The following is a 115,343-nucleotide window of genomic DNA, read 5'->3' on the forward strand; positions in this document are numbered from 1 at the left end:
CACGGAAACGGGCGTCGAGGTAGTCCAGCACCCGCGGCGCGCCGAGGACCGCGGTGGTGAGGTGGTCGGGGCTGGGGAACAGTTCCGACTGGACCGTCGCGCCGGCCCGGCAGTACCGCCGGATGGTGGCGTCGATCGAATCGACCGGAATCAGCGCGTCCGTGGGGCTGTGCCACTCGAACACCGGGGCGGTCGGCACGCCCGGGTAGTCCTCGACGCTGTTGTCGGCGAGCACGGCCTCCGCGGCGGGGCTGTCGAGCAGGCCGGTGCTCGTCGAGATCTCGCCGGCGCTGTGCCCGGCGCCGGTGGTGAGGATCTGGTTGGTGCACGCGTTCGCGACCGCGTTGCGCATCGCGACGCCGATGCCGTTGAGCTGGTCGCCGATCGGCAGCTGGTCCGGGTACTCCCGCTCGAGCCCGATCGCGGCCGCCAGCGCGAGCCCGAAGACCGGGTGCGGCGCGGTGCCGAGGGCGTGCGCCATCTTGCCGATGTTCATCGGGACCCCGCCCTCGGCGACCCCGACGATGTTCAGTTCCGGTGCGTAGGCCGGTGCGAGCGCCGCGGCGAACGCCGTGGCCATGCCGCCGCCGGAGTAGCCGGCCATCGCCACCGGGCTGGCCGCCAGCGCCAGTTCGGGCACGCGCTGCGCCGCGCGGATCCCGTCGAGGGTGATCTGACCGCCCAGCCGGGCCGCGCCGTACGCGCTGTCGGGTCCGAGATGATCGGGCAGCGCGATCGTCCATCCGCGCGTGAGCGCGATGTTGAGGGCCGGCGCCTCCCGGATGACGAGGTCCGGATCGTTGGTGTACAGCGCACGCGACGGCGCGCAGCGGGTGCCGAGGGCGTTGACGATGTGCTGGTAGGACAGCAACGGGCCGTTCGGCTGCCGGTTCGTCGGTGACAAAACCGTGGTGACGGCGGCGATCGGCGCGTTCTGCGAGTTCGTGGACCGGAACGAGATCTGCCACACGTCCGTGTTCGGGAAGAACGGCAACGGCGGCATGCGCCGCGCCGCGAGCACGTCGCCCGGTGCCCGCTCGGCCAGCCCGTTCGGCTGGCCGTAGAACCCGTCGGGGTCGGCGACGGGATAGAGCGGTGCCGCGGACACCGCCGTCGGCGCCAACAGGGCCGAGCCCCCGATCACGACGGCCGCCATGACCGCCCTACCTACTCGACCGCGTTGCCTGGCCGGTGACGGTGCCAACCGCTTCGACGGCATGCACAAACCCCCTCGGAGTGGATTTTCCACGAATCGTGCGTTTCTTCCGAACCCCGCGTTTCGTCCTGGGCGAGGGCTCGCGCCCGGACTGGTCGACCGGACGGCGACTCAGCCTAAGCGACGCCCCCAGGTTTTCCGGCGGGAAGCGCGAACCACTTTGCGGGACCGACCGATTCGAAGCCGAATACCGCACGATCGGCTGTGGCGCAACCGAATCCGGACACATCGGGAGCTCTCGTGACCGGTCTGTCACCGAACTCGGCGACCGGCGGTTCGCGGGGTTTCGAAATTTCTCGAAGATTCGCCACGCCTACCTACGCGTGACATCATGAAGAGAACGCATACAGCTTGGCGGACACGGCCGGCGCGAGGGTTCGCAGGACCAGAGGAACTACCGTGCCGGTCCAGCAGATGTAAGGCGGGGTGGCGCATGGACGACACCAGTGGCTCCACGAGGGCCGACACCTCAGGATCCCCGGCGGGCGCCCGCTGGAGCCGTCAACCGGAGCTCGAGCGCCTGCGGGCGGAGCTGGACGCGATCGACGGGCGGCTCCTCGAGGACATCCGGGCACGCATCGACGTCTGCGTCCGGATCGCCGAGGTCAAGCGACGTCAGAGCATTCCCATGATGCAGCCGCAGCGGGTCGGCCTGGTGCAGGCCCGCGCCGAGGAGTTCGCGCGTGCGAACGGGCTGTCCCCGGAGTTCCTGCGGCGGTTGTACGACGTGATGATCGCCGAGACGTGCCGGGTCGAGGACGACGTCATCGACTCGAACGGCGACCGCACTCGCGCTATGGGCTGAGGACGTCATGCCGACCCGAACACTGCTGATCGACAACTACGACTCGTTCACCTACAACCTCTACAGTCTGTTGTCGGAGGTCAACGGCGTGCCGCCGCATGTGGTGAAGAACGACGCCGACTGGGCGGCGGTGCCGCTCGAGGACTTCGACAACATCGTCATCTCTCCTGGTCCGGGTCGGCCGGACCGCAAGCGCGACTTCGGGATCAGTGCCCGGGCGATCGCGAACCGCGAGGTGCCGGTACTGGGGGTGTGCCTGGGCCATCAGGGGCTGTGCCACCTGTTCGGCAGCAACGTGGGCCTGGCCCCGGTGCCGATGCACGGGCGGCTGTCGTCGATCAGCCATACCGGCAGCGGGATCTTCACCGATCTGCCGTCCCCGTTCCGGGCGGTGCGCTACCACTCCCTGATCGTGGAGGACCTTCCCCCCGATCTCGAGGCGCACGCGTGGACCGATGACGGCCTGATCATGGCCGCGAAGCATCGACGGCATCCGTTGTGGGGCGTCCAGTTCCACCCGGAATCGATCTGCACGCAGTACGGCCTGGACCTGCTGGCGAACTTCCGCGATCTGTCCCCGTCCCGCGGGCACCCGTCCCCGCGGCGCTACCCCCGTCCGGCCGCGGAGCCGCGGAACGACTCCCCCGGCGCCACGCCCGGATACGTCGTGCACAGCCGGCGGGTGGATCGCGCGGTGGACCCGCAGGCCGTCTACAGCCGGCTCTTCGCGGACCGCTCGGGCAGCTTCTGGCTCGACGGCAGCGCCGCGATCGAACCCGAGTCGCGGTTCTCGGTGATGGGTGACTGCTCGGGGCCCCTGGCCGAGTACCTCACCTACCGGGTCGCCGAGACGACCGTGTGCGTCCACCGTGCCGGCCGCCCCGTGGAGCAGGTGCACCAGCGGTTCTTCGACTACATCGACGAGCAGCTTCGCGAGCGGGCGGTGCCGCCGGTACCCGACCTACCGTTCGCATTCGGGCTAGGCTACGTCGGGTATCTCGGGTACGAACTCAAGGCCGACGCCGGCAGCCAGCTCGTCCACACGTCGCCGACCGCGGACGCGGCGTTCGTGTTCGCCGACCGCGCGGTGGTCATCGACCATCTCGGCGGAGCCTGCTACCTGCTGGCGTTGAGCGAGGACCCGGACGATCCGCGGATACCCGAGTGGTTCACGCACATCGAGGCCGCGATCCGCGAGCTCGACGAGGCCGTCGAGGCCCCGCCCCCGCACCCGCTGGTCAAGCTCGAGGAGGACACCAAGCCGCGGCTGCGCCACGGCAACGAGGAGTACCTGGCGCTCATCGGGCAGTGTCTCGACGAGATCCGGTCCGGCGAGTCGTACGAGGTGTGCCTGACGAACGCCGCGACCGTCGACCGGGTGATCGATCCGTTGCAGAGCTACGAGACGCTGCGGGAGATCAGCCCGACCCCGTACAGCGCGCTGCTGAAGTTCTCCGGCGTGTCGGTGCTCAGCGCGTCTCCCGAGCGGTTCCTGCGGATCGGCACCGACCGGGTGGTGGAGTCCAAGCCGATCAAGGGGACCCGACCGCGCCACGCTCGTCCGGATCGGGACGCGGCGCTGCGCCAGGACCTGCTCGACAGCGAGAAGGACCGCGCCGAGAACCTGATGATCGTCGACCTGGTCCGCAACGACCTGTCCCGGGTGTGCGTGCCCGGATCGGTGCACGTCCCCAAGCTGTTCGACGTGGAGACGTACGCCCCGGTGCACCAGTTGGTCTCGACGGTGCGCGGCACGCTGCGGGACGACGTCTCCACCGTCGACTGCGTCCGGGCCGCCTTCCCCGGGGGCTCGATGACCGGCGCCCCGAAGCTGCGGACCATGGAGATCATCGACAAGCTCGAGGAGGGGCCGCGCGGGGTGTATTCCGGTGCCATCGGCTACTTCTCGATCAACGGCACCGCCGACTTCTCGATCGTCATCCGCACGATGGTCGCGACGGAGGACCGGGTGACGTTCGGCGTCGGGGGCGCGATCGTCGCATTGTCGGACCCGGACGAGGAGCTCGAGGAGACGATGGTCAAGGCGGTCACGATGCGCCGGTGCCTGTCGGTGACGTCGAGTGACGAATCCGCGCAAGAGGTCTCGGCCGAGGACGGTGATCGGTGACGGCGCGCGCTGAGACGGGAACCGCGCGGGTGGCGGTCGTCGGCGGTGCGGGCGCGGTCGGTGCGATGCTGGCCGGCCTGGCGCGGTCGGGGGGCGACGACGTGACCGTGATCGACCGGGTCCGCCCCGCCGGCGATCGGGCCGCCCTGGTCGGCGATGTCGGCGCGCCCTCGGAGCGGGTGTGCGCCGCCCTCGCCGGCGCGGACGTCGTGGTGCTCGCGGTGCCCGAGGCGGTGGCGGTCGGCGTGGTGCCGGTCGTGGACCGGGCGATGCGCCGCGGAGCGCTGCTGGTCGAGACCCTCTCCGTCAAGACGCGGATCCATGGGGCGTTGCACGACGGGGCGCCCGGCCGCCCGGCGCTGGGGATCAATCCGATGTTCGCGCCCGGGCTGGGCATGGCCGGGCGACCGGTGGCCGCGGTGGTCCATCACGACGGGCCCGAGGTCGACCGGTTCCTCACCGAGGTGGCCGGGTGGGGCGGGCGGGTGGTGCGCCTCGACGCCGCCGAACACGATCGCGTCGCCGCCGCCACTCAGGCGCTCACTCATGCCGCCGTCCTCGCGTTCGGGCTCGCACTGGCCGACGTCGGTGTCGGTCCCGAGGCACTGGCGGCGACGGCTCCCCCGCCGCACACCACGATGCTCGCGCTGCTGGCCCGGGTCGGGACCGGCGTTCCGGAGGTCTACCACGACATCCAGGCCGGAAACCCGGCCGCCGCCGAGGCACGAAAGGCGTTGGCGGCGGGCCTGGCCCGCCTGTCCGAGACGGTCGAGCGGGGCGACGAGGGCGCCTTCGCCGCGCTGATGGCGGACGCCGTCCGGCCGCTCGGTGACCGGCGCGACGACTACCGGTCGATGTGCGCGGCGCTCTTCGAGCAGCTGCGGGACCCGCCGCGGGAAGGAGGAACATCGTGACCGCCAATCCGTTCGGCGACGCCGCCGCCGAGAACGAGTCCCTGCTGCGGCTGCCGTCGCTCCCGCCGTTCGACCCGGCCGACCCGGCCGAGAGCGCGGTCATCAGCGCGCTGGCAGGCAGTTGGTCGCGCCGCGCCACCGTCAAGCGTCCCGAACCCGACCTCGACGAGCTGTTCGACGCCGAGAAGGACGACTATCCGGTGTCGTTGATCCCCTTCGCCGACGACGACCGGTTCCGCCGGCTCGACGAGCTCACCCGGGCCCGCGTGCTGGCCTGGGCGTGGATCGCCTACAACAAGAACGTGATGGACGTCGAGCAGTACGTCGTCAATCCCGGGTTCCGGCTGCTGTCGCAGGACGCGTTCGGCACCGGGCTGGGCGACACCCTGACCATCGCCACGCTCCAGGCGATGGTCGACGAGCAGTACCACACGCTGATGCACCTGAACGCGAGCGCGCTCACGCGCCGCCGGCGCGGATGGGATCTGCCGGAGCGCCGCCTGCCGTACGGGCCGACGGTGCGCGGACAGTACGCGGCGGTCGCGGAGGCCGACACCCCGCGCGAATCGGCGCTGGCCGGTTTGGCATTCACGACCGTGGCCGAGACGTCGATCAGCTCCTACCTGGGACTGATGACCGACGACGAGAACCTCCAGCCGGTGAACCGGGCGACCGTGGTGCTGCATCGGCGCGACGAGTACTGCCACTTGTCGATCGCTGGGGAGCTGCTGAAGATCGTGTACGAGCGCCTCACCGGGGACGACCGGCGGATCCTGCTGTCCGGGTTGGCCGCCGGGCTCCGGGCCTTCGAGGCAAACGACTACACGACGTGGACGACGGTGATGGAGGCCGAAGGCGTCCGCGACGGTGCGGCCTTGGTGGCCGACGCCGCACACGACACGGGACGCCGGAAGCTGGTGCAGGACTGCAGTGCGATCCGCCGCCTGTGCGACGACCTGGGTGTCGCCGACGAGGTCCCCTACGAGTGGTGACGTCCACCGTGGTCATCCCAAACAGTCTCCACCAGTGCGATCCACCTGCCGTTCAACGGATTGCCCGCCTCGATCTCGTCGTGAGTTTGGACAGCCGTCGCACCGATGGACGTCCAGACCGGGCCCACGGAGTCGCTGGCCCCAAACAGGACATGCCATCACCCAGGTCGATATGGCGGCCTTCGCTGACGCGCGATCGTTCCGAAAGCCGCGCCCAGTCTGGACCCTCCGACGCGCCTCATGACGCTGCCCACGCTATGCAGTGGGCGACTCCGCAAGAGACGCATGACGGCGCACCGGCACCAAATGGCCCTCATGCCAGGAGCCTGACCTATGGCAGGGACCTATAGGCAGATGTGCAACACCCGAGTGTCGCTACAGGCGCTCGACGACGATGAGATTCACGTTCACGTCCATGCCGCATTGGGCACCGGCCGTGCTTTGCCATGTGTAGTCCACCTCAGCGATCCCGTGGGCCAACACGTTGAACCAGCGGGTCGCCCCTGCTGGGATCGTGAGGAAGGTGTGCATCGCGGGTGCCGTACCACCGTCGCTATCGTCATCCTTCGCCCACGACGTGCCCGGCGCCTCCCTCTTCCTGCGGTGAACAAGGAGTTCGTCCAAGAGCTGAGTCACGGGGCCCTTCTCGTCGTATGCCTGGCTCTGCACACTTGCCTTCCAATCGGCCGAAGGCGGCGTAGTCAGCACGTCGTATCCCAGAACCTGCAGATCCCACATTGAGGTCCAAAAGATCATCGGGGCGACACGGACTTGAATCGTTTGACTCGAGTAGAGACCAACACCCACCCAACAGATTCCTTCTTGGCGGTTGTCATCGACACCTTGGATATTACCGGCATCCGCCCCGAGTCCCATTGTTCCTTTCTTGGGATCGGGGAACATCCGCGCCTTCCCTGAATTCTGCCCGCCGTAATCGTACGGTGGAACGATTACCTGCACCCTAGGCCCCTGCGAAAAGTCACGAATCCCAATCTCCAGTGGCTGATCGAATACACGATCGAGCCTTGGGAGCGGATCGTCTCGAACCAAGGGTTCGATGCCCGAAAGATCGCCCACATGCTTGGATAACTCGGGATCGGCCTTGAGGGCCCGGCGAATGCGTTCATTCTTCAACTCCCGGGCAGATCGCGAGATTACGGTCGCTACTTCATCGCAAGCATGCGCCCTCGACATCATTTCAAGCGGCGGCTCTAGTAATTCTTCTTCCCTCATGACGCCCTCCCAGTTCCAGAGATGGACAAAACCGGTCTGTTCCATCATCCGCCCGATGGGCAAGGATGTCAGCGTTGATTCGAACTACTAAACAATTCTGGGGAGATCCGAGTCGATCGAAAGTTCGCCATTCGGATTCAGAATGATGCCGAACGGAAGTGCAGTTCCTTGCCGCTGAAGATGCGAACGGGGGCGGCCCAACAGGTAGGCCAGAGAGTTCAGGAGCATCGGATCTCGTTTATCCTCGCGCTGACCGTCAACAACGTGTTCTCCCGGACTGTGGTCTGTTGGTGAGCGTCGAAGGCATCCGATCCCGCCATTGGCGTCCACCTGGATCTGAACACCATGGACTTCGTCCAGGCAGCCAACGCCCCCAACCAGGTCGACGGCGCACCGCGGGGTGGTGATGGTCTCCGACCAGACCTTCAAATCCACGTCCGATCGAACCTGCTATCTGGCCCGGATCGCCAAGGGGAGCTTGCTGTCCGCGGCTTCGAACGCGGCGATCATGTCGCGTTCGATCGGATGGGCCTGCTCGTCGGGGGGTGGTTTTCCATCCGACGAGCAAGCTTTGATGGTCCTCAAGTTGCCAGAAGTGGGCGACATGAAGCCGCCAATGGTAACCGAGGAAAGGAAGGTGACGTTCCTGAACTGTCAGGTTGCGGCCGACAGTCGCGGTGTCGCCACTCGGTTCTGACCGGCGGCTGGAAGTGCTCTCACGGTGTGGCGTTCATCCACGCGTCGAAGGCGGGCTGCACGTTTGGGTTCGACTGCGTGATGCCGTTGTACGCGCCGACGGCCGCGCCGATCCCGGTGCCGACGATGCAGCCGGCGATGAAGTTCGGGAAGATCGAGACGCAGCCGATCGCGAGCCCGACTCCGGCGCCGGTCGCCATCCCCGCCGGACCGCCGCGCTCCCAGCCGATACCGATCTCGCGCATCAGATTGTCTTGCGCCGTCTGTTTGTCGACGACAGGCTGCACGAGCGGGACGGCGATGTCGCCGGGGACGGTCGACTGGGCGGGTGCCGCGTAGGCGGCGCCGGCACCGCTGCCGAGTGCGGCGACGACGAGGACCGATGCGGCCGATGCCTTCAGGAGTTTCATGACGCTCTCCAAACTGTGTGGAAGGAAGGCAGTCCAGTTGTTTCGACGCTAGTGCCCGGGCGCCTCCTTCGCCAGGAATCGGCGGTGTTCGGTATGAATGCGAAGTTTGTTGCGGCAAAACCGATTTCAGTGATCCACGAGGTAATCCTCGAGCAGTGGACCGATCTCGGCGAGGGCAGTCGGCTCGATCATCTGGTTGTGTTCGCAGTCGATCGTGAACTCGCGGATCCGTCCGGTGATCGCGGACTGCCACACCTGCGGTGAATGCTCCGCTCCGGTGGCCTCGGCGCCGTCGCCGCGGCCGGCGCTGAAGAACAGCAGGTCGCCGTCGAACACGCCCGGTGCGTACCGGTTCATGATCCGGGCGGACGTGGTGAATCCCTCGTTGATCCGCTTCAGATGTGCGGGTGTCAATCCCGTTTCCTGGCCGAGCGATTCGTTGAGCAGATCGACGGCCTCCGCGTAGGTCAGCTCGCGGACGCCGCCGTACGGCGCGAGATCCAGGCCCAGTCCCTCGAGCAGTTCGACCACCGTGAGCGGGCCCGGCTCCTCCTCGTCCTCGGTGAGATAGCTGTCCATGATCGCGAGTGTCGCGACTTCCTCACCGGCGTTACGTAGTTCGACCGCCATCGCGTGCGCGATCACGCCGCCGAGCGACCACCCGAGCAGGTGGTACGGGCCGTGCGGTTGGATCGTGCGGATCTCCTCGACGTACCGGTGCGCGAGCTGCTGGACCGAGTCGAAGTCGGGTCCGCCGCTGAGCAGCGGCAGCTGCAGGCCGTACGCCGGACGATCCTTGGCGAGGTATTGCACCAGCCCGGCGTAACCCCACGACAGGCCGATGCCGGGATGCACGCAGAACAATGGCGGGCGTTCGCCGACGGGGCGCAGCGGGATCATCACGCCGAGGGCGTCGTCGACCGGCGACTCGCCGTGCCCGAGGTACCCGACCGGCAGGTCGATGCGCTTGGCCAGACCCGACGGTGTCGGATCCAGGAACATCGTCTGCAGCGGGATCTGCCGCCCCAGCCGGGACTGCAGCTCGGACATGATCCGGGTCGCGATGATCGAGTTGCCGCCGAGGTCGAAGAAGCTGTCGTCGATGCCGACGTGCTCGATGCCCAGCACCTCCGCGAACACCTCGGTGACCGCGCGTTCCGTCGCCGTCGTCGGCGGCCGGAACTCGGTGGTGAGCGACGTGAAGTCGGGCTCCGGCAGCGCGCGGCGGTCGAGCTTGCCGACCGGGGTCAGCGGTATGTCGTCGAGCACCACGATCGCCGACGGCACCATGTGGGCCGGGAGCTGGGCGGCGACGTGCGCGCGCAGGTCCCGGGATTCGACGCCGTGGCCCTCGACCGGCCGCACGTACGACGCCAGCAGGGTGTCGCCCGACGGCCCGGTGTGGCCGAGGGTCGCGGCGAACGTGACCGCGGGATGCCGGGTGAGGACGGCGTCGATCTCGCCGAGTTCGATGCGGAACCCGCGGACCTTGACCTGGAAGTCGGACCGGCCGATGTACTCGATGGTGTGGTCGGGCCGCCAGCGGACCACGTCGCCGGTGCGGTACATCCGCGTCCCGGTTGCGCCGAACGGGTCCGCGACGAACCGCTCCGAGGTGAGCCCCGGGCGGTTGTGGTAGCCGCGGGCCAGTCCGGGACCGGAGATGTACAGCTCGCCGGGCACACCGACCGGGACGGGGCGCAGCCGCCCGTCGAGCACGGCCTCCCGGAAGCCGATCGCCGGGCCGCCGATGTTGACCACCTCGCCCGGCTGCATGGCGTCGCTGACGCTGGCCTGGATCGTGGTCTCGGTGGGCCCGTAGCCGTTGAACATCCGCCGCCCGGGTGCCCACTTGGCGACCAGTTCCGGCGGGCACGCCTCGCCCGCGACCGCGAGCACCCGCAGCGCCTCGAGCCCCTCGTCCTCGATGGAGGCGAGCGCCGTCGGCGTGATGAACCCGTGCGTGACGCCCTCGCGCGACAGCAGGTCGGTCAGTTCGGATCCGCCGTACACGGTGGGCGGGACGATCACCAGGCGCGCGCCGGCGCTGAACGCCATCATCATCTCGAACACCGAGGCGTCGAAGCTCGGCGACGCCAGATGCGAGACCCGCGACTGTGGGGTGACGGCGAAGCGCACCCGCTCCTCCTCGGTGAGGTTCGCGATCCCGAGATGGGTGACGATGACGCCCTTCGGCAGGCCCGTCGAGCCCGACGTGTAGATCAGGTAGGCGGGATGCGTGAGATGCAGCGGTGTCGTGCGGTCGGCGTCGGTGACCGGTGTCGCGGACACCTCGGCCATCCGGGCGTCGAGTTCGCCGTCGTCGAGCACCAGCCAGGGCACGGTGTCGGGGAGCCGTTCCCGCAGCGCGGACGTCGTCAGGCCCACCTTGGTGCCCGAGTCGGAGAGCATGTGGGCGATCCGTTCGGCCGGGTAGTTCGGGTCCACCGGGACGAACGCGGCGCCGGCCTTCGCGACCGCCCAGATCGAGACGATCTCCTCGATCGAGCGCGGCATGCCGAGTGCGACGAACGTCTCCGGGCCCACCCCGCGGCCGGCGAGCACGCGGGCCAGTCGATTCGACTGCTCGTCGAGTTCGCGGTACGTGACCGTGCGACCGAGGTAGGTCAGCGCGATGCCGTCCGGGTCGACCGACGCGGCACCGGCGAGCAGTTCGGGCCACACGTGCGGCGAGACGTCGGTGTGCCCGGCCGCGGGCGCGAGCTCCGTCAGCTCGGCCGAGTCGAGGATCTCGATGTCGCCGACGGCGCGCTGCGGGTCGGCGGTGACGGCCTCGAGGACGCGGACGAACCGGTGCGCGAGGCTGTCGATCGTGGTGGCGTCGAACAGGTCCGTCGCGAAGTCCAGGGACGCCTTGATCCCGGCGGCGGCCCCGTCCTCGGTGAATTCCTCCGCGAGGACCAGCTCGAGGTCCTCCTTCGCGACGGGGGCGTCGATGCCGACGCCCTCGACGACGAGTCCGGGCAGCTCCAGCCGGGGCCGCTCGTTGTTCTGGAACTCGATCGACACCTGGAACAGCGGCGAGTACGACGTCGAGCGGGGCGGGTTGATCTCCTCGACGAGCCGCTCGAACGGGACCTCGGCATGCCCGAACGCCGCCAGGTCGGATTCGCGGACGTGCCGGAGGATGTCGTCGAACGTGGCCCCGTGGTCGACGCGCGTGCGCAGCACGAGGGTGTTGACGAACATGCCGACCAGCTCGTCGAGCGCGACCTCGCCGCGGCCGGCGATCGGGGTGCCGATCGCGATGTCGTCGGTGTCGGCGAGGCGGGCGAGCAGGGTCGCCAGCGCGGCGTGTATCGCCATGAACATGCTCGCGCCGTGCCGGTGCGCGAGGGCCGAGATCCGGGCGTGCAGGTCGGCGGGGACCTCGAACTCGACGCGGCCGCCGTGGAACGACTGCTGCACCGGGCGCGGCCGATCGGTCGGCAGCTGGATCACGTCGGGCAGCCCGGCGAGCTCGCGGGTCCAGAAGTCGAGCTGGCGGCGCAGCAGGGACGGGGCGCCGGTGTCGCTGGGCGCGTCGCTGCCGAGGACGTCGTGCTGCCACAGCGTGAAGTCCGCGTACTGGACGGGCAGCGGCGCCCACTGCGGGGCCGATCCGGCCGCGCGCGCGGTGTACGCGGCCATGAGGTCGCGGCCGAGCGGGGCCATCGAGTACCCGTCGGCGCAGATGTGGTGCATCACGATCACCAGGACGTGCTGGTCGTCGCCGGTGCGCATCAGTTCGGCGCGTACGGGCGGCGCGGCGGTGACGTCGAAACCGGCCGCCGCGACCGTCGCTATCCGGTCGTGGAGCGCCTGCACGCCGTCGACGGTGACCGGGGTCAGGTCGGTGAGTACCTCGCTGACCGGGTGGACGCGCTGGGTCGGCACCTGGTCGACGATCGGGTAGGAGGTACGCAGCGCTTCGTGCCGTTCGAGTAGGTCGCCGACCGCGGCGTGCAGTGCGTCGACGTCGAGCGCGCCGGTGAGGCTGACGGCCATCGGGATGTTGTACGCGGCCGACGCGGTATCGAACTGGTTGATGAACCACATGCGCTGCTGCGCGAGGGACAGCGGGATCCGGTCCGGACGCTCGCGCCGGGCCAGTTCCGGCCGGCCGTACGCGGCGGACGTCTCGCGCTCGCGCGCGATCCACTGCGCGAGACCGTGGATGGTGGGCGCCTCGAACAGCGCCCGGACCGGGATGTCCGCGTCCAGCACGTTGCCGAGGCGGGCGGTGACCCGCGTCGCGATGAGCGAGTTGCCGCCGAGGTCGAAGAAGCTGTCCTCGATGCCGACGCGCTCCACCCCGAGGACCTCGGTGAAGATGTCCGAGAGCGTGTATTCGAGCGGGTTCGTGGGGGCGCGGAAGGTGCCGGTGTCGCCGGTGGCGAACGCGAAGTCCGGCTCGGGCAGGGCCGAGCGGTCGAGCTTGCCGACCGGGGTCAGGGGGATCTCGTCGAGCGTGGTGATCGCGGCCGGGACCATGTGCCCGGGCAGCCGCTCCGCCAGCCGGCCGGTGACCGCGGCGGCGTCGACGGTCGCCCCGGCCTGCGGCACCACGTAGGACGCGAGCACGGTGTCGCCGGCCGGTCCGGGCAACCCGAGGGTGACCGCGATGCTCACCGCGGGGTCGTCCATGAGGGCGGCGTCGATCTCGCCGAGCTCGATGCGGAAGCCGCGGACCTTCACCTGGAAGTCCGAGCGCCCCACGTACTCGATCGTGTGGTCCGGCCGCCACCGCACGATGTCGCCGGTGCGGTACATCCGCTCCCCGGGCTTGCCGAACGGGTTGGCGACGAACCGCTCCGCCGAGAGGCCGGGGCGACGGTGGTAGCCGCGGGCGAGCCCGACGCCGGTGATGTACAGCTCGCCCGGGACCCCGACGGGCGTCGGTTGCAGGCGGCCGTCGAGCACCAGTTCGCCGACCCCGCGGATCGGCCCGCCGATCGTGATCGGGTCGCCGACCACCATGGGGGCGCTGATGTTCGTCATGATCGTCGTCTCGGTCGGCCCGTACGCGTTGTGCAGCCGTCGGCCGGGCGCCCACCGGGACACCAGCTCCGGCGGGCACGCCTCGCCGCCGAACACGACCTCCCGGAACTCGTCGAGCCCGGTCGGGTCCACCGTCGAGAGCGCCGCGGTGGTGATGAACGCGTGGGTGACGTGCTCGTCCGCGAGCAGGCGGGCCAGGTCGGCCCCGCCGAACACGGTGGGTTCGGCGATCACCATCGTCGCGCCCGCACCGAACGCCTGCAGGTATTCGAACACCGCGCCGTCGAAGCTCGGGGTCGCGAAGTGCAGGGTGCGGGACGCGGCGGTGGCACCGAGCCGGTCGATCTGGTCGAGCGCGAAGTTGTCGAGACCCTGGTGGGTGACGACGACGCCCTTGGGGCGACCCGTCGAGCCCGACGTGTAGACGACGTACGCGGCGTGGTCGAGGCCGAGCGGCGCGGTCCGGTCGGTGTCGGTGACCGGGGCGTCGGAGCGGGCCTCGCACTCGGCGACGAACTCCGGATCCTCGAGCGTGAGCCAGGTGACGGTGTCCGGCAGCTGGTCCCGGTGCGCGGCGACGGTCAGCCCGAGCCCGGCCCCGGAGTCGGCGAGCATGTGCTCGATCCGCTCGATCGGGTAGTTCGGGTCGACGGGGACGAAGGCGGCACCGGTCTTGGCGACCGCCCACACCGCGAGCACCGACTCGACGGACCGCTGGATACCGAGGGCCACATAGGATTCCGGCCCTACCCCCTGGTCGATCAGGACGCGGGCGATGCGCGAGGACCGGGTGTCGAGTTCGCGGTAGGTGACCTCGCGGCCGGAGAAGGACAGTGCGATCGCGTCGGGATCCCGGTCGGCGGCCGCGGCGAAGATCTCGGGCAGGGTCCGGACGGAGCCGCCGGGCTCGCCGAGCACCGGCGCCAACTCGCGCCGCTCGGGCTCGGTGAGCAGGTCCAGCCGGGCCAGCGGCTGGTCCGGGTCGGCGGCCAGATGATCGAGCACCACGGCCACCCGGGTCGCGATCGACGCGACGGTCTCGCGGTCGAAGTACTCCGGGAAGTACTCGAACTTGAGGTTCAGTCGATCGCCCACCGAGGCCACCAGCGACAGCGGGTAGTGCGCGGCGTCGCGCCCGCCGATCCCGGTGACCTTCATGCCGGCGATGTCGGTGTCCGCGGTGAGGGCGTCGCGGTCGACCGGGTACGACTCGAACACCGTCAGCGTGTCGAAGGCGACGGCGGGCCCGGTGGCCCGCTGGATGTCGGCCAGCCCCAGGTAGTGGTGGTCGAGCAGCGCGGCCTGCTCCCGCTGGACGCGGTCGAGGAGGTCGCCGAGCGTCTCGGCCGGGTCGAGCGTGACCCGGACCGGGAGCGTGTTGATGAACAGGCCCACCATCGACTCGATGCCGGGGATCTGCGGCGGTCGACCCGACACCGTGCCGCCGAACAGGGCGTCGGTGCGGGCGGTCAACGCGCCCAGCACGATGCCCCATGCGGCCTGCACGACGGTGTTGAGCGTCAGGCCCCGCTCGCGGACCAGCGCGCGCAGCGTCTCGGTCTCGTCGGGCGACAGCGCGAGCTCGAGTTCGTCGGTCCCGGTCGAGGGCGCCTCGACACGGGTGTGCGGCGCCAGCAGGCTCGGTTCCTCGAGGCCGGCGAGCGCGCGCCGCCACGCGTCCGTCGACGCGTCGGTGTCCTGGCGGACCATCCACGCGAGGTAGTCGCGGTACGGGTGCACCCGCGGCAGCATCGAGGCGTCACCGTCGGTCGCGTACAGCGTCAGCAGATCCCGGATCACCAGCGGGGTCGACCAGCCGTCGAGCAGGATGTGGTGGTTCGTGACCACCAGGCGGTGCTCCCCGTCGCCCATGTCGACGAGCGTCATGCGGACCGCCGGCGCGGTCGCCAGGTCGAACTTGGTGAGCCGGTCGGCGAGGGCGAGTTCGGCGAAGCGCCGGTCGCGGTCCTCCGGATCGAGCCGCGACAGGTCGACCTCGGTCCACGGCAGGTCCACGTGCCGCGGAATCACCTGGACCGTGCCCGCATCGGGTGTCGCGCCGTCCGGATGGACGAACGCGGCCCGCAGGTTCGGGTGCCGGTCCAGCAGCGCCTGCCCGGCGCGCCGCAGCCGGTCGGTGTCGACGACGCCGGCCAGCGTGAGCGTGAGCTGGACGAGATACGCGTCGACCGATTCGTCCGAGAACATCGCGTGGAAGTGCAGGCCCGACTGCAGCGGCGACAGCGACCACACGTCGGCGAGGTCCGGGTACCGGTGCTCGAGCGTCTCGATGGCGTGCTGGTCGAGCCGCACCAGATCCAGGTCCGACGGCGTGAGCCCGCCGGCACCCGGGTGCGCGGCGTGCCGGGCCAGGGCCGACAGCGCCCGCACCCACAGGTCGGCCAGCTCGCCCGCGTCGACCGCGGCGAGGACGCCGCGCGGATAGGACCACGTGGCCCGCAGCCGGGGTCCGTCGGCGCCGTCGCCGACGACGGCGTTGACGTCCAGCACGCTCGCCACCGGCATGGCAGCGCTGGGGGCATCGTCGAGTTCGGTGTCGCTCACCGGCAGCCAGCCGACGTCGCCGGCCCCGGCGGGCGCGCCGAGCCGGCCCAGGTAGTTGAAGCTGACCTGCGGCACCGGCAGTTCGGCCAGCACCGGCGCGGTCGGCGGATCGAGGTAGCGCAGCATGCCGAACCCGATGCCGTGGTCGGGGATCGCGAGCAGTTGCTCCTTGACCGCCTTCACGGCGGCCCCGGCGGCGGGCCCGGCGGCGAACGCGTCGTCGAGGTCGATCCCGGTCAGGTCCAGCCGGATCGGGAAGATGGTCGTGAACCAGCCGACCGTGCGGCCCAGGTCGGCGCCGGGGACCACCTGGTCCTCGCGGCCGTGGCCCTCGAGGTTGACCAGGGTGGCCGCGCTGTCGCTGCCGCGGGTGCGGCGCCACCGGGTCAGCGCCATCGCGAGCGCCGCCAGGAGCCCGTCGTTGACGTTGCCGTGGAAGGCGTCGGGGACCGCGGTCAGCAGCGCCTCGGTGACGGCGGCCGGCAGCTCCACCGACACCTTGTCGACGGTGCCGTTGACGTCGATCTCGGGGTCGAGCGGGCGCGACCCGATGACCGGGTCGGGCGTGTCGAGGACGGTGCGCCACAGCTCGAGCTCCCGGTCGCGGCCGGGGGTGCCGCCGACGGCCGCGTCGGCCAGGCCGTGCGCCCAGCGGCGCATCGACGTGCCGGTCGGCGCCAGCTCGGGGACCGCGCCGTCGACGATCTGCGACCACGCCGACGCCAGGTCCGGCACCAGGATCCGCCACGAGACGCCGTCGACGGCGAGGTGGTGGACCACCAGCAGCAGTCGTCCGCCCGCGTCACCGCCGTCGAACCACACCGCCTGCAGCACGATCCCGGACTCGGGGTCCAGGCGGCCGGCCGCGGCGTCGAGTTCCGCCTGCGCGCGGTCGGTGAAGGCGGGGCCGGCGAGCGCGTCGACCGGGACGCGGGTGAGCGCCTCCGCCGCCGCCACCGACCCCACGGGCCGGACCTCCACCGTCGGGTCGCCGGTCCGGTCGAGCCGGGCGCGGAGCATGTCGTGGTGGTCGACGACCGCCTGCAGGGTGCGGGTGAGCTGGTCCTCGTCGATCCCGACCGGCAGTGCCAGCAGCGCGGTCTGGGTGTAGCGGCCGACATCGGTGCCGCTCCCGCCGAACCGTTCCAGGAGCCACCGGGTGATCGGGGTCGCGGGGAACTCGCCGATCCCGCCGCCGGGCAGCTCCTCGAGGTGAACGGTCGGCTCGGCGCCGGCGGCCTCGGCGACCGCCGCGAGGCCGGCGACGGTGCGGTGCTCGAACACGTCCCGCGGCGCGAACCGCAGGCCCGCGGCCTTGGCGCGCGACACCAGCTGGATCGACATGATGCTGTCGCCGCCGAGCGCGAAGAACGAGTCGTCGACGCCCACCGAGTCGAGGCCGAGCACCTCGGTGAACAGGTCGGCGAGGATCCGTTCGGCGTCGGTCTGAGGTTCGCGCCCGGCGGTGCGCGGCCCGAACTGCGGCTCCGGCAGGGCCCGGCGGTCCAGTTTGCCGTTCGCGGTCAGCGGCAACTCGTCGAGCACCACCAGCGCCGCCGGCACCATGTACGACGTCAACTCGCCGCCCACGTGGTCGAGCACCGCCTGCGGGTCGAGGTCGGTGCCGCCCTGCTCGCGGACGACGTAGCCGATCAGCCGGGCGGGGCCGCGCGTCTCCTCGCGCACCGTGACCACCGCCTGCGCCACCCCGGGGTAGCCGAGCAGCGCGGACTCGATCTCGCCGAGTTCGATGCGGAAGCCGCGGATCTTCACCTGGAAGTCGCTGCGGCCCAGGTATTCGAGCTGGCCGTCGCGGTTCCAGCGGGCCAGGTCGCCGGTGCGGTACATGCGGGCGCCGGGCGCGCCGAACGGGTCGGCGACGAATCGGCCCGACGTGAGCGCGGCCCGGCCGAGGTAGCCGCGGGTGACCTGGTCCCCGGCCACGTACATCTCACCGGTCACGCCCGGCGCCACCGGGTGCAGGCGCTCGTCGAGGACGGTGACCCGCAGCCCGGGGACGGCGCGCCCGACGACACTGGCGTTCGCCGACGCCGCGTACGCGCGGTCGAGTTCGAGCCGGGTGACGTGCACCGTGGTCTCGGTGATGCCGTACATGTTCACCAGGCGCGGCGCGTCGTCGGCGTGGCGGGCGTACCAGCGGCCGAGCTGGCCCAGGTCCAGCGCCTCGCCGCCGAACACCACGTAGCGGAGTGCGAGATCGGTGTCGTAGGACGCGGATTCGGCCGCGATCCGATCCGCCTCGGCGAGCTGGTAGAACGCGGTCGGGGTCTGGTTGAGCACCGTCACACCCTCGGTGTGCAGCAGGTCGAGGAACATCTCCGGCGACCGGGCCGTGTAGAAGTCGACGACCACGAGGCGCCCGCCGTGCAGCAGCGGACCCCACAGCTCCCACACCGAGAAGTCGAACGCGTACGAGTGGAACATCGTCCACACGTCGGTGTGGTCGAACCTGAACGTGTCCGCGGTGTTCTCGAACAACGTCAGCACGTTGCGGTGGGTGACCTGCACCCCCTTCGGCCGGCCCGTCGACCCGGAGGTGTAGATGACGTACGCGACGTCGTCCGGGCGCAGCGGGGTGATCCGGTCCGCGTCGGTGACCGGGTGGCCGGGCCGGGCCGCGACCGCCGCGGCCACGTCGTCCGCGTCGAGGCGGACCAGCGGGGTCCCGGTGTCGGGGACGGCGTCGGCGTCGGCCGCGGTGGTCAGCACGCACACCGGGGCGGAGTCCTCGAGCATGAACGCGAGCCGCTCGGGCGGATACGTCACGTCGAGCGGCAGATACCCGGCGCCCGCCTTGACCACCGCGAGCAGCGCGACGACCAGATCCAGCGACCGCGGCAGCGCGACCGCGACGAGGGACTCCGGCCCCACCCCCAGCGCCGCCAGGTGGCGGGCCAGGCGGTTGGTGCGGGCATCGAGTTCGGCGTACGTCAGCGTCTCGCCGCCGTAGGTGACGGCGTCGCCGTCGGCGAAGCGGGCCGCCGCGTCGGCCAGGCGGTCGGCGAGGGTCTTCTCCGGGGCGCGGCGGCCGGCGGCGTTCCACTCGCGCAGCATCGTGGCGCGCTCGGCGGCGGTGGTGATCGCGGCGTCACCGAGCGGACGGGCCGGGTCGGCGGTCACCGCGTCGAGGAGCCGGACGAACCGCTGCCCCAGGTCGCGGACCGTCTCGGCGTCGAACAGGTCGGTGGCGTACGTGAACGCCGCGGTCATGCCGGCCGGGACACCGTCCGAGTCGTGCCGTTCGGCGAGGGTGAGCTGCAGGTCGAACTTGGCGACCGCCAACTCGGCGTCGACCGGCTCGGCGGTCAGCCCGGGCAGCTCGAGCCGCGGCAGTTCGTTGTTCTGGAACTCGAGCAACACCTGGAACAGCGGCGAGTGCGCCGTGGACCGCTCCGGGGCCAGCACGTCGACCAGCCGCTCGAACGGCACGTCCGCGTTCCCGAACGCGGCCAGGTCGAACTCGCGGGTGCGCGCGAGCAGCGCACCGAACCCGGCGGCCGCGTCGACCTGCGACCGCAGCACCAGCGTGTTGACGAACATGCCGACCAGGCCGTCGAGTTCGGCCTCGCCGCGGCCCGCGATCGGGGTGCCGATCGCGATGTCGTCGGTTCCGCTGAGCTTGGCGAGCAGCGCCGCCAACGCGGCGTGCGCGGCCATGAACATCGTCGCGCCCTCGCGGCGGGCGAGCGCGGCCAGCGACCGGTGCGCGGCGGCCGGGATCTCGAACTGCACGCGGGCACCGGCGAAGCTCAGCTGGGTCGGGCGCGGCCGGTCGGTGGGCAGCGGGATCGCCTCCGGCAGACCGGACAGCGCGTCGGTCCAGAACGCCAGCTGCCGGCTCACCAGCGAGTCGGGGTCGTCCTCCGAGCCCAGGACCTCGCGCTGCCAGGCCGCGAAGTCCGCGTACTGCACCGGTAGCGGCGCCCACTGCGGCAGATGCCCGCCGGTGCGCGCCATGTACGCGGTCATCACGTCCCGGGCCAGCGGCGCCATGGAGAAGCCGTCGGCGCAGATGTGGTGCACCACGATCGCCAGGACGTGCTCGGCGGGCCCGAGTCGCAGCAACTGCGCGCGGATCGGCACGCCGGTCGTGACATCGAACCCGCGGGAGATCAGCGCCGCGACCCGCGACGGCACCTCGTCGGGCGGGACGTCGACCACCGTCAGGTCGGGCGCGGCGTCGGCGGTCGGCACGATCAGCTGCTCGGGTTCGGCGTCGGCGGGATCGCCGGACGGCACCGTCGCGGTCGGGAAGTACGTCCGCAGCGATTCGTGCCGGTCCAGGACGTCGCCGACGGCCGCCCGCAGCGCGGCCGCGTCGAGGTCGCCGCTCAGCCGGACCGCCAGGGGGATGTTGTAGGCGGCGGAGTCGGTGTCGAACTGGTTGATGAACCACATCCGCTTCTGCGCCAACGACAGCGGCACCCGGCGGGGCCGCGGCCGCGGGACCAGCGGCGGCCGCGTCGCCTCCGCGGCGCTCTCGCGCGCGATCCACCGGGCGAGTTCGTGCGCGGTCGGCGCCTCGAACAGCGCCCGCACCGCCAGATCGACCCGGAGCGCGGAGGCGAGCCGCGCGATCACCCGGGTGGCGATCAGCGAGTTGCCGCCGAGATCGAAGAAGCTGTCGTCGACACCGATCCGCTCGAGGCCGAGGACCTCGCCGAACACGTCGGTGATCGTCTGCTCCGTCGGGTTCGTCGGCGCCCGGAACACCGTGGCCGACGGCAGGAACTCCGGCTCCGGCAGGGCCCGGCGATCGAGCTTGCCGATCGGGGTGAGCGGGATCTCGTCGAGGACCATGACGCTCGCCGGAACCATCTGCGCGGGAAGCCGCTCGGCGACGTAGTCGCGCAGCTCCCCCGGCTCGGGTCGGGCCCCGGCGGTGGGCAACACGTAGGTCACCAGCGCCGTGGCCCCGGTCGGGTCGGGCCGCCCGACGGTGACCGCGAACCGGACGTCGGGGTGGTCGCCGAACGCGTTGTCTACGTCACCGAGTTCGATGCGGAAGCCGCGGATCTTGACCTGGAAGTCCGAGCGCCCCACGTACTCGATCGCGTGGTCGGCGCCGACCCGCACGATGTCGCCGGTGCGGTACATCCGCTCGCCGGGCGCGCCGTGCGGGTTCGCGACGAACCGTTCCGCGGTGCGGCCCGGGCGCCGGTGGTAGCCGCGAGCCAGGTTCGGTCCGGCCACGTACAACTCGCCGGGGACGCCGGCGGGCACCGGGCGCAGGCTCGCGTCGAGGACCAGTTCGGTGGTGCCGCGCAGCGGCGGCCCGATCGTGACGGGCTCCCCCGTCACCAGCGGCGCGCTGATGTTCGTCATGACGGTGGCCTCGGTCGGGCCGTAGCCGTTGTAGAGGCGCCGCTCGTGCGCCCAGCGGGCGACCAGTTCCGGCGGCACCGCCTCGCCGCCGACGATCACCTCGCCGAGTTCGTCCAGCCCGGTCGGATCGACCGTGGCCGCGGCGGCCGCGGTGATCCACGCGTGCGTGACGTGCTGCTCCCGGATGAGCTGTGCCAGCTCGGATCCGCCGTACACGGTGGTCGGCGCGATCACCATGGTCGCGCCCGCCCCGAACGCCAGCAGGTAGTCCAGCACCGCCGCATCGAAGCTCGGTGTCGAGAAGTGCAGTGTCCGCGACGACGGCTCGGTCGCGAGTCGCGCGAGGTACTCCGCCGCCAGGTTGTCGAGGCCCTCGTGCGGGACGACGACGCCCTTCGGGACGCCGGTGGTGCCGGACGTGTAGATCACGTAGGCGGGATGCGCGAGCCGCAGCGGCGTCGCCCGGTCGGCGTCGGTGACGGGCGCCGCGGACAGGCGGGCGCAGCGGGCCGCGAGATCCGCGTCGTCGAGGACGTCCCACGGCACCGTGTCCGGCAGCCGGTCGCGGGCGGAGGCGACGGTGAGGCCGACGGTCGTCCCCGAGTCGTCCAGCATGAACGCGATCCGGTCGGCCGGGTAGTTCGGGTCGACCGGCACGAACGCCGCGCCCGCCTTGGCGACCGCCCACACCGCCAGTACCGACTCGACGGACCGCGGAATGCCCAGCGCCACGGTCGATTCCGGCCCGATCCCCTGTGAGATCAGGAGGCGCGCGAGCCGGTTGGAGCGTTCGTCGAGCTCACCGTAGGTCACCTCGACGTCGCCGGAGACGAGGGCGACGGCGGCGGGATCGGCGGCGGCGGCGTCGGCGAACAGCTCGGGCAGCGTGCGCACCGACCGGCCGGGCCGCCCGCGCAGCGGCACCAGATCCGCCCACTCGGCGTCGGACAGCAGCCGCAGCCGCGCCAGCGGGCAGTGCGGGTCGTCGGCGATGTCGGCGAGGATCCGGGCGACCCGCCGTGCCAGTGCCTGCGCCGCACCGCGGTCGAACAGGCCGGGCAGGTACTCGAGCTTCATCCGCAGCCGGTCGTCGGCGTTCGCGACGAGCGTGAGCGGGTAGTGCGCTGCGTCCGCGCTCTCGTGGACGCGCACCAGGCGCAGCCCGGCGACGTCGGTGTCCTCGACGGCCGAGCGGTCGACCGGGTAGGACTCGAACACCGTCAGCGTGTCGAAGCCGAGGGCGGGGCCGACGGCGTCCTGGATCTCGGTCAGACCCACGTGGTGGTGGTCGAGCAGACCGGCCTGCTCGGCCTGCACCCGCCGGAGCAGCTCGCCGACGGTCTCGTGCGGGTCGAGCCGCACCCGCACCGGCAGCGTGTTGATGAACAGCCCGATCATCGACTCGATGCCCGGGATGTGCGGCGGCCGCCCGGACACGGTGCCGCCGAAGACGACGTCGTCGTGGCCGGTCACCGCCCCGAGGACGATCGCCCACGACGCCTGCACCATCGTGTTGAGGGTGACGCCCCACTGCCGCCCGATCGACGTCAGCCGTGCCGTGAGCGCCGGGTCGAGCGACATCTCGACCGCGTCCGGGACGGTGTCCTGCTCGCGGGCCCGGTCGGGCGGAGCCAGCAGCGTCGGCTCCTCGAGGCCGGCGAGCGCGTCGGCCCACGCCTGCACCGACGCGGCCGGGTCCTGCTCGGCGATCCACGTCAGGTAGTCGCGGTAGGGCTGGACCCGCGGCAACACGGTGGCGTTGCCGTCGGTGGCGTACAGCGTCAACAACTCCTGCATCATCAGCGGGGTCGACCAGCCGTCGAGCAGGATGTGGTGGTTGGTCAGGACCAGGCGGTGCTCGTCGGGCCCGGTGCGTGCCAGCGTGAACCGGATCAGCGGCGCCCGCGCCATGTCGAACCGGCGCGCGCGGTCCTCGGCCAGCATCCGGGTCAGCGCCGCGGCCCGTTCCGGCTCGTCGAGCTCCGAGACGTCGACGTCGGTCCACGGCAACGTCACCCGATCCTGGACCACCTGAACCGGTGCGCCATCGGCGGTGTGCACGAACGCGGCCCGCAGGTTCGGGTGCCGGTCCAGCATCGCCTGCCCGGCCCGGCGGAGCCGCTCGGGGTCGGCGCCGCGGACGTCGAGCATCATCTGCACCATGTACGAGTCGACGGACCGGTCGGCGAGCAGCGCGTGGAACAGCAGGCCCGACTGCAGCGGCGAGAGCGACCAGACGTCGACGAGTTCCGGGAACCGCTGTTCGAGGTCCTCGATCGCGCGCTGGTCGAGCGCGACCAGGTCCAGATCGGACGGCGTCGCGCCGCCCGCGCCGGGCCGGGCCACGTGCCGGGCGAGGGCGATCAGCGCCTCGGTCCACAGCCCGGCCAGCTCCTCGACCTCGTCCGCCCCGAGCACCCCGGACGGGAAGCCCCAGGTGGCACGGATCCGCGGGCCGTCCGCGCCGTCGGTGGTGACCGCGTTGATGTCGAGCACCGACGCCACCGGCAGGTCCGCGTCCTGCAGGATGCCCAGATCCGCGTCGTCCGTCGGCACCCAGCCCGCGTCGCGCTGGTCGTCGGGCACCGCCGAGGTGAGCCGACCGAGGTAGTTGAAGCTGACCTGGGGGCTGCGCAGATCGCGCAGCGCCCGTTCGCCGCCGGCGCCGCCGTGGTCGAGATAGCGCAGCATGCCGTAGCCGATGCCGTGGTCGGGCACCGCCAGCAGCTGTTCCTTGACCGCCTTGACCGCCGCGCCGGCGCCGGGGCCGCCGGTGAACGCGTCGTCGATGTCGACGCCGGCCAGATCCAGCCGCACCGGGAACAGCGTGGTGAACCAGCCGACGGTCCGCGAGAGGTCGGCCCCGGGCAGCGCCCGGTCCTCACGGCCGTGCCCCTCGAGCGTGAGCAGCGCGTCGTGGACGTCGATCCCCCGGTTGCGGCGCCACCGCACCAGCGCGAGCGCCAGCGCCGTGAGCAGCCCGTCGTTGACGGAGCCGCGGAACGCGTCCGGCACGGTCGTCAGCAGCGCCTCGGTGACGTCCGGGGACACCTCGACGGAGACGGAGTCGACGGTCGCGGCGACGTCGACGTGCGGGTCGAGTGGGCGGGACCCCAGCAGCGGGTCGTCCCCGGCGAGCACGTCCTGCCAGCGGTCGAGTTCGGCGCGGCGCTGCGGGGCGGCGTCGACGAGCCCGTGCGCCCACCGGCGCATCGACGTGCCCACCGGCGCGAGGTCGGGCTGCTCCCCCGCGGTGATCTGCGCCCACGCCGTCGCGAGGTCCGGCACCAGGATCCGCCACGAGACACCGTCGACGACGAGGTGGTGGACGACGATCAGCAGCCGGGCGCCGTCGATGCGGGAATCGAGCCACACCAGCTGGACCATCTCCCCGGCGGCCGGGTCGAGGCGATCCTCGGCGGCGTCGAGTTCGGCGCGCACGACCTCGGCGAACTCGTCGGTGCCGGGCGCCGCATCGACCTCCACCCGGCGGATCAGCCACTCGGCGTACACCGAACCCGGTGCCGGCACCGTCATGCGGTGTTCGCCGGGCCGGGTCCGGGCACGGAGCATGTCGTGGTGGTCGAGCACGGCCTGCAGCGCGCCGGCCAGCGTGGCCTCGTCCAGACCGGCGGGCGCGGTGAGCAGGGCGGCCTGCGAGAACCGGTCGTGGTGGCCGCCGCGTTCGAGCAGCCAGCGGGCCACCGGGAGCAACGGCACGTCGCCGACCCCGCCGCCGTCGAGTTCGGCGAGCACCTGGGCCTCCGCGCCGGCCTGCGCGACGTCCGCCAGGGCGACCACGGTCTTGTGGTCGAAGACGTCCCGCGGGGAGAAGTGCAGCCCCGCGGCCTTGGCGCGCGACACCAGCTGGATCGACATGATGCTGTCGCCGCCGAGCGCGAAGAACGAGTCGTCGACGCCCACCGAGTCGAGGCCGAGGACCTCGGCGAACAGGCCCGCGAGCAGCCGCTCCCGTTCGGTCCGCGGCGCGCGTCCGGCGGACACCCGGGCCCCGAAATCGGGGGCGGGCAGCGCCTTCCGGTCGATCTTGCCGGCCGGGCCGAGCGGCAGCACGTCGAGGACCATCACCGCCGACGGAACCATGTACGACGCGAGGAACGTGCCGACGAACGCGGTGATCTCGGCCGGTTCGAGGGCTGCGCTGTCCTCGGGGACCACGTAGCCGACCAGGCGGCTCGCGGGGCCGGACCCGTCGACGGTGACCACCGCGCGCGCGACACCCGGGTACCGGCGCAGCGCCGACTCGATCTCGCCGAGCTCGATGCGGAATCCGCGGATCTTGACCTGGAAGTCGGTGCGCCCCAGGTACTCGAGCTGGCCCGACCCGTTCCACCGCACCAGGTCGCCGGTGCGGTACATGCGGCTGCCGGGCGGCCCGAACGGGTTCGCCACGAAGCGTTCCCCGGTGGTGCCGGGACGCTGGTGGTAGCCGCGGGCCAGGCCGGTGCCGAGGATGTGCAGCTCGCCGGGCACGCCCACGGGCACCGGCTGCAGGCGCGAATCGAGCACGACGAGGCTCGTGCCCATCGGCGGGCGGCCGATCGTGACGGGCACGCCCACCGCCAGCGGTTCGCTGACGCTCGCGACGACGGTGGACTCGGTGGGACCGTACGCGTTGAACATGCGCCGGCCGGGTGCCCACTGCGCCACCAGTTCCGGCGGGCACGCCTCGCCGCCGGTGACGACGCACTCGAGGCGGTGCAGCCCGGACGGGTCCACCGACGCCAGCGCGGCCGGGGTCACGAACGCGTGCGTGACGTCGTGCACGCGCAGCAGGTCGCGCAGCTCGTCGCCGCCGAGCACCGTCGACGGCGCGACGACCATGGTGGCGCCCGCCCCGATCGCGAGGAGCAGTTCGAGGATCGATGCGTCGAAGCTGGGCGACGAGAAGTGCAGGGTGCGCGAGTGCGGCGTCACCCCGAACCGGGTGCGTTCCTCGGCCGCGAAGTTCGCGAGGCCGCGGTGCGAGACCGCCACGCCCTTCGGGGTGCCCGTCGACCCGGACGTGTAGATCAGGTAGGCGGGGTCGTCGAGCCGGACCGGGCGCACCCGGTCCGCGTCGGTGACGGATCCGGCGGGCTCGGTCCGTAGCCGGGCGCGGGTGTCGTCGGTGTCCAGCACGACCCACGCGGTCGAGGCGGGCAGCGTGTCGTGGTGCGCGGTGGTGGTGATGCCCACGACCGCCCCGGAATCGGTGAGCATGTGCTCGATCCGGTCGGCCGGGTAGTTCGGGTCCACGGGCACGAACGCGGCGCCGGTCTTGGCGACCGCCCACGTCGCGGTCACCGATTCGACGGAGCGGGCCAGTGCCAGCGCCACCACCGACTCGGGCCCGACGCCGCGCCCGATCAGCAACCGGGCCAGGCGATCCGATCGGGCATCGAGCTCCCGATAGGTCAGGGTCGTGCCGTCGAACACCACCGCGTCCGCGTCGGGATCGACCACCGCGGCCGCCGCCAGCAGCTCGGGCAGGGTGCGGGCGGGCACCCCGGCGCCGCCGCTGACCGGGGCGAGGTCCGCGCGTTCGGCCGCGGTGAGCAGGGCGATGTCGCCGACCCGGGTGCCCGGATCGGTCGTGACCGCCCGCAGCACGGCGGTGAACCGTTCGGCCAGCCGGGCGACGGTGGCGGGATCGAACAGGTCGGTGGCGTAGGTGAATCCGGCGGCGATGCCGGCGGGCTCGCCGGCTTCGGTGAACTCCTCGGTCAGCGTCAGCTGCAGATCGAAGTTCGCGATGGCCGTGCCGGTGTCGACGACGGTGACCGTGAGCCCGGGCAGTTCCAGGCGCGGGCGGTCGGTGTTGCGGAACTCGAGCATCACCTGGAACAGCGGCGAGTGCGCGGTCGAGCGCTCCGGGGCGAGGGCGTCGACCAGCCGCTCGAACGGCAGGTCGGCGTGGTGGAACGCGTCGAGGTCGGTGTTCCGCACGCCGTCGAGGAGTTCGGTGAACGTCGCGGCCGGATCGAACCGGCTCCGCAGCGCGAGCGTGTTGACGAACATGCCCACCATCTCGTCGAGCGCGGCCTCGCCGCGGCCCGCGATCGGGGTGCCGATCGCCACGTCGTCGGTGTCGCCGAGCCGGGCCAGCAGCGCGGCCACCGCCGCGTGGACGGCCATGAACACCGTCGAGTTGTGCCCGTGGGCGATCGCGACCAGACGCCGGTGGGCGTCGGCGTCGACGCGGAAGGCGTGCTGGGCCCCGCGCATCGACCGCCGCGCGGGCCGCGGCCGGTCGGTCGGCAGCTCGAGCACCTCGGGCAGCCCGTCGAGGGTGGCCGCCCAGTAGTCGAGCTGCCTCGACAGCAGGCTGTCGGGGTCGTCGGTCCCGCCGAGGACCCGCTGCTGCCAGAGGGTGTAGTCGGCGTACTGCACCGGCAGCGGGGTCCACTGCGGGGCCCGCCCCTCGACGCGGGCGACGTAGGCGCTCATCACGTCCCGGGCCAGCGGCGCCAGCGAGAAGCCGTCCGCGCAGATGTGGTGCACGACGATCACCAGCACGTGCGCCTGCGGGCCGATCCGCAGCAGCATCGACCGGACCGGCGGGGCGGCGGTGACGTCGAAGCCGTCGCCCGCGAACTGAGCGATCCGCTCCGGGGCGTCCGTCTCGGATGCCGGGACCGGCTCGAGGTCGGGCGCGACGGCGGCGGTCGGCACGATCACCTGCGTGGGTTCGCCGTCGACCATCGGGAACCGGGTGCGCAGCGACTCGTGGCGTTCGAGGACGTCGGCGATCGCGGCGCGCAGGGCCCCGCGGTCGAGGTCGCCGTCGAGGCGCACCGGCAGCACCACGTTGTAGGCGGGCGACGCGGTGTCGAACTGGTTGATGAACCACATCCGCTTCTGCGCCAACGACACCGGCACGACCGCCGGGCGCTCCGCCGCGACCAGCGCCGGCTGATCGGCGCCGAGGACACCCGCCGCCTCGATCCGGAGCGCGAGCGCCGACACCGTCGGGGTGTCGAACACCTCCCGCACCCCGATCCGGGCGTCGAGGGCCGCGTTGACGCGGGCGACGAGCCGGGTCGCGGTGAGCGAGTTGCCGCCGAGGTCGAAGAAGCTGTCGTACACGCCGACCCGCTGCGCCACGACCAGTTCCGCGAAGATCGCCGCGAGAATCTCCTCCACCGGGTTGCGCGGCGCCACGAATTCGGCTTCCGCGGAACGGAACTCGGGCTCGGGCAGCGCTCGGCGGTCCAGTTTGCCGGTCGCGCCGAGCGGGAACTCGTCGAGCACCAGGATCTGCGACGGCACCATGTACGCCGGCAGCGACGCGCCGACCGCCTCCCGGAGCCCGGCGGGATCGAGGTCCGCACCGGGATCGGCGATCACGTAGCCGATCAGCGCCTCCCCGACGATCTCGTCGCGGCGCGCCACGACCACCGCCTGCGCCACCCCGGGCCGGTCCAGGAGCGCCGCCTCCACCTCGCCCAGCTCGATGCGCAGACCGCGGAGCTTGACCTGGAAGTCGGAGCGGCCCACGTAATCCAACGAGTAGTCGAGGCCCCCGGTCTTCTTCCACCGGACGACGTCACCGGTGCGGTACATCCGCGAGCCCGGCGCACCGAACGGGGAGGCGACGAACCGGTCCGCAGTCAGGTCGGGGCGGCCGACGTATCCGCGGGCCAACTGGACGCCGGCGAGGTACAGCTCGCCGGGCACGCCCGCCGGTACCGGATGCAGCCGCGAATCGAGCACGTACACCTGGGTGTTCCACACCGGCGCGCCGATCGGCACCGACACCGTGTCGGACTCGGTGTACGGGCGGTAGGTGACGTCGACGGCGGCCTCGGTGGGCCCGTACAGGTTGTGCAGTCGCGCGCCGGAGGTCGCCGCGAACTCGGCGAACGCCGCCGCGGTGGCCGGGGGCAGCGCCTCGCCGCTGCAGAACACCGTGCGCAGCGAGTCGCACTGGGCGGGATCCGCGCCCACCACGAACGCCGCGAGCATCGACGGCACGAAGTGCGCGACCGTGACGCCGCGGTCCGCGATCAGCTGTGACAGGTACGCCGGGTCGCGGTGGCCGTCCGGGACGGCGACGGCCAGGCTCGCCCCGGTCTGCAGCGGCCAGAAGAACTCCCACACCGACACGTCGAACGTCGCCGGGGTCTTCTGCACCACGACGTCCGACGGGGTGAGGTGGTATTCCGCTTGCATCCAGGCGAGGCGGTTCACGATCGCGGTGTGGCTGACCGCCACCCCCTTGGGGCGGCCCGTCGAGCCGGACGTGTAGATGACGTAGGCGACGTCGTCGCCGCGCAGCACGCCGCGACGCTCCCCGGGACGGATCGGGCCGTCGTCGTGGCCGCCGAGGTCGAGTCGGTCGATCTCGAGCACGTCGACGCCGTCGGGCAGCGGGCCGTGGTCGCGTCGGGTGGTCAGCACGCACACCGGTTCGGCGCTGCCCAGCACGTACTCGGTGCGGGCGTACGGGTGGTCGGGATCGAGCGGGACGTACGCGCCGCCGGCCTCGATCACCGCGTACATCCCGACCAGCAGGTCGAACGACCGGCGCATCGACAGCGCCACGCGGGATTCGGGACCGACACCGCGCGCGATCAGCTCGCGCGCCAACCGGCGCACGCGGGACGCGAACTGCGCGTACGTGAGTTCCTCGTCGCCGTAGGTGAGCGCCACGGCGTCCGGTGTCCGGCGCGCCTGCGCGTCGAACAGGTCCGGGAGCGTCGCGGCGGGCACGTCGTGTTCGGTGGCGTTCCACTCACCGAGGACCAGTTCGCGTTCGCCGTCGACCAGCACGTCGACGTCGCCGACCCGGACGGCGGCGTCGACGGTGACCGACTCGAGGACGCGGACGAACCGTTCGGCGAAGGCCGCGACCGTGTCCGGGTCGAACAGGTCGGTGGCGTACGAGAACGTCGCCTCGATCGGGCCCGGGCGCCCCTCCTCGTCCGCGGTCTCCGTGAGGATCAGCTGCAGGTCGAACTTCGCTGTCGCGGTGTCGATCTCGTCCACCTCGACGGTGAGGCCGGGCAGTTCGATCCGCTTGCGGTCGTCGCCCTGCAGCACCAGCATCACCTGGAACAGCGGCGAGTACGCCGCCGACCGGGTGGGGTCGAGCACCTCCACGAGGCGCTCGAACGGCAGGTCGGTGTTACCGAGCGCGGCCAGGTCGGTGGCGCGGGCGCGCGCCAGCAGGTCGCTGAACGTCGACGCCGGCTCGACGAGGGTGCGCAGCACGATCGTGCCGACGAACATGCCGATCAGGTCGTCGAGTTCGGCCTCGCCGCGCCCCGACACCGGGGAGCCGATCGAGATGTCGGCCTCGCCGCTCAGCCGCGCCAGCAGCACCGCGAGGGAGGCGTGCAGCACCATGAACAGGCTCGCCTCGTGCTCGCCGGCGACGTCGAGGAGTCGGCGGTGCAGGTGCGACGCGATCGTGAAGTCCACCGACCCGCCCCGCATCGACTGCTGCGGCGGGCGCGGCCGATCGGTCGGCAGCTCCAGCAGATCCGGCGCACCGGTCAGTTCGTCGCGCCAGAAGTCGAGTTGGCGCGCGATGACGCTGTGCGGGTCGCCCTCCGCACCGAGCAGATCCCGCTGCCACAGCGAATAGTCGGTGTACTGGACCGCCAGCGGCGACCAATCCGGTGCGGCACCGGCGGCGCGGGCGCCGTACGCGACCATGACGTCGCGGGCCAGCGGGGCCATCGACAGCCCGTCGGCGGCGATGTGGTGCACGACGAGGGTCAGCACGTGCTCCTGCGGGCCGAGCCGGAACAGGTTGGCGCGCACCGGCGGCTCGGCGGTGACGTCGAACCCGGCGGTCGCGGCCGCCGTCATCCGGGACGGCAACTCGGCCTCGGTGACGTCGACCGGGGTGAGGTCGACGGTGACCTCGGACGCGGGCCGCACCGCCTGGACCGGTCCGTCGGGGGTGTTGGGGAAGATCGTGCGCAGCGACTCGTGCCGCTCAAGCACGTCGGTGATCGCCGTCGCCATCGCCGACGCGTCCAGGTCGCCGTCCAGGCGCACCGCGATCGGGATGTTGTAGGCCGCGGACGTGGTGTCGAACTGGTTGACGAACCACATCCGCTGCTGCGCCAACGACACCGGTACCGGCCCGACGTGCTCGCGCGGCGCCAGCGGCGGCCGGGCCCCGCGCCCGGGACCGGCAGCCTCGACGCGGGCGGCCAGTTCCCCGACCGTCGGCGCCTCGAACAGGTCGAGCACCCCGAGTTCGGTGCCGAGGGTGGCGTTGATCCGGGCCACGATGCGGGTGGCGGTGAGCGAGTTGCCGCCGAGGTCGAAGAAGCTGTCGGTGGTGCCGATCCGCTCGACGCCCAGCAGTTCCGAGAACACCCCGGCGATCTTCTTCTCGTCGAGGGTGGTCGGCGCCCGGAATTCGCCGGTGCCGGTGTCGAACCGGGGTTCCGGCAGCGACCGCCGGTCCAGCTTGCCGGCCGGGGTCAACGGCAGCGAGTCGAGCACGACGACGCCGGCGGGAACCATGTGCGGCGGCAGCACGTCGGTGACGTGGGCGATCACCTCCGCGCCGTACAGTTCGCGGTTGCTGTCCGGCTGCACGTACGCGACCAGCAAGGTGTCGCCCGACGGCCCGACGAAGCCGGTCGCCAGCGCGAACCCCACCTCGGGGTGCGAGCGCAGCGCGGCCTCGACCTCGCCGAGTTCGATGCGGTAGCCGCGGATCTTGATCTGGAAGTCGGTCCGGCCGAGGTACTCGAGCGAGTACCCGGGTCCGGTCGACCGCGTCCAGCGGACCAGGTCACCGGTCCGGTACATCCGCTCGCCCGGGGCGCCGAACGGGTTGGGGACGAACCGTTCGGCGGTGGTGCCGGCCCGGTCGTGGTACCCGCGGGCGAGCCCGTCGCCGTACACGTACAGTTCGCCGGCGACCCCGACCGGAACCGGCCGCAGCCGGCCGTCGAGCACGAGGGCACCGATTCCGAGCGGCGGGCTGCCGATCGTGACGTCGCGCCCCACCTCGAGCGGCGCCGACACGCTCGACACGACGGTCGCCTCGGTGGGGCCGTACGCGTTGAACATCCGGTGCCGCGGCGCCCACTGCTCGACCAGGTACGGCGGGCACGCCTCGCCGCCGGTGACCACGCACTCGAGATCGGTGAGCGCGACCGGGTCGACCGACCCGAGCGCGGCCGGGGTGACGAACGCGTGGGTGACCCGCTCGAGCCGCAGCAGCTGGGTCAGCTCGGCGCCGCCGTAGATCGTCGGCGGCGCGATCACCATCGTCGCCCCCGCCCCGAACGCGAGCATCAGCTCGAGCACGGACGCGTCGAAGCTCGGCGACGAGAAGTGCAGCGTGCGCGACTCGGGGCCGACCCGGTACCGGGTGCGCTCGTCCTCGGCGAAGTTCGCCAGCCCGCGGTGGGTGACGGTGACGCCCTTCGGCGTGCCCGTGGAACCGGACGTGTAGATCAGGTAGGCGGGGGTGTCGATCCGCACGGCGGCGGTGCGGTCGCCGTCGGTGACCGCACCGCTCGACCACTGCCTCACCTGCTCGGCGAAGCCGGGTGCGTCGAGCACCAGCGCGGGGACGATGTCGGCCACGGCGTCGGCGTGCGCGGCGACGGTCAACGCGAGGACCGCTCCGGAATCGGTGAGCATGTGCTCGATCCGGTCGGCCGGGTAGTTCGGGTCCACCGGCACGAACGCCGCACCGGTCTTCGCGACCGCCCACACCGACATCACCGACTCGATCGACCGGGGCATCGACAGCGCCACCACGGTCTCCGGTCCGACACCGCGGGCGATGAGCATGCGCGCCAATCGGTTCGACTGCTCGTCGAGTTCGCGGTAGCTCAGCTCCCGGCCCTCGTAGGACAGCGCGGTCCGATCGGGATCCTGCCGCGCCACCGCACCCAGCAGGTCGGCGAGCGTGCGCGGCACGACCCCGTCGCCGCCCCACACCCCGGACAGCGCGCGCCGCTCGTCGTCGCCGAGCAGATCGATGTCGGCGACGACCGCCGACGCGTCGGCGAGCACGGCCTCGAGGACGCGCACGTAGCGGGCCGACATCTCCTCGATCGTCTCGCGGTCGAACATGTCCGTCGCGTACGTGAACGCGGCGTCCATCCCCGCGGGCGCGTGGTCGCCGTCGCTCGTGAACCGCTCCTCGATCGACAGGCGCAGATCGAGGGCGGAGATGTCGGGGCCGGCATCGGTGCCCCGAACTACGATGACGTCGTCCTCGAGATGCGGATTGCGGCCGTCGACGAACTCGAGCATCACCTGGAACAGCGGCGAGTGGGCGTTCTCCCGGGTGCGGTCGAGCGCCTCCACCAACTGCGCGAACGGCGTCTCGGCATGCCGGAACGCGTCGAGGTCGGCGTTGCACACGTCGGTGAGCAGATCGTCGAACGTCACGCCCGCACGCAGCCGGGTCCGCATGGCGAGCGTGTTGACGAACGTGCCCGATTCGGCGAGCCCGACGACGGGCGTGCCGACCGCGATGTCGTCGACGTCGGCGAGGCGGGCGAGCAGCACCACCAGCGCGGCGTGCACCGCGGCGAACGTCGTGCAACCGCGCTCGCGCGCCATCTCGACCAGCACTCGGTGCACGTCCGCCGGGATCGGGAACGCGACGCGCCCACCCTCGAGCGCGCGCCGGGCCGGTCGCGGTCGGTCCGACGGCAGCGACAGGATGTCGGGCAGGCCCTCGAGTTCCCGGGACCAGAACTCGAGTTGGGCGGCGGTCCGCAGCAGCCGGGCCCCGACGACCGAACTCTCGGCATGGATGTCCGCGACCCGCGTCTGCGGGGCCGCGACCACGAATTCCTCGACCAGTTCGAGGAAGCGGCGGTGGTGCGCGTCCAGCTCGGTCTGCGAGTAGCGGTTGGGGTTCGCCCGGAATTCGACGAATGTCCTTGCCGGGCTGCCGCTCTGGAAGAAGTTGATGAGCAGGTCCTCGACCGGGCCCGAGGTGACGATGTGGTACTCGCCCTCGAGCGGACCCAGCGTCATCTTCTGGTGGAAGAGCATCACGTTGACCATCGGCCCGGCCAGCCCGCGCGCGGTTCCGGTCAGTCCGGCGTCCCGGCGGATGTCCTCGATGCTGCAGCGCTGGTGTCGCAGCGCACCCATCAGTTCGAGTTGGATCCGGCCGACCACGTCGGCGACGGTGTCGTTGGGCAGCACCGTCGCCCGCAGCGGTGCGACGTTGACCAGCATGCCGCCCGAGCGCTGCAGCGGGGCCGTCGTGCGCGCCGAGACCGGCATGTTGACCAGCACGTCCGTGCGACCGGTCATCCGGGCGAGGTAGCACGCGAAGGCCGCGATGAGGACGGCGGCCGGGGTGGCCTCGAACCGGCGGTCGGTGGAGTCGAGTGCCTCGATCACCGCCGCGGACAGCGGTGCGCTCCGGTACCGGCTGACCGCGGCGACCGGGCCGTCGGTCTCGGCGAGGGTGGAGCCGGATTCGATGCCGGCGATGTGGTCGGCCCAGTACTCGCGGTCGGCCTGGAAACGGCTGGACGACCGGTACTTCCGGTCGATCTCGAGCAGTTCGCGGAGGTCGAGGGCCCGGTTGGCTTCGGGTTCGCGGTGTTCGACCGCCGCGGTGTAGAGGGCGGCGATGCGGTTCGCGATCGTCATGCCGCTGTAGCCGTCGAGGGCGACGTGGTGAATTCGGCTGTACCACAGGTAGTCTCGCTCGGCCAGGCGCAGGACCGTGAAGTCGATCAGGCGGTCCCGGGTGAGGTCGATCGGGACGGAGTAGTCGTGGTCCATCCACTCCCGTGCCGCCGCCATCGGATCGGGGCGATCGCGCAGGTCGACCATGCCGATCGTGGTGTCGGTATCGGGATCGACCACCTGCCACGGTTCGCCGTCGACCTCGACCAGACGCAGATACGGCGACTGGAACTCGTCCGCCGCGATCAGCGCGCAGTCGTGGAGCAGGTCGATGTCGAGGTCGCCGTGCAGCGCCACGTACTGGGCGATGAATATCGGCACGCCCGGTGTGAGCTGTTGCGCGAACCACATACTCCGCTGGGCCGAGGAGAGCGGGAATGCCTCGGCGGGAAGATTCGGAGTGTCGGAACCGTGTGCGTCCGGTCCCCGAGATCCTGGCATCTTCATTTACTCGCCCCCTGAGAGCAGAATGCCCCGGTTGCATCGGGACCACACCATATCAAGATCCATTCCGCGCACGGATGGTTTCCCGACTAGGCGCTGAATCCACGTTTGGCCTGGTAGATCGGTAAAAATGACCCTTCGGTCCGAATGGTCCGGACCCCTTCCGAGGGGGTCGGATCGAGGTGCCGCACGGTGCGACCCAGCCGCCTAGTCGGGCGACGGATCACGCTCCCGCGCGGCCGCCACAGTGCTCGGCCGGAGGTCCGTCCAGTTGCGGTCGATGTAGTCGACACAGGCACGGCGGGACGCCTTCCCGTGCGCTATCGCCCAGCCGGTGGGGACGTCGGCGAACGCCGGCCACAACGAGTGCTGGTTCTCTTCGTTCACCAACACCAGGTAGTCGGCCTCGGGGTCATCGAATGGACTTGTCACCACTTCACCTCTCGTTCGTATTCGACGCAGAGTGGTGCACACCACAAGTTAGATCGACTGCCCTACCGGGTTCGTTACACCATGCTAGGCGTCCCGAAGTCCCGTGTACGCAGATGCGCCCCGCGGATGGCTCACCTGTGACGGGAGAGCACCCACGGGGCGCACGGGTAGGGAAAGCGGCCGCGACCGGCGCGAGGGAGCCGTCAGCGCGACGACCCGACCAGCGCCTTCGCCTTCGCGAGGCGCTTGGTCAGACCCCACTGGGTCACCTTCAGCAGCGCCTCCCGGACGATGTTGCCGCTCATCTTCGACTCGCCCAGCTCGCGCTCGGTGAACGTGATCGGCACCTCGCTGACCGTGAAGCCTGCGTTGATCGCACGCCACGCCAGGTCCACCTGGAAGCAGTAGCCGTGCGACTCGACCGCGCCCAGATCGAGGGCCTCGAGGACCTCGCGCCGATACGCGCGGTAGCCGCCGGTGATGTCCTGGATCTTCACACCCAGCGCGAGCCGCGAGTAGATGTTGCCGCCGCGCGAGAGCCACTCGCGGTGCTTGGGCCAGTTGACGACGGTGCCGCCCGGCACGTACCGCGACCCCAGGACGAGGTCGGCGCCGGCGTCGACCTTCTCGAGCAACCGGTGCAGCTGCTCGGGCGCGTGACTGCCGTCCGCATCCATCTCGACGAGCACCGCGTAGTCGCGCTCGAGTCCCCAGCGGAACCCGGCGATGTAGGCGGCACCCAGGCCGTTCTTCTCGGTGCGGTGCATGACGTGGATGCGGCCGGCGTCGTCGGCCGCGGCCAACTCGTCCGCGAGGTCGCCGGTGCCGTCGGGGCTGCCGTCGTCGACGACCAGCACATGGGCGCCCGGACGTGCGGCGTGGAGCCGACCGACGATCAGCGGAAGATTCTCGCGCTCGTCATACGTCGGAATGATCACCAGGGTCCGGGTGCTGGGCTGTGCGCTTCCCGCTGTCGCCGCTGACATCGAGATCCTCCCTGCCGGTGCTGGCCGGCGCATTGTTCGTGTCCTCGACGGCGCAATCCGTCCGCTGCGTCGCCGTGCTCGGCGAACCGTCGCCCCGACGGCCGCGCACGGCGGCGAACACGAGGGCGACAGCGGCCCCGAGACACAGGACAACCTCCGGAATCGGGCCGAGCCGAGTAGCCAGCGTAGTACCGGTACGTAGTGAGACCTGCGACACAAGGGCCGCCGGCTCGAAAAGCGGGGTCTCCTGCGCCACCGAGCCGTCCGCCTCGATGATCGCGCTCACACCGCTGGTGGCTGCGACGACGACGTCCCGGCGATGCTCGACGGCCCGCACCCGCGACATCGCGAGCTGCTGGTAGGTCATCTCCGTGTCGCCGAACGTCGCGTTGTTCGTCGGGACCGCGATCAGCTGCGCGCCGTCGCGCACCGACTGGGTGAGGGCGCGGTCGAACGCCACCTCGTAGCAGGTGGCCACGCCGACGGGGATGCCGTCGGCGGTCACGACACCGTTGCCGTGGCCGGGCACGAAGTTGCCGGCCTGGTCCGCGTACGAGGAGAAGTGTCGGAAGAAGTCGCGGTACGGCAGGTACTCGCCGAACGGTTGGATGATCCGCTTGTCGTGCCGCTCGCCCGGACCCTGGTCGCCGTTCCACACGATCACCGAGTTCGTGGTGGTGTGATCGGGATTGACCAGGACCGCGCCGACAAGGATCGGCGCCCCCACCGCCTCGGACGCCGCGGTGATCTCGGCGGCCGCGTCCGCGTTGCGGAGCGGGTCGATGTCCGACGCGTTCTCCGGCCACACCACCAGATCGGGTTGCGGTTGCCGCCCGGCGGCGACGTCGTCGGCGAGCTGGAAGGTGCGGCGGACGTGGTTGTCGAGCACCGCGCGCCGCTGGGCGTTGAACTCGAGCCCCAACCGGGGCACGCTGCCCTGGATCGCGGCGACGGTGATCGTCCGGTCGCCGTCGGCGTCGGCGTGCACGTACGGCACCGTCGCCAGCGCCACGACGGACGCGCCGCAGGTGACCGCGATGGGTCCGATCAGCGTGCGCAGCGAGGCGCGCCGGGCCGCCACGAACGCCAGCGCGGCCAGCCCGGTCCCGGTGAGGGCCACCCCGAAGCTGAGCAGCGGGGCGCCGCCCAGCGCCGCCAACGGCAGCAGCCAGCCCTCCGGTTGACCGAATGCGAGCCGCCCCCAGGGGAATCCGCCGAACGGCAGCGTCGAGCGCAGCCACTCGGTGAGACTCCACACCGCGGCGATCGCGAGCGCCACCACCCACAGCGGGGCCCGCAGCCGGGCGACGAGCACCGCCCCGAGCCCGAACAGGCCGATGAACACCGCCTCGGCCGCGGACAGGGCCAGCCACGGCAGCGGACCGACGTACTCCCCGATCCACGGCAACAGCGGCACGAGGAACCCGAGACCCGCCAGGTAGCCGTAACCGAAGCCCGCCCGCAGCGTGCGGCCGCGGCGCCCGTAGTCGGTGAGCACCGCGGTCAGCAGCGCGACGCCCAGCGGCGCCAGGAACCACAGCGTCCGCGGCGGGAAGCTCGCGAACAGCAGCAGGCCCGACGCGACCGCCAGGACGCAGTCGCGCAGCGTCGCGGTCAGCGGCCGACGGCCGCCGCGGTCGTCACCGCTCATGGACGGTGACTCCGCGGTGCACCGACCGCAGGCACACCGGCGTGCGGGCGCCGTCCTCGAGCCGCGGCAGCGCGGGCACGCGGGAGCGGGGGTCGGTGGACCACCGCTGCACCGAGTCCTTGGGCGCCGAGACGACCAGTTCGTCGGCGTCCCAGATCACGTACGACGCGGGCGCGCCCGGCGTCAGGGTGCCGGCCATGCCGTCCCGGACGCCGCCGGCCCGCCACGCGCCGCGGGTCGCGGCCGAGAACGCCGCGCGCGGCGAGACGCCGCTGCCGGGAGTGTGGTGGTGGACGGCGGCGCGGAGCATCGCCCACGGGTCGATCGGGGTCACGGGGGCGTCGGAGCCGAACGCGAGCGACATCCCGGTCGAGGCGATGGGCGCGAACGGGTTCATCCCCGCGGCACGCTCGGCGCCGAGGCGCTGCGCGTACATGCCGTCGGGCCCGCCCCACAGAGCGTCGAACACCGGCTGCATGCTAGCGATCACGCCCCACCCGCCGAGCTGGGTGGCCTGCTCGGGGGTGACCATCTCCAGGTGCTCGAGCCGGTGACCGCGGGCGGCGAGCGCCGGGCCGCCGAGTTCGGCGGCGACGGCCGCGAACGCCGCGACGGCGGCGGTGACGGCGCCATCACCGATCGCGTGGAATCCGGCCTGGATGCCGGCGAGCGTGCAGGCGCGGACGTGCGCGGACACCGCGTCGACGTCGAGGTAGGTGTTGCCGTGTTCACCGGCGCAGTCGTGGTACGGCTCGAGCAGTGCCGCCGTCCGGGACCCGAGGGCGCCGTCGATGAACAGGTCGCCGCCGAGGCCGTGCGCACCGGTCCGGGCGAGGAGTTCGGTCGCCGCCTCCGGGGAGTCGACGGCCTCGCCCCAGTAGCCGCGCACCTCGACACCGTGGGACAGCGCGAGCAGTTCGCGGAAGTCGTCGAGCCCACCGATGTCGGGGCCGCCGCACTCGTGGACGGCGACGATGCCGTGCGCCGCAGCGTGGTCGAGGGCGGCGGTGCGGGCCGCCGCGCGCTGCGCCGGGGTGAGCAGGGCGCGCGCCTGGGCGCGGGCCAGGTGGTGCGCGTCGCCGGTCAGTGCCCCGTCGGGCGAGAAGCCGGTGGCCGCGGTCAGATCAGCGGTGGCCTGCCGCAGCGGGGTCGAGCACAGCGCGGAATGCGCGTCGATCCGCGTGAGGTACACCGCCCGGCCGGGCGCGGCTTCGTCGAGTTCGGCGGTGGTCGGGGCGTCGTCGGGCCAACGGGTGTCGTCCCAGCCCTGACCCCAGACGACCGCGTCGTCGCGCTCGCGCGCGAATCGGCGCAGCAGGTCGAGGCACTCGGCCTTGTCGCGGGCGCCGCCGAGGTCGAGCCCGGTCAACTGCAGGCCGAGGGCGGTCACGTGGACGTGGGTGTCGACGAAACCGGGTGTGACGAAGGCGCCGTCGAGTTCGACGATCTCCGCGTCGGGATGCAGCGCGCGGCCCGGACGGTCCTCACCGACCCAGACCACGATGCCGTCGGTGACCGCCATCGCGGTCGCGTCGGGTGCGCTGGGACTGTAGATACGGCCGTCGACCAACAGTTGGGTACTCACGGACGTCCAGTCTGCCTGTTACGGCAGCGCGCGGGGTCCCTGGGGCGGGGTGTCGGGCCGGAAGTCCGGGTACACGTCGACGACCTCGCCGTCGATGACGGTCCCCCGCCGGGCCCCGGCCGTGCGGGAGGCGAACTCGACACCGGTGAGGGTGATGTTCGCCTTCTTGCCGGCGAGCACCACCGCCAGCGGGCGCAGCGCCCACCGCGTCGGCGGCAGCAGCATCAACAGGCCGAGCACCGACGTCACCAGTCCGGGCACGAACATCAGCACCGAACCGGCGGCGACCATCGCGCCGTCCGCGACGGCACCCGTCGGCGATCCCTCCCCGCGCGAGGCGCGGCGGAATCCGTCCATCACCACACGCCATTGGGAGCGGACCAGGATCATGCCGACCGCGGATCCGGCGATCAGGAGCAACACCGTCCACAGCACGCCGATCATGGAACCCACCCAGATCAGGGCGCCGACCTCCACCACGACGTAGAGAAGGAACAGGAGGGCGATCATGGTGGATCCTTTCGGTGGCGGGCGCCCGCCGGGGTGTGGCAGGTGCTCTGACTGCTCAACGATCGACGGTCCCGGAATGCTCCCATGCGCTCGGATTCGATCCAGTAACGGTCTAACCCTAAAGTTGACGTATAGACTTCTCGCGTGGTGCAGTACGGGAACCGATCGGCTGGGAGGGCCGATCCCCCAGGGAGGAGTTCACATGTCACGACGCTTCGAGCGGGGCACCGCGCGCCGGGTGCTCGTCCGACTCTCCGCCGCGGTCGCGGCCACCGCGGCCGGCGCCGTGGTGTTCTCCGGGGTGGCCGCGGCCGACCCGGCACCGGCCGCGCCGCCGTCGCTGCAGGGTCTGCTCGGCGAGTTGACGAAGAACGCGCCGCAGGCGTCGGATCTGCTAGGTGGCCTGCTCGGCGCCCCCGGCGTGACGGAGATCATCGAGGGCGTCACCGGCCAGGAGGTCGGCACCACCACCGCGAAGGACTTCCTGTTCCCGGCGCCGACGTTCGGGTGTGGGGTCGCCGGCAACCCGATGACGGTGACCGTCGCGAGCGCGCAGGCCGGACCCAACTTCCCGCTCCCGCCGTGGATCGAGCGCGGCAAACTCCGCTTCCAGGCGGTGCCGGCGCACCTCGCGATCCCCAAGGAATCGGATCTGCAGGTGGCCTGGTTCAACACCACCACCCTGAAGGGCGGGGTCGTACCGCTCGACGATGCGGTGTTGAACGTGCCGACGCTGTCGAAGACCGTCGACACCGGCGAGGGCAACGTCCTGGCGGCCCTGTTCGGCCAGGTGAAGTACGAGTCGGGCACCACGTGCACCGCGCTCGGCACTGTCGGGCAGTTCACCGCGTAGGCGCCGATCTCCGATCCTGAAGGGTTCCTCCCGGTCGCCGGGAGGAACCCTTCTGTATTGCGCCCTGCGTATCGTCGCGGCGTGAGCATCAGGAGAAGCGTGGTCGTCGCCCTCGTGCTGGGGTCGGGGTTCGGTGCGGCGACATCCGTGATGAACGAGGTGGCCTCGCCGATGGGGGCCGTCGGGAGTCGGATCGCGGGCACGGTCTGGGCGTCGGTGGCGGAGATCGTCACGCTGCTCCTCGACGCCGGATGGGCGTGGGCGGCGCTGGCAGTGATCGCGGGTGCGCTGACACGGGACCGGGTGGCGGGCGCGGCCGCCGGCGCACTGGCTTTGATCGGCGCCACGACCACGTACTACCTATCCGATTCCGTGCTGCGCGAGGAACCGCTGGCCCTGTACGGACCCGAGCTGCTTCGGTGGTCGATCGCCGGCGCGATACTCGGGCTCGCCCTCGGAGCCGTGGGCGCGAGCATCAAGGACGCCGGAGTGATCGGCCTCCTGGCCGGACTGACGGTGCCGGTCGGGGCCGCCGTGCAGATGATCGTGTTGCCGCCCCACGCCGGGGCGGCGGCGGTGAACCCCGCCGCGACGTGGGCGCAGGGCATCGTGTTCGCGGCCGCCGCAGTGGCCGTCGCCGTCGTGACGGCCCGATTCGTCGCCGACTCCAGGCGCCGCCGGCGTGCCGGGGCGGGTGCCGGGGTCCTGTCGTGACGATCGGGTCGGGGCTTTGCCGGCCCCCCCGAACGCCGCTACTGACGCCGCGCCGATCCCGCTCCCGGCCGCACCAGCCCCGTCTCGTACGACAGCACGACGGCCTGGACACGGTCCCGCAGTCCCAGCTTCGCCAGCACCCGCCCCACGTGCGACTTGATCGTCGCCTCGGACAGGAACAGCTTCGCGGCGATCTCGCAGTTCGACAGGCCGCTCGCGACGAGGCACAGCACCTCGCGCTCCCGGTCGGTTAGGACGTCGAGGATCGCCGGGTCGCGGGACGGCGGCAGGTCGTCGCGGAGAAAACGGGAGATCAGCCGACGCGTCACCCGCGGGGAGACGACCGCGTCCCCCGCGGCGACGCTGCGGATCGCCGAGACCAGGTCCTCAGGCGGGGTGTCCTTGAGCAGGAATCCGCTGGCGCCGGCCCGCAGCGCGGCCAGCGCGTGCTCGTCGAGGTCGAACGTGGTCATCACCAGCACCTTGCTGGGGCCGCCGGCCGCGAGGATGCGTTCGGTGGCGGTGACCCCGTCGACCACGGGCATCCGCACGTCCATCAGCACGACGTCGGGTTGCAGTGCGTGCGCCGAGCGGACCGCGGCCGCGCCGTCCGCCTCCTCCCCCACCACGAGGATGTCGTCGTGGGCGTCGAGGACCATGTTCAGGCCCATACGCATGAGTTCCTGGTCGTCGACGAGAAGAACGGAGATCGGCACGGAACGAATCTAGTGGTTGGCCAGGTCCGGTCGCACATTCATTGGTCGGGGTCGAGCGGCAGTTCGGCCCGGACCGTCCATCCGCCGTCGGGCCGCCGACCGGCCTCGAGGGTTCCGCCGAGCACGGCGACCCGCTCCCGCATGCCGACCAGTCCGTTGCCGCTGCCCTCGAGGCCGGCGCGGACGACGCCCCGGCGGCGAGCGGCACTGCCGTACCGCACGCTGCCGTTGTCGACGATCTCGACCAGCACGTCGTGCTCGCGGCGGGCGATGTGGACCCACGCCTTCGGGTCGGCGCCCGAGTGCCGCAGGACATTGGTCAGCGACTCCTGCACCAGGCGGTGGACGCCGAGGCTCACCGCGGGACGGACGTCGTCGATGGCGCCGGACTGGGTCAGTTCCACCGCCAGCCCGGCCGCCCGCATCGTCTCGACCACCCGCGCGACACCCGCGGTGCCGTGCTGCGGCATCTCCGCCGGGGTCTGGGGTGTGCGCAACAGCGCGACGGTGCGGCGCAGCTCCGCCAGTGCCTCCCGCCCGGTGCCGGCGATGTTGGACAGCGCCCGCTCGGCCTTCTGCGGATCGCGGCGCAGGGCGTAGGACGCGCCGTCGGCCTGCACGATCATGACGCTGACCGCGTGCGCGACCACGTCGTGCAGTTCGCGGGCGATCCGGGTGCGTTCGGCGTAGACGGCGTCGTCCGCCCGGCGATCCCGCTCGTACTCGGCGATCGCCAGGCGCGTGGCGACCTCGTCGTCGTAGGCGCGGCGGGCGCCGATGAACTCGGCGAGGATCCACGACAGCGCGAACGCGAGGGCCGAGAAGATCGACGCGGCCAGCGCGTCCTGCTCGAGTAGCCGCACCGAGACGACGGTGTCGATCGCCAGACCGATCACGTAGTAGGCGGCCGCGCGGCGGCCCACGTACGCCACGAGGCTGTAGAGCGACACCGCGAGCGCGAACACCGCCGGGTGCGAGTTCTCCTCCGCGTTCAGGTCACCGGTCGCGTACAGCGTCAGCGTGCAGACGATCGACATGACGAGCACGACGGCCGCCGCGGCCCGCGGGTGCCGGCGGCGGCACGCGATCGGCAGGGACAGCCCGGCGCCGGTGAGCACGTACAGCACCGGCGCCGTCCGGCCGAACGCCGACGCGATCTCGAGCGCGAACAGCAGCCCCGCGAGCATCGCGTCGGCGACCATCGGCCGCTCCCGCAGCCACAGACTGAACCTCCGCATGGCGAGCAGCGTAGGAGGTCGGCGCCCGGTGGAACGAACCCGCAGGGGCTCCGCCGGTCAGCCGGGATACGACGCGGACATGACCAGGGCGCGCTGCGCGTCGGGCACGTGGCCTCGGAGGTTGTCGTCGATCCTCGGCCAGCGGGCCTCGCCGCCGAACTCGGCGCGGATGGACCAGTAGACCGCCCGCGCGGCCGCCCAGTCCTCGGTGGCCACGCGATACCGGAACGCCTCGATCACCACACCGCCGCTGATCCGGTCCGCGAGCGCGTCGGTCGTGTCGATGGCGCCGAGCGCGCGGACCGCCGTGTCCAACGCTGCGACCACGGCCGAGCCGATCGGCTCCGCCGGCGCTTCCCCAGTGATCTCGAACCACGGCGGAGCCCCGGACGCCAGGCTCTCGAGGCGGCACCGGAACTGGCAGTCGACCTCGCGTGGGCGTTCGGTGACCGTCTCACCGATGGTGGTCGCGAACTCCGCGGAGTAGACGCCGCAGTTCACGTAGAAGCGGACATTGCCGCCGGCGTTCCCCGAGGACCGTTGCAGCGACACGACATCGGTCAGGCCGCCCCGCACGCGGGTGAAGGCGAGCGCCCGTTTCCGGAAGCCGAGCCCTTTCAGGAACGGTCGGACATGGTCGCGCTCGACACCGTCGAAGCCCACCGACACCGAATCATCCACGGGCGCACAACCTACCAGCGGCCGACGACGAACCGGCCGGGCGACGCGCGCGTCAATCCGGCTCGGGCGCCGATTCCTCCCATCCGTCTCCGGTCCACGAGATGTCGACGGCGTATTCACTGTTGACGCCGATGGCCCAGTAGTCGACGGTGCCGTGGTCCGCCGAGTCGAGTTCGATCCAGCCGATCCGGAACTCGCCGCGCAGGATGCGCTGGGCGCGCCGGTCCAGCGCCCCGAGGGTGGCGCAGAGCCCGCGGACCCGCGAGTCGATCCAGTCCGCCGACGGATCCGGGACGGTGACCTCGAGGGTGCCCGCGTCGCGCAGCGGGATCTCGATCAGCAGCTCACCGCTGGGGCGTACCGCGCGTGTCACGTGACGCTCGTAGGCCCACAACAGGTCCCGCGGATCGTAGGGCGAGCTCACGGCGTCGGATCGCCCGGACCGGCGGAATCGGAACACGAACCCACCCTAGATGCCGAAAGCGCGGCCCTCGACGAGGATCGTCAGGCCGATCGTGATCAGGGCCACGGGCAGGACGACGTGGCCCCACCGGGCGAGCACCCGCGCGACGACCGGGTGCGACGCGAAATACCGTCCGGCGGCGCACCAGAGCGCGACACCGATCAGGAAGACCACGGCGAACACCGAGATCGTGGACACCGATGCGACGGCGAAAATCGGCACGTAGACCGCGATGTTGTCGCCGCCGTTCGCGAAGGTGACCGCGGCCACCTGCCAGATTCCCGGGCCCGTACGGGGTTCGGCGCCGGCCGACGGATCAGGGTCGTCGGGTTCGCCGCGGCGCGTTCGCCAGGCGCTCCACCCGGCCCGGAGCCCGAGGGCGAGCGGCACGAGCCCGAAGTACGGGAGCGCCTCGGGTGGGAGCAGCGCCGATCCGGCCACGGCGGTCGCGATCGAGACCGCCAGGATCGCGATGAACCCGAGGTACTGGCCGGCGACGACCCGAACGGCACCTCGACGGCCCGGCGCCTGCCCGAAGAAGACGGCGAGCACGACCAGGTCGTCGATGTTGGTCACCGCGAAGGTCCCGACGGCCTGACCGATCACTCCCGGACTCACGCCGTCTCCTCGTGCACGCTCGACATCGGCGCGGACACTACCGGGTTCGGATCCGGCGCCGACTAGGCTGAGCCGGTGATCGTCACCCACGGCGCTGTCCCGCCCGCTGCCGCGTCCGGCGACCCGGTCGACCCCGAGTTCACGGCGCTGCCGTTGCGCGCGTTGGCCGATGCCGCCCTGTCCGTCGCCCGCGCCGCCGGCGCGGAGCACGCCGATCTGCGGGTGCACCGCCTGGTGACCCAGTCGCTGCGGCTGCGCGACGCCAAGGTCCAGTCGGCCCAGGACGGCGTCGAGACCGGATTCGCGGTGCGCGTCGTGGTCGACGGCACGTGGGGGTTCGCGTCGCACGCCGAACTGACCCCGCAGCGGGCGGCGGCCGTCGCGGCGGAGGCGGTGGAGGTGGCCCGCGCGCTGCGCGTCCTCAACCGCGAACGGGTGGTGCTCGCACCGGAACCGGTGTACCGCGACGTCACCTGGGTGTCGGGCTGCGTGACCGATCCGTTCGCGGTCGCCACCACGGACAAGGTGGGCCTGCTCGCCGACTACTCGCGGCGCCTGCTCGACGCGGACGGCATCGACCACGTGACCGCGAGTTGCCTGCAGGTCAAGGAGCAGACCTTCTACGCCGACCTGGCCGGGTCGGCGATCACGCAGCAGCGGGTACGCCTGCATCCCGAACTCGAGGCCGTCTCGGTGGATGCCGACGCCGGCACCTTCGAGACGATGCGCACCCTCGCGCCGCCGGTGGGCCGCGGCTGGGAGTACGTGACCGGCACGGGTTGGGAGTGGGACACCGAACTGGCCGAGATCCCCGGGTTGCTCGCGGAGAAGTCCGCGGCACCCAGCGTGACGGCGGGCCCGACCGACCTCGTGATCGACCCCACCAACCTGTGGCTGACCATCCACGAATCGATCGGCCACGCAACGGAGTACGACCGGGCCATCGGCTACGAGGCCGCGTACGCGGGCACGTCGTTCGCCACGCCCGACCTGCTCGGCACCCTGCGGTACGGCACCCCGATCATGCACGTCACCGCCGACCGCACCGAGCCACACGGGCTCGCGAGCGTCGGGTTCGACGACGACGCGGTGGCCGCGCAGCGCTGGGACCTGGTCCGCGACGGCGTCCTCGTCGGCTACCAGCTGGACCGGGTGTTCGCGCCGCGACTCGGCCTGGACCGGTCCAACGGCTGCTCGTACGCCGACTCGGCGCACCACGTGCCGATCCAGCGGATGGCGAACGTGTCGCTGCAACCCGACCCGGCCGCGGACACGACCACCGCCGACCTGATCTCCCGCGTCGAGGACGGCATCTACGTCGTCGGCGACAAGAGCTGGTCGATCGACATGCAGCGCTACAACTTCCAGTTCACCGGGCAGCGCTTCTTCCGGATCCGGGACGGCCGTCTCGACGGGCAACTGCGCGACGTCGCGTACCAGGCGACGACGACGGACTTCTGGGGATCGATGGAGGCGCTCGGCGGGCCGTCTACGTGGCGCCTCGGCGGCGCGTTCAACTGCGGCAAGGCGCAACCCGGCCAGGTCGCGGCGGTCAGCCACGGATGCCCGTCGGCGCTGTTCCGCGGCGTCAACGTGCTCAACACCCGAACGGAGGGCGGGCAGTGACCACGAGCGGAGGGTCCGCGGTGATCGCCGCACAGGAACTCGTCGAGCAGGCGCTCGCGCTGTCGACCGTCGACGAGGCGATGGTGCTCGTCACCGACGCGAGCGAGGCGTCGCTGCGCTGGGCCGGAAATTCGATGACCACGAACGGGGTCTCGACGTCGCGGTCCTGGACCGTGCTCTCGGTGATCCGCTCCGACGACGGGTCCGCGAGGGTCGGCGCGGTGACCTCCTCGTCGGTGGACGCCGACGCGATCGTCGACGTCGTGCGGGCCAGCGAGTCCGCCGCCCGGTCCGCGCAGCCGGCCGAGGACGCGATGGACCTGCTGACCGGCGGCGCCCCGGACGCCGGCTGGGCGGACGCCCCGGCGGCGACGGGCGTCGGGGTGTTCGAGACGCTCGTGCCCGGTCTGGCGGACGGCTTCGACGGCGCCGACCGGCTGTACGGCTTCGCGCACCATCAGATGCACAGCACCTGGCTCGGCACCTCGACCGGCATCCGGCGGCGGTTCACCCAGCCGACGGGGTCGATCGAGATCAACGGAAAGCGCGGCGACGCGAGCGCCTGGGTGGGCTCGGCCGGCCTCGACTTCACCGACGTGTCCGTCCCGGACCTGCTGTCGGACCTGTCCCGGCGGCTGGACTGGGCCGCGCGCACGGTCGCGCTGCCCGCCGGCCGGTACGAGACGGTGCTGCCGCCGTCGGCGGTGTCGGACCTGATGATCCCGCTGATGTGGGCGATGGAGGGTCGCGGTGCCCAGGAGGGGCACACCGCGCTCTCGCGCAGCGGCGGCACCCGTGTCGGCGAGAAGCTCACCGACATCCCGCTGACCCTGTACTCGGATCCGCGCGCCGACCGTCTCGCCTACACCCCGTTCGTCGCGACAACGGGGTCGTCCGACACGGTCTCGGTGTTCGACAACGGCATGGACGCCGACCGGGTCGACTGGATCCGCGACGGCGTGATCAACGCGCTGGCGTATCCGCGGGCGGCCGCGGCGGAGTTCGGCGCGCCGGTCGCGGTGCCGGGCGACAACCTGCTGCTCTCCGGCGGGAGCGCCGCGACGCTCGACGACCTGGTGGCCGGCACCGAGCGCGGCCTGCTGCTGACCACGCTGTGGTACATCCGCGAGGTGGACCCGACGACCGCGCTGCTCACCGGGCTCACCCGAGACGGCGTGTACCTGATCGAGGACGGCGCGGTCACCGCGGCGGTCAACAACTTCCGGTTCAACGAGAGCCCGCTCGATCTGCTGCGGCGCGTGACGGAGGTCGGCGCCACCGAGCACACCCTGCCGCGGGAATGGAAGGACTGGTTCACCCGAACCGCGATGCCGCCCATGCGGATCCCGGACTTCCACATGTCGTCGGTGAGCCAGGCCCAGTGAGGGGGAAGTGATGGCGTCGATCGGACCCGAGGACCGCTGCCCCTGCCAGTCCGGAGAACAGTACGGGCAGTGCTGCGGCCGCTTCCACGGCGGCGCCGCCGCCCCGACCGCGGAGCAGTTGATGCGCTCGCGGTACGCCGCGTTCGCAGTCGGCGACGCCGACTACCTGCTGCGGACATGGCATCCGAGCACCCGCCCGACCGACCTCGACCTGGACCTGGACCCCGATCTGGTGTGGCGCCGCCTCGACGTGCTGCGCGGCACCGGCGGCGGCCTGCTCGACGCCACCGGCACCGTCGAGTTCGTCGCCTACTACACCGACCACGGCGAGCGCGGGTCCATGCGCGAGCACAGCCGATTCGTCCGGGAGGACGGTCGGTGGCTCTACGTGGACGCGATGCCGTAGTTCGGCCGACCACCGTATTCCTTCGACAGACAAGGACCGTGATGCGTTTCGGACTGTTCGTACCCCAGGGCTGGCGACTCGACCTGGTCGGCATCGACCCGGCGGACCAGTGGCCGGTGATGCGGGATCTCGCGCTGCGCGCCGACCGCGGGCCGTGGGACTCGATCTGGGTGTACGACCACTTCCACACCGTCCCGGCGCCCACCGACGAGGCCACCCACGAGGCGTGGTCGCTGGTGTCGGCGTTCGCGGCGGTCACCGGGCGGGTGCGGCTGGGCCAGATGTGCACCGCGATGAGCTACCGCAACCCGGCCTACCTCGCGAAGGTCGCCGCGACCGCCGACAGCATCTCCGGCGGCCGCGTCGAGATGGGCATCGGCGGCGGTTGGTACGAGCAGGAGTGGCGGGCCTACGGCTACGGGTTCCCGTCGGCGGGCGAGCGCCTGGGCCGCCTGGACGAGGGCGTGCAGATCTTCAAGCAGGCCTGGAGCACCGGCACCGCGACGCTCGACGGCCGCCACTACCAGGTGGACGGCGCGATCGTGCGACCCCTGCCGTTGCAGGACGGCGGCATCCCGCTGTGGATCGCCGGTGGCGGCGAGAAGGTGACGCTGAAGATCGCCGCGAAGTACGCGCAGTACACGAACTTCGACGGCACCCCCGAGGTGTTCGCCCACAAGTCGGAGGTTCTGCGGCGGCATTGCACGGAGGTCGGCACCGACTTCGGCTCGATCGTCCGGTCCGCGAACTACAACCTGGCGATCGGGCGGACCGAGGCCGAGGTGCGCGAGCGCCTCGAGACCCTGCGCGCCCGCCTCGAACCGATCGTCGGGGCGGAACGGGCCGACGCCTCGCTGGCCGCTTTCCGCGGCATGCCCGCGGTCGGCACCCCCGAGCAGATCGTCGAGAACCTCACCGCGCTGAAGAAGCAGGGCCTCGAGTACGCGATCTTCTACGACCCCGAGGCCGCGTACGACACGTCCGGTCTGGAACTGCTCGAGCAGGAGGTGCTTCCGCACCTGGCGTGAGGCGGTGGGCCCTGGCCCACGGACGGCGCCCCGAGTAACGTCCGCGACAAGGGAAGCTTGTCGTGGACTGGTTCGACGCCGACCAATACTGGCTGGGGCGGCTGCTCTTCAAGGAGGGGCTGGCCGTCATCTACCTCTGTGCGTTCCTCGTCGCCGCCGACCAGTTCCGGCCGCTCATCGGGGACGGCGGCATGCTGCCCGCGCGCCGGTTCCTCGCCGGCGCCCGGTGGCAGCGCTCACCGAGCATTTTCCACCTGCACTACTCGGACCGGTTCTTCGCCGGCGTCGCCTGGACTGGCGCGGGACTGGCGGCGGCCGCGGCCCTCGGGCTCCTGGATCTGCTGCCGCTGCCGCTGTGCATGCTCGGCTGGCTGCTGCTGTGGGGCCTGTACCTGTCGATCGTCAATGTCGGCCAACTCTGGTACGGGTTCGGGTGGGAGTCGCTGCTGCTCGAGGTGGGCCTGCTCGCGGTGTTCGTCGGCAACGCGCACACCGCGCCACCGCTGCTGACGCTGCTGCTGCTGCGGTGGCTGCTGTTCCGGCTCGAGTTCGGCGCCGGGCTGATCAAGATCCGCGGCGACCCGTGCTGGCGCAACCTGACCTGCCTCTACTACCACCACGAAACCCAGCCGATGCCCGGCCCGCTCAGCTGGTACTTCCATCACCTGCCCCGCCCGCTGCACAAGATGGAGGTGGCGGGCAACCACTTCACCCAGCTGATCGTGCCGTTCTTCCTGTTCGTGCCGCAGCCCGTCGCCGGCGGGGCCGCCGCCATCATGGTCGTGACGCAGCTGTGGCTGGTGGCGAGCGGCAACTTCTCGTGGCTCAACTGGCTCGCGATCGTCCTCGGCCTGTCGGTGCTGCCGAACGGGTTCTGGGAGTTCGTCCTCCCGGTGCGGGCCCCCTCCGATCTCGCCCCCGCCCCGATCTGGTTCGCGGTCGTCGTCGTCGCGGTCACGATCGCCGTCGCGGCGCTCAGCTACCGCCCCGCCCGCAACCTGTTCTCCAGCCACCAGATGATGAACGCGTCGTTCGACCCGTGGCATCTCGTGAACACCTACGGCGCGTTCGGGCACGTGACGAAGACGCGCCGCGAGATCGTCCTCGAGGGGTGCCGCGACGAGCACCCGACTGCGGACAGCGAGTGGCTGGCCTACGAGTTCAAGGGCAAACCGGGCGATCTGCGCCGGCGCCCCCGCCAGTTCGCGCCCTACCACCTGCGCCTGGACTGGCTGATGTGGTTCGTCGCGATCTCCCCCGGCTACGGGGCGTCCTGGTTCGGCGGGCTGATCGGGCGCCTGCTCGACGGCGACGCCGCGCTGCTGAAACTGCTTCACCACAATCCGTTCCCGGACGCCCCGCCGGCGGTGATCCGGGCCCGGATGTATCGCTACCGGTTCACCACCCGCGACGAACACCGCGAGAGCGGCGCCTGGTGGGCCCGCACCCTCGAGGCCGAGTTCCTGCCGCCGATGTCGAGGCGCGGGCCACCGTAGGTGTCCGCGCCGACCTGCCGCGGCGGGCCGCGGCTCGCCCGCTCAGCTGCTGCTGCCGAGCGATCCGGGCGACGGATCGACGGGGTACGCCGCGACCCGCATGATCACCGAGCCCTCGCAGGGACCGCTCGCGATGTCGGTGCGCCACGAGCCGACCAGCGTGCCGTCGGGCTGCGGGGTGTAGTACGCCACCGAATGCGCCGGCGCCCACACCTTGGGCACGCCCTCGCCCTGCCAGCAGTCCCACTGCCAGTCGTACGGATGCACCCAACTGGTCCCGTCCCAGGTGTACCGCGCCGGCTGCGGCAGGGTCGGGTTGGCGGGCGCGGGCCCGTCGATCACGGTGGCCACACAGGTCCCGCTCGAACAGTCCGTCTCGAACGTGTAGGTGTCGGCGAAGTCGGGCTCCCACTGCCGCGCCGCCAGACTCGTGCCGGTCTTCGTCGCGGCGAAGCGCTTCACCGAGTACTCGCCGGACCAGGACGGCTGCGCCGCCCCCGCCGGCAGGGCCGCGGCAACCGACCAGATGACGATCAACGCGACTCCCAGCAGCGCTTTTCGCATAGTCGGATTGAAACACGCGACCCGTCCGGCCGGGCGACGATCGGCGATTGGTCCCGGTCCCCGGTCAGGCGCCGACGTACTCCGCGAGGTGCTTGCCGGTGAGCGTCGACCGATCGGCGACCAGGTCGGCCGGGGCGCCCTCGAAGACGACGCGGCCGCCGTCGTGGCCGGCGCCCGGACCGAGGTCGACGATCCAGTCGGCGTGCGCCATCACCGCCTGATGGTGCTCGATGACGATCACCGACTTGCCGGAGTCGACGAGGCGGTCCAGCAGGCCGAGCAGGTTCTCCACGTCGGCGAGGTGCAGACCGGTGGTGGGCTCGTCGAGGATGTACACGTCGCCCTTCTCCCCCATGTGGGTGGCCAGCTTCAGGCGCTGCCGCTCGCCGCCGGACAGCGTGGTGAGCGGCTGACCGATCTTCACGTAGCCCAGCCCGACGTCCGCCAGGCGCGCCAGAATCTTGTGGGCGGCAGGAATCTTCGCCTCTCCCGAACCGAAGAACTCCTCGGCCTGCGCGACGGACATCATGAGTACCTCGCTGATGTCCTTGCCACCGAACTTGTAGTCCAGCACCTCGGCCTGGAAGCGCTTGCCCTCGCACACCTCGCAGGGGGCGGAGACGCCCCCCATCATCGCCAGGTCGGAGTAGACCACGCCGGCGCCGTTGCAGTTGGGGCACGCGCCCTCGGAGTTGGCGCTGAACAGGCCGGGCTTCACGCCGTTCGCCTTCGCGAACGCCTTGCGGATGTGGTCGAGGAGTCCGGTGTAGGTCGCGGGGTTGCTGCGCCGGGAACCCTTGATCGCCCCCTGGTCGATCGACACCACACCGTCCCGCCCGGCCACCGAGCCGGCGATGAGCGAACTCTTGCCCGACCCGGCGACGCCGGTCACCACCACGAGCACACCCAGCGGGATGTCCACGTCGACGTCCCGGAGGTTGTGGGTGTCGGCGCCGCGCACCTCCAGCGCGCCGGTCGAGGTGCGCACCGCCGGCTTGAGCGACGCGCGATCGTCCAGGTGCTTGCCGGTGAGGGTGCCGCTCGACCGGAGCTCGTCCACGGTGCCCTCGAACACGATCTCGCCGCCCTCGGTGCCGGCACGCGGGCCGAGGTCGACCACGTGGTCGGCGATCGAGATCGCCTCCGGCTTGTGCTCGACGACCAGCACGGTGTTGCCCTTGTCCCGCAGCTGCTGCAGCAGGTCGTTCATCCGCACGATGTCGTGCGGGTGCAGCCCGATCGTCGGCTCGTCGAACACGTAGGTGACGTCGGTCAGCGAGGAGCCGAGATGCCGGATGAGCTTGGTGCGCTGCGCCTCGCCGCCGGACAGGGTGCCCGCCGGGCGGTCGAGGCTGAGGTAGCCGAGCCCGATCTCGACGAACGAGTCGAGGGTCTCGCCCAGCGACTTCAACAAGGGCGCGGCCGACGGCTCGTCGAGCCCGCGTACCCACTCGGCGAGATCGCTGATCTGCATGGCGCAGACGTCCGCGATGCTGACACCGTCGATCTTCGACGACCTCGCCTCCGCGCTCAGCCGGGTGCCCTCGCAGTCGGGGCAGATCTGGAACGTGATCGCGCGGTCGACGAACGCCCGGATGTGCGGCTGCATCGCCTCACGGTCCTTGGACAGGAACGACTTCTGGATCTTCGGGATCAAGCCCTCGAACGTCACGTTGACACCGTCGACCTTGACCTTGGTCGGCTCCTTGTACAGCAGATCGTTCAACTGCTTCTTGGTGAACTTGGCGATCGGTTTGTCGGGGTCGAAGAACCCGCAGCCCCGGTAGATGCGGCCGTACCAGCCCTCCATGCTGTAGCCGGGGATGGTGAGCGCACCCTCGTTGAGGGACTTGCCGTCGTCGTACAGCGCGGTCAGGTCGAAGTCGGAGACCTTGCCCATGCCCTCGCAGCGCGGGCACATGCCGCCGGTCACGCTGAAGCTGCGACGCTCCTTGACGGTCCGGCCACCCTTCTCTACCGAGATGGCCCCCGCCCCGCTCACCGACGCGACGTTGAACGAGAACGCCTGCTGCGAGCCGATGTGCGGCGTCCCCAGCCGGCTGAACAGGATGCGCAGCATCGCGTTGGCGTCGGTGGCGGTGCCGACGGTGGAACGCGGGTTGGCGCCCATCCGCTCCTGGTCCACGATGATCGCCGTCGTCAGGCCCTCGAGCACGTCCACGTCCGGCCGCGCCAGGGTCGGCATGAAGCCCTGCACGAAGGCGCTGTAGGTCTCGTTGATCATCCGCTGCGACTCGGCCGCGATCGTGCTGAACACCAGCGAACTCTTGCCCGAGCCGGACACGCCGGTGAACACCGTCAGCCGGCGCTTCGGGATGTCGACGCTGACGTCCTTGAGATTGTTCTCGCGCGCGCCGTGCACCCGGATCAGGTCGTGGCTGTCGGCGGCGTGCAGCGTCGGGGACTGCGGGTCCGTGCTGGTGGCCATGCTCATCGTGTCTCCCTCTGTCGCCTCCGGAACCCGTGGCCGCGCGCGGCCACGGGTTCCCTGTCTACCCGAAATCGCCGTCACACCGACGGCGTCGCCCACGTGAACCCGTCCGGGTCGGTGAAGTCTCCGGCGTCGCCGCCGATGACGATCCCGTGTGATCCGGTTCCGTCCGCCGGAACCCCGGCGTCCTTCGCGAGGGCCCGACGACCGTAGAGCGCCAGCTTGACGTTCTTCGGTTCGGTCGCGAACTCGACGTACTTGCGGCCGTAGCTCTTGGCCACCGCGAGCCCGCGGTCGACGTAGAACTGCTTGCTCGCCTTGACGTCGTCCACGCCGAGCAGCAGCACGATGTCGTCGAACCGGCGGTCGGCCGGTCCGGTGTTCTTCTTCGACGATGTGGCGACCTTCCAGATCGCCCCGTCCGGGGCCTGCACGACGCCGCCGTAACCCCAGAACCCCTTCTTGGCCGGCTTCAGCGCGGCCGCGCCGCCGTCCAGGGCGGCGCCGATGAAGGCGTCGACGATGCTCGGCTGCGACACCACGAGGGACAGGGTGTAGCCGCGGAATCCGGTGGTCGGCGACTGCGCGGCGCGGACGCGGACGTGATCGCCGACGCCGAACGCGGCGTAGAAGGTCTCGGCGGCCGCCGTGTCGGTCACGTCGAGGGTGACGGTCTGGATGTCGGTCATCTCAGTTCACCTCGTTGATGCGGATCAGGTTGCCGGCGGGGTCCCGGACGGCGCAGTCGCGGATGCCGTACGGCTGCTCGATCGGCTCCTGGACGATGTCCGCGCCGTTGGCCTCCAGCTTCGCGAAGGTCTCGTCGAGGTCCGGGGTGGCCAGGGTGAGGATCGCGTACGTCCCCTTGGCCATCATCTCGGTGATCATGCGGCGCTCGTCGTCGGTGATGCCGGGGTCGGCGGCCGGCGGGTGCAGCACCAGGGACACCGCGGGCTGGTCCGGGTGGCCGACGGTGATCCAGTACATGTCGTTGTAGCCGACCTCCTTGCGGACCTCGAACCCGAGGATGTCGCGGTAGAAGCCCAGGGCGGCGTCGCGGTCGTTGTGCGGGAGGAATGCCGAGTGAATGGTGATGTTCATGGGAATCACGCTATGCGCGGCCCGCGGCGGACGCTTCTCGATTCCTGATCGGTCTGGTGACCTGCTTGGTGACGCACGACGGCATCTCCGCAGCGGGGCGCTCCTGCTCCCGGTAGACGCTGGGCGGGACGCCGACGAGTTCGGTGAAACGGGTGCTGAACGTGCCCAGCGACGAACAGCCGACGGCGAAACAGACGTCGGTGACGCTCAGGTCCCCGCGGCGCAGCAGCGCCATCGCGCGTTCGATGCGCCGCGTCATCAGGTACGCGTACGGGGGCTCCCCGTAGGCGAGCTTGAACTGCCGGCTGAGGTGGCCGGCGGACATGTGCACGCCGCGGGCGAGCGCCTCGACGTCCAGCGGCTTCGCGTACTCCCGGTCGATCCGGTCGCGCACGCGGCGTAGCAGCGCCAGGTCGCGCAGGCGCTGCGCCTCGTCGGGTCTGCTGGTCACCTGCAAAATCGTGCCACAAGTCTCGGTGGTACCGCACGGTCTGCGTAGCGTGGCGACCTGCCTGCCGGGGAGTCGTGGGGCGCAACTCGAACCCGAAATCGACTCCCCGCCAATCCATTCCACCCGGACTCCGCTCGCGGTCACAGGCGCTGACCTGTACGACTCGAGTCCAGGCGCAGGGGCCCGCGCCACTCGGCACGGGCCCCTCGGACCGGCCCGGCTCGAACGGGCTGCCAACCAGTCTGGGGCGCACTCGTCCGGAGCCTGCGCGCCTTGGGCGGGACACCCAGCAACCTACGGCGGCACGGTGCGGACCCGCAACGGAATCTCCGGTGGCCTCGCCGCTCGGCCTGCCGTCACGCGGGGGCCGTGACTGCCAGGCCGACCACCCCCTTGATCCTCGGCGAATACCCTTCGCGACCCCCGGAGCGCCCTAGTCACGCTAATGGCAGTTAGCGCCATCACTGAATCGGGAAGTCGCGTCGGCAATTTCGCCACAACAGTGCGTCCACGGCCCAGCCTCCGGTATGGATTCGTTTCGTCACGGTGACACTTTGGACCGCCCGGTCGGACATACAGAACTGTCGGTTCCACTCGGTAGGCTCACCCGATGGATGCGAGAGGAGCACGGGTGTGAGTGAACAGGTCGACACGGTCAGTGTCGTGCCCGCTCTGCCTGCCGTTCCCGAACGCCCGGCAGTAACATCCGAGCCCGGGCCCGAACCCGCCGCCCCGGTGCTGTCCGCGTCCGCCGAGGCCCGAATCGTCGCCGCACTCGAGCAGCGGCACTCTCCCTCGACCGCCCGGAACTATCGCACGGATTGGGACAAGTTCCGCAGCTGGTGCGCGGAGCGCGGGCAGGTGCCGATGCCGGCGCACCCGCATACCGTCGCCGACTATCTCACCGAGCACGCCGAGCAGCGCACCGACACCGGCGAACGCAGGTACGCGACGAACACGCTCACCCGATGGGTGGCGTCGATCAACTACTGGCACCGAGCCTGCTCCCGCCCCGCGCCCGGCCAGGCTCAGATCGTCAAGGACACGCTGGCCGGCCTGCGCCGCACCTACGCCGCCGCCGGTGAGCGCCCGACCAAACGCGTTGCGCCACTGTTGGGGGACGAGATCAGCTACATCCTCACCACGATGCGGCAGAACGCGCAGACGTGGCAGGACCAACTGCGCGAACGCCGCGACTCGGCGGTCATCCTGATCGGATTCCTCGGCGCCTTCCGCCGCTCCGAACTGTCCGGCCTGCAACTGCGCGACATCACCCTCCACCCGCAGGACGGGCTGCACATCCTGGTGCGCCGATCGAAGACCGACCAGGTCGGCGCCGGCATGGTCAAGGCCACCCCGTTCGCGGTCGGGCACCGCGCCTGCCCGCCGTGCGTGTACCGACGGTGGCTCGACGTCGTCCTCGCTCACCATCGGGACGGCCGCGACGGCATCGCCCAGTTACTCGGCGCCCCCGACACGTTCGGCACGCACATCTGCCACGTCCCCTACCCTGAACTGCTCCCCGACGTCGCGACCGCGCCGGTGTTCCGGCCGCTGCGCGTGAACGGGAACATCGGCGACGGCGCCCTGACCGGGCAGGGCATCCACGGGGTGATCCGCCGTGCCGCCGGCGACGCCGGACTCTCCCCCGCCAAGATCGCGAAACTCGGCGGGCACTCCCTGCGCGCCGGGTTCGTCACCCAGGCGTTCCGCAACGGCGCCCAGGCCCACGAGGTCATGCGGCAGACCGGGCACAAGAACCCCGCCACCCTGGAAATCTATGCACGCGAACACAATCCGCTCACCGGGAACGCGGTCGCCCGCTTCGAGATCTGATCCACCGGGGCAAGGGCCGGTGGCCGCACGATCGGATACCGCTCAGCGTTCCCCGCCGACCGTCACGACCAGGCCCACGGTGCCGGACCGTCCGCGACGCAGCAGGCTGCCCTTGACCAGGAGCCATCCGAGGATGCGGTACTTGTGGATGATCGCCGCGCGGGTGTGCTCGGTGTCCGCGTCGTCGAGGACGGCGGCGGTCGCGTCGACCTGCGGGCCCTTGGGGTTGCCACGGGCGTCGCATGCGCCCACGGTGACTCGCGGCGTGTGACGGATCCGCTTGACCTTCCACGACTTCGTTTCGGTCCATATCAGCATTCGGTCGCCGTCCATCGCCGCCCAGACAGGGGTCGGTACTCCGGAACCGTCCTTCCGGAACGTGGTCAGCAGAACGTACTTCGCGGCACCGATCTCCGTCAGTGTGGCTGTCATGCGACCAGCGTACGACCCGGTGCGCGCACGGATGAACGACAAGTGAATATCGGCGGGATTCCGGCGATTTCGGTTGAACGCTCGTCCATCCTCGGGTTTGCTGTGACATCGTGACCGAGATGAACCCGATCGGCCGCCGCCGCTTCCTCACCGGAGCCGCCGTGGCTGGTGTCGCCGTCCCGATGCTGGCGTCGACACCCACCGCGTCCGCCGCCGCGCCGTCCGACACCGGCAAGTTCGCCTTCCCGACCGGATCGAACGTGAGGGTTCTGGTCACCGGCGACGCCGGCACCGGCACCCCGGCGCAGTGGGCGGTCGCCGACGCGATGCGCAAGGTGCACAGCACCGAGCCGTTCGGGATGGCACTCGGGTTGGGCGACAACATCTACGAGGCCGGACCGAACGGCGACCGCGACGTCCAGTTCGCCACCAAGTTCGAGGACCCCAACCACGGCCTGGACTTCCCGTGGGTGATGGCCCTCGGCAACCACGACAACAGTGCGGTGTTCCCCGGTGACGGGGGCTGGCTGCTGCGCGGCAACGACGAGGTGGACTACCACCGGACCTCCCGCAAGTGGTGGATGCCCTACCGCTACTACTCGGTGCGCGTGCCCGAGGAGAACCCGGTCGTCGAGTTCTTCGTCCTCGATCTCAATCCGGTCGCCGCCTACCTGCCGCCCCTGTTCGTGCCGTACTGGGCGGCGGACGGACAGTTCATGAACGAGCAGCGCGCCTGGTTGGACGCGGCGATCGCCGCGTCCCCGGCGAAGTGGAAGATCGCGTGCACCCATCACCCGTACCTGAGCAACGGGTCGCACGGGGACGCCGGCCAGTACGACGGTATCCCGCTCGAACCGATGAACGGCATCCACGCCAAGCGCTTCTACGAGGACCACGTCGTCGGGCGCTGCCAGTTCATCCTCGCCGGGCACGATCACTCGCTGCAGGTCCTCGAACCGACCGTGGAATCGAAGGGCACCCGGCAGATCGTCTCGGGCGCGGCCGGGAAGAACAGTCACGGCAAGTCCAGCCGGCCGGACCGGGCGAACCTCTACCAGAACTTCGACGACCTCGGCTTCATGGTCATGGACCTGTCCCCGGACTCGGTGCGACTGCGGGCGTACACCGTGGACATCCCCACCGCCGAGCCGAAACTCGCGTTCGACCGCCGGCTGTAGGCGCTTTGCCGCCCCGAGTTCGACGACGTTGCGCGGCAGCTGTTCGCAGAGCGTGACGACCTCTACCGACGGCGCAGCCGGAGCCGGCTGTAGGTGAAGACCGCGAGCACGCAACTGATGAGCACCAGCATGGCGATGCTGAGCAGCCACCACGATCCGGTGTGCTGCCACAGCGTGTCCGGCTCGGTGCCGGTGGCATTCGTGACCAGGTCCACCGTCGAGGCGGCGGCCGCGAACCCCCAACGTGACGGAAACAGCCACGCGACCTGTTCGAGCACGGCCCGTCCGGTGATCGTGATCAGTCCGCCGCACATCACCAGCTGCGCCATGATCGTGACCACCAGCATCGGCAGCACCTGCTCGCTCGAACGCGCCACCGACGACAACGCCAGTCCGAGCACGACGCAGGTGCAGGTGGTGGCGGCGATGTCCACGATCAGTTCGACGGAGCCCGACGGCAGCACACTGCCGTGGCCCGGGAAACCCTTGCCCAGGTAGACGATCAGCACCATGATCACCGACTGCACGATGCCGGCGGCGCAGAACACCACGATCTTCGCCGTCAGGTAGGCGGACGGCAGCAGCCCGGCGGCACGTTCGCGCTGATAGACCATGCGCTCGCCGACCAGGTCGCGGATGGTCAGTGAACAGCCCATGAACGCGGCGCCGAGAATCAGCACCACGAGGATCTGGGTGAGTTCGCCGGACACGTCGGCACCGGACTGCCCGAACCCGGTGTCGCCCGGCACCAGCAGGGCCAGGCCGCCGAGCACGAACGGCAGCAGCGACAGGAAGATCAGGTAGCCCCGGTCGGCGCGGATCAGCCGAACCTGGCGGCGGGCGACGGTGCTCAGCTGCTTGCGCGTCGAGGTGTGCGCGGGAGAGCCGAGCGGCCCGGGTGCGGTCGGTGGTGGCGCCACCTCGGTGCGGGTGGCGCGGTACTCGGCGAACACCCCGTCGGGGTCGGACGCGACGCGGGCGAAGATGTCGGCCCAGTCGGTGCTGCCGAGCGCGCTCCCGACCCGGTCGGGCGGTCCCACATACGCGGTCTTGCCGCCGGGCGCGAGGAGGAGGACCTGGTCACACATCTCGAGGTAGGACAGCGAATGCGTGACGATGACGACGACGCGGCCCGAATCGGCCAGGCCGCGCAGGGTCGCCATGATCTGTCGATCGAGCGCGGGGTCGAGACCCGACGTCGGTTCGTCGAGGATGAGCAGGGAAGGGCCCGTGAGCAACTCCAGCGCGACCGATGCGCGTTTGCGTTGCCCACCGGATAGGCGATCGACACGGGTGTCGGCGTGCTCGGTCAGTTGCAGTTCGTCGAGTACGCCGGCGATCACGGCTTCACGGTCGGCCCGGGTGGTGTCCGGCGGCAGTCTCAGCTCGGCGGCGTAACCGAGGGCCTTCCGGACGGTCAGCTGCCGATGAACGACGTCGTCCTGAGGGACCATGCCGATGCGGGAGCGCAGGACCGAATAGTCGGTGTGCACGCTGCGTCCTTCGAAGTCGACGACGCCTTCCGTGGGGCCTGCCGAACCGGAGATGATCTTGGCGACCGTGGTCTTTCCCGCGCCGGAGGGCCCGATCACCGCGGTGAGACTGCCCGGTCCCGCCGTGAAGGTGACGTCCTCCAGCAGTCGCCGCCCACCTTCGATGGTGAGTCCGACGCCGTCCACACGTAGACCGCCGGCGGTCGAGGCGGCCGCCTGCCGTGGAACGAGTCGGCCTTCCTGCACGCTGAAGTCGGTGTTGCCGATGGTGACGACGTCGCCGTCGGCCAGCCGTGCGCGCGTCACCCGGTCACCGCCGACGAACGTTCCGTTGACGCTGCCCAAATCTTCGATTTCGAGGCCGGACGGCCCGTTGTGGACTATCGCGTGTCGACGTGAGGCCAGCACATCCCGGACGACGATGTCGTTGTCGGGGGACCGTCCGATCGTGAGGGCTCCCGCGGGGATGGTCTCGGGCGGGGCCGGGGGCGGGGCGATCGGGGCCTCTACGTCGATCGTCGATTCGTCCCATCGACTGCCCACGTCCCGTCGCGTCGCGTCGGGATCCTCGATCGAGATCCGCACGGTGGGTCCCTCGACCGCGTCACCCAGGCGGACGAGGACGGTGTCCGTGACGGGTACCTCTGCTCGGCGCTTGCCGTCAACGTAGATCCCGTTCTTGCTGTCGGCGTCGACGAGCTGCCATCCCTCGTCCCACCTGAGCCGGGCATGCTCGCGCGACACCACGGGATCGACGATCGTGATCTCCAACTGCGGGTCCCGGCCGATGCGTACCGCTTTGCCCGCGCTGTGGCTGGTACGGCCGTTCTCGGTCTCGACCACGACCCGCGGGTGCTCGCTTCTCGTCCAGTCGTCCATCGCCACGGCCTCCGGTCAGCATCGGGCGTAGAGCGTCGACTTCTCCATGGTCGCACGCGCTGGGGTCCGTCGACAGAACGGTCACTCTCGTATCCTCGCGGCCGGGGCGTGACCACGTCATGATGAGTTTCGTCGACGCGGCGAGTCTGTCTTCTCGTAACACCACACCAGAGAGCGGAGCATCACGTGAGTCAGCTGCTGAAGGTCCAGAACTTCAACGTCTCGAGCGACGGCGTCGCGTGCGGCGAGAACCAGAGCTTCGAGTGTCCGTTCGGCCTCGACCCCGGTGAGATGCTCGCGTGGGCGGGCGCGACGGCGAGCTGGCCCATGCGCACCGACGCCGGCGGCAGCCGCGGCCTCGACGACTACTTCACCCGCGACTTCTCCCACAACATCGGTGCCGAGATCATGGGCCGCAACAAGTTCGGGCCGCAGCGCGGCCCGTGGGAGAACCTGGAGTGGGAGGGCTGGTGGGGCGCCGAGCCGCCGTTCCACACGCCGGTGTTCGTCGCGACCCACCACCCGCGGCCGTCGATCACGCGCGGCGAGACCACGTTCCACTTCGTCGACGGCGAACCGGCCACGATCCTCGAGCAGGCGAAGGACGCGGCGCAGGGCAAGGACGTCCGGCTCGGCGGCGGGGTCACCACCATCCGGGAGTTCCTCGACGCCGACCTCGTCGACACCATGCACGTGGCGGTCTCCCCGATCACGTTCGGTACCGGGCTGCGTCTGTGGGAGACCCCGGACGAACTGCTCGACCGTTTCCATCTGGAAACGGTCCCCAGTCCGAGTGGCGTGACACACCACCTGTTCTGGCGCAGGTAGGCGCTTCGCGCCTGTGCGCCTTTTTGGTAGTGGTACCTACCAAAAAGGCGCACAGGCGTCAGCCTTCGAGTTCGCCCTCGGTCTCGAGGTACACCTGCCGCAGACCCTCGAGGATCTCGGGCGACGGCTCCTCCCACATGTTCCGTTCGACGGCCTCGAGCAGACGCTCGGAGATGCCGTGCAACGCCCACGGATTCGACTCCGACATGAACTTGCGGTTCTGCTCGTCCAGCACGTACGTCTCGGCGAGCTTCTCGTACATCCAGTCCGCGACGACGTTGGTGGTCGCGTCGTAGCCGAACAGGTAGTCGACGGTCGCGGCCATCTCGAACGCGCCCTTGTAGCCGTGCCGGCGCATCGCCTCGAGCCAGCGCGGGTTGACCACGCGGGCGCGGAAGACGCGGGCGGTCTCCTCCGACAGCGTCCGGGTGCGGACCGCGTCGGGGCGGGTGCTGTCGCCGATGTACGCCTCCGGCGCGGTGCCGGTGAGCGCGCGGACCGTGGCGACCATGCCGCCGTGGTACTGGAAGTAGTCGTCCGAGTCGGCGATGTCGTGCTCGCGGGTGTCGGTGTTCTTGGCCGCCACCGCGATCCGCTTGTAGGCGGAGCGCATGTCGTCCGAGGCCGGGACGCCGTCGAGGCCGCGGCCGTACGCGTAGCCGCCCCAGGTCGTGTACACCTGCGCCAGGTCGGCGTCGTCGCGCCAGTTCTTCGAGTCGATCAGCTGCAGCAGGCCGGCGCCGTAGGTACCGGGCTTGGAGCCGAAGATGCGGGTGGTGGCGCGGCGGTCGTCGCCGTGCTCGGCCAGATCTGCCTGCGCGTGGGCGCGGACGTAGTTGTCCTCGGGCGACTCTTCGAGCCCGGCGACCAGGCGGACGGCGTCGTCGAGCAGCGCCAGCACGTGCGGGAACGCGTCCCGGAAGAAACCGCTGATCCGGACGGTGACGTCGATGCGCGGGCGGCCGAGTTCGGCGAGGTCGATCACCTCGAGGCTGGTGACGCGGCGGGACGCCTCGTCCCACACCGGGCGGACACCGAGCAGCGCGAACACCTCGGCGATGTCGTCGCCGGACGTCCGCATCGCGGACGTGCCCCACACCGACAGGCCCACCGACTTGGGCCATTCGCCGTGGTCGGCGCGGTAGCGGTTCGCCAGCGACTCGGCCATCGCCTGACCGGTCTCCCACGCCAGGCGCGACGGCACCGCCTTGGGGTCGACGGAGTAGAAGTTGCGGCCGGTGGGCAGCACGTTGATCAGCCCGCGCAGCGGCGACCCGGACGGACCGGCTGCGATGAAGCCGCCGTCCAGCGCGTGCAGCACCTGCGCGATCTCGCCGGACGTCTGCCGCAGCCGGGGCACCACCTCGGTCGCGGCGAAGCGCAGGATCTGCCGGACGGTGTCGTCGTCGGACAGCCTGTCGGCGGCAGCGGGATCCCAGTCCGTCTCGGCCAGCGCGGCGAGCAGCGCGTGCGCCTCCGCCTCGATCTGGTCGACGCGTCCGCGGTCCTCGTCGCCGGCCTCGCTGAGCCCCAACGCTTCCCGCAGACCCGGCACGGTCTGCTCGCCGCCCCACATCTGTCGGGCGCGGAGCATCGCGAGCACCAGCTCGACCTCGGCGTCGCCCTCGGGCGCCCGGCCGAGGATGTGCAGGCCGTCGCGGATCTGGACGTCCTTGATCTCGCACAGCCAGCCGTCGACGTGCATGAGCATGTCGTCGAACACGTCCTCCTCGGGACGCTCGGTCAGGCCCAGGTCGTGGTCCATCTTCGCGGCGCGCATCAGCGTCCAGATCTGCTGGCGGATGGCCGGGAGCTTCGCCGGATCCAGCGCGGAGATGTTCGAGTGCTCGTCGAGCAGCTGCTCGAGCCGGGAGATGTCGCCGTACGACTCGGCGCGCGCCATCGGCGGGATCAGGTGGTCGACCAGGGTGGCGTGCGCACGGCGCTTGGCCTGCGTGCCCTCACCCGGATCGTTGACCAGGAACGGGTAGATCATCGGCAGGTCGCCGAGCGCGGCGTCGGTGCCGCACGACGCCGACATGCCCAGGGTCTTGCCCGGCAGCCACTCGAGGTTGCCGTGCTTGCCCAGGTGCACGATCGCGTCGGCCGCGAACCCTCCCTGCTCGGCGGTCGCGGCGATCCAGCGGTACGCGGCCAGGTAGTGGTGGCTCGGCGGCAGGTCCGGATCGTGGTAGATCGCGACCGGGTTCTCGCCGAAGCCGCGGGGCGGCTGCACCATCAGCACGACGTTGCCCGCCTGGATCGCGGCGATGACGATCTCGCCCTCCGGATCGGACGAGCGGTCCACGTACAGCTCGCCGGGCGCGGCGCCCCAGTGCTCCTCGACGCCGTCACAGAAGTCCTGCGGCAGCGTCGCGAACCACTCGCGGTAGCGGGCCGCGGAGATGCGGATCGGGTTGCCCTCGAGCTGGTCGGCGGTGAGCCAGTCCGGGTCCTGTCCGCCCGCGGCGATCAGCGCGTGGATGAGGGCGTCGCCGTCCTTCGCGGCGAGCCCGGGCAGCGCGTCGTCGCCGTCGACCGGGCCGAGGTCGTAGCCGTGCTCGCGCATCGCGGTGAGCAGGTCGATCGCGCTGGCCGGGGTGTCGAGGCCGACGGCGTTGCCGATGCGGGCGTGCTTGGTCGGGTACGCCGACAGCATCAGCGCGATCTTCTTGTCCGGGTTCGGGATCCGGCGCAGGCGCGCGTGCCGGACGGCGATCCCGGCGACGCGGGCGGCGCGCTCGGCGTCGGGCACGTAGGCGGTGAGGCCGTCGGCGTCGATCTCCTTGAACGAGAACGGGACGGTGATCAGGCGGCCGTCGAACTCGGGGACCGCGACCTGGGTGGCGACGTCGAGCGGGGACATCCCGTCGTCGTTGGCCTCCCACGCCTCCCGGCTGCTGGTGAGGCACAGGCCCTGCAGGATCGGCACGTCCAACGCGGCGAGTTCGGCGACGTCCCACGACTCGTCGTCGCCGCCGGCCTGCGCGTGCGCGGGCTTGGTGCCGCCGGCGGCGAGGACCGTCACGACCATCGCGTCGGCGCGGCCGAGGGTCTCGAGCAGATCGGCGGGCGCGGTGCGCAGCGACGCGCAGAAGATCGGCAGCGGGTTCGCGCCGGCGTCCTCGATCGCCCGGCACAGTGCGTCGACGTACGCGGTGTTCCCGGCCAGGTGCTGGGCGCGGTAGTAGAGCACCGCGACCGTCGGACCGTCGACCGCACGGGACTCACGCTCGAGTATTCCCCAGTTCGGCAGGTGCACCGCGGGCTCGAAACCGTGGCCGGTGAGCAGCACGGTGTCGGACAGGAAGTTGTGAAGCTGACGCAGGTTGTCGGCGCCGCCCTCGGCCAGGTAGGTGTGCGCCTCGGCCGCGATGCCGGCGGGAACCGTCGAGCACTCCATCAGTTCGGCGTCCGGGGCCTGCTCGCCGCCGAGCACCACCGTCGGCAGCCCCGACGCGAGAACGGCGTCGATGCCGTCCTCCCAGGCCCGGCGGCCGCCCAGGATGCGAACGACGACGAGGTCGACGCCGTCGAGCAGGCCGGGCAGGTCCTCGTCGACGAGCAGGCGGGCCGGGTTGGCCCAGCGGTAGTCGGCGCCGCTCGCGCGGGCGCTGAGCAGGTCGGTGTCGGACGTCGACAGCAGCAGGATCACTGTTGCAGCCTTTCCGGGGTTTCGCGCCCCACGGCAGGGCTCCGGCGAGCAGCGCTCGCGGAAGCGGGTCGGGCGGCGGAAGAGGGTCTGACTTTCACAGTGGCGCGACCGCCCGGAATCTCACCGGTTTCCTCTTCTGCCGCGGTCGCCGGTGATCCTACCGGTCACTCGTTTGCGCACCCGTCCCCGCACTTCTCTAGCCTGGAGACGTGCCATCCCCACGTTCCGGCCCGGACAAGTGCCCGGGTGCGCTCCAGGTCCACCAGGCCGCCGACGGTCCACTCGCCCGCGTCCGCCTGCCCGGCGGTGTGATCACGTCGCCGCAGCTCCAGGCCCTGGCGACGGCCGCGCAGGAGATCGGCAACGGTGAGATCGAGCTGACCTCCCGCGGCAACGTCCAGCTGCGGGCGGTCGCCGACCCCGAGGAGTTCGCCCGGCGCATCGCCGATGTCGGCCTGTTGCCGTCCACCACCCACGAGCGGGTCCGCAACATCCTGGCGTCGCCGCTGTCGGGGCGGATCGGCGGCCACGCCGACGTGCGCGGCCTGGTCACCGACCTGGACCGCGGCCTGTGCGCCGACCCGGCGCTGGCCGAGCTGCCCGGACGCACCCTGTTCACGCTCGACGACGGCACCGGCGACATCTCGGGCCTGCACGGCGACTTCGGTGTGCACGCGCTCGACGACGGCCGCTTCGCGCTGATCCTCGCCGGTACGGATACCGGCGCCCGGCTCGCGGAGACGGACGCGGTCGACGTGCTGCTGGCGTCGGCGCGCACGTTCGCCGAGATCCGCGACGACGCGTGGCGACTGAACGAGGTACCGGGCGGCACCGAGCGCGTGTTGGCCCGGCTCGGACTCGAGTACGGCGACCCGGTGGGACTGCCCGCCGCGGTCGAACGTGGCCCGATCGGCTGGCTCGACCAGCCCGACGGCCGCGTCACCCTCGCCGCAGGTCTCGCGTTCGGCACCCTCCCGGCCCGGCTCGCGGAGTTCCTCGCCGCCGTCGAGAGGCCGATCGTCGTCACCCCGTGGCGGTCGCTGCTGCTGCCCGACCTCGAGGAGTGGGCCGCCGAGCAGGTCGTGCGGGTGCTCGCGCCGATGGGCCTGATCTTCGACGAGAACTCGCCGTATCTGCAGGTCAGCGCGTGCGCGGGGCAGCCCGGCTGCGCCAAGTCGCACACCGACGTCCGCGCCGACGCTCGGGAGGCCATCGAGAACGACGACCTGCCGGCCGAGGGCCGTCAGCACTGGTCCGGCTGCGATCGCAAGTGCGGTCGCCCGCGCGGCGAAATAACAGACGTCGTCGCGGGACCCGACGGTTACCGGGTGGAAAACGGGTCGTCGTGATGCCTCTATCGTGTGGCGCATGATCGACTACATCCGCGACGGTGCGGAGATTTATCGCCAGTCCTTCGCGACCATCCGCGCCGAGTCCGACCTCGCGCGCTTCCCCGCCGACGTCTCGCAGGCGGTCGTCCGGATGATCCACGCGAGCGGCCAGGTCGATCTGGTCGACGACGTCGCGTTCACCCCGAACGTCGTCGCTGACGCCCGCGAGGCGCTCCGCCGCGGCGCCCCGATCCTGTGCGACGCGAAGATGGTCGCCGCCGGGGTCACCCGCAAGCGCCTCCCCCGCGACAACGACGTGCTGTGCATGCTCGACGATCCGCGAGTTCCCGTGTTGGCCAAGGCGATCGACAACACCCGCTCGGCGGCGGCGCTGGAGCTGTGGGGCGACAAGCTCGACGGTGCGGTCGTCGCGATCGGCAACGCGCCGACCGCGCTGTTCCACCTGCTGAACCTCATCGAGGCCGGCGCCCCGCGGCCCGCCGCGATCGTCGGCGGACCCGTCGGCTTCATCGGTGCGGCCGAATCCAAGGAAGCGCTGATCGAGCATCCCGCCGGCCTCGAATACCTGGTGGTGCGCGGACGGCGTGGCGGCAGCGCGATCACCGCGGCCGCCCTCAATGCGATTGCGAGCGAGATCGAATGAGCACCACCGGCAAGTTGTGGGGCGTCGGCATCGGGCCCGGCGACCCGGAGTTGATGACCGTCAAGGCCGCTCGCGTGATCGGCGAGGCCGACGTCGTCGCGTTCCACAGCGCCCGGCACGGCCGCAGCATCTCGCGCGGCGTCGCCGCCCCGTACATGCGGGAGGGCCAGATCGAGGAACACCTCGTCTATCCGGTCACCACCGAGACGATCGACCATCCGGGTGGCTACCAGGGTGCGATGGACGAGTTCTACGAGCAGGCCGCCGAGCGCCTGGCCACGCACCTCGAGGCCGGCCGCAGCGTCGCGCTCCTCGCCGCCGGCGATCCGCTGTTCTACAGCTCGTACATGCACATGCACAAGCGTCTGGCCGACCGGTTCGAGGCCGAGGTCATCCCCGGCGTCACCGCCGTCAGCGCCGCTTCCGCCGCGCTGGCCGAGCCGCTGGTCGAGGGCGAGGAGGTGCTGACGATCCTGCCCGGCACCCTGCCGCAGGACGAGCTGACCCGGCGCCTGCGCGAGACCGACGCCGCCGCGATCATGAAGCTGGGCCGAACGTATCCGGCTGTGCGCCAGGCGCTGAAGGACTCCGGGCGGATCGACGAGGCCTACTACGTCGAGCGGGCCAGCACCGACCGGCAGCGGGTCGCCGCGGCCGACGAGGTCGACGACGCCGACGTGCCGTACTTCTCGATCGCCGTCGTGCCGAGCCCGGTCAACAACCGCGCCGAACCCGAACCTTCGCGCGGTGAGGTGGTCGTCGTCGGCCTCGGACCCGGTGACCAGACGTGGACCACGCCGGAGGTCCGGCAGGAACTGGCCCGCGCCACCGACATCGTCGGCTACACCACGTACATCGACCGGGTCCCGGTCCGGCCGGGCCAGCGCCGGCACGCCAGCGACAACCGCGTCGAGGCCGAACGGGCCGCGATGGCGCTCGACATGGCCAAGCGCGGCGCGCGGGTCGCGGTCGTCTCGTCCGGCGATCCGGGCGTGTTCGCGATGGCCGCCGCCGTGCTCGAGGTGGCGGCCGAGGAGCAGTGGCGCGACGTCCCGGTCCGGATCCTGCCCGGCATGACCGCCGCCAACGCCGTCGCGAGCCGGGTCGGCGCCCCGCTGGGCCACGACTACGCGATGCTGTCGCTCTCGGATCGCCTCAAGCCGTGGGACATCGTCGCCAAGCGCGTCTCTGCGGTGGCGAGCGCGGACATGGCGTTCGCGGTCTACAACCCGGCGTCGAAGTCCCGCACGTGGCAGGTCGCGGCGATGCGCGACCTCGTCCTCGAGCATCGCTCCCCCGACACCCCGGTCGTCATCGGCCGCGACATCGCCGGGCCGCAGGAGTCGATCAAGATCGTGCGCCTCGCCGACCTGGACCCCGCCGACGTCGACATGCGCTGCCTGCTGATCGTCGGCTCGTCGCAGACGACCGTCGTCGAGAGCGCTTCGGGGACAAAGGTCTTCACGCCCCGGCACTACCCGGGCTGAGCTCCGGTCCGCCCGTCGAAGTCCCGGCGGGCGGATTCGATCTCGTCGTCGTGGTCGGTGGCCCACTGAGCGAGGGCCGTGACGATGCTGCGCAGGCTCTCGCCGAGCGGGGTGAGCTCGTACTCGACGCGGGGCGGCACCTCCGCGTACGCGGTCCGGCTGAGCAGGCCGTCGCGTTCGAGATGACGCAGCGTGAGCGTGAGCATGCGCTGCGAGATCCCGGGGACGCGCTGGTGCAACACGCCGAACCGGAGCGGTCCGGACGCGGCGAGGATGCCGATCACGAGAACCGACCACTTGTCGCCGACCCGGTCGAGCGTCCGTCGGACGGTGCGGCCGCCTCCGGGCCAGCCGGCACAGGGGTGCGGCACCGGTTCCGGGGGCAGGCTGGTTCCGTCGGTGTGCGTTCCTGACATGAAAGTGCCTTTTGTAGACGGGTCGACGCTTCCCTAGCGTGGAGTTACGAACAAATCGTAACCATCAGGAGGAAGCTCATGCCGTCCACCATTGCCGTCGTCGGCGCCGGACCGGGCCTCGGATACTCGACAGCGCGCCGGTTCGGAGCGGCGGGCCACGCCGTCGCGCTCGTCGCACGTAACCGGAACAGGCTGGAATCGATGGCGGCCTCGCTGCGCGAAAACGGAATCGTCGCGGAAGCGTTCCCCGCCGACGTCACCGACGAAGCCGGACTCACCACCGCCCTGCATGCCGCCGCCGACGGACTCGGGCGGATCGACGTGCTGTCCTATGCCCCCGGCGCCACCTGGGACTTCACGGCCGGAGAGTTTCCGGACCCGGCCGCCCTCGGGTACACCAGCACGCTGGACACCACACCGGAGTCGGCACGTCGACAGTTCGAACTGGCGGTCGCCGGCGCGCTGACCGCGACGCGGGCGGTACTCCCCGGCATGCGCGAGGCCCGAGAGGGCGCACTGCTGTTCACCACCGGCATGTCGGCTGTGGTCCCACTGCCCGTGATGGGCAACGCTGGAATCGCGCTAGCCGGCCTACGCAACTGGGCCAGCGCCCTCCACGGCGAGTTGGCCGACGATGGCGTGTACGTCGGACACACGTCGATCGGCCTCCCGATCGTGCGCGGTTCGGGTGACGGCGACCCCGATGCGATCGCGGATCGCTGGTACCGACTCACTACCGCTCGGGACACATTCGAGACCACGATCGGGTTCTGAGCAAGCTGGTCTGACCACTTGACCCCCTGACCTAACCGCCCTAGCGTTGTGACATGGATCTCACTCCGGTGCAGCGCCGCTCAATCCCCGACGACGTGTTCGAGCAGCTACTCGGCCGCGTCGTCGACGGCAGCGTGGCACCCGGCGAGACACTGCTGAGCGAACGGAGGATGGCGGAGGCGCTCGGCGTGTCGCGTCCGGCGGTGCGCGAGGCGCTGGGCCGGATCGCCGCGATGGGCTTGGTCGACGTCCGGCAGGGCGGATCCACCGTGGTCAACGACCTGCGCCGGCGCGGCGGGCTGGACCTGCTGCCGCGGTTGCTGGTCCGAGGCGGCGAGATCGATCCGGCTGTCGCGCACAGCATCCTCGAGGCCAGACTCTGGAACGGGCCCAAGGTCGCGGAACTCGCCGCGCAGCGCGCGCCGGAGGGCACCGCGGACGCCCTGGGCGACACCGTCGACGCGCTCGCCGCCACCGACGACCCCGTGGTTCGGCAACGCATCGCCCTCGACTTCTGGGATCTCGTGGTCGACGGCGCCGATTCGATCACGTTCCGCCTCATGTTCAACACGCTGCGCGCCGCGTACGAACCGATGCTCGACGCGCTCGCGGTGGTGATGGCAGCCGAGGTGAACGAGAGCGAGAGCTACCGCGCGATCGCCGACGCGGTCCGACGCCGGGATCCCGAGGGCGCGTTCGCGGCGGCGCACGCCCTGCTCGAACCGGCGACCACACTCCTGGGCGGCGCACTCGCCGCCGCGCGGGACGCGTCCGAGGAGGACACATGACCAGCACCAGTCGGGCTTCGTCGGCGTTCGGCCGCGACGTCACCCTCGGCGGCGCCGCCCGCGAGTTCGTCCGCCATCCGAGTCCGTGGATCATCGGCACGTTGTTGGTGGGTGCCGTTGCAGCCCGCCTCGCGGTCGGCAACTGGACATGGGCGGACGCACTCGTCCCGGCGGTGATGGTCGCGTTCTTCCCGGTGCTCGAGTGGATCATCCACGTCTTCGTCCTGCATTGGCGTCCAAAGCGGGTCGCCGGGGTCACGGTCGATCCCCTGCTCGCGCGCAAACATCGCGCGCACCACGGGGATCCGCGGAACATCCCGCTCGACTTCATTCCCGCGCCCGTGTTCGTGTGGCTGGTACCGCTGCTGCTCGCGATCGCGTCGCTCGGATTTCCGCGCCTCGAGCTCGGGCTGACGTTCCTGATCGTGATCACCGCGCTGGGCCTCGGTTACGAGTGGACGCATTTCCTGATCCACACCGACTTCAAGCCGAAAACCGCGCTGTACAAGGCGACCTGGCGGCATCATCGAAACCACCACTACCGCAACGAACACTACTGGTTCACGGTCACGACGTCCGGCACCGCCGACCGCATGTTCGGGACGGAACCCGACCCGGACACCGTCGACAAGTCCCCCACCGCAAAGCGACTGCACGGGCTCGACATCGCCGGCGCCTAGTACCTGCATCGAACTCTCCGGTACCCGAACGTAAGTCCTCTCGCCGAGGCCGCGGATGCGATCGCGGAGATCTGCGTCCTACAAGGAACGCCCTGGGTATGATTCGGGCCACGCCGGACCAGCTGGATGTCGACAGCGATGAGCCCCGGTCGGTGTTCGAGGCACCGATCCGCTGCGACAGCACCCCGAATATGTGGTTCCATGCCTTCATGATTGGCGGGCCGGGAATCCCAGTACCCACATCGACATGGTGATCGAATCGAGTTCGATCACCAACGAGTTGAGGAGAAGGGAAAGGATGGGAGCTTCCGGAAGCGACGCACTGTTCGACACCCTCTTGGAGTCTGCCCAGCGGCTGTCCTTCGATTCAAGGAATCCGCTGGTCTACCAGCCCGAACCCGGCGACGACGAACGTCACGGCATGACACCGCAGTGGTCGCCCCTCTTCGGCACCCCGCTGTGGGACAGCATGACCGAGTCCGAGCGCGTCCGACTCACCAGAAGCGAGGTCGCCAGCTTCCTGGGCATCGGCATCTGGTTGGAAGTGGGTTTGCAGGTCGCGTTGCTGAGGTCGAGCCACAGCGCGAACCCGGCACGACCGGACGTGAAGTTCCTCTTCAACGAATGCGCGGACGAGAACCTGCACTCGTTGATGTTTGTCAACGCCATCGACAGCATCGGATCACATTTCTATCCGCGTGACCGCATGCTGGACTTCTTCGGTTGGGTGTTCCGCCACGTCATCTGGGATGAAGTGGCGTACGGAATCGTCCTGGCCGGCGAGGAGATCTTCGACGTCATGCAACGTGACTGGATGTCCAGCGCCGACGTCGTCGCACCGATTCGCCGTACCGCTTACATCCACGTTGTCGAAGAGTCCAGGCACATGGCGTATGCGCGTCAGAAGATCCGTGATCGCTTGATCGGACTCTCCCGATTCAGGCGATATGTCAGCACACTGCTCATCGCGGTGGGAACGCACCTCATCGCGAGGAGCTTGATCAATCGCCGGGTGTACGAGGACCTCGGCATCGACTGGGATGTCGCGAGGTCGAGTATCGATGACAACGAACATCATCGGATGATGTTCCGGAACGCCGCGCAGCCGTTCATCGCCTTCCTGAGCAAGGAAGGGCTGCTGAATGTCGGTGCTCGATGGGTCTACCGGAAATCGAACCTTCTCTGAGTAGGAGTCGTCGTGGCCCACGTCATCCTGGGGCATTGCTGCAAGGACGCCTCGTGTGTGCGGGTATGCCCGCAGAACTGCATTCATCCCGCCCCCGGCGAGGACGGCTTCGACTCCGCCGAGACGCTCCACATCGACCCCTCCTCGTGTATCGACTGCACCGCATGCGTCGAGGCCTGTCCCGCCTCGGCCATCAAACCCGAGCATGCGCTGCTCCCGGCCGAGCGCCGGTACGCCACCCGCAACAGGGAATTCTTCGCGCAGGCGCCCACCGCGCCACGCACCCGACCGCACACCGTCTTCGCGCTGCCGCTGGCAAGCCCGAGAGACAGACTCGAGGTCGCCATCGTCGGGTCGGGGCCGGCCGCGATGTACACCGTGCGCGAACTTCTGCGGCGATCGACGTCGATCGGTGTCACCGTCTACGAGCAGTACGACACCATCGGAGGCCTCCTACACCGGGGCGTGTCCCCCGACCATGTCGGCGTGCGCGAGATGATCCGACTGTTCGACGTGCCGTTCCGCGACGACCGCGTCACGGTCGTTCCCGGCACAGAAGTCGGCGTGGACATATCGATCGACGAACTCCGGAAGCGATTCGACGCCGTCGTCATCGCCTCCGGGGCCTCTCAGCCGCGCCGAGTCTGCCCCACCACGGTCGACGGCGTCCACCAGGCCATCGGCATCCTGGTTGCCGAGAACTGCGGGTCCTCGGGTTCCAACCCGCCCTCGCCCACCGGAGCCACGTGCGTTGTGATCGGCGCGGGAAACGTCGCCTTCGATGTCGTCCGATGGGTAGCGAGGACCCGCCACCGTGTCCCCGCGAGCGAACAGGTCACCGAACTGGTGGTCCTGTCGAGGTCGGCTCCGGAGGGCGCCTCGTTCACGGCGTCGGCGTTCTACGAGCTCGTCGACCTCGAGCACACCGAGGTGCTGATCGACAGCGCCGGGACCGCGCCCGGCGCGGGCGCGGACAGCTCCCTGCTCCGCGAACTGTCGCGCCTGCCTTCCACCGATGTCCGCGGCGCACATGGCCAGCCGTCCGACCCCCCCGGTCCCCTGCGCATCATCTTGTCGTTCGGACAAGAGGTGGCCGACGTCGCCGAGACCGACCTCGGCACCGTCGCGGTCACCACGACCGCCGGCCGGACCTTCCACGCGGACTCCGCGATCTGCGCCACCGGCTTCACCACCAAACGGATCGACGGCGTCCCGCTCGACCAGCGCGGGGTTGTGCCCAACGACCGAGGACAGGTGATCTCCCCCGAGACGGGCGAACCGGTCGCGGGACTGTACGTCGTCGGCTGGGCGAAGCGAGGCGCGTCCGGCGGCGTCGGCGACAACCGCACCTGCGCGGCCGAAACCGTGACACAACTGGCCGAGAACCTCCGCTCACGGGTGTGACGTCCCGCCCGAGCCAGGAGACGCCTCGACCGGGTGCACGCCGATCAGCCCGCCGCGTCCTCCTGCAGCGTGTACGCGACGAGGGCGTTGGCGTGACCGTGGCCGAGACCGTGCTCGGTCTTGAGCCAGTTCACCAACTCCATGTGCTTGGTCAGATCCGACGACCGAATCAGGCTCTGCCACTCACTGATCGGCTTGCCGTACTTCTTCTCGATCGACGGGAAGTAGGACGCTGGACCCTTCACCGGTTCACTCATGGCGGGGACGCTACCGGTGAGCTACGACACGTGCACGGATCGAACTCGCCCACTCCTCCGGATCCCACGTCTCCGGCCGCGCGCGGGTGAGCGGATAGCAGGCGAAACCGATGAGCGTGGCCGTGAAATGGCCGATGTCGGTGAAGGTCAGACCACCGAGCAGCGGCAGACTGTAGACCAGCAGGACGCCGATCGCGTACAGGTACCGCCACGGCGGCGCGATCCGATACGTCAGGACCGCCATGACACCGGCCAGTGCGTAGCTGACGCCGACATCGAGGGTGTTCACCGCCGACTCGGGCGCCCTGCCGTTCTGGATGGCGAGATACAGCACGCCCTCGCTCAGATACGTTGCGCCGACGTGTGCCACGACGACCACGGTCAGCCAGCGCCACGTCCCGAGCCACCGCTCGACCGGCACGTGGAAGAGGTTGAACAGCACCAGGTAGCTCAGCCACGATCCGCCGGCCAGCCAGAACGCACTGCTCACCAGGACCCGGATCGGGTCCTCCCGCAGATGGTGGAGGTTGGTCGAACGATCACCGAGGACGTCGTTCAACGCCGTCGGCGAGAGTCGGTTCATCACGATGCTCGTCACGAGCAGGATCGCCAGCCACACGAACGTACCCGGCGCGCGCCGGACGTACGCCCACACCGCCGCCGGAACCCCCGCCGCCCGGAACCGCCTCTCGGCATCCACCAGGCCAGTATGACCCCGAACCAGGTGTGTCGCTATCGATCCACGGCCGGTTCGAGACCGTGACGCTCGCGGTAGCGCTGGCGATTCCGGCCGCCCAGTCGCGCGATCCACGGCAGGGCCCGCAGCGTCAATCCCGGCATCAGCATCCCGGTCTTCACCATCCACCCGTCGGATCGCGGCACGTTCGTCTCGACGCGCGGGCGGTCGACGAGCACCGACACCCGGTCGGCTATCCGTTGCGGGGCGAGTGGCGTGCTCAGGAAGTTCAGAGCCGATCCGCCGTGCGCGGCTTCGTGCTGCAGCATCGGAGTGTCCACCGACCCGGGGTTGACGATGCTCACCCGCACCCCGGTCTCGCGGGTGCGGGCCGCCAGCGCGAGGAGGAAACCGCGCAGGCCGAACTTCGACGCGCTGTATCCCGGGCTCTCCCCGAGCGGGAGCAACCCGCCGATCGACACGATCGCGACGACGTGGCCCCGGGATTTCTGAAGTGCCGGGTACAGCGCGCGGGTCAGATGCACCGGCGCCAGCAGATTCACGCCGAGTTCGTGGTCCACCTCGGCATCGGTCACCTTCTCGAACGGCGTCGTCACGACCACGCCGGCGACGTGGACGAGCAGATCGCAGTCCGACCCCACCGCCGTCACCAGTGCCGTGCGTGCCGCGGGATCGGTCACATCACACCGATGCGGGGTGATCCTGGCCGGAGACGTGTCCGCGAGCGCTGCCAGACCCTCACCGTCGAGATCGACAGCGATGATGTCGTAGCCGCGCGATGCGAGACCGCGGCAGATCGCCGACCCGATCGCCCCGCCCGCGCCCGTGACGACGGCCCGGCTCACGCCGTGACCCTCATGCGGTCGAACATCCCCGGTTCCAGGGCCGACCAACCGAACTCGTTGCGGACCTGTGCCAGGTAGTCGCGGAATGCGTGGGCGTCGACGTACGCGCTGTGCCGGTCGGTGCCGATGAACGAGATGCCGCCGCTCAGGTCGGGACGATCGGTGGCCATCTTGCGATCGAACAATGCTGCGCGCGCCGGATTGTGTCGCTGATCGTGCAGGTACTGGGCGAGCACATTCGTCACCTGGTCGAACAGGGTGTACGCACTGGAGTTGGTCTCCAGGTAGCCGACGCCGAACAGGTTCCGCTGCCTCGGGTTGAACGCCGTCAGGTAGAGCCGGGGACGTCCGTGCGCCCAGTCGAAACAGTCGTCCGGCGCGTACGGGATCGCCCAGTCGTACCCGGTGGCGTACAGCACCAGGTCGATCTCGCGGCTCGAGCCGTCGGTGAACTCGACCCTCGACCCGGCCAGTCGCGCAACGTCGGAGACGATCGAGACGTCGCCGTGCTGAAGATGATGGACCAGTTGGCTGTTGAGCAACGGATGCGACTCGAGCAGCTTGTGGTCGGGGCGGGGCAGGCCCAACCGCGTCAGGTCCCCCTGCAGCAACCGCAGCATCCCCGTCAGGAGCGGACGTTCGACCGCCAGCGGCAGCCTCGGCCCCTTCTCGGCGAACACGTCGGTCGGCGTCCCGAGGATGTGCTTGGGGATGATGTGGTAGCCGCGCCGCACGCTGACGTACGTCTCGGACGCCGACGCCGCTGCGTCGCAGGCGATGTCCGCACCCGAGTTGCCGAGGCCGACGATGAGTACACGCTTGCCGCGGAACTCGTCGATCCCGCGGTACGTCACCGCGTGCCGCACCTCACCGTCGAAGTTGCCCGGATGCACCGGGATTCGCGGCCGCCACGTCACACCGGTCGCGCAGACCACCGCGCGGTAGCCGCGCCGCTCCCCCGTCGACAGCCGTACCGACCAGCCCTCGCCGTCCGGCACGACCTCGTCGATCGACGTGCCGAACCGGATGGCGTCGTACAGCCCGTAGGCGCGCGCGAAGCTGCGCGTGTAGTCGAGGATCAACCGGTTTCCCGGGTAGTCGGGAAACGAGTCCGGCATCGGGAAGTCGTGGAACCCGGACATCGTGCGTGACGAGATGAAGTGAGCCGACTCGTACATCGGCGTTCCGGGATTGTCGAGATCCCAGATTCCCCCGACGTCGCTGTGCCGCTCGTACTGGTCGTACTCGATTCCGAGCCCCCGAAATGCCCGGGCCGCGGACAGTCCAGCCGGCCCGGCCCCCACAATGCACACCCGATCCATGGGTCGATCCCCTTCCGTCACCGGACATTCAACCCGCCCCCTTCCCTCGATGCGGTGAATTGAGTCGATGGGAGGTGCGTCCGACGCGTTGCCGAGTGAATGTGAACCGTCGGTAGGGATTCGGGAATTCCATTGGTTCCGTCCAGTACAGACTTCTGCTATCGGAAGGCGGTGCGGCGGACATCGACAGAAGTCCGCCGCCGGACTATCGAGTTTCCTTGCAGGACAATGGATCAGCCGGGGTCTGCGCCCGCGATCCCCCGACGTCGCTGGCGTCACGCCTGGGCGCTGGTCCCCTACTCAGCTCTCCACAGGAAGGCCGGCCGCTACCCCGTCGAGGACGCGTTCGAGTCCGTATCGGAAGCGCTCCCCCGGGGGCAGGTGCGGTACCCGCGCCTCTCTGATCGTGCGTTCGAACATCGGATACTCCCCCGAGGCGACAACCTCGGCAACATACGGCCCCACGTACCCACTCATCCACTGCGCCATGTCCATACCAGTGCGACGAGCCTGCTCGATCCACCCGATCTCTCGATGCACCGCACTGTGGGTGTAGTCGCTCACCATGCCGGCCAATGCTGCGATCTCGTCGATGTTCAAGCCCAGGCCGTCGAGTGCGGCCAGGGCGAACTCCTGCACGCGCAACGAGTTCGGCCCCAGCGTGGGACGCCTGTTGGCGAGGGCGATCTGCCAGGGGTGACGCAAACCCACCGCGCGCGTCTGCTCGGCAACGAGCGTCAAATCCCGCCGCCAGTCGCCACTCGGACGCACCGGCAGGGCGATCTCCCCCACCACCGCGTCGATCATGAGATCCACCAGATCGTCGCGACCGGAGACATACCGGTACAGCGCCATGGCGCCGGTGCCCAGTTCCGAGGCGACGCGCCGCATTGTCACGGCGTCCATCCCCTCGTCGTCGGCGACTCCGACGGCGGCCTGCGTGATCTGGGCGCGGCTGTAGCCCGGCCGACGCCCCGGACCGGAGCGTTCGCTCGCCTCGGGGCGCAGCCAGATCGTCGTGTCCTCGTGGCGCGGCATGGGCATCCCCTTTCTCGCGTACACCGTACTTGAATGCACGAGAACATTACGAGTACGGTGTACCCAATTAGATCCACCCTCGGTAGTCCACGAAGCGAAGGGATGGAACATGAATGGTCGACCGATGTTGAGTGACGCCTCGCGCGACGCTGCGGCGCGTCAGGTGGCAGCCGAATTCGCCGACGGGTTACAGCGGTCCGGCGACGCCGACGAGTACGACGCGGCCTTCGCCGCGGACGTGCTGTGGGGCAGCCCTTTCGGGGCGAGCGTGGCCGGCTTCGCCGAACTGAACGCGATCCATCACCGCCTGGTCGCCGCCAGTGCCGCTCCCCCGTCGCGATTCGAGGTGGTCGCCGCCCTGTCACCCGCTCCCGGTGTCGTGGTGACACAGATCCGCAGGCAGGCAACCGATCCCGAAGGGTTCTCCGAGATGGCGATGTACGTCCTGGTCGAACGCGACGGCCGGTGGTGGCTGGCGGCGGCCCAGAACACCCCTGTCCACGCCCCTACCCTCTCACCCGAAAGGCGCTGATCACCGTGCCCTTGTCCGGAGAATACGAACGCGGCACCGTCGGCTGGGCCGCCGACCAGGCCGATCGGATCATCGAGTCCGGCGGCACCAAAGGCACGACGATCGTGGGTAAGCCGGTTGTTCTGCTGACCACCGTCGGCAACAAGTCCGGCAAGCTGCGTCGCACACCGCTGATGCGGGTCGAGCACGACGGCGAATACGCGGTGGTCGCCTCGTTGGGCGGCGCCCCGACGAACCCGGTCTGGTACCACAACGTCGTCGCCGACCCGCACGTCGAGTTGCAGGACGGCACCGTCACCGGGGACTACACCGCCCGTGAAGTCTTCGGTGAGGAGAAGGCACTGTGGTGGGAGCGCGCCGTGGCCGCCTACCCGCCCTACGCCGACTACCAGCGCAAGACCACCCGCGAGATCCCGGTGTTCGTCCTGACGCCTCGGTAGAGCCCGTCAGCTCGCGACGGCTCGCAGAACCCGGAGTAGCTGAGTCGCGTACTCCGGCGCGAACCGGTACCCGCCGTCGGCGGAGACCAGATTCCCGCGGTCCATCTTCGCGTCCCACCAGTCGCGAAGGAACCCCTCCGCGTACCCGCCCGTGCAGAAGCCGTACGGGTCCGCGACGAACGAGGTGGTGATCATCAGGGTGTAGCACGGGCGTTCGTAGTCGCCCTGCCCCTCGGCCCGGTTCACGAAGTCCTCGAACGACGCCGCGGTCGCCAGGTGGGAGTACAGCCAGAACATGGCGTCGTACATCAGCCACGAGTCCCCGTCCGCGTGGAGCGCGAAGAACCCCTTGCTCGTCACGATCCGTTCGGCGAGCGCGCGGATCTGCGCCTCACCGTCGGGCAGCGCCGAGGCCGCCAGTGCCCGACGGACGATCGGCGAGAAGCTGCCGTGTCGCACCACCTCGAGATCCGCCTGCAGCGTCTCCTCGCTGTCGTCGAACTCGTCCTCGCCCACCAGGCCCCGCACGAAGGTCGCGAAGTCCGGGGCGACCACGGTGATGCGGTAGTCGTCCTCCTGATCGACGTGCACGACCCGCGGCTCGCCTCGCGGACCGCAGTCGCGGTAGTCGAGCATGATCTGCTCGTGCCCCGCGCTGGGGGTGTCCGCGATACCGACACCGATGTCCGGGTATCCCCACTCCTCCCGCTTGAACGTCGAGCCGAGTTCCCCACACAGCGACCAGGTCGCGGTGCGGCCGAGGGCGTACAGCCCGCTGATCTGGATGTGGTCCTCGGCCCAACTCGTCGGCTCGTCCATCGGATGGCACGACCGACCGAGCATGCCGCCGTTGTGCATCCGCGCCAACTCCACGTAGGAGTCCGGGAGCCGGTACCCGCCCAACTCCTCCTCGATCGACGCGATCAGCTCGTCGCTCGGTGCGGACTCGACATAGTTCGCCCGCGAATACTCGCCGTTGTTCCAGAAGCCGTCGAAGTCGACGCCGTCGAAATGGCCCGTGGTCCGCGCTCCGGGCTCGATGTCGTTCGCACTCAATCGCGTTGCCTTTCAGGTGTCGACGGTTGTCCAGTGGCCCACGTGACGGCGGCGTCCGGATCCGACGTGGACGCCACCCTGTCCGGAATCGGTGTCCGGGCCACCATCACCACGGGCACGCCGAGTTCGCGGGCCGCGGTGAGTTTCGCCGATGTGAGTGCTCCCCCGCTGTTCTTCGTCACAACGACGTCGATCCGGTGCTTCCGCATGAGCGCGATCTCGTCGTCGACGGTGAACGGTCCACGGGCGAGCAGGACTTCGGAGTCGGACGGTACCGCACCCGGAGGCGGGTCGATGGCGCGGATCAGGAACCGGCCCGAACACTCGGCGAATGCCTCGACGCCCTGCCTGCCGATCGTGAGGAACACCCGCTCCCCCAACCGCGCAACCACGGCGGCGGCCGACGCGAGATCGGTAACGACGTGCCAGCAGTCGCCCGGGCCGGCGCTCCATTCGGCACGCCGCAGCACCAACAGCGGAATGCCCGTCCGCTCACTCGCAACCGTCGCGTTCGCCGTGATCCGGGCGGCGAACGGGTGGGTCGCATCCACGACGGCGTCGATCTCGTTGTCCCGTAACCACTGCTCGAGCCCGTCGGCGCCACCGAAGCCGCCGATCCGGACCTGCCCGACCGGGAGCACCGGCTCACGCACCCGACCGGCCAGCGACGAGGTCACCTCGATTGCCGGATCCGGGTCCAGGCGCGCGGCGAGCGTCCGCGCCTCGCGGGTGCCACCGAGGACGAGGACCCTGCGCACCGCCGACCTCAATGGGTGGTGCGCGACCGCGTGGCCGAATACAGGTAGCTGTCCGGGAAGCCCTCCGCCGCGAGCACGCGGCCCACGATCACCACGGCGGTCTTGGTGATCCCGGCCGCGTGCACCTGGTCGACCAGGGTCGCCAGCGTGCCGCGCAGCACCACCTCGTCCGGCCGGCTCGCGAACGCGACCACCGCCGCCGGGCAGTCGGATCCGTAGTTCTCCGAGAGTTCCTCGACGATCTGCTCGATGCGGTGCGCGCCGAGATGCACCACCATCGTGGCGCCGCTGCGCCCGAGCGAGCGGAGGTCCTCCCCCGGCGGCATGGCGGTCGACAGCGTCGACACCCGGGTCAGCACGATCGACTGCGACACCCCCGGCACGGTCAGCTCGCGGCCGAGCGCGGCCGCGGCGGCGGTGAACGCCGGAACGCCGGGCACGATGTCGTAGGCGATACCGGCCACATCGAGCCGCCGAACCTGCTCGGCCACCGCCGAATAGATCGACGGATCACCCGAATGCAGACGGGCGACGTCGAGGCCGGCCGCATCGAAGGCGATGATCTGCTCGATGATCTCGTCGAGACTCAGTCGGGCGGTGTCGATCACCTCCGCGTCGTCCGGGCACAGCGTGAGCAGTTCGGCCGGCACGAGGCTGCCCGCGTACAGGCAGACCGGGCTCTCGGCGATGATGCGCGAGGCCCGCAGGGTGATCAGGTCCGGGGCACCGGGGCCGGCTCCGATGAAATGGACTGTCATAGCGATTCCCTTTCGGTGCTGTGCGGCTTGACGGCCGACCATTGGGCCACCGGCAGCTGCGGTCGCCACGCGGTGAACCCACCGAGCGGCTCGCCGCGATAGACCTGGAACTTGCGCAGCTCGCCACCGAGCCGCGAATGCCACTGCAGGACGAGCGACTCCGACTCGGCGGTGACGGCGTTGACGACCATCCGCCCGCCCGGCCGCAGCCGCTCCCAGCAGGCATCGAGCATGCCGTCCTGTGTCACGCCGCCGCCGACGAAGATCGCATCGGGAACCGACACCTCGTCGGCGAAGGCGCCCGGCGCGGAACCGAGCACCCGCAACGACGGCACCCCCAGGCGTGCGGCGTTGTCGCCGATCTGCGCGACGCGGCGGTCCTCCCGCTCGAACGCGACCGCACGGCACCGCGGATCGGTCCGCATCCACTCGATGCCGATGGTGCCGGAACCACCGCCGACGTCCCACAACAGCTCACCCGGTGCGGGTGCCAGCGCCGAAAGCGTCAACGCCCGCACCTCGTGCTTGGTCATCTGGCCGTCGCCCTGGAACGCGCTGTCCGGCAGCCCGGGTGTCCGGGTGAGCCGGCGGGCCGTCCGGTCCGCCCGCAGTTCGAGCGCGATCACGTTGAGCGGATCTCCCGGGTCCCGGTCCCAGATCGCGGCCCGGCCCCGGGCGACGTTCTCCGCGGGGCCACCCAACTGTTCGAGCACCGTCATCGCGGTCTCGCCGAAACCGCGGTGGCGCAGCAACTCGGCGACCGCGGCCGGGGTGTGCTCGTCGGTACTGAGGACCAGCAGGCGTTCGCCGTCGATCAGGTGCGCGGCGAGGGTGGCCACCGGGCGCCCCACCAGGCTCACCGTCGGTGTCTCGTGCAGCGCCCACCCGAGGTGCGCGCAGGCCAGCGACACCGACGACGGGTGTGCGATCACCCGCAACCGTTCCGGACCGAGTACCCGGACGAGCGTGACACCGACGCCGTGGAACATCGGATCGCCGCTCGCGAGCACGCACACGCGGCGATCGCGGTGCTCCTCGAACAAGGCAGGAAGCGCGGGCACCATCGGCGAGGGCCACGGCACCCGCAGCGCTGGCGACTCGGGGATCAGGGACAGCTGGCGGGTCGACCCCATCAGCACCTCCGCATCCCGGATCGCGGCCTGGGCGCGGGGCGAGAGGCCGACCCATCCGTCGGCGCCGATTCCCACCACGAAGATCTCATCGGTCACACGTTCGATCACCTGGGCAGCCGCCGCCAGACGAACTGCGGCATCAGCCGCATCGCGATGAACACCAGCCGCAGCATTCCCGGAACGGCCACCTGTTCGCGCCCGCTCCGCAGCCCGTGCGCGACCGCGTCCGCCACCTGCTGGGGCGTGCTGGAGAACGGCGCCGGCTTCATGCCCTCCGTCATCCGACCGATCACGAATCCCGAGCGCACCAGCAACAAGCGAACCCCGCTGCCGTGCAGGGCGTCGGCCAGGCCGCTCGCGAAGCCGTCCAGGCCGGCCTTCGCGGAGCCGTACACGTAGTTGGCGCGACGCACCCGGACACCGGCGATGGACGAGAACACCACAATCTGCCCGGCCCCGTGCGCCCGCATCAGGTTCGCGAGGTGCGTCAGGACGCTGACCTGCGCGACAAAGTCGGTGTGGACCACCGCGAGCGCGTGGCCGGCGTCCTGCTCGGCGAGGGCCTGATCGCCCAGCACGCCGAACGCCAGCACGGCGACACCGATGGGACCGTGCTGTTCGGCGATCGCCGACAGCACCGCCGGATGATCGGCGACGCGGTCGGCATCGAACTCGACGCAATGCACCTCGGTCGCACCGGCGTCGAGCACCATCTGGCACTCCCGTTCCAGCTCACCGCGGCGACGGGCGGCGAGGACGACGACGCGGCCCGGCGCCAGCCGCCGCGCAACCTCCAAGCCGATCTCGCTGCGACCACCCAGCAACACCACCGATCCAGGGGCGTACTCCGTGTCACTCATGACTCCAGTGTCCTGGATTCGAGGCGCTCGAGTACCGTCGGGGCATGCCCCGTATCCCGTCCGATGCCTCCCACCTGACCGCCGAGGCCGCCACTTTCCTCGCCGAGCGGCACCTGGCGACCCTGACGACGTTGCGCAAGGACGGCACACCGCACGTCGTCGCGGTGGGCTTCACCTGGGACCCGGAGCGCCGAATCGTCCGGATCATCACGAACGACGCGTCGCAGAAGGCCCGCAACGCCGATCGCGGTGGGTACGGTGCCGTGAGCCAGGTCGACGGGGGACGCTGGATCACGCTCGAGGGTCCCGCACGCGTCCTGTCGGACCGCTCCTCGGTGACCGATGCCGAGCAACGCTACGCCGCCCGCTACCGCACCCCGCGGGAGAACCCGACCCGCGTGGTCATCGAGATCTCCGTCGAGCGCGTCATGGGGTCGGCGATACTCGTCGATCGGTGAAATCGTCTGATTTACACCGATATTCGGCCGATCCGAGTGTGGATGGGGAGCCGTCGGCGGCGGTACCGTAGGAGGACGTCGCACCCGAGCGGGGGGGATGGCAATGACACCTCGGCGGACACACCAATCGAAGACGCACCTGGCCAGTGCACGGCGCATCCGCCGGTGGACGATTCCGGCAGCGCTCGTCACGGCGTTGGCCGTACCCGCGACGGCAGCGGCACTGCCACCGCACCCGTTCGGTCCCCCGGCGCTGACGATCGGCTGCGCCAACCAGGGCAGCCTGATGTCACTGACCGCGGCCACCGGCCAGTCCGGGCCCGAGCAGACGCCCCCGATCGGGCCTGGTGAGATCCGGTTCGAGACGTTCCCCGCGGCGCCGCCGATCCCCGCCGCCGGCCAGGTGACCGTCGCATGGATCAACCTCGACACCGGGGCCAGCGGCGTCACGCCCCTCGACGGCACCTACCCGTACTACTCGAAGACGGTCTACACCGGCCACGGGAACATCCGCGCCACCGTCTTCGGGACGATCGACCTGTGGAGCCTGCCGCTCTGTCAGTCGAATCCGACATTCGGAAACTTCATCGTCTGACCGGCCGGCGGATCAGCCGGGGAGAACCGTCAGCCCGTGCGGGCGGCGGTTCATCGGCTCGCAGCCGTCGGCCGTCACCACCACGATGTCCTCGATCCGGGCGCCCCACCGACCGCGGAAGTAGATGCCCGGTTCGACGCTGAACGCCATGCCCGGCTCGAGCACCACCGTGTTGCCGGCGACGATGTACGGCTCCTCGTGGACCGACAGCCCGATGCCGTGCCCGGTTCGGTGCACGAACACCTCGGCGAGACCCGCGTCGGCGAGCACGTCCCGGGCGGCAGCGTCGACCGATTCCGCGGTGACACCGGGACGCACCGCAGCGACCGCCGCCCGCTGCGCCGCCTCGAGCATCCCGATCTGCTCCGCGACGTCCGCCGCGGGCTCGCCGAGGCTGTACGTGCGGGTGGAATCCGAGTTGTAGCCGGGGTCGACCGGACCGCCGATGTCGATCACCACGACATCGCCGGATTCGATGACCCGATCGGACACCTCGTGGTGCGGGTCGGCGCCGTGCGGGCCCGATCCGACGATCACGAACGCCGCCTCGGTGTGGCCCTCCGCCAGGATCGCGTCGGTGATGTCGGCCGCGACTTCGGCCTCCGTGCGACCCGGACGGAGCCATTCGCCCATTCGCGCGTGCACCCGGTCGATCGCGGCGCCCGCCCGCCGCAGCGCCTCGATCTCGGCGTCGTCCTTGATCATCCGCAGCTCACGCAGCACACCGGTGGCCAACACGGGCACCGTGCCGAACCGTCGCGCCAGCGGAACCAGGTGCAGCGCCGGCATCGCGTCGGTGACCGCGGTGCGCGGGGACTCCGGCAGCAGCGAGGACACCAACTCGTAGGGGTCGACGCCGTCCACCCAGTCGTGCACCGGCAGGCCGAGGTCGGCGACGGCCGAATCGCCCAGCGACGCAAGCTCGAGCCGCGGCAGCACGACCGACGGCGCATTCCCGTCGGACGGCACCACCAGGCACGTCAGACGCTCGAACGAGTCGGCTCGCGACCCGATCAGGTAGCGCAGGTCCGGTCCCGGCGTGATGAGCAGGCCGTCCAGCCCGGCGCGCTCGGCGAACTGCGCGGCTCTGGCCAGGCGGTCCGCGTAGACGGCGGAGGGGAAACGAGACGACGCCGCGGAGGGTTGGGCGCTGGGGGCACTCTCGGAACTCATGGAATCAGGCTAGGCCGTCCGAGGTTCGGATGCGGCGGGAGCCGCTCACCCACCTTCACGAGAACCCGATCGTGTCGGTGCCCGTCGCTAGCGTCCCGGCGCGTACACAGAAACAGGTCGGGGACCTCGAGGAGCTGCGTGAGCCACAGTAGATCTGCCATTGTCGCCGGTCCGGACGTCGAGGCGGCATTCGCGCCGGTACCGGCGTGGACGCCCATGACGTTCCCGCGGCGTGGTGGCTTCGACACCGACGTCGCCCCCGTCGATCGGACTGCGGGCACGGTCCTCGCCCGAACGATCGAGGCGAACGACGAACTGCTGCAGCACGCCGCGTGGGAGCTGGAGAACGACCCCGACCCCGCCGCGCTCGTCGCCGCCGCCCGCCGCTACCGCGCCGGCGAGGCGAGTCCCCTCGGGGCCGCGGCGCTGTGCCGGCTCCTCACTCGATTCGGCGAATCGGACCGCGGTGCCGACGTCGTCGACGGGTGGGTCGCCCGCCACGGTCCAGCGTTCGCGGTCGCGGCCGTGCTGGAGACCACCGACATGCAGTGGGTCCAGCAGCGGGTGCCGGTGCCGGAGAACGCCACCGGCATGTACATCGAGACCTGGATCGGTGACCGCCCACCTGCGGAGGACTTCCGGTCGCCGCGATTCATGCTCACCGAGCAGCTCAGGCAGATCGACGACCCGCATCGACAAGTGTCGTACACCGTCCTGGAACCGATGCTCACCCGGATGCGGGCACTGCTCGCCGCCGCGTCGGACGTCGACTACGCGGCCGCCCGCGATGCCGCCGCGCCGCTGCGCACCAACACGGTTCGACGTCTCGCCGCAACGTTCCTGTTCCCGACCGAACGCCGGTGGTCCGCGGAGGCGATCCTGGGCGTCGAGGCGGTGCCGTACCCCTGGCGCACCCACGCCATGGTGTCGTCGAACACGCCCGCGGAACTCGAGCGAGCCCTCAGCGGGGACGGCTGCCGCAGGTGGCTCGCCGACGAAGCGGTTCTGGCCGCGATCGTCGACGGTGTCGGCGTCGACATCACGTCGGTATTGACCGCCGCCTTCGACACCGAGTTCCCCTATCGGAGCGCGCAGGACGACGTGCTCCGACTGCGCATCCTGCACGCCCTGGCCTCGATCCCCACCGACGACGCCTTCACCGCCCTGCTCGAGCGAGCGCACGTGAAGAACGCGGCGTCCGCCGTGCAGCATGCGAGGCGGCACTTTCCGCGGCGCGCGTTCCGGATTCTGGCGCAGTCCGATTCGGAACTGTTCGACCGCCATGTCCGCGAGTATCCCGATCTGGCCGCCGAATTGGCCGAGACGCTGCCGGCGGCGGCACAGCGCCGGATCGAGCGGCTCACGACGGTGCTGCCCGAGGCGACCGATCTCCCGGCGCTGCTGGTGCGCCCGCCGTGGTCGAAACGGAAGGCGCCCACGCCGGCGACGGTGATCGACGGACTCGCGGCGCCCGCGATCCGCCGGATCGATTGGTTGCCCGGCGAACTCGAAGAACTCCGGAACACCCCGCACGGCTACTCGTACACCACGTGGAGCCAGTACCGGAGGTACATCCGCGAGACGTCCGCCCAGGTCGTCAGCGAATGGGAAGCGTGGGTGATCTTCCTCCTCGCCCCGGACGAGGTTGCCCGGCCGCTGTTGACGGACTGGGCCGGCACATCCGTCAAGGACCCCATGCGGATTGTCGAGCGTTACCAGCTCGATGCCCTGCCGCTGATGCTGAAGTTCGCCCGCGCCCGTCCCGGCGCGGCCGCGCCCTATCTGCTGCCGTACGTGGATCTCGACGTCGCGCGGCTGCACGCGACGATGCTCGCGACCCGCAAGAACCTCCGAAAGCCGGCCCTGGCGTGGCTTCTCCGCCACCCCGCCGACGCCGTCACCTTGCTGGTTCCCGACGCGGTCGGACCGGTGGGGGCTCAACGCGATCACGCCACCGCCGCGCTGCGCGCGCTCGCCCGGGCCACCTCACGCGACACCGTCGTCCGTGGCGCTGTGCAGTTCGGGGACGCTGCCGCGGACACGGTCGGCACTCTCGTCGACCTCGATCCGCTGGAGATGCTGCCCAAGCGGATCCCCCGCGTGCCGGCGTGGGCGGACGTCGAGTCCCTGCCCCCGATCCTCACCGCGGACCGAGCGGCGGCGCTACCCGCACCCGCTGTGGGCACGATTCTGACGATGTGTGCCGTCGGCACCGCCGAAGCCCCGTATGCCGCGCTCGACACCGTCACGGCCTTCTGCGACCGCACGTCGCTGGCCGCCGCGATGTGGGAGCTGTTCGAACGGTGGTGGGGTGTCGGCGCGCCGTCGAAGGACAATTGGGTCGTCCTCGCCCAGGGCTGGCTCGGTGACGACTCGACGGTAGCCCGATTGGCACCGCTCGTGCGACGCTGGCCGGGCGAGAGCGGTGCGGCGCGAGCACAGCTCGGGCTCGACGCGCTGGCCGCGCACGGCTCGGCCCGGGCGCTGACCGAACTCGATCGCATCTCGCGGAAGATGAAGTTCAAGTCGCTGAAGAACGGTGCCGCCGAACGTGTCACGGAGGTCGCCGAGCGCCTCGGACTCGACCGCGAACAGCTGGCCGACCGCACCGTTCCCGACCTCGATCTGACCCCCGACGGCGCGATGACGTTCGACTACGGGGCGCGGACGTTCACCGTCGGCTTCACCGAGGCCCTCGTGCCCTTCGTTCTCGACGCGGCCGGTAAGAAGTCGACCGGGCTGCCCCGCGCCACGGAGGCGGACGACGCCGCACTGGTCGAGGACGCGAAGAAGCGTTTCACGGCCCTCAAGCGGGAGGCGAAGACCGTTGCCGCCGAGCAGATCAAACGATTCAACCGCGCTCTGGTCACCGGACGTCGGTGGGGCGGGAGTGAATTCACCGAGTACATCCTGGGCCATCCCCTGCTCGTACACCTGGCGCGCCGACTCCTGTGGGCGTCGTTCGACGACCAGTCGCGTCCCGCCATCGTGTTCCGGGTGACGGAGGACGCCAGCCTGGCCGACCTCAACGGCGACACACTGACGTTGCCGGACGGCTCGATCGGGCTCGTGCACCCCGCACACATCCCCGAATCGGTGGCCGCCTGGTCCGAGGTCTTCGCCGAGCACGGGATACTGCAGCCGTTTCCGCAGCTGGGGCGCCCCGTCCACCAGCTGCTGCCGGGCGACGTCGACGGCAGCGGGCTGTCCCGGTTCACCGGCGTGACCGCGACACCCAGCCAGGCGCTGCGTCTGACCTATCGCGGGTGGGAACCGGTGTGGGAGAACCCGGCGTCGTGGGGCCAGGGGCTGGTGTACCGACTCGACGACACCGTGTCGGTGCTGCTGGGCCTCGACCCCGGGATGGGCGTCGGCGATCCGTACAACGGCTACCCCGACCAGACCCTGGTGTCCGTGACCCTGCGCGGGGGCACCCTGGACGACGTCGACCGCGCGACGGTCTCCGAACTGATCGCCGACCTGGCCGGGTTCGCGTCGTGACCTGCTGGGGTCGGTGACCCGGGTTTGGCAGGATAGGGCGCATGAGTGGACCTTTGTTGCTGTTGGACGGTGCGAGTCTGTGGTTCCGGGCGTTCTACGCCCTCCCCGAGTCGATGACCGCCCCCGACGGGCGCCCGGTCAACGCGGTGCGCGGGTTCACCGACATGGTGGCCGCGCTGATCACCCGGACCCAGCCGTCGCGGCTCGCGGTGTGCCTCGACCTGGACTGGCGTCCCCAGTTCCGGGTGGATGCGGTGCCGTCGTACAAGGCCCACCGCGTCGCCGAGGAATCCGACGGATCAGCCGAGGAGGTGCCCGACACCCTCACCCCGCAGGTCGACATGATCATGGACGTCCTCGGGGCCGCCGGTATCGCGACCGCCGGCGCCGAGGGTTTCGAGGCCGACGACGTGCTGGGAACCCTTGCCGCGCAGGAGAAGGCAGACCCGGTCGTGGTGGTCAGTGGCGACCGCGACCTGCTGCAGGTGGTGTCCGACGACCCGGTTCCCGTGCGCGTCCTGTACGTGGGCCGAGGCCTGGCCAAGGCGGAACTGTTCGGCCCCGACGAGGTCGCCGAGAAGTACGGTGTACCCGCCGACCGCGCAGGCGACGCGTACGCCGAACTCGCTCTGCTGCGCGGTGATTCGTCCGACGGCCTGCCCGGGGTCAAGGGCGTCGGCGAGAAGACCGCGTCGACGCTGCTGCTGCGCCACGGCTCGCTCGAAGAACTGCGTGCAGCGGCGCTCGATCCGTCCAGCGACATGGCCAAGGGGGTCCGGGCGAAACTCGCTGCGGCCGCCGACTACATCGATGCCGCACTGCCCGTCGTGCGGGTCGTGACCGATTCGAACGTGGAACTCTCCCGGTCGGACGTACTGCCGACGGTGCCCGCCGACCCCGAACGACTCGCAGCAGTCGCCTCGAACCTCGCCGTCGAGCGTTCGGTTGCCCGCCTGGTGGCAGCGATGGCAACCGAACGCTCGTGAACGCCTCCGCGGCAGCCTAGTTCGGGCGGCTGACCTCGTAGGTGCCGTCGTTGTCGGTGAACGTCACGGTCACCTTCTTGGGGGTGCCGTCGACGTTCAGCGAGCACTCGAACGACGACCCCTGCTCGACCTTCTGTCCAGACGGGCAGCTGACGTTGGTGACGGCACGCGCCCCGTACGACTCGGTGACGATCTGCTCGACACCCTTCTCCGCGGCATTCTGATCGAGCGTCTTGCTGCCGAGCGACCCCAGCGCGAAAACGACTCCGCCGACGACGATCGTGGCGGCCACCGCGATCCCCACCCACATGAGGGCCTTCTTGTTGTCGCCGGCCGGTGCGGTCACCGGGGACATCGCCGGTGCGCCCCACTGGTTCTGCTGCGGCGCGCCGTACTGCTGCGTCGGGTACCCCTGCTGCGGATAGCCCCCGGCCTGGGGGTACCCACCCTGTGTGCCCCACTGCGGCTGCCCCGGGGCAGGTGCGCCCCACTGCGGCGCCGAACCCGGCTGCGGCGCACCGGCGGCCTGGGCATTCCACGCCTGCTGAGCGGGCTGGGCCTGCTGGCCCGGCGCCTGCTGGCCCCACTGTTGTGCCGCAGCACCCCACTGCGCGGCGGGCGTGGACTGGGGCGCTGCCGGTGCACCGGGGTACGGCTGGCCGTACTGGTTGTACTGGCCGGGCACCTGCCCCTGCTCCGGCGCCGGGTACCCGGCGTTCGCGTACGGGTTGGCCCCGTAAGGATTCGGGTCGTGCGATTCCGGTGCCGCCTGTGCGCTCGGCACTGTCGGCATCGCCTGCGTCTGCGGCATCGCCTGCGTGTCCGGCGCCGCCGGTGCCGCCGGTGCTGCCGGTGCTGCCGGTGCAGCCGGATTGTCGGACTGTTCCGGCGACGGAGCCCACGCCTGGTTGGCGTCGTTGGGTCCCTGCGGAGCGTTCATGAACACTGCCTCCTCGACTGGTGCGCTCTGGTCCCGCCCGCCAAGCCGTCTGTCAGGCCCACGACCAGTCCCCTCCCTTGTCAGATATCACCGCCACATTACGCATTCGCCCGCTCTCGTCGGTACCCGACGGTCGGGACGAGCGTCAGGTCGCAGCAACCGCGACCACGCCGCGTCGGATCGCCCCGACCGCCCGGGCCGCGGCCTTGGCGACGGCGGGATCCGGCGCGGTCGAATGCACCTGGTCGAGCAGATCGATCACCTGACGGCACCACCGGACGAAGTCGCCGGCCGACAGTTCCTTGCCGCCGGAGCCCGCAGCGAGCAGCGCGTCCACCAGTGATTCCTCACTGGCCCACTGGTATACGGCGGTCACGAAGCCGGGATCCGGTTCGCGAGTCAGCGGAAGCTTGTGCCGGATCTCGTCGGAGCGCAGTTCGCCCCACACCCGCGCCGTGTCCGCCAGGGCGCGACGGATCGGCACCGTCGGACCGCGGTCGGGTGCGTCGGCGTCCTGCCGCGACTCGTATACGACCGAGGAGACGACGGCGGCGAGTTCCGCCGGCGACAGACCGCTCCACACCCCACGGCGCAGGCATTCGGCGACCAGAAGGTCGCTCTCGCAGTAGATCCGAGCGAGTCGCTGCCCCTCCTCGGTAGCCTTCGGGTTCTCGTCGGCGGCGATGAAGCCGCGCTCGGTCAGCAGCGCGACGATCCGGTCGAACGTCCGTGCCAGCGAATTCGTGGTCGCGGCCACCTTCTGCCGCATGGATTCCGTCTCCCGGGCAAGCCTGTTGTACCGCTCGCCGATGCGGCTCAGCTGCTCGCGATCCGGCCGCGAATGGCACGGGTGTGCGCGCAACTCCTTGCGCAACTCCACCACCTCGTGGTCCTCGCGACCGCCCTTGTCGCGCTTGGTCCTCCGCGGTGGGGTGATGCCGGTGCTACGAAGGGCCGACGCCAGGTCACGGCGCACCCGCGCCGTGCGGTGATCGACGTGCCTGGGCAGCCGCATCCGCCCCAGCGACCGGGCCGGCACCGGGAAGTCCGCGGCACTGACCCGGCCCGCCCACTTCTCCTCCGTCAGCACCAGCGGCCGCGGGTCACCGCGGTCCAGGTCGGTCTCCAGGACCACCGCGAGACCCGACCGCTTGCCCACCGGGATCGCGATGACGTCGCCGCGGCGCAGCGAGTTGAGCGACTCGACCGCGGCACCCCGCCGGTCGGTCCGCTTCTGACGCTCGAGCTGGCGTTCCCGGCTACGCAACCGTTCGCGGATCTGCACGTACTCGAAGTACTCACCGTCGACACCGCCGAGACGGTCCTGCAGTTCCGCGAGAGCAGCCTCGTTGCGTTCGATCCCGCGCGTGAGCCCGACGACCGATCGATCCGCCTGGAACTGCGCGAAGGAACGCTCGAGCAGCGCCCGCGACTCCGACGCCCCCATCCGGTCGATCAGGTTGATCGACATGTTGTACCCGGGTCGGAACGAACTGCGCAGCGGGAACGTGCGGGTCGAGGCGAGTCCCGCGACGTCCGCCGGTTCCACACCCGGCTGCCACAGCACGACCGCGTGCCCCTCGACGTCGATGCCGCGACGGCCGGCCCGGCCGGTCAACTGGGTGTACTCGCCGGGCGTGAGCTCCGCGTGGGTGTCCCCGTTGTACTTGACGAGCCGTTCGAGCACGACCGACCGGGCGGGCATGTTGATGCCCAGCGCCAGGGTCTCGGTGGCGAACACGGCACGAACGAGTCCGTTGACGAACAACTCCTCGACGGTCTCCCGGAAGGCCGGCAACATACCGGCGTGATGCGCGGCGAAGCCCCGCTCGAGCGCCTCACGCCAGCCCCAGTAGCCGAGAACCTCGAGGTCCGCGCGCGGCAGGTCCCGCGTGTGCCGGTCGACGATCTCGCGGATCTGCGCGGTCTGCTCCGGGGTCGTCAACCGCAGCTTGGAACGAACGCACTGTGCCAGCGCGGCCTCGCAGCCCGCGCGGCTGAAGATGAAGGTGATCGCCGGCAGCAACCCCTCCTCGTCGAGGCGGGCGATCACCTCGGGCCGAGGCAGCGGGCGATGGTCGCTCGAGCGGCCGCGCCCCCGCGGCTCCCACGAGTTCATCCGGTCGAGGGCCAGGCGCTGCTTCACATGACGCACCAGATCCGGGTCGACGACCATCTCACGGCCACCGGTCGGCGTCGCCTTCGCATCGAACAGGTCGAACAGTCGGCGGCCGACCATGATGTGCTGCCACAGCGGGATCGGGCGGGTCTCGTCCACCACGATCGTCGTGTCGCCGCGCACCGTCTCCATCCACGCGCCGAACTCCTCGGCGTTGCTCACGGTCGCGGACAGGCTGACGAGGCGCACGTCGTCCGGCAAGTGCAGGATGACCTCCTCCCACACGGCACCGCGGAAGCGGTCCGCGAGGAAGTGCACCTCGTCCATCACCACGTGCGACAGCCCTCGCAGCGTCGGCGACTCCGCATAGATCATGTTGCGGAGCACCTCGGTCGTCATGACGACGATCGGCGCGTCCGAGTTGATGCTGCTGTCGCCGGTCAGGAGGCCGACGGCGTCCTTGCCGTGACGCTCGCTGAGTTCGGCGTACTTCTGATTGCTGAGCGCCTTGATCGGCGTCGTGTAGAAGCACTTGCGCCCCGATTCCAGAGCGAGGTGCACGGCGAACTCACCGACGACGGTCTTCCCGGCGCCGGTGGGCGCGCAGACGAGCACGCCGTGACCGGCCTCGAGCGCCGCGCACGCCTCGATCTGGAACGGATCGAGCGGGAAGCTCAGCTGTTCCGAGAATGCATCGAGTTGGGTTCTTGGCCTCACAACGTGTCCGAGTAGTCCTGCGCGGAGGTCGCCTTCGGTGCGGCGGATGGCTGCACCGGTGACGTGTCGTCGATCGACGTGGGTGCCGAGATCGAGGAAGCCTCCTCGTCCGACAACGCCGCGAGATCCTCCGCTTCACGCCGAGCCTTGCGCCGGTCGTGGACACGGGAGATCTGGATCGACAACTCGAGCAGCACCGTCAGGGCGGCGGCCAGCGCCAGCATCGTGAAGGGGTCCTGGCCCGGGGTCGCGATGGCCGCGAAGACGAACAGCGCGAAGATCAGCCCGCGACGCCACGCCTTCAGCTTCTCGTACGACAGCACGCCGACGACGTTGAGCGCGACGATCAGCAGCGGGATTTCGAAGCTGACGCCGAAGATGATCAGGACGTTGATCACGAAGCCGAAGTACTGCGAACCGCTGAGCGCGGTGACCTGGACGTTGTCGCCGATGGACAGGAGGAAGTGCAGTGCCTGAGCCACGACGACGTAGGCGAGGACGGCGCCGAGGATGAACAGGGCCGACGCCCCGACGACGAAACCGACCGCGTACTTGCGTTCCTTGGCGTACAGACCCGGCGTGATGAACCGCCACAGCTGGTACAGCCAGACGGGGCACGCGAGAACGATGCCGGCGGTCAGCGCGACCTTCAGTCGCAACATGAACTGCTCGAACGGGCCCGTCGCGAGCAGTCGACACATGTCGTCGGGACTGCCGGCGGGGCTGAAGTCCGCACGACTCGACGCCGGCAGGGAACAATACGGCCCCGTCAAGACATCGCCGAGACTCTTGATGCCGAGGAACGACGTCGAGTACCAGACGAAACCGATGAGCGTCGTCACGGCGACCGCCGCGACGGCGATGAGCAGACGATTCCGCAGCTCGTAGAGATGGTCGACGAGCGACATCGTGCCGTCTGGATTTGTCCTGCGCCTGCTCCGACGCGGGTCGAACGGAATTCGCACTATGGGCCCTAGCCTTGGTCAGCAGTGATCCGGGGTGATGGACTCACCCCGGATGCTCGTGAAACGTGAACTAGGCCGACTTCGGCTCGGTACGGGGCTGCTGCGGGGTCTCCACGACCGTGGCATCGAGCGGCGCGGACGGCAGCTGGGCGGACGGAGCCGGATCGGACACGGTGCTGGACGACGCGTTGCCGTCGTTCTGCATCTCCTTGACCTCGCTCTTGAAGATCCGCAGGGACCTACCGAGACCACGAGCCGCTTCCGGCAGCTTCTTGGAACCGAACAGGATGACGACCACCAGTGCCACGATGGCCCAGTGCCACAGGCTGAAGCCTCCGGTCATTACTACCTCCAAATGTCAGACGCCAACGATGCTACCGGACGTGAGTGCGTCGGTCCTGGTGCAAATGTCCTGTTCACCGTGACTTAACAACCAACCGGAGCGGTTTGCGCACCTACCGGCGACCCGGTTCACGCAACCGCTATCCGAAATTACTCTTCTCGTCGTCTCCACGGGGCCCGTTCGGCCGGATCGACACGACAATTCGGACACACGCGCCCGGCGGGTGAACCGTGCCTGCTCTCACGCCCCGAGAGCGTCGTAGGCGTCGAGCGCTGCCCGGGCCCGGTCGCGCACCGCATCGACGAGCTCCACCGGCCCGAGCACGCGGGCGGCCGGCCCGAAGCCGAGCACGAGGCGAGCCATCCACTCCAGCGAGCCGTAGCGCATCGTCACCTCGATCGACCCGTCCGACATCGTGCGCACCAGGTCCATCGGATAGTTGTCGACGATCCAGCCGTGCGATCCCGAGATCTGCAGGTGCGCGAGCGGCAACCCGGCGTCCGCGCTGAACAACTCGAGGTGCTCGTCGGTGCCCAACGCCTGCGCAGGGGGCGCCGACGCCTCCTCGAGTTCCTCGGCCGCGTCGATCCGGTCGAACCGGAAGAGCCGGACCCCCTCGGCCTGCCGGCACCACGCCTGCAGGTAGGTGTGGTCGTCGACCAGCAGCGAGCGGATCGGATCGACCACCCGCTCGGAGACGGCATCGCGCGACGCCGAGTAGTACGTCAGGTGTAGGGCACGATCGTGCTGCAACGCCGACCGCACGGTCGCCGCCACCGGATTTTCCGGCGTCGCCGCGCCGGTGCCGCCCTCGTCCGGGCGGCCCGCGCTCATCTCCCGGGCGGCGGTTCCCGCCGCCGACTCGATCTTCGCGATCGCCCCCTGCGCCGCGGTCGGATCGACCATTCCAGGCATTTCGGCCAGCGAGCGCAGCGCCACCAGCAGCACCGTCGCCTCCGTCGACGTCAGGCGTAGGGGCCTGTCGATTCCGGCCGAGAAGATCACCGAGACGGTGTCCTCGTCGAACGACAGGTCGATCAGGTCGCCGGGGCCGTAGCCCGGCAACCCGCACACCCACAACTGGTCCAGGTCCTTCATCAGGTTCGGGACGGTGACACCCAACTCACGCGCCGCCTGTTCCTTGCTGATGCCGGGGTTCGCCATGAAGTACGGCACCATGTTCAGCAGCCGCGCCAACCGCGACAGTCGGACGCTCATCGTTCTGCCTCCACGCGCTCCCCCGCGACCGCATCCACCGCAGCCGCGAACCGCAACTTCTCCTTGACCATCGAACGCAGCGATTCCGGCTCCAGCACGAGCGCATCGACGCCGTGGCCCGCGATCAACCGAGCCGTCCAGTCCCACGAACGGACCGGGATCTCGAGCACCGCACCGGGTCGGGAACCCAGTTCCCGCGTCCCCCGGACGGTTCCGAGTCGACGCAGCTCCGTCGCCCGCCCTTCGGCGACCCACACCACCGCGACACCGGTGACGGACCCGGCACCGGTGACCGCATCGACGACGGCCCGCAGATCCACGTCCGCGGGCTTGCGCACGACGTTCGCCGGACCGGTCGCCTGCACCGGATCGCCGATTCGCGACAGCCGGAACGTGCGGGTCGCGTCCCGATCCACGTCGTGTCCGACGAGATACCAGCGGCCGCGCAGCGTCACGACGCCCCACGGCTCGACCGTCCGGGTGACGAACGGTTCGGTCGGTGCTCCCCGATGCTGGAACGTCACCACACGGCCCGCGTCGATCGCCTCGAGCAACTGCCGCATCGCGGACTCCGAGCCGCGGGTACGGGCCGGGATCGCCGGCACCGGGACGGCATCGAGATCCGAATCGACCTGCACACCGGCGGCGCGCAGCTTCATCATCGCGCTCTGGGAGGCCGACATCAGTTCGGGCGATCCCCACAGGCGTACCGCGACGGCGACGGCCGCCGCCTCCGCGGCGTCCAGGTCGACATCGGGCAGCTCGTAGGCGTTCCTGTTGATTCGATACCCCTCCACGCCCGAGAACCGGCTCGCCTGTCCGGTCTCGAGGGGAATGCCGAGGTCACGCAACTCGTTCTTGTCCCGCTCGAACATTCGGCTGAAGGCCTCGTGACTCGCGGACTCGTCGTAGCCGGCCACGCTCTCGCGGATCTTCTCCGCGGTCAGGAACTGCCGGGTCGAGAGCAGGCAGATGACAAGGTTCATCAACCGCTCGACTTTGGATATCGCCACTCCGCCGAGCCTAGCGGCAAGAGAGCGCACCGAGTGGTAGGAAACGGGCGAAATGCCCGGTGGCACCGCCGTGGGCGGTCACATGGACGCGATGAGCCGCTCCACCCGCTCGTCCACCGAACGGAACGGGTCCTTGCACAGCACCGTGCGCTGCGCCTGGTCGTTCAGCTTGAGATGCACCCAGTCCACCGTGAAGTCGCGACCGGCGTCCTGCGCGGCGGCGATGAAATCGCCACGTAGCTTGGCGCGCGTGGTCTGCGGGGGTGTCTCCACGGCCGCCTCGATGGTCTCGTCCTCGGTGACCCGCTTGGCCAAGCCCTTGCGCTGCAACAGGTCGAAGACACCGCGGCCGCGCTTGATGTCGTGGTACGCGAGGTCGAGCTGGGCGATCTTGGGATCGGAGAGTTCCATCCCGTACTTGTCCTGGTAGCGCTGGAACAGCTTGCGCTTGATCACCCAGTCGATCTCGGTGTCGACCTTCGCGAAATCCTGGTTCTCGACGGCGTCGAGCGTCCGGCCCCACAGGTCGACCACCTGATCGACCTGCGGGTCGCGCTCACGTGTCCGCAGGTGATCGACGGCCCGGGAGTAGTACTCGCGCTGGATGTCGAGCGCGCTGGCCTGCCGCCCGCCGGCCAGCCGGACCGGACGACGCCCCGTCAGGTCGTGGCTCACCTCGCGGATCGCACGGATCGGGTTGTCGAGCGCGAAGTCGCGGAACGGCACCCCCGCCTCGATCATCTCGAGCACCAGCGCGGCCGTGCCGACCTTGAGCATCGTCGTCGTCTCGGACATGTTCGAGTCACCGACGATCACGTGGAGGCGCCGGTACTTCTCGGCGTCGGCGTGCGGCTCGTCACGGGTGTTGATGATCGGACGCGACCGGGTGGTCGCGGACGAGACACCCTCCCAGATGTGCTCGGCACGCTGCGACAGGCAGAACGTCGCGGCCTTGGGCGTCTGCAGGATCTTGCCGGCGCCGCAGATCAACTGCCGCGTCACCAGGAAGGGCAGCAGGACGTCGGAGATTCTCGAGAACTCGCCGGCCCGCACGACGAGGAAGTTCTCGTGGCAGCCGTACGAATTGCCGGCCGAATCGGTGTTGTTCTTGAACAGGTAGATGTCGCCGCCGATGCCCTCCTCGGCAAGCCGCTGCTCGGCATCGACCAGTAGCTCCTCGAGCACGCGCTCGCCCGCGCGGTCGTGATTGACGAGCTGCAGCAGGCTGTCGCACTCAGCGGTTGCATACTCCGGATGCGATCCGACGTCGAGGTACAGGCGCGCGCCGTTACGGAGGAACACGTTGGAACTGCGGCCCCAGGAGACCACCCGCCGGAAGAGGTAGCGGGCAACCTCGTCCGGACTCAGCCGTCGATGACCGTGAAAGGTGCAGGTGACACCGAACTCGGTCTCAATTCCCATGATTCGTCGCTGCACACTTCGACACTACAGCGCCGAACGCGATTGCCTTGCCGTTCAGGATCAGTCGCGTCGCCCTAGGGTGGGAACGTGGCCGAAGTGAGATATTTCCCCGAACGTACCGACCGTGTTCTCATGCGCCTGAGCACCGACCTGCCGCCGTCCCGACTCGACGGCGGACTGCGCGCCCTCAGTACCGCCGCGAACCACAGCGTGCTGTGGATCGCGGTCGCGGGCGGCCTCGGGTTGGCGGGGGGACGGGCCCGCCGAGCGGCGGTCCGCGGGGTCCTCTCGGTGGCCGGCGCCAGCGCGCTCACCAATGCCGTCCTCAAGCCGCTGATGCCGCGCCGCCGGCCGCCCGCAGGTACGCCGGAGTTCGCGTCCAGGCGAGGGCTGCCCGCCCCCGCGTCGTCGTCGTTCCCGTCCGGGCATGCCGCGTCCGCCGCGGCCTTCGCGACCGGCGTCGCGCTCGAATTCCCCCTGGCGGGGGCTGTGCTCACCCCGCTGGCGGCCGCGGTCGCCTACTCGCGCGTGCACACCGGCGTGCACTGGCCGTCCGACATCGCGGTCGGTATGGGCGTCGGCAGTGCCGTCGCACTCGCGACCCGACGGTGGTGGGCGGTCCGGGAGGAGGAACCGGCGACGCTCGGGCCCGACCGCAATGTGCAGGCGCTGCCCGAGGGCGACGGCATGATCGTGTTCTCCAACCCGGGTTCGGGAACCGACGACGACAGCATCCGGTCCGAACTCGAGGAGGCGCTGCCGAAGGCCGAGGTCGTGGAATTCGACCCGGACCGCGATTTCGACACCCAACTCGACGAGGTGATCACGACGCGGTCCCCCAAGGCGGTCGGAGTGTGCGGGGGCGACGGAACGGTCGTCACGGTGGCGTCCGCGGCCGTTCGGCACGACCTGCCGCTGGCTGTCTTCCCCGGCGGAACGCTCAACCACTTCGCCCGCGACGCCGGTGTCGGCGACATCGCGTCCACTGCGGACGCGATCGCCACGGGCAGCGCCGAACTGGTCGATCTGGGACAGGTGGCAGTGGACGGCGGGAGCGCGACGGCGTTCGTCAACACCGCCAGCCTGGGCGGCTACCCGGACTCGGTGCGGTTGCGCGAGCGTTGGCAGCCCAGACTCGGCAAATGGCCCGCCGCGGCGCTCGCCATGGCCCGCGTCCTGGCCCGGGCCGAGCCATTGAACGTGACCATCGACGGGAGGCGGCACTCGATCTGGATGCTGTTCGTGGGGAACGGCCGCTACTCCCCTGCCGATCAGGTGCCGATGTCCCGACCCGAGATCCACCGCGGCACGCTCGACGTGCGGTACATCCGCGCCGACCGGAAGTTCTCCCGCACGCGACTCGTGGCCGCGGCGCTTACCGGAACCCTCCGTTCGTCGGCCACCTACGTGCAGTCGAACACGCCCGCGTCGACCGTGGAGGTCCGGGGCGACGCTGTCGCGCTGGCGACCGACGGCGAGGTTGTCGCCGACGGCCGCCGGTTCGAGTTCCGGAGCGAACCCCGGAGCGTGGTGCTGTACCGGAAGCTTCCGACCGACTAGTCGTCGCCGGCAGGAGCCTCCGGCTCCTTGCCCTCGCCGGGCGAGGAGCCGGGGGCAGCGCCCTTCTCGTCCTTGTCGCCGTTCGCGGGCGGGGCCGCCGGGGTCGGCAGCATCGCTTCGAGCGCGGCGCCGGTGATGCGGCGGAACGCCCGTCGCGGCCGGGACTGGTCGAGCACCGCGACCTCGAGCCCCGACACCCCGAGCGTGCGGCGTTCGGCGTCACCGTTGCCGCCCGGCGTCCCGTCCTGGAGGGCCTTCACCGCGACCGAGACGGCCTCGGCGAGTTCCATCCCGGGACGGTACGACTCACGCAGCGCCGTCACGATCGGCTCGGTGGTACCGCCCATGACGACGAACTGTTGTTCGTCGACGATCGACCCGTCGTACGTGATCCGGTACAACTGCGCCTGGGGACCCGACCCGTGCGGGCCGACCTCGGCGACGCAGATCTCCACTTCGTACGGCTTGGGCTGTTCGGTGAAGATCGTGCCGAGGGTCTGCGCGTAGCCGTTCGCCAGCGAGCGACCGGTCACGTCCCGTCGGTCGTACGAGTACCCGCGCATGTCGGCGTGGACGATCCCCGCCCGGCGCAGGTTCTCGAACTCGTTGTACTTGCCGACCGCGGCGAACCCGAGCCGGTCGTAGAGTTCGCTCACCTTGTGCAGCGCGGTCGACGGGTTCTCCGCGACGAACAGGACACCATCGGCGAAGGTGAGCACGATGACGCTGCGCCCGCGCGCAATTCCCTTGCGCGCCAGCTCCGAGCGATCGCGCATGATCTGCTCGGCGGAGGCGTAGTACGGCAGCGTCATCGCGGGGTGCGTCCTTCCTCGGTACGCCCGGCCACGACGGCCCGGGACAGTTCGGCGGTCCGTTCCGCGGGCACGTACGCCGCGCCCGCGGAGGAGATCGTCACCGCGGTCGGGTAGATCGCGCGGACCATGTCCGGCCCGCCCGTCGCGGAGTCGTCGTCGGCGGCGTCGTACAGCGCCTCGATCGCCATCCGCAGCGCCGAATCCTCGTCGCCGCCTTCCCGGTACAGCTTCTTGAGCGAGGCCTTCGCGAACAGCGAACCCGATCCGACGGCGTGGTACCCCGCGCGCTCCTCGTACCGGCCACCCACCACGTCGTACGAGACGATGCGTCCGGCCTTCTCCGGGTCCGCCGCATCGAGGTCGAAGCCGACCAGGAGCGGCACGACCGCCAGCCCCTGCATCGCGGCGCCCAGGTTGCCCCGCACCATCGACGACAGCCGGTTGGCCTTGCCGTCGAACGTCAACTGGACGCCCTCGATCTTCTCGTAGTGCTCGAGTTCGACCGCGAACAGACGCACCAGTTCGATCGCCACACCGGCGGTGCCGGCGATACCGGCGGCCGAGTAGTCGTCCGTGACGAACACCTTCTCGACGTCGCGGCTGGCGATCAGGTTCCCCATCGTGGCGCGACGGTCACCCGCGAGCACGACGCCACCGGCGAAGGTGAGCGCCACGATCGTGGTGCCGTGCGGCGCGATGTCCGCGGTGTCACCGTCGGAGCCGGTGCGGCTCATGTCGATTCGATTCCCGGGCAACAGCTCCGGTGCATGGATGCGCAGGTGTTCGGAGAATGACGAGATGTTCGACCCGTAGGTGAACCCGGTGTTCATACCGAAGCCGTCGGACCCCGACGGCACCCCTGCACGATCCGCCCTCACTGGCCGCCCTTCTGGACGTAGGCACGGACGAAGTCCTCGGCGTTCTCCTCGAGCACGTCGTCGATCTCGTCGAGGAGATCGTCGGTGTCCTCCGCCAACTTCTCGCGACGTTCCTGCCCGGCTGCACCTTCACCGATCGGGGCATCGTCGTCGTCGCCACCACCGGCGCGCTTGGTCTGCTCCTGGGCCATGGCCACCGACCTCCTTCTCACCGCGGACCCGTCGAAGCATGTCCGACGAGTCCTGCTCGGACCCTAACCCTACCGATGGTCGGTGCTCATCGGGCTGCAAGCACGCGACGCGACTCGCCGGTGTGATCAGTTCGTAAGCTGCTCCACCAGCTCAGCGGCCGTATCCACCGAGTCCAGCAGCTTGCCGACATGGGCGCGGCTGCCGCGCAACGGTTCGAGTGTCGGGATCCGCACCAGCGATTCGCCGCCCAGATCGAAGATCACCGAGTCCCAACTCGCGGCCGCGATGTCCGCACCGAACCGGCGCAGGCATTCCCCACGGAAGAACGCACGGGTGTCGGTCGGCGGATTGTGCACGGCGTCGAGAACCTGCTGCTCGCTGACCAGACGCTTCATCGATCCCCGCGCCACCAGGCGGTTGTAGAGCCCCTTCTCGAGCCGCACATCCGAGTACTGCAGATCGATCATGTGCAGTCGCGGCGCCGACCACGACAGTCCCTCACGGTTCCGGAAACCTTCGAGCAGACGCAGTTTCGCGGGCCAGTCGAGCAGATGAGCGCACTCCATCGGGTCGCGCTCGAGCAGATCGAGCACCATCGCCCACTTGTCGATGATGTCCGCGACACGCGGATCGTCGTTGCCCTCACGGTCGACGAATTTGGCCACTCGATCCAGGTAGATCCGCTGCAGTGCGAGCCCGGTGAGTTCACGGCCGTCGGCCAACGCGACCGTCGCGCGCAGCGTCGGATCGTGGCTGATGCGGTGCACCGCGGTGACCGGGCGGGCGAGCTGCAGATCCGTCAGATCGACCCCGGCCTCGATGAGATCGAGCACCAGCGCGGTGGTTCCCACCTTGAGGTACGTCGACATCTCGGCGAGGTTCGCGTCGCCGATGATGACGTGCAGTCGGCGGTACTTGTCGGCGTCCGCGTGCGGTTCGTCGCGGGTGTTGATGATCCCCCGCTTGAGTGTCGTCTCGAGGCCGACCTCGACCTCGATGTAGTCGGCGCGCTGGGACAGCTGGAAACCGGCCTCGTCGCCGGACTGCCCGATGCCGACCCGGCCCGAACCACAGATCACCTGCCGCGACGCGAAGAACGGCGACAGTCCGGTGATCACCGCCGAGAACGGCGTCTCACGGGACATCAGGTAGTTCTCGTGCGTGCCGTACGAGGCGCCCTTGCCGTCGACGTTGTTCTTGTACAACTGCAGGCGCGGCGCCCCCGGGACGCTGGACGCGTGCCGCGCGGCCGCCTCCATGACGCGTTCTCCGGCCTTGTCCCAGATCACCGCGTCGATCGGATCCGTCACCTCCGGCGCCGAGTACTCCGGGTGGGCGTGGTCGACGTACAGCCGAGCCCCGTTGGTGAGGATCATGTTCGCCGCGCCGACCTCGTCGGCGTCGATCACCGGCGCCGGCCCACCCAGCCGGCCCAGGTCGAATCCGCGGGCGTCGCGCAGCGGCGACTCCACCTCGTAATCCCACCGCGTCCGCCGGGCACGGGGCACGCCGGCGGCCGCCGCGTACGCGAGGACGGCCTGCGTCGAGGTCAGAATCGGGTTCGCCGAAGGCTCGTTGGGCGACGAGATGCCGTACTCGACCTCGATGCCGATGATCCGCTGCATGGCACGAGCCTAGATCGTTCCGCGCCACCGCATCCGCGTGACGGCGGTCGGCGCGGCGTTCACGCACCGTCCTGCCGGCACTGGAGGTACTTGTCGGCGCCGACTCGACGGAGCACCACGGCCACCGGGGCGGGCGCCCACCGGGCGGAGCGATCGGTCTCGAGTTTCGGTTCCACCAGGTGCACCGTCCGGCCGCGGACGGTGAGGTCGAACTCTCCCGCCGCGAGCACGTTGCGCACCCAGTCGCTGTCGGCACCGTACGTCGGCGCGAGCCGGTAGCCGTTTCCCATCCGGAACGCGTTGACCGGCGTCGTGTACGAGCGACCGGACCGGCGGCCCTGGTGATGCACCAGAGCGAACCCCGGGAGGTGCCCGGCGACCAGCACCGCGACCCGGTTGAGACCGACCCTGTTGGCCTTGGCGAGTGAACGTGGAAGGGGCACGATGCCACCACCTCTCGTTCGTGCCAGCGTATCCCCACGCCGCACCGCCGCCCGAACAACGGCTTGACCCTCACACTGTGACAAGGAGTCGAATCGTCGACGGAGGAGGTGGTTGTCGTGAACACAACCAACCACGGTGGGCCGCACGCCCATCTCGTCGACGCCCTGGCCGCACCCGACCCCTCGAGTCGGCTGCGGGCGGCCCTCTCGGCCGGCACGCACCGCGATGCCGGTCTCGCGGACACACTCGTCGGTCGGTGTGCCGTCGAGCCGGACTTCTTCGTCCGCGACATGCTGACCTGGGCGCTGTGCCGCCTGCCGGCCGACGTCACGGTGCCGCGGCTCGTCCACGAACTGGGGTCCGACCGGGTGCAGGCCCGCAGCCAGGCGCTGCACACCCTGTCCAAGATCGGCGACCGGAGCGCCTGGCCCGCGGTGTCGGCGCTGCTGCACGACGAGCACGACGACGTCGCGCGCAGCGCCTGGCGGGCGGCCGTGGCACTGGTGCCACCCGGTGGCGAGGGCGGGCTCGCCGCCGACCTCGCCACGGCGCTGGGGCGGGGCGACCGGGACCTGCAGCTCAGCCTGAGCCGTGCGTTCGTGGAACTCGGCGACGCCGCCCTCCCGGTACTGGGCGACGCCGTCGCGAGCCCCGATCCGCGCGTGCGCGCCCACGCAGAGGCGACCGAGCGGCTCCACCGCGACCCCGACAGCGGGTTCACCCTCTCGCTCGAGATGGCGAAGCGCGTCGCGGCGGCCGGGCCGGAAACGTAGAAGGAGGAGTCGGATGTTGATCGGTGAGGTCTCGCGGCGTTCGGGTGTCAGCACACGGATGCTGCGCCACTACGACTCGCTGGGGCTGGTGCAACCCACGGGGCGCACCTCGGGTGGCTATCGCGAGTACTCCCCCGACGACATCCGACGACTCTTCCACGTCGAGAGCCTGCGGACCCTCGGGCTGTCGTTGAACGACGCCAAGCGCGCGCTCGACGACCCCGATTTCGCCCCGGCCGATCTGGTGGGCAACCTCATCCGGCACACGCGCCGGCGGATCGCGGCCGAGGAGGAACTGCTCGCGAAACTCACGCGGGTCGACGCCGCCGCCCCGGCGGAGTGGGACGACGTCCTGCGCATTGTCACCATGTTGCGCGCGCTCGAATCGGAGTCCGCGCCCCGACGTCTACGAGCGATCCTGTCCGATCACGGCAAGGGGTCGCTGCCCGTCGAGGCGCTGGTCGAGGCGGCGCTGTCGGAGGACGACCTCAATGTGGCCGGAGCGCTGCACTGGTCGTTGGCGAGAGCCGGCGGTCGGGGTCTCACGGATCTGGCGGTCGGGCTCGACTCCGAGTCCGTCGACGTCCGACGGCGTGCCACCGCCGCGATAGCGGCCGTGCCCACCGCGGAGGCGACGGCGCTGTTGCGGCGAGTCCTGGACGATTCGGACGCGACGGTCCGTGAACGTGCGGCTTTCGCGCTCGGCTCGCGGGGAAGCCTCGACGCGATGCCGGTGCTCCTCGAGATGGTGGTCGAGGGCAGGCGCGACGTCGAGGCCGCCGAGGTGCTGGGCCTGCTGACGGCGGTCGCGTCCGCCGCCGACGACGTCGTCGGGACCATGCAGGACAGGCTCGACGGCACCGAGGACGCGGCCACGCGGTTGCGAATCACGCAGGCGCTCGCGGAGATTCCCGGCTCGGCGGCGCAAGACGCCCTCGCACGACTGACCCACGACGGCGACCGGACGGTCGCGGCCACGGCGGCCGCGATCGTGAACGTCCGGCACCGCGACCGGAGGCGACGCCGACCGCCGGGCTGACCGATGCGACGATGACTCCATGGACGAAGTGGTCTCGGTCTACGACGAACGCGGCACCGTCATCGGTGCCGCGCCACGCACCCGGGTGTACGCCGAGGGGCTGTGGCACGCGAGCGCCGGCGTCCTGCTCCGGTCGACCGACGGTAACCGCATCTACGTCCATCGACGCGCCCCCGACAAGGCCGTGTTCGCGAGCATGCACGACTGCCTCGCCGGCGGCGTGGTCGATCCCGGCGAGACGCCCGAGGTGACCGCACGCCGCGAACTCGCCGAGGAGTTGGGCGTCACCGGCGTCGAACTCGCGCCCATCGCCCGCGTCTCCTGGGACGGGACGTGGGAGGGGGCGCCGCTGCGCTGCCATCTGTACGCGTTCGAGGCGCGGTACGACGGACCGGTCCACCACCAGGCCAGCGAGATCACCGACGGCTGGTGGTGGACCGAACGAGAGCTGCAGAACCACCTGCAGGACCCGGAGTGGCCGTTCGTGCCGGACACCCGGGTCCTGCTGGAGGACTACTTCGACTGAGCGGTCGTCACAGGTAGGTCAGAGGTACTGGCCCGTGTTGGATTCGGTGTCGATCGCTCGGCTCGCGCTGGCGTTCTTGCCGGTGACCAGCGTGCGGATGTAGACGATCCGTTCGCCCTTCTTGCCCGAGATCCGGGCCCAGTCGTCCGGGTTGGTCGTGTTCGGCAGGTCCTCGTTCTCCGAGAACTCGTCGACGATCGAGTCGAACACGTGCTGGACGCGCAGACCCGGCGAGCCCGTCTCGAGCACCGACTTGATGGCGTACTTCTTGGACCGGTCGACGATGTTCTGGATCATCGCACCCGAGTTGAAGTCCTTGAAGAACAGGACCTCCTTGTCGCCGTTCGCGTACGTGACCTCGAGGAACCGGTTGTCGTCGCTCTCGGCGTACATCCGGTCGACGACCCGCTCGATCATCACCTTCACGCACGCGGCCCGATCGCCGTTGAACTCGGCGAGGTCCTCGGCGTGCAGCGGGAGATGCTCGGTGAGGTACTTCGAGAAGATGTCCTGCGCGGACTCGGCATCCGGGCGTTCGATCTTGATCTTCACGTCGAGCCGGCCGGGACGCAGGATCGCCGGGTCGATCATGTCCTCACGGTTCGACGCGCCGATCACGATGACGTTCTCGAGTCCCTCGACGCCGTCGATCTCGCTGAGCAACTGCGGGACGACGGTCGTCTCGACGTCGGACGACACACCCGATCCGCGGGTGCGGAAGATCGAGTCCATCTCGTCGAAGAACACGATCACCGGTGTGCCCTCGGACGCCTTCTCCCGCGCCCGCTGGAAGATCATCCGGATGTGCCGCTCGGTCTCGCCGACGAACTTGTTCAGCAGTTCGGGGCCCTTGATGTTGAGGAAGTAGGACTTGGCCTCCTTGCTGTCCTCGCCCCGGGCCTCGGCGATCTTCTTGGCGAGGGAGTTCGCGACCGCCTTCGCGATGAGCGTCTTGCCGCAGCCCGGCGGACCGTAGAGCAGCACGCCCTTCGGGGGCCGCAGCGCGTACTCGTGGAACAGATCCTTGTGCAGGAACGGCAACTCGACCGCGTCCCGGATCTGCTCGATCTGCCGTCCGAGACCGCCGATGTCGTTGTAGCCGACGTCGGGAACCTCCTCGAGGACCAGGTCTTCGACCTCGGCCTTGGGGATGCGTTCGAACGCGTAGCCGGCCTTGGTGTCGACCAGGAGCGAATCGCCGGGCCGCAGCCTGCGCGACGGGGAATCCGGATCCTTGACGCCGTCGTCGGCGGCGATCTCGGCGAGCGGCGCCGCGAGCCACACGACACGTTCCTCGTCCGCGTGCCCGACGACCAGCGCACGCGCGCCGTCGTCGAGAACCTCACGCAGAGCGCAGATCTCGCCCACGCTCTCGAAGCTCGTCGCCTCGACGATCGTGAGCGCCTCGTTGAGGCGAACCGTCTGCCCCATGGACAACGATTCGGCCTCGACGTTCGGCGAGCACGTCAGGCGCATCTTGCGGCCGGACGTGAACACGTCGACCGTCTGGTCGTCGTGTACGCCCAGGAGCACGCCGTAGCCACTGGGAGGCTGCCCGAGCCGATCGACCTCCTCGCGCAAGGCGATGAGCTGCTGTCGGGCTTCCTTCAGCGTGTCCATCAGTTTGCCGTTGCGGATGGTGAGTGAGTCCACCCGAGACTCGAGCTCACGCAGCTGTTCCGGCGATTCCGCGAGTTGCCTACGGAGTGCCGCTGTCTCCGCCCTCAGTGCGTCGAGTTCGCGCGCCGCCGCAACCGGGTCCGGATTCTCTGTCGGGTTCATCTGCAGCTCCTCCCAGTCCGATCTATCAACGCTACCGGCACGACGGGCAAAGCGGGGTGCGACACGTGTTCGAACAGGTGCCGGTGTCACCCTTCGGTCTCGAAGCCGGCCCCTCCAGCCATGTTAGCCTTACCTTTCCTCATGGCCGGTCGAGTCCGATCGACCCCGAACGAAAGGCCTCACTGTGATCATCCGTAAGTCCCTCGTCGCCGCCGGTGTGCTGGTCGCCGCTCTCGGCATGACCGCCTGCAGCTCCGACGACTCGTCCGACCAGGCCGATACGACCTCGGTGACGTCGTCGGCGACGACGAGCGCGACGACCTCGGCCGCTGCGGCCGCTGCAGCCCCCTCGGCGGAGGTGCTCCAGGCGCAGCTGACGACCCTCTTCGACCCGGCCGTCCCGGTCGCCGAGAAGACGACGGTGATCGAGAACGGCGACCAGCGCGCCGCCACGGTCGAGCAGTTCAACGGGGTTCTCGCCGGCTACCCGCTGACCGCGAAGGTCACCGAGGTGAAGACCGAGAATGGCACCGTCACCGCCGTCACCGAGATCGCGGGCCCGCACGGCGGAGCGCCGGTCCCGGTCACGTTCACTCAGGTGAACGGCAACTGGGTGATCTCCGACGCCTCGACCTGCGAGATCTTCGGCATGGGCCGTGTGACCTGCTCCTGACGAACCACCCGCCGCGGCGTCAGCCCTTGCTGGGGCGGCGCTGCGGCTTGGGGGTCACCGTGCCCTCCGCGAGACGACGCGCGGTGACGAGGAAGGCCGTGTGACCCTGCATCCGGTGCTCGGGGCGCACCGCCAGGCCGACGACGTGCCAGCCGCGGACCATCGACTCCCAGGACCGCGGCTCGGTCCAGCATTCCTGCTCACGCATCGCCTCCACGACCTTCGACAGCTGCGTCGTGGTGGCGACGTACGCCACCAGCACGCCGCCCGGGACGAGGGACTTCGCGACCGTCGGCAGGACGTCCCACGGCGCGAGCATGTCCAGGACGACGCGATCCACCTTGCCGCCGGCCGCGTCCGCATCGAACTCCGCCAGGTCCGCCACGGTGAGATCCCAGTTGTCGGGACGCTCCCCGAAGAACGTCTCGACGTTCCGCACCGCGTGCTCGGCGTGATCCTCGCGCACCTCGTACGAGATGACCCGTCCGGTCGGTCCGACGGCGCGCAGCAGCGAGCACGTCAGCGCCCCGGAACCGGCGCCCGCCTCGAGGACGCGCGCGCCCGGGAACACGTCGCCCTCGTGGACGATCTGCGCCGCGTCCTTCGGGTAGATGACCTGCGCGCCACGCGGCATCGACAGGACGTAGTCGGTGAGCAACGGGCGCAGCGCCAGGTACGGGGTCCCGTTCGTCGAGGTGACGACACTGCCCTCGTCGGTTCCGATCAGCGCGTCGTGCAGGATCCCGCCACGGTGCGTGTGGAACTCCTTGCCCGGCTCGAGCACCACCGTGTACTTGCGGCCCTTGGCATCGGTGAGTTGGACGCGGTCACCGACCTGAAACGGTCCGCTACGTCCCAGTCCGCCTGATGCCATCTCGCGCCCACTCCGTTCGTTCGTGGCGCCCGACACCGTGCCGGGCCCAGCGCATAGCCTGCCAGGTGTGAGCCCGACGGTTCCGACGCCCCCTGCCTACGTCGATTGACGGCGGCAGTCGAACACGGGACCCGGCGCCGCTGCGCCGGCCCGCACCAATCGAGGCCTCGACACCGAACCCCTTGCCGTCCTGCTGATTTCGCGAGAGTCGCAGCGATACCGACCTTCGCCCGGCGCCGGCCGCACCACCTCCGCCACTCGGGCCCCGGGATGGGGCTTCGCGGCACGCTCGTCCACTCCGACTCGACCAGCGGGCCAAGACGAAACCTGCAGTGGAACAACGCTTTACCGCTCCTTTGATCAGGCCGAATCGAGTTGCGGTGACTGCGGACCACAGGTAGAACTGTGACCCCCGGCACCACCTGTCAACGGCGTCGCCTACCCATCCCTGGAAGTGGGCGCGTGTCGAAGAACCACCGACTTCAGAGTTCTCCACGGAGCACGCCCCGACCCGTCGGGCGGAGAGCGGAAAGGCATTTGTGCTGCTACCGATGTCGCCGGCCGATTCGATGTTTCTGCTGGGAGAGTCCCGCGAACACCCGATGCATGTCGGCGGGCTCGTGCTGCTCGATCCACACGACGGCGCCGACGCGGCGGACATACGAACGATGCTCGACCATGCGCTCGCCCGGGACGAGGTGACCCCGCTGCTGCGGAAACGGGCCTCCCGTTCGCTCACCTCACTGGGACAGTGGCGATGGGAGCACGAGAGCAGCATCGATCTGAAGCATCACGTCCGCCACGCTGCCCTGCCGGCTCCAGGCGGAATGCCGGAGTTGATGGACCTGGTCGCCCGACTGCACGCCGGGCTCCTCGACCGCCACCGTCCGTTGTGGGAGATGTACCTGATCGAGGGCCTCGCCGACGGCCGCTTCGCGGTCTACACGAAGATTCATCACGCACTCGCCGACGGGGTATCGGCGATGAGACTACTGCGGAGCGCACTCAGTGAGGACCCGGACGAGCGCTCCATGCCCGCCCCGTGGGAGCCTCTGGGCCGGAGCGTGCCGGAGTCCGCTGCTCCCGACTCCACCCCTCCCCCTTCTCCCCCTTCGCAAAAGGGGCTTCTCCACCTCCCCGTCACCGCAGTTCGGGCCGCGGCCGACACGATCGGCGCGGTGAGCAGCGTGATCGGGGAGATCACAGCGGTGGTGCCGGCCCTCGCAGGCGCCCTCGATCGCGCCCGTCACGACCAAGGCGGCGCGCTGTCACTGTCTGCACCTCGGTCCATGTTCAACGTGCCCATCGGTGGCGCCCGACGATTCGCGGCCCGGAGTTGGCCGCTCGAGCGGCTACGGCTGGTGGCCAAGCGCAGCGACGCCACTGTCAACGACGTGGTGCTCGCCATGTGCGCGGGCGCACTGCGCGCGTTCATGACTGCGCTCGACGCACTTCCTGAGACCCCCCTGATCGCCATGGTTCCGGTCTCACTGCGCAACGGGACATCAGAATCGAAGAGCGGCAACAACATCGGAATGCTCTCGTGCAATCTCGGCACCCACCTCGCCGATCCAGCGGACCGGCTCGAAGTGGTGCGCAGCTCGATGAACGAGGGCAAAGGGTCGATGCGCGCCCTGGGCCGGATCCCGACCCTTGCCGCGAGCGCGTTCGGCGCAGTCCCCCTGGCGCTGGGAATGTACGGCTTGGCCGGACCGATCCGGCCACCGAACGTGATGATCTCCAACGTGCCGGGACCCGCCGGGCCGCTGTACTGGAACGGCGCCCGAGTCAGCGCCCTGTACCCGCTCTCACTCCCCGTCGACGGCCAAGCGCTGAACATCACCTGCACGAGCACCGACGACGAGATCGCCTTCGGTCTCACCGGCTGCCGCCGCGCAGTCCCGGACCTCGATCCCCTGCTCGAGCACCTCGACAACGAACTGACCGCACTCGAGGCCGCTGTCGCCTAGACCACTGAGCAAACCAACCCACCGGCGAGAGGACTATCTCCTGATGACTGTCAACGTGGGCGAGCTGGCGATGGTGCTTGTCGGCGGAATCGGCGGCGCCGTGGCGATCCGGGCGGCCCTCCGCGGTCGACGCCACCGCGGCCGTCGATCGTTCGATCTGGGCGGACGCATCATGCGGTCGCCCGCCTGAACACGCCAGACGAAGCAATCGGGCCCGAACCACAATCCTGATCGGCCACCCGGCCCACCGTCGTAGGCCGTTGCGACGCGCAACGGCCGCTAATTCAGTGATGTTGCTCCGTCACCGCAAGATGCGCACAGACTTGCGCAGCAGACCCACACGCTCGGCGAGGTGCTGACCAGGCACGCACCCTACTGGCGGGCGCCGCCGACCTGCTGCCATGGGGTCCTGCTCGGTGACAGAATCGGGTTGTGGCGGCCAGTGGCGATGCAGACGAGGTGATCCTGTCGGGCCGGTTGCAGCGGGTCGGCAGCTTCCGGTTCCTCCTCGACGGGCACCGGTGGGAATGGTCCGACGCGGTGGCGCGCATGCACGGATACGAGCCCGGAGAGGTCACTCCCACGACCGAGCTGCTGCTCGAGCACAAGCATCCCGAGGACCGGGACGGAGTGGCCGACACCCTCCAGCGGGTACTCACCGACGGCGAGCCCTTCAGCAGCCGTCACCGCATCATCGACACGAAGGGCAAGATCCACTTCGTCGTGGTTGTCGGTGATCGCCTCACCGACGAAGACGGCAAGTCGGTCGGAACCACGGGTTTCTACGTCGATGTCACCGGTGACCGGAACGCCGACCTGCAGACCTCGATCGACGAGACGCTTCCCGAGATGGTCGAGGCCCGCGCCGCGATCGAACAGGCCAAGGGCGCCCTGATGCTCGCTTACGGCATCGGTGCCGACCACGCGTTCGAGGTGCTGAAGTGGTGCTCCCAGGAGTCGAACGTCAAGCTGCGAACGATCGCCGAACACCTCGTCACCTCCCTTCCCGATGCGATCGATCTCCCCGTGAAGCTCAGAGACCGGCTCGACCACCTCCTGCTCACGACCGGTCGGTGACGCGGGACCGGCGAGTGGCCGAGCACCTCGAGTAGCAGAGGACTTCACGCGACCGAGGCGGACGTCACCGGCCGGCCACCGGGCGGGTTCCGGACCGGACCCGCACCCCGAGCGCCGTGGGAGACTTCCGCCCCGATCCCGGCCGTCGGTGTGATCGGTGCGACCATAGGACACGTTGCCCGGCCTTCGGAGGGACACCGCCGCCGTATCCGGGCCGGCCGGACGTTCCCGCGGAGGGGAGTTCGGAGTTCGAGGAGATAGTCGAGTGAGCGATCTGGCCTACTACGTACCGCTCGGAAGTGCGGAGGACGGCGTCGAGAGATTCGCGTCCACGCCGCTGACCGCGAGCACCTGGGCCGACACCATGCAGCACGGGGCGCCGCCGTCGGCGCTGCTGGTCCGCGCGCTCGAGCGCTGCAACGCCCGGCCCGACGCCCGCCTGACCCGCGTCGTCGTCGAGATCCTCGGGCCCATCCCGATCAGCGACCTCGAGGTGCGCTCGTGGGTCGAGCGACCCGGCCGGCGCGTCGAGTTGGTCGTCGCCGAACTCTGGGCTGCGGGGCCCGACGGCACGGCGCGCGCGGT

Annotated in this window: 86 protein-coding genes and 1 pseudogene (2 of these 87 cut by a window edge); 39 read left to right on the top strand and 48 right to left on the bottom strand. The window is 70.3% G+C overall.

Features of this window, described 5'->3' with window-relative positions; translation table 11 throughout:
• A protein-coding gene (locus EGT67_RS14515; RefSeq protein ID WP_127916792.1) for a lipase family protein crosses the window boundary here: on the bottom strand, positions 1-1,156 show its 5' portion. 26 nt of this gene lie to the left of the window's left edge; the window shows 1,156 of its 1,182 coding nt (coding positions 1-1,156); it begins with the start codon at positions 1,154-1,156; its stop codon lies beyond the left edge, outside the window.
• 493 nt (positions 1,157-1,649) lie between these two features.
• Between EGT67_RS14515 and EGT67_RS14520 the strand changes: the two genes are divergently transcribed.
• Genes EGT67_RS14520 through EGT67_RS14535 form a run of 4 tightly spaced genes read left to right on the top strand, consistent with a single transcriptional unit; the run spans position 1,650 to position 6,055 of the window.
• Positions 1,650-2,021 (top strand): chorismate mutase family protein, encoded by a 372-nt coding sequence (locus EGT67_RS14520; RefSeq protein ID WP_127916793.1) that lies wholly within the window; start codon positions 1,650-1,652, stop codon positions 2,019-2,021.
• Positions 2,022-2,028: 7 nt separating this feature from the next.
• Positions 2,029-4,149, top strand: a complete 2,121-nt coding sequence (gene pabB, locus EGT67_RS14525) for an aminodeoxychorismate synthase component I (RefSeq protein WP_127916794.1) — start codon at positions 2,029-2,031, stop codon at positions 4,147-4,149.
• Entirely contained in the window at positions 4,146-5,063 is a 918-nt protein-coding gene (locus EGT67_RS14530; RefSeq protein ID WP_127916795.1) for a prephenate dehydrogenase dimerization domain-containing protein, read from the top strand. Before pabB ends, EGT67_RS14530 begins: the two co-directional genes overlap by 4 nt.
• Positions 5,060-6,055 (top strand): AurF N-oxygenase family protein, encoded by a 996-nt coding sequence (locus EGT67_RS14535; protein ID WP_127916796.1) that lies wholly within the window; start codon positions 5,060-5,062, stop codon positions 6,053-6,055. The genes EGT67_RS14530 and EGT67_RS14535 overlap by 4 nt, the downstream gene beginning before the upstream one ends.
• Before the next feature lie 375 nt (positions 6,056-6,430).
• Here EGT67_RS14535 and EGT67_RS14540 read toward each other — a convergent pair whose 3' ends face one another.
• Positions 6,431-7,336 carry a hypothetical protein gene (locus EGT67_RS14540; protein ID WP_127916797.1) on the bottom strand — a complete coding sequence of 302 codons (906 nt, stop codon included), beginning with the start codon at positions 7,334-7,336 and terminating at the stop codon, positions 6,431-6,433.
• Between the two features lie 358 nt (positions 7,337-7,694).
• Here EGT67_RS14540 and EGT67_RS14545 point away from each other — a divergent pair, with 358 nt between their 5' ends.
• Positions 7,695-7,985, top strand: coding sequence for a hypothetical protein (locus EGT67_RS14545; protein WP_127916798.1), 291 nt, complete (start codon positions 7,695-7,697; stop codon positions 7,983-7,985).
• A 19-nt stretch (positions 7,986-8,004) separates the two neighbouring features.
• Here EGT67_RS14545 and EGT67_RS14550 read toward each other — a convergent pair whose 3' ends face one another.
• From EGT67_RS14550 to EGT67_RS14580, 7 genes are all read right to left on the bottom strand, one after another.
• Positions 8,005-8,394: a hypothetical protein gene (locus EGT67_RS14550; RefSeq protein WP_127916799.1), complete on the bottom strand. Its 390-nt coding sequence runs from the start codon at positions 8,392-8,394 to the stop codon at positions 8,005-8,007.
• A gap of 126 nt (positions 8,395-8,520) precedes the next feature.
• Positions 8,521-35,400, bottom strand: a complete 26,880-nt coding sequence (locus tag EGT67_RS14555; RefSeq protein ID WP_127916800.1) for a non-ribosomal peptide synthase/polyketide synthase — start codon at positions 35,398-35,400, stop codon at positions 8,521-8,523.
• Between the two features lie 204 nt (positions 35,401-35,604).
• Positions 35,605-35,832: an MbtH family protein gene (locus tag EGT67_RS14560; protein WP_127916801.1), complete on the bottom strand. Its 228-nt coding sequence runs from the start codon at positions 35,830-35,832 to the stop codon at positions 35,605-35,607.
• A gap of 200 nt (positions 35,833-36,032) precedes the next feature.
• Complete coding sequence (locus tag EGT67_RS14565; protein WP_127916802.1) at positions 36,033-36,815, bottom strand: polyprenol monophosphomannose synthase; 783 nt, start codon at positions 36,813-36,815, stop codon at positions 36,033-36,035.
• On the bottom strand, positions 36,748-38,466 hold the full coding sequence (lnt, locus tag EGT67_RS14570; protein WP_127916803.1) for an apolipoprotein N-acyltransferase: 1,719 nt from the start codon (positions 38,464-38,466) through the stop codon (positions 36,748-36,750). Before lnt ends, EGT67_RS14565 begins: the two co-directional genes overlap by 68 nt.
• On the bottom strand, positions 38,456-40,051 hold the full coding sequence (locus EGT67_RS14575; RefSeq protein ID WP_127916804.1) for an amidohydrolase: 1,596 nt from the start codon (positions 40,049-40,051) through the stop codon (positions 38,456-38,458). The genes lnt and EGT67_RS14575 overlap by 11 nt, the downstream gene beginning before the upstream one ends.
• Before the next feature lie 18 nt (positions 40,052-40,069).
• Positions 40,070-40,561, bottom strand: coding sequence for an FxsA family protein (locus tag EGT67_RS14580; RefSeq protein ID WP_127916805.1), 492 nt, complete (start codon positions 40,559-40,561; stop codon positions 40,070-40,072).
• A 202-nt stretch (positions 40,562-40,763) separates the two neighbouring features.
• Here EGT67_RS14580 and EGT67_RS14585 point away from each other — a divergent pair, with 202 nt between their 5' ends.
• Both EGT67_RS14585 and EGT67_RS14590 read left to right on the top strand, forming a co-directional pair.
• Positions 40,764-41,414 (top strand): hypothetical protein, encoded by a 651-nt coding sequence (locus tag EGT67_RS14585; protein ID WP_127916806.1) that lies wholly within the window; start codon positions 40,764-40,766, stop codon positions 41,412-41,414.
• A gap of 81 nt (positions 41,415-41,495) precedes the next feature.
• Positions 41,496-42,128 (top strand): hypothetical protein, encoded by a 633-nt coding sequence (locus EGT67_RS14590; RefSeq protein WP_127916807.1) that lies wholly within the window; start codon positions 41,496-41,498, stop codon positions 42,126-42,128.
• A 38-nt stretch (positions 42,129-42,166) separates the two neighbouring features.
• On the opposite strand, the gene EGT67_RS14595 is transcribed toward EGT67_RS14590, so the two are convergent.
• The 5 genes from EGT67_RS14595 to EGT67_RS14615 are packed head-to-tail and all read right to left on the bottom strand — an operon-like array spanning position 42,167 to position 45,844.
• Positions 42,167-42,844 (bottom strand): response regulator, encoded by a 678-nt coding sequence (locus EGT67_RS14595; protein ID WP_127916808.1) that lies wholly within the window; start codon positions 42,842-42,844, stop codon positions 42,167-42,169.
• 38 nt (positions 42,845-42,882) lie between these two features.
• Positions 42,883-44,082 (bottom strand): sensor histidine kinase, encoded by a 1,200-nt coding sequence (locus EGT67_RS14600; RefSeq protein ID WP_127916809.1) that lies wholly within the window; start codon positions 44,080-44,082, stop codon positions 42,883-42,885.
• Positions 44,083-44,139: 57 nt separating this feature from the next.
• Positions 44,140-44,763 (bottom strand): DUF4304 domain-containing protein, encoded by a 624-nt coding sequence (locus EGT67_RS14605; protein ID WP_164877570.1) that lies wholly within the window; start codon positions 44,761-44,763, stop codon positions 44,140-44,142.
• Between the two features lie 52 nt (positions 44,764-44,815).
• Positions 44,816-45,187, bottom strand: a complete 372-nt coding sequence (locus tag EGT67_RS14610; protein WP_241566039.1) for a hypothetical protein — start codon at positions 45,185-45,187, stop codon at positions 44,816-44,818.
• A gap of 45 nt (positions 45,188-45,232) precedes the next feature.
• Positions 45,233-45,844, bottom strand: a complete 612-nt coding sequence (locus EGT67_RS14615) for a cadmium resistance transporter (RefSeq protein ID WP_127916812.1) — start codon at positions 45,842-45,844, stop codon at positions 45,233-45,235.
• 75 nt (positions 45,845-45,919) lie between these two features.
• Here EGT67_RS14615 and EGT67_RS14620 point away from each other — a divergent pair, with 75 nt between their 5' ends.
• From EGT67_RS14620 to EGT67_RS14640, 5 genes are all read left to right on the top strand, one after another.
• A complete protein-coding gene (locus EGT67_RS14620; protein WP_241566040.1) occupies positions 45,920-47,470 on the top strand; it encodes a TldD/PmbA family protein in 1,551 nt (516 codons plus the stop codon).
• 20 nt (positions 47,471-47,490) lie between these two features.
• Positions 47,491-48,855, top strand: a complete 1,365-nt coding sequence (locus tag EGT67_RS14625) for a metallopeptidase TldD-related protein (protein WP_127916990.1) — start codon at positions 47,491-47,493, stop codon at positions 48,853-48,855.
• A gap of 10 nt (positions 48,856-48,865) precedes the next feature.
• Positions 48,866-49,261, top strand: a complete 396-nt coding sequence (locus EGT67_RS14630; protein WP_127916813.1) for a YchJ family protein — start codon at positions 48,866-48,868, stop codon at positions 49,259-49,261.
• Between the two features lie 41 nt (positions 49,262-49,302).
• Positions 49,303-50,289, top strand: a complete 987-nt coding sequence (locus EGT67_RS14635; RefSeq protein ID WP_127916814.1) for an LLM class F420-dependent oxidoreductase — start codon at positions 49,303-49,305, stop codon at positions 50,287-50,289.
• Between the two features lie 62 nt (positions 50,290-50,351).
• A complete protein-coding gene (locus EGT67_RS14640; RefSeq protein WP_127916815.1) occupies positions 50,352-51,785 on the top strand; it encodes a lipase maturation factor family protein in 1,434 nt (477 codons plus the stop codon).
• 42 nt (positions 51,786-51,827) lie between these two features.
• Here EGT67_RS14640 and EGT67_RS14645 read toward each other — a convergent pair whose 3' ends face one another.
• The 5 genes from EGT67_RS14645 to EGT67_RS14665 all read right to left on the bottom strand — a co-directional run bounded on the left by EGT67_RS14645 (position 51,828) and on the right by EGT67_RS14665 (position 56,353).
• A complete protein-coding gene (locus EGT67_RS14645; protein ID WP_127916816.1) occupies positions 51,828-52,349 on the bottom strand; it encodes an Rv2253 family sensor-like surface protein in 522 nt (173 codons plus the stop codon).
• A 64-nt stretch (positions 52,350-52,413) separates the two neighbouring features.
• Positions 52,414-54,804 carry an ATP-binding cassette domain-containing protein gene (locus tag EGT67_RS14650; RefSeq protein ID WP_127916817.1) on the bottom strand — a complete coding sequence of 797 codons (2,391 nt, stop codon included), beginning with the start codon at positions 54,802-54,804 and terminating at the stop codon, positions 52,414-52,416.
• A 74-nt stretch (positions 54,805-54,878) separates the two neighbouring features.
• A complete protein-coding gene (locus EGT67_RS14655; RefSeq protein ID WP_127916818.1) occupies positions 54,879-55,490 on the bottom strand; it encodes a VOC family protein in 612 nt (203 codons plus the stop codon).
• Position 55,491: 1 nt separating this feature from the next.
• Positions 55,492-55,902, bottom strand: coding sequence for a VOC family protein (locus tag EGT67_RS14660; RefSeq protein ID WP_164877571.1), 411 nt, complete (start codon positions 55,900-55,902; stop codon positions 55,492-55,494).
• A gap of 10 nt (positions 55,903-55,912) precedes the next feature.
• Positions 55,913-56,353, bottom strand: a complete 441-nt coding sequence (locus EGT67_RS14665) for a helix-turn-helix transcriptional regulator (protein WP_127916820.1) — start codon at positions 56,351-56,353, stop codon at positions 55,913-55,915.
• A gap of 633 nt (positions 56,354-56,986) precedes the next feature.
• Between EGT67_RS14665 and EGT67_RS14670 the strand changes: the two genes are divergently transcribed.
• Positions 56,987-58,189, top strand: a complete 1,203-nt coding sequence (locus EGT67_RS14670; RefSeq protein ID WP_127916821.1) for a site-specific integrase — start codon at positions 56,987-56,989, stop codon at positions 58,187-58,189.
• Positions 58,190-58,231: 42 nt separating this feature from the next.
• Here the strand turns inward: EGT67_RS14670 and EGT67_RS14675 are convergent, their stop codons facing one another.
• On the bottom strand, positions 58,232-58,621 hold the full coding sequence (locus tag EGT67_RS14675; protein WP_127916822.1) for a PPOX class F420-dependent oxidoreductase: 390 nt from the start codon (positions 58,619-58,621) through the stop codon (positions 58,232-58,234).
• 110 nt (positions 58,622-58,731) lie between these two features.
• On the opposite strand from EGT67_RS14675, the gene EGT67_RS14680 reads away from it, so the two are divergent.
• Complete coding sequence (locus EGT67_RS14680; RefSeq protein ID WP_127916823.1) at positions 58,732-59,799, top strand: metallophosphoesterase; 1,068 nt, start codon at positions 58,732-58,734, stop codon at positions 59,797-59,799.
• Positions 59,800-59,861: 62 nt separating this feature from the next.
• Here the strand turns inward: EGT67_RS14680 and EGT67_RS14685 are convergent, their stop codons facing one another.
• Complete coding sequence (locus EGT67_RS14685) at positions 59,862-62,171, bottom strand: FHA domain-containing protein (protein ID WP_127916824.1); 2,310 nt, start codon at positions 62,169-62,171, stop codon at positions 59,862-59,864.
• A 186-nt stretch (positions 62,172-62,357) separates the two neighbouring features.
• Between EGT67_RS14685 and EGT67_RS14690 the strand changes: the two genes are divergently transcribed.
• Positions 62,358-62,999 (top strand): dihydrofolate reductase family protein, encoded by a 642-nt coding sequence (locus EGT67_RS14690; protein WP_127916825.1) that lies wholly within the window; start codon positions 62,358-62,360, stop codon positions 62,997-62,999.
• 58 nt (positions 63,000-63,057) lie between these two features.
• Here the strand turns inward: EGT67_RS14690 and cobN are convergent, their stop codons facing one another.
• Entirely contained in the window at positions 63,058-66,654 is a 3,597-nt protein-coding gene (gene cobN / locus EGT67_RS14695) for a cobaltochelatase subunit CobN (protein ID WP_127916826.1), read from the bottom strand.
• Positions 66,655-66,863: 209 nt separating this feature from the next.
• Between cobN and cobG the strand changes: the two genes are divergently transcribed.
• Genes cobG through cobJ form a run of 3 tightly spaced genes read left to right on the top strand, consistent with a single transcriptional unit; the run spans position 66,864 to position 70,136 of the window.
• Positions 66,864-68,003, top strand: coding sequence for a precorrin-3B synthase (gene cobG, locus EGT67_RS14700; protein ID WP_127916827.1), 1,140 nt, complete (start codon positions 66,864-66,866; stop codon positions 68,001-68,003).
• A gap of 19 nt (positions 68,004-68,022) precedes the next feature.
• On the top strand, positions 68,023-68,649 hold the full coding sequence (locus EGT67_RS14705; protein ID WP_127916828.1) for a precorrin-8X methylmutase: 627 nt from the start codon (positions 68,023-68,025) through the stop codon (positions 68,647-68,649).
• A complete protein-coding gene (cobJ, locus tag EGT67_RS14710; RefSeq protein ID WP_127916829.1) occupies positions 68,646-70,136 on the top strand; it encodes a precorrin-3B C(17)-methyltransferase in 1,491 nt (496 codons plus the stop codon). The genes EGT67_RS14705 and cobJ overlap by 4 nt, the downstream gene beginning before the upstream one ends.
• Here the strand turns inward: cobJ and EGT67_RS14715 are convergent.
• Positions 70,124-70,552: a winged helix-turn-helix transcriptional regulator gene (locus EGT67_RS14715; RefSeq protein WP_127916830.1), complete on the bottom strand. Its 429-nt coding sequence runs from the start codon at positions 70,550-70,552 to the stop codon at positions 70,124-70,126. The two genes, cobJ and EGT67_RS14715, sit on opposite strands and share 13 nt — an antisense overlap.
• A 78-nt stretch (positions 70,553-70,630) precedes the next feature.
• Here EGT67_RS14715 and EGT67_RS14720 point away from each other — a divergent pair, with 78 nt between their 5' ends.
• The 5 genes from EGT67_RS14720 (at position 70,631) to EGT67_RS14740 (ending at position 75,384) form a co-directional block, all read left to right on the top strand.
• On the top strand, positions 70,631-71,326 hold the full coding sequence (locus tag EGT67_RS14720; RefSeq protein WP_127916831.1) for an SDR family NAD(P)-dependent oxidoreductase: 696 nt from the start codon (positions 70,631-70,633) through the stop codon (positions 71,324-71,326).
• 53 nt (positions 71,327-71,379) lie between these two features.
• Positions 71,380-72,114, top strand: coding sequence for a FadR/GntR family transcriptional regulator (locus EGT67_RS14725; protein ID WP_127916832.1), 735 nt, complete (start codon positions 71,380-71,382; stop codon positions 72,112-72,114).
• Positions 72,111-72,794 (top strand): sterol desaturase family protein, encoded by a 684-nt coding sequence (locus EGT67_RS14730; RefSeq protein WP_127916833.1) that lies wholly within the window; start codon positions 72,111-72,113, stop codon positions 72,792-72,794. Before EGT67_RS14725 ends, EGT67_RS14730 begins: the two co-directional genes overlap by 4 nt.
• Positions 72,795-73,041: 247 nt before the next feature.
• Positions 73,042-73,980: an AurF N-oxygenase family protein gene (locus EGT67_RS14735; protein WP_241566041.1), complete on the top strand. Its 939-nt coding sequence runs from the start codon at positions 73,042-73,044 to the stop codon at positions 73,978-73,980.
• Between the two features lie 12 nt (positions 73,981-73,992).
• Positions 73,993-75,384 carry an FAD-dependent oxidoreductase gene (locus EGT67_RS14740; protein WP_127916834.1) on the top strand — a complete coding sequence of 464 codons (1,392 nt, stop codon included), beginning with the start codon at positions 73,993-73,995 and terminating at the stop codon, positions 75,382-75,384.
• 44 nt (positions 75,385-75,428) lie between these two features.
• Here EGT67_RS14740 and EGT67_RS14745 read toward each other — a convergent pair whose 3' ends face one another.
• From EGT67_RS14745 to EGT67_RS14765, 5 genes are all read right to left on the bottom strand, one after another.
• Entirely contained in the window at positions 75,429-75,641 is a 213-nt protein-coding gene (locus EGT67_RS14745; protein ID WP_127916835.1) for a DUF4287 domain-containing protein, read from the bottom strand.
• 10 nt (positions 75,642-75,651) lie between these two features.
• Complete coding sequence (locus tag EGT67_RS14750) at positions 75,652-76,341, bottom strand: rhomboid-like protein (RefSeq protein ID WP_127916836.1); 690 nt, start codon at positions 76,339-76,341, stop codon at positions 75,652-75,654.
• A 32-nt stretch (positions 76,342-76,373) separates the two neighbouring features.
• Positions 76,374-77,183: an SDR family NAD(P)-dependent oxidoreductase gene (locus EGT67_RS14755; protein WP_127916837.1), complete on the bottom strand. Its 810-nt coding sequence runs from the start codon at positions 77,181-77,183 to the stop codon at positions 76,374-76,376.
• Positions 77,180-78,505, bottom strand: a complete 1,326-nt coding sequence (locus tag EGT67_RS14760; protein WP_164877572.1) for a flavin-containing monooxygenase — start codon at positions 78,503-78,505, stop codon at positions 77,180-77,182. Before EGT67_RS14760 ends, EGT67_RS14755 begins: the two co-directional genes overlap by 4 nt.
• Positions 78,506-78,805: 300 nt before the next feature.
• A complete protein-coding gene (locus tag EGT67_RS14765) occupies positions 78,806-79,543 on the bottom strand; it encodes a TetR/AcrR family transcriptional regulator (protein WP_127916838.1) in 738 nt (245 codons plus the stop codon).
• Positions 79,544-79,652: 109 nt separating this feature from the next.
• On the opposite strand from EGT67_RS14765, the gene EGT67_RS14770 reads away from it, so the two are divergent.
• The gene (locus EGT67_RS14770) at positions 79,653-80,075 is read left to right on the top strand and encodes a nuclear transport factor 2 family protein (RefSeq protein ID WP_127916839.1); all 423 of its coding nucleotides are present in this window, start codon (positions 79,653-79,655) and stop codon (positions 80,073-80,075) included.
• 5 nt (positions 80,076-80,080) lie between these two features.
• A complete protein-coding gene (locus EGT67_RS14775; protein WP_127916840.1) occupies positions 80,081-80,515 on the top strand; it encodes a nitroreductase family deazaflavin-dependent oxidoreductase in 435 nt (144 codons plus the stop codon).
• A gap of 6 nt (positions 80,516-80,521) precedes the next feature.
• Here the strand turns inward: EGT67_RS14775 and EGT67_RS14780 are convergent, their stop codons facing one another.
• Genes EGT67_RS14780 through EGT67_RS14800 form a run of 5 tightly spaced genes read right to left on the bottom strand, consistent with a single transcriptional unit; the run spans position 80,522 to position 85,080 of the window.
• The gene (locus tag EGT67_RS14780; protein WP_206612393.1) at positions 80,522-81,571 is read right to left on the bottom strand and encodes an SMI1/KNR4 family protein; all 1,050 of its coding nucleotides are present in this window, start codon (positions 81,569-81,571) and stop codon (positions 80,522-80,524) included.
• Positions 81,568-82,329 (bottom strand): cobalt-precorrin-6A reductase, encoded by a 762-nt coding sequence (locus tag EGT67_RS14785; protein WP_127916841.1) that lies wholly within the window; start codon positions 82,327-82,329, stop codon positions 81,568-81,570. The genes EGT67_RS14780 and EGT67_RS14785 overlap by 4 nt, the downstream gene beginning before the upstream one ends.
• 8 nt (positions 82,330-82,337) lie before the next feature.
• On the bottom strand, positions 82,338-83,087 hold the full coding sequence (gene cobM, locus EGT67_RS14790) for a precorrin-4 C(11)-methyltransferase (protein WP_127916842.1): 750 nt from the start codon (positions 83,085-83,087) through the stop codon (positions 82,338-82,340).
• A complete protein-coding gene (cbiE, locus tag EGT67_RS14795; protein ID WP_127916843.1) occupies positions 83,084-84,316 on the bottom strand; it encodes a precorrin-6y C5,15-methyltransferase (decarboxylating) subunit CbiE in 1,233 nt (410 codons plus the stop codon). Before cbiE ends, cobM begins: the two co-directional genes overlap by 4 nt.
• An 8-nt stretch (positions 84,317-84,324) precedes the next feature.
• On the bottom strand, positions 84,325-85,080 hold the full coding sequence (locus EGT67_RS14800) for a decaprenylphospho-beta-D-erythro-pentofuranosid-2-ulose 2-reductase (protein ID WP_127916844.1): 756 nt from the start codon (positions 85,078-85,080) through the stop codon (positions 84,325-84,327).
• 44 nt (positions 85,081-85,124) lie between these two features.
• Here EGT67_RS14800 and EGT67_RS14805 point away from each other — a divergent pair, with 44 nt between their 5' ends.
• Positions 85,125-85,538, top strand: a complete 414-nt coding sequence (locus EGT67_RS14805) for a PPOX class F420-dependent oxidoreductase (protein WP_127916845.1) — start codon at positions 85,125-85,127, stop codon at positions 85,536-85,538.
• A 97-nt stretch (positions 85,539-85,635) separates the two neighbouring features.
• A complete protein-coding gene (locus tag EGT67_RS14810; RefSeq protein WP_127916846.1) occupies positions 85,636-86,133 on the top strand; it encodes a hypothetical protein in 498 nt (165 codons plus the stop codon).
• A 12-nt stretch (positions 86,134-86,145) separates the two neighbouring features.
• Here EGT67_RS14810 and EGT67_RS14815 read toward each other — a convergent pair whose 3' ends face one another.
• The gene (locus EGT67_RS14815; RefSeq protein WP_127916847.1) at positions 86,146-87,306 is read right to left on the bottom strand and encodes a M24 family metallopeptidase; all 1,161 of its coding nucleotides are present in this window, start codon (positions 87,304-87,306) and stop codon (positions 86,146-86,148) included.
• 138 nt (positions 87,307-87,444) lie between these two features.
• Between EGT67_RS14815 and EGT67_RS14820 the strand changes: the two genes are divergently transcribed.
• Together EGT67_RS14820 and EGT67_RS14825 are read left to right on the top strand one after the other, a co-directional pair.
• Complete coding sequence (locus EGT67_RS14820) at positions 87,445-90,807, top strand: DUF4132 domain-containing protein (protein WP_127916848.1); 3,363 nt, start codon at positions 87,445-87,447, stop codon at positions 90,805-90,807.
• 41 nt (positions 90,808-90,848) lie between these two features.
• Positions 90,849-91,793 (top strand): 5'-3' exonuclease, encoded by a 945-nt coding sequence (locus EGT67_RS14825; protein ID WP_127916849.1) that lies wholly within the window; start codon positions 90,849-90,851, stop codon positions 91,791-91,793.
• Between the two features lie 16 nt (positions 91,794-91,809).
• Here EGT67_RS14825 and EGT67_RS14830 read toward each other — a convergent pair whose 3' ends face one another.
• The 7 genes from EGT67_RS14830 to pafA all read right to left on the bottom strand — a co-directional run bounded on the left by EGT67_RS14830 (position 91,810) and on the right by pafA (position 100,545).
• Positions 91,810-92,733, bottom strand: coding sequence for a DUF4333 domain-containing protein (locus tag EGT67_RS14830; RefSeq protein ID WP_127916850.1), 924 nt, complete (start codon positions 92,731-92,733; stop codon positions 91,810-91,812).
• A gap of 145 nt (positions 92,734-92,878) precedes the next feature.
• Positions 92,879-95,569 carry a DEAD/DEAH box helicase gene (locus tag EGT67_RS14835; protein WP_127916851.1) on the bottom strand — a complete coding sequence of 897 codons (2,691 nt, stop codon included), beginning with the start codon at positions 95,567-95,569 and terminating at the stop codon, positions 92,879-92,881.
• Complete coding sequence (gene tatC / locus EGT67_RS14840; RefSeq protein ID WP_127916852.1) at positions 95,566-96,534, bottom strand: twin-arginine translocase subunit TatC; 969 nt, start codon at positions 96,532-96,534, stop codon at positions 95,566-95,568. The genes EGT67_RS14835 and tatC overlap by 4 nt, the downstream gene beginning before the upstream one ends.
• 70 nt (positions 96,535-96,604) lie before the next feature.
• Complete coding sequence (tatA, locus tag EGT67_RS14845) at positions 96,605-96,877, bottom strand: Sec-independent protein translocase subunit TatA (protein ID WP_127916853.1); 273 nt, start codon at positions 96,875-96,877, stop codon at positions 96,605-96,607.
• A gap of 240 nt (positions 96,878-97,117) precedes the next feature.
• Complete coding sequence (locus EGT67_RS14850; RefSeq protein ID WP_127916854.1) at positions 97,118-98,095, bottom strand: helix-turn-helix transcriptional regulator; 978 nt, start codon at positions 98,093-98,095, stop codon at positions 97,118-97,120.
• Positions 98,092-99,108, bottom strand: coding sequence for a helix-turn-helix transcriptional regulator (locus EGT67_RS14855; protein ID WP_127916855.1), 1,017 nt, complete (start codon positions 99,106-99,108; stop codon positions 98,092-98,094). Before EGT67_RS14855 ends, EGT67_RS14850 begins: the two co-directional genes overlap by 4 nt.
• Before the next feature lie 78 nt (positions 99,109-99,186).
• Entirely contained in the window at positions 99,187-100,545 is a 1,359-nt protein-coding gene (gene pafA / locus EGT67_RS14860) for a Pup--protein ligase (protein WP_206612394.1), read from the bottom strand.
• 117 nt (positions 100,546-100,662) lie between these two features.
• On the opposite strand from pafA, the gene EGT67_RS14865 reads away from it, so the two are divergent.
• Entirely contained in the window at positions 100,663-102,090 is a 1,428-nt protein-coding gene (locus EGT67_RS14865) for a bifunctional phosphatase PAP2/diacylglycerol kinase family protein (protein WP_127916857.1), read from the top strand.
• Here the strand turns inward: EGT67_RS14865 and prcA are convergent.
• The 5 genes from prcA to EGT67_RS14890 form a co-directional block, all read right to left on the bottom strand.
• On the bottom strand, positions 102,087-102,902 hold the full coding sequence (prcA, locus tag EGT67_RS14870) for a proteasome subunit alpha (RefSeq protein WP_127916858.1): 816 nt from the start codon (positions 102,900-102,902) through the stop codon (positions 102,087-102,089). The genes EGT67_RS14865 and prcA overlap by 4 nt on opposite strands.
• Complete coding sequence (gene prcB / locus EGT67_RS14875) at positions 102,899-103,783, bottom strand: proteasome subunit beta (protein ID WP_206612395.1); 885 nt, start codon at positions 103,781-103,783, stop codon at positions 102,899-102,901. The genes prcA and prcB overlap by 4 nt, the downstream gene beginning before the upstream one ends.
• The gene (locus EGT67_RS14880; protein WP_005513229.1) at positions 103,780-103,974 is read right to left on the bottom strand and encodes a ubiquitin-like protein Pup; all 195 of its coding nucleotides are present in this window, start codon (positions 103,972-103,974) and stop codon (positions 103,780-103,782) included. Before EGT67_RS14880 ends, prcB begins: the two co-directional genes overlap by 4 nt.
• A gap of 126 nt (positions 103,975-104,100) precedes the next feature.
• Positions 104,101-105,600 (bottom strand): depupylase/deamidase Dop, encoded by a 1,500-nt coding sequence (gene dop / locus EGT67_RS14885; protein ID WP_127916859.1) that lies wholly within the window; start codon positions 105,598-105,600, stop codon positions 104,101-104,103.
• A 59-nt stretch (positions 105,601-105,659) separates the two neighbouring features.
• A complete protein-coding gene (locus tag EGT67_RS14890; protein WP_206612396.1) occupies positions 105,660-106,043 on the bottom strand; it encodes a nitroreductase family deazaflavin-dependent oxidoreductase in 384 nt (127 codons plus the stop codon).
• 108 nt (positions 106,044-106,151) lie between these two features.
• Here EGT67_RS14890 and EGT67_RS14895 point away from each other — a divergent pair, with 108 nt between their 5' ends.
• The 3 genes from EGT67_RS14895 to EGT67_RS14905 are packed head-to-tail and all read left to right on the top strand — an operon-like array spanning position 106,152 to position 108,382.
• The gene (locus EGT67_RS14895) at positions 106,152-106,817 is read left to right on the top strand and encodes a HEAT repeat domain-containing protein (RefSeq protein WP_206612397.1); all 666 of its coding nucleotides are present in this window, start codon (positions 106,152-106,154) and stop codon (positions 106,815-106,817) included.
• A 13-nt stretch (positions 106,818-106,830) separates the two neighbouring features.
• Complete coding sequence (locus EGT67_RS14900) at positions 106,831-107,856, top strand: MerR family transcriptional regulator (protein WP_127916862.1); 1,026 nt, start codon at positions 106,831-106,833, stop codon at positions 107,854-107,856.
• 19 nt (positions 107,857-107,875) lie between these two features.
• Positions 107,876-108,382: an NUDIX domain-containing protein gene (locus EGT67_RS14905; RefSeq protein ID WP_127916863.1), complete on the top strand. Its 507-nt coding sequence runs from the start codon at positions 107,876-107,878 to the stop codon at positions 108,380-108,382.
• Positions 108,383-108,400: 18 nt separating this feature from the next.
• Here EGT67_RS14905 and arc read toward each other — a convergent pair whose 3' ends face one another.
• Positions 108,401-110,164, bottom strand: coding sequence for a proteasome ATPase (arc, locus tag EGT67_RS14910; RefSeq protein WP_127916864.1), 1,764 nt, complete (start codon positions 110,162-110,164; stop codon positions 108,401-108,403).
• Positions 110,165-110,348: 184 nt separating this feature from the next.
• On the opposite strand from arc, the gene EGT67_RS14915 reads away from it, so the two are divergent.
• A complete protein-coding gene (locus EGT67_RS14915; protein ID WP_127916865.1) occupies positions 110,349-110,837 on the top strand; it encodes a WKL family lipoprotein in 489 nt (162 codons plus the stop codon).
• Between the two features lie 19 nt (positions 110,838-110,856).
• Here the strand turns inward: EGT67_RS14915 and EGT67_RS14920 are convergent, their stop codons facing one another.
• Complete coding sequence (locus EGT67_RS14920) at positions 110,857-111,711, bottom strand: tRNA (adenine-N1)-methyltransferase (RefSeq protein ID WP_127916866.1); 855 nt, start codon at positions 111,709-111,711, stop codon at positions 110,857-110,859.
• A gap of 539 nt (positions 111,712-112,250) precedes the next feature.
• Between EGT67_RS14920 and EGT67_RS14925 the strand changes: the two genes are divergently transcribed.
• The 5 genes and pseudogenes from EGT67_RS14925 to EGT67_RS14940 all read left to right on the top strand — a co-directional run.
• Complete coding sequence (locus tag EGT67_RS14925) at positions 112,251-113,681, top strand: WS/DGAT/MGAT family O-acyltransferase (RefSeq protein WP_127916867.1); 1,431 nt, start codon at positions 112,251-112,253, stop codon at positions 113,679-113,681.
• A gap of 43 nt (positions 113,682-113,724) precedes the next feature.
• The gene (locus EGT67_RS25105) at positions 113,725-113,871 is read left to right on the top strand and encodes a hypothetical protein (protein ID WP_164877573.1); all 147 of its coding nucleotides are present in this window, start codon (positions 113,725-113,727) and stop codon (positions 113,869-113,871) included.
• A gap of 242 nt (positions 113,872-114,113) precedes the next feature.
• Complete coding sequence (locus EGT67_RS14930; protein ID WP_127916868.1) at positions 114,114-114,758, top strand: PAS and ANTAR domain-containing protein; 645 nt, start codon at positions 114,114-114,116, stop codon at positions 114,756-114,758.
• A gap of 119 nt (positions 114,759-114,877) precedes the next feature.
• Positions 114,878-115,027, top strand: a pseudogene (locus tag EGT67_RS25325) (recombinase RecB); the annotation flags it as partial.
• A protein-coding gene (locus EGT67_RS14940) for a thioesterase family protein (RefSeq protein ID WP_127916869.1) crosses the window boundary here: on the top strand, positions 115,024-115,343 show its 5' portion. The gene runs 490 nt beyond the window's last position; 320 of the gene's 810 nt are visible here — the first part of the coding sequence; its start codon is at positions 115,024-115,026; its stop codon lies off the right edge, out of view. The pseudogene EGT67_RS25325 and the gene EGT67_RS14940, both read left to right, overlap by 4 nt.

It is taken from the genome of Prescottella agglutinans (assembly GCF_004011865.1).
Taxonomy (GTDB): domain Bacteria; phylum Actinomycetota; class Actinomycetes; order Mycobacteriales; family Mycobacteriaceae; genus Prescottella; species Prescottella agglutinans.

Excerpts from the sequence above, each read along its gene's own strand:
- EGT67_RS14520 (WP_127916793.1), top strand. The coding sequence starts at position 1,650 with ATGGACGACACCAGTGGCTCCACGAGGGCCGACACCTCAGGATCCCCG.
- pabB (WP_127916794.1), top strand. The coding sequence starts at position 2,029 with ATGCCGACCCGAACACTGCTGATCGACAACTACGACTCGTTCACCTAC.
- EGT67_RS14540 (WP_127916797.1), bottom strand. The coding sequence starts at position 7,336 with ATGATGGAACAGACCGGTTTTGTCCATCTCTGGAACTGGGAGGGCGTC.
- EGT67_RS14545 (WP_127916798.1), top strand. The coding sequence starts at position 7,695 with ATGGTCTCCGACCAGACCTTCAAATCCACGTCCGATCGAACCTGCTAT.
- EGT67_RS14550 (WP_127916799.1), bottom strand. The coding sequence starts at position 8,394 with ATGAAACTCCTGAAGGCATCGGCCGCATCGGTCCTCGTCGTCGCCGCA.
- EGT67_RS14555 (WP_127916800.1), bottom strand. The coding sequence starts at position 35,400 with ATGAAGATGCCAGGATCTCGGGGACCGGACGCACACGGTTCCGACACT.
- EGT67_RS14565 (WP_127916802.1), bottom strand. The coding sequence starts at position 36,815 with ATGTCAGCGGCGACAGCGGGAAGCGCACAGCCCAGCACCCGGACCCTG.
- lnt (WP_127916803.1), bottom strand. The coding sequence starts at position 38,466 with ATGAGCGGTGACGACCGCGGCGGCCGTCGGCCGCTGACCGCGACGCTG.
- EGT67_RS14580 (WP_127916805.1), bottom strand. The coding sequence starts at position 40,561 with ATGATCGCCCTCCTGTTCCTTCTCTACGTCGTGGTGGAGGTCGGCGCC.
- EGT67_RS14585 (WP_127916806.1), top strand. The coding sequence starts at position 40,764 with ATGTCACGACGCTTCGAGCGGGGCACCGCGCGCCGGGTGCTCGTCCGA.
- EGT67_RS14600 (WP_127916809.1), bottom strand. The coding sequence starts at position 44,082 with ATGCGGAGGTTCAGTCTGTGGCTGCGGGAGCGGCCGATGGTCGCCGAC.
- EGT67_RS14630 (WP_127916813.1), top strand. The coding sequence starts at position 48,866 with ATGGCGTCGATCGGACCCGAGGACCGCTGCCCCTGCCAGTCCGGAGAA.
- EGT67_RS14635 (WP_127916814.1), top strand. The coding sequence starts at position 49,303 with ATGCGTTTCGGACTGTTCGTACCCCAGGGCTGGCGACTCGACCTGGTC.
- EGT67_RS14645 (WP_127916816.1), bottom strand. The coding sequence starts at position 52,349 with ATGCGAAAAGCGCTGCTGGGAGTCGCGTTGATCGTCATCTGGTCGGTT.
- EGT67_RS14650 (WP_127916817.1), bottom strand. The coding sequence starts at position 54,804 with ATGAGCATGGCCACCAGCACGGACCCGCAGTCCCCGACGCTGCACGCC.
- EGT67_RS14655 (WP_127916818.1), bottom strand. The coding sequence starts at position 55,490 with ATGACCGACATCCAGACCGTCACCCTCGACGTGACCGACACGGCGGCC.
- EGT67_RS14660 (WP_164877571.1), bottom strand. The coding sequence starts at position 55,902 with ATGAACATCACCATTCACTCGGCATTCCTCCCGCACAACGACCGCGAC.
- EGT67_RS14675 (WP_127916822.1), bottom strand. The coding sequence starts at position 58,621 with ATGACAGCCACACTGACGGAGATCGGTGCCGCGAAGTACGTTCTGCTG.
- EGT67_RS14685 (WP_127916824.1), bottom strand. The coding sequence starts at position 62,171 with ATGGACGACTGGACGAGAAGCGAGCACCCGCGGGTCGTGGTCGAGACC.
- EGT67_RS14705 (WP_127916828.1), top strand. The coding sequence starts at position 68,023 with ATGATCGACTACATCCGCGACGGTGCGGAGATTTATCGCCAGTCCTTC.
- cobJ (WP_127916829.1), top strand. The coding sequence starts at position 68,646 with ATGAGCACCACCGGCAAGTTGTGGGGCGTCGGCATCGGGCCCGGCGAC.
- EGT67_RS14715 (WP_127916830.1), bottom strand. The coding sequence starts at position 70,552 with ATGTCAGGAACGCACACCGACGGAACCAGCCTGCCCCCGGAACCGGTG.
- EGT67_RS14720 (WP_127916831.1), top strand. The coding sequence starts at position 70,631 with ATGCCGTCCACCATTGCCGTCGTCGGCGCCGGACCGGGCCTCGGATAC.
- EGT67_RS14725 (WP_127916832.1), top strand. The coding sequence starts at position 71,380 with ATGGATCTCACTCCGGTGCAGCGCCGCTCAATCCCCGACGACGTGTTC.
- EGT67_RS14730 (WP_127916833.1), top strand. The coding sequence starts at position 72,111 with ATGACCAGCACCAGTCGGGCTTCGTCGGCGTTCGGCCGCGACGTCACC.
- EGT67_RS14735 (WP_241566041.1), top strand. The coding sequence starts at position 73,042 with ATGGTGATCGAATCGAGTTCGATCACCAACGAGTTGAGGAGAAGGGAA.
- EGT67_RS14745 (WP_127916835.1), bottom strand. The coding sequence starts at position 75,641 with ATGAGTGAACCGGTGAAGGGTCCAGCGTCCTACTTCCCGTCGATCGAG.
- EGT67_RS14760 (WP_164877572.1), bottom strand. The coding sequence starts at position 78,505 with ATGGATCGGGTGTGCATTGTGGGGGCCGGGCCGGCTGGACTGTCCGCG.
- EGT67_RS14765 (WP_127916838.1), bottom strand. The coding sequence starts at position 79,543 with ATGCCGCGCCACGAGGACACGACGATCTGGCTGCGCCCCGAGGCGAGC.
- EGT67_RS14770 (WP_127916839.1), top strand. The coding sequence starts at position 79,653 with ATGAATGGTCGACCGATGTTGAGTGACGCCTCGCGCGACGCTGCGGCG.
- cobM (WP_127916842.1), bottom strand. The coding sequence starts at position 83,087 with ATGACAGTCCATTTCATCGGAGCCGGCCCCGGTGCCCCGGACCTGATC.
- EGT67_RS14800 (WP_127916844.1), bottom strand. The coding sequence starts at position 85,080 with ATGAGTGACACGGAGTACGCCCCTGGATCGGTGGTGTTGCTGGGTGGT.
- EGT67_RS14805 (WP_127916845.1), top strand. The coding sequence starts at position 85,125 with ATGCCCCGTATCCCGTCCGATGCCTCCCACCTGACCGCCGAGGCCGCC.
- EGT67_RS14810 (WP_127916846.1), top strand. The coding sequence starts at position 85,636 with ATGGCAATGACACCTCGGCGGACACACCAATCGAAGACGCACCTGGCC.
- EGT67_RS14815 (WP_127916847.1), bottom strand. The coding sequence starts at position 87,306 with ATGAGTTCCGAGAGTGCCCCCAGCGCCCAACCCTCCGCGGCGTCGTCT.
- EGT67_RS14825 (WP_127916849.1), top strand. The coding sequence starts at position 90,849 with ATGAGTGGACCTTTGTTGCTGTTGGACGGTGCGAGTCTGTGGTTCCGG.
- EGT67_RS14830 (WP_127916850.1), bottom strand. The coding sequence starts at position 92,733 with ATGAACGCTCCGCAGGGACCCAACGACGCCAACCAGGCGTGGGCTCCG.
- tatA (WP_127916853.1), bottom strand. The coding sequence starts at position 96,877 with ATGACCGGAGGCTTCAGCCTGTGGCACTGGGCCATCGTGGCACTGGTG.
- EGT67_RS14850 (WP_127916854.1), bottom strand. The coding sequence starts at position 98,095 with ATGAGCGTCCGACTGTCGCGGTTGGCGCGGCTGCTGAACATGGTGCCG.
- EGT67_RS14865 (WP_127916857.1), top strand. The coding sequence starts at position 100,663 with ATGCGCCTGAGCACCGACCTGCCGCCGTCCCGACTCGACGGCGGACTG.
- prcA (WP_127916858.1), bottom strand. The coding sequence starts at position 102,902 with ATGACGCTGCCGTACTACGCCTCCGCCGAGCAGATCATGCGCGATCGC.
- EGT67_RS14880 (WP_005513229.1), bottom strand. The coding sequence starts at position 103,974 with ATGGCCCAGGAGCAGACCAAGCGCGCCGGTGGTGGCGACGACGACGAT.
- dop (WP_127916859.1), bottom strand. The coding sequence starts at position 105,600 with ATGCAGCGGATCATCGGCATCGAGGTCGAGTACGGCATCTCGTCGCCC.
- EGT67_RS14900 (WP_127916862.1), top strand. The coding sequence starts at position 106,831 with ATGTTGATCGGTGAGGTCTCGCGGCGTTCGGGTGTCAGCACACGGATG.
- EGT67_RS14905 (WP_127916863.1), top strand. The coding sequence starts at position 107,876 with ATGGACGAAGTGGTCTCGGTCTACGACGAACGCGGCACCGTCATCGGT.
- arc (WP_127916864.1), bottom strand. The coding sequence starts at position 110,164 with ATGAACCCGACAGAGAATCCGGACCCGGTTGCGGCGGCGCGCGAACTC.
- EGT67_RS14920 (WP_127916866.1), bottom strand. The coding sequence starts at position 111,711 with ATGGCATCAGGCGGACTGGGACGTAGCGGACCGTTTCAGGTCGGTGAC.
- EGT67_RS25105 (WP_164877573.1), top strand. The coding sequence starts at position 113,725 with ATGACTGTCAACGTGGGCGAGCTGGCGATGGTGCTTGTCGGCGGAATC.